90 protein-coding genes, 2 pseudogenes and 1 other annotated feature are annotated in these 100,266 nt (G+C 51.6%); of the genes and pseudogenes, 43 read left to right on the top strand and 49 right to left on the bottom strand.

What is annotated here, in order from left to right:
* The first annotated feature begins 109 nt into the window (after positions 1 to 109).
* The 6 genes from EKM96_RS07135 to EKM96_RS07115 all read left to right on the top strand — a co-directional run bounded on the left by EKM96_RS07135 (position 110) and on the right by EKM96_RS07115 (position 5,591).
* Positions 110 to 664 carry a hypothetical protein gene (locus EKM96_RS07135; RefSeq protein ID WP_125641789.1) on the top strand — a complete coding sequence of 185 codons (555 nt, stop codon included), beginning with the start codon at positions 110 to 112 and terminating at the stop codon, positions 662 to 664.
* Positions 665 to 1,569: 905 nt separating this feature from the next.
* Positions 1,570 to 2,166, top strand: coding sequence for an ABC transporter ATP-binding protein (locus EKM96_RS10695; RefSeq protein WP_225417690.1), 597 nt, complete (start codon positions 1,570 to 1,572; stop codon positions 2,164 to 2,166).
* 15 nt (positions 2,167 to 2,181) lie between these two features.
* Positions 2,182 to 2,613 carry an ATP-binding cassette domain-containing protein gene (locus tag EKM96_RS10690; protein WP_225417688.1) on the top strand — a complete coding sequence of 144 codons (432 nt, stop codon included), beginning with the start codon at positions 2,182 to 2,184 and terminating at the stop codon, positions 2,611 to 2,613.
* The gene (locus EKM96_RS07125) at positions 2,606 to 3,511 is read left to right on the top strand and encodes a carbohydrate ABC transporter permease (protein ID WP_125641786.1); all 906 of its coding nucleotides are present in this window, start codon (positions 2,606 to 2,608) and stop codon (positions 3,509 to 3,511) included. Before EKM96_RS10690 ends, EKM96_RS07125 begins: the two co-directional genes overlap by 8 nt.
* Positions 3,512 to 3,513: 2 nt before the next feature.
* Positions 3,514 to 4,335, top strand: coding sequence for a carbohydrate ABC transporter permease (locus EKM96_RS07120; protein WP_125641783.1), 822 nt, complete (start codon positions 3,514 to 3,516; stop codon positions 4,333 to 4,335).
* A 5-nt stretch (positions 4,336 to 4,340) separates the two neighbouring features.
* Positions 4,341 to 5,591 (top strand): ABC transporter substrate-binding protein, encoded by a 1,251-nt coding sequence (locus EKM96_RS07115; protein ID WP_225417686.1) that lies wholly within the window; start codon positions 4,341 to 4,343, stop codon positions 5,589 to 5,591.
* 80 nt (positions 5,592 to 5,671) lie between these two features.
* Here the strand turns inward: EKM96_RS07115 and EKM96_RS07110 are convergent, their stop codons facing one another.
* The 14 genes and pseudogenes from EKM96_RS07110 to EKM96_RS07045 form a co-directional block, all read right to left on the bottom strand.
* Complete coding sequence (locus EKM96_RS07110) at positions 5,672 to 6,355, bottom strand: hypothetical protein (RefSeq protein ID WP_125641777.1); 684 nt, start codon at positions 6,353 to 6,355, stop codon at positions 5,672 to 5,674.
* 8 nt (positions 6,356 to 6,363) lie between these two features.
* On the bottom strand, positions 6,364 to 7,476 hold the full coding sequence (locus tag EKM96_RS07105) for an SPFH domain-containing protein (protein ID WP_164510998.1): 1,113 nt from the start codon (positions 7,474 to 7,476) through the stop codon (positions 6,364 to 6,366).
* A 172-nt stretch (positions 7,477 to 7,648) separates the two neighbouring features.
* Positions 7,649 to 8,335: a hypothetical protein gene (locus EKM96_RS07100; RefSeq protein ID WP_125641771.1), complete on the bottom strand. Its 687-nt coding sequence runs from the start codon at positions 8,333 to 8,335 to the stop codon at positions 7,649 to 7,651.
* A 53-nt stretch (positions 8,336 to 8,388) separates the two neighbouring features.
* Positions 8,389 to 8,979: a zinc ribbon domain-containing protein gene (locus EKM96_RS07095; RefSeq protein ID WP_125641767.1), complete on the bottom strand. Its 591-nt coding sequence runs from the start codon at positions 8,977 to 8,979 to the stop codon at positions 8,389 to 8,391.
* A 55-nt stretch (positions 8,980 to 9,034) separates the two neighbouring features.
* Positions 9,035 to 9,757, bottom strand: a complete 723-nt coding sequence (locus EKM96_RS07090; RefSeq protein WP_125641764.1) for a hypothetical protein — start codon at positions 9,755 to 9,757, stop codon at positions 9,035 to 9,037.
* Between the two features lie 361 nt (positions 9,758 to 10,118).
* A complete protein-coding gene (locus tag EKM96_RS07085) occupies positions 10,119 to 11,066 on the bottom strand; it encodes a helix-turn-helix transcriptional regulator (RefSeq protein ID WP_225417678.1) in 948 nt (315 codons plus the stop codon).
* A 219-nt stretch (positions 11,067 to 11,285) separates the two neighbouring features.
* Positions 11,286 to 13,068: pseudogene (locus EKM96_RS07080) on the bottom strand (ABC transporter ATP-binding protein).
* Between the two features lie 27 nt (positions 13,069 to 13,095).
* Complete coding sequence (locus EKM96_RS07075) at positions 13,096 to 13,614, bottom strand: MarR family winged helix-turn-helix transcriptional regulator (protein ID WP_125641761.1); 519 nt, start codon at positions 13,612 to 13,614, stop codon at positions 13,096 to 13,098.
* Positions 13,615 to 13,789: 175 nt separating this feature from the next.
* Positions 13,790 to 14,680: a hypothetical protein gene (locus EKM96_RS07070; protein WP_125641758.1), complete on the bottom strand. Its 891-nt coding sequence runs from the start codon at positions 14,678 to 14,680 to the stop codon at positions 13,790 to 13,792.
* A 110-nt stretch (positions 14,681 to 14,790) separates the two neighbouring features.
* Entirely contained in the window at positions 14,791 to 15,144 is a 354-nt protein-coding gene (locus EKM96_RS07065) for a VOC family protein (protein WP_125641755.1), read from the bottom strand.
* A gap of 276 nt (positions 15,145 to 15,420) precedes the next feature.
* Entirely contained in the window at positions 15,421 to 16,839 is a 1,419-nt protein-coding gene (locus EKM96_RS07060) for an NAD(P)(+) transhydrogenase (Re/Si-specific) subunit beta (protein ID WP_125641752.1), read from the bottom strand.
* On the bottom strand, positions 16,836 to 17,150 hold the full coding sequence (locus tag EKM96_RS07055) for an NAD(P) transhydrogenase subunit alpha (RefSeq protein WP_061775686.1): 315 nt from the start codon (positions 17,148 to 17,150) through the stop codon (positions 16,836 to 16,838). The genes EKM96_RS07060 and EKM96_RS07055 overlap by 4 nt, the downstream gene beginning before the upstream one ends.
* Before the next feature lie 3 nt (positions 17,151 to 17,153).
* A complete protein-coding gene (locus EKM96_RS07050) occupies positions 17,154 to 18,350 on the bottom strand; it encodes an NAD(P) transhydrogenase subunit alpha (RefSeq protein ID WP_125641749.1) in 1,197 nt (398 codons plus the stop codon).
* A 311-nt stretch (positions 18,351 to 18,661) separates the two neighbouring features.
* Positions 18,662 to 19,444 carry a tyrosine-protein phosphatase gene (locus tag EKM96_RS07045; protein ID WP_125641746.1) on the bottom strand — a complete coding sequence of 261 codons (783 nt, stop codon included), beginning with the start codon at positions 19,442 to 19,444 and terminating at the stop codon, positions 18,662 to 18,664.
* A gap of 201 nt (positions 19,445 to 19,645) precedes the next feature.
* Between EKM96_RS07045 and EKM96_RS07040 the strand changes: the two genes are divergently transcribed.
* Both EKM96_RS07040 and EKM96_RS07035 read left to right on the top strand, forming a co-directional pair.
* Positions 19,646 to 20,359 carry a sulfite exporter TauE/SafE family protein gene (locus EKM96_RS07040; protein ID WP_125641804.1) on the top strand — a complete coding sequence of 238 codons (714 nt, stop codon included), beginning with the start codon at positions 19,646 to 19,648 and terminating at the stop codon, positions 20,357 to 20,359.
* 29 nt (positions 20,360 to 20,388) lie between these two features.
* Positions 20,389 to 20,913 (top strand): GNAT family N-acetyltransferase, encoded by a 525-nt coding sequence (locus EKM96_RS07035; protein WP_125641743.1) that lies wholly within the window; start codon positions 20,389 to 20,391, stop codon positions 20,911 to 20,913.
* Between the two features lie 137 nt (positions 20,914 to 21,050).
* Here EKM96_RS07035 and EKM96_RS07030 read toward each other — a convergent pair whose 3' ends face one another.
* The 3 genes from EKM96_RS07030 to EKM96_RS07020 are packed head-to-tail and all read right to left on the bottom strand — an operon-like array spanning position 21,051 to position 22,894.
* Positions 21,051 to 21,824 carry an ABC transporter permease gene (locus EKM96_RS07030; RefSeq protein WP_125641740.1) on the bottom strand — a complete coding sequence of 258 codons (774 nt, stop codon included), beginning with the start codon at positions 21,822 to 21,824 and terminating at the stop codon, positions 21,051 to 21,053.
* Positions 21,817 to 22,527 carry an ATP-binding cassette domain-containing protein gene (locus tag EKM96_RS07025; RefSeq protein ID WP_125641737.1) on the bottom strand — a complete coding sequence of 237 codons (711 nt, stop codon included), beginning with the start codon at positions 22,525 to 22,527 and terminating at the stop codon, positions 21,817 to 21,819. Before EKM96_RS07025 ends, EKM96_RS07030 begins: the two co-directional genes overlap by 8 nt.
* The gene (locus EKM96_RS07020; protein WP_125641734.1) at positions 22,520 to 22,894 is read right to left on the bottom strand and encodes a GntR family transcriptional regulator; all 375 of its coding nucleotides are present in this window, start codon (positions 22,892 to 22,894) and stop codon (positions 22,520 to 22,522) included. Before EKM96_RS07020 ends, EKM96_RS07025 begins: the two co-directional genes overlap by 8 nt.
* Before the next feature lie 210 nt (positions 22,895 to 23,104).
* On the opposite strand from EKM96_RS07020, the gene EKM96_RS07015 reads away from it, so the two are divergent.
* Entirely contained in the window at positions 23,105 to 24,079 is a 975-nt protein-coding gene (locus tag EKM96_RS07015; protein WP_125641731.1) for a serine hydrolase, read from the top strand.
* A 24-nt stretch (positions 24,080 to 24,103) separates the two neighbouring features.
* Here EKM96_RS07015 and EKM96_RS07010 read toward each other — a convergent pair whose 3' ends face one another.
* Positions 24,104 to 24,391 (bottom strand): LlsX family protein, encoded by a 288-nt coding sequence (locus EKM96_RS07010; protein ID WP_125641728.1) that lies wholly within the window; start codon positions 24,389 to 24,391, stop codon positions 24,104 to 24,106.
* 147 nt (positions 24,392 to 24,538) lie between these two features.
* Between EKM96_RS07010 and EKM96_RS07005 the strand changes: the two genes are divergently transcribed.
* From EKM96_RS07005 to EKM96_RS06985, 5 genes are all read left to right on the top strand, one after another.
* A complete protein-coding gene (locus tag EKM96_RS07005; protein WP_125641725.1) occupies positions 24,539 to 25,372 on the top strand; it encodes a helix-turn-helix transcriptional regulator in 834 nt (277 codons plus the stop codon).
* Between the two features lie 64 nt (positions 25,373 to 25,436).
* The gene (locus EKM96_RS07000; RefSeq protein WP_125641722.1) at positions 25,437 to 25,850 is read left to right on the top strand and encodes an SRPBCC family protein; all 414 of its coding nucleotides are present in this window, start codon (positions 25,437 to 25,439) and stop codon (positions 25,848 to 25,850) included.
* A 153-nt stretch (positions 25,851 to 26,003) separates the two neighbouring features.
* A complete protein-coding gene (locus tag EKM96_RS06995) occupies positions 26,004 to 26,375 on the top strand; it encodes a cupredoxin domain-containing protein (protein ID WP_125641719.1) in 372 nt (123 codons plus the stop codon).
* A gap of 24 nt (positions 26,376 to 26,399) precedes the next feature.
* The gene (locus EKM96_RS06990) at positions 26,400 to 26,672 is read left to right on the top strand and encodes a cupredoxin domain-containing protein (protein WP_125641716.1); all 273 of its coding nucleotides are present in this window, start codon (positions 26,400 to 26,402) and stop codon (positions 26,670 to 26,672) included.
* Positions 26,669 to 28,597, top strand: a complete 1,929-nt coding sequence (locus EKM96_RS06985) for a copper-translocating P-type ATPase (protein WP_125641713.1) — start codon at positions 26,669 to 26,671, stop codon at positions 28,595 to 28,597. The genes EKM96_RS06990 and EKM96_RS06985 overlap by 4 nt, the downstream gene beginning before the upstream one ends.
* A gap of 1,058 nt (positions 28,598 to 29,655) precedes the next feature.
* Here EKM96_RS06985 and EKM96_RS06980 read toward each other — a convergent pair.
* The 5 genes from EKM96_RS06980 to EKM96_RS06960 all read right to left on the bottom strand — a co-directional run bounded on the left by EKM96_RS06980 (position 29,656) and on the right by EKM96_RS06960 (position 34,903).
* Entirely contained in the window at positions 29,656 to 30,129 is a 474-nt protein-coding gene (locus EKM96_RS06980; RefSeq protein ID WP_125641710.1) for a glutathione peroxidase, read from the bottom strand.
* Between the two features lie 90 nt (positions 30,130 to 30,219).
* Entirely contained in the window at positions 30,220 to 30,705 is a 486-nt protein-coding gene (locus EKM96_RS06975; protein WP_125641707.1) for a glutathione peroxidase, read from the bottom strand.
* 295 nt (positions 30,706 to 31,000) lie between these two features.
* Positions 31,001 to 32,458 carry an NCS2 family permease gene (locus EKM96_RS06970; protein ID WP_125641704.1) on the bottom strand — a complete coding sequence of 486 codons (1,458 nt, stop codon included), beginning with the start codon at positions 32,456 to 32,458 and terminating at the stop codon, positions 31,001 to 31,003.
* Between the two features lie 305 nt (positions 32,459 to 32,763).
* Complete coding sequence (locus EKM96_RS06965) at positions 32,764 to 33,462, bottom strand: matrixin family metalloprotease (RefSeq protein WP_125641701.1); 699 nt, start codon at positions 33,460 to 33,462, stop codon at positions 32,764 to 32,766.
* Between the two features lie 73 nt (positions 33,463 to 33,535).
* Positions 33,536 to 34,903 carry an MDR family MFS transporter gene (locus EKM96_RS06960; protein WP_125641698.1) on the bottom strand — a complete coding sequence of 456 codons (1,368 nt, stop codon included), beginning with the start codon at positions 34,901 to 34,903 and terminating at the stop codon, positions 33,536 to 33,538.
* Between the two features lie 97 nt (positions 34,904 to 35,000).
* Here EKM96_RS06960 and EKM96_RS06955 point away from each other — a divergent pair, with 97 nt between their 5' ends.
* Positions 35,001 to 35,441: a MarR family winged helix-turn-helix transcriptional regulator gene (locus EKM96_RS06955; protein WP_164510997.1), complete on the top strand. Its 441-nt coding sequence runs from the start codon at positions 35,001 to 35,003 to the stop codon at positions 35,439 to 35,441.
* 44 nt (positions 35,442 to 35,485) lie between these two features.
* On the opposite strand, the gene EKM96_RS06950 is transcribed toward EKM96_RS06955, so the two are convergent.
* The gene (locus EKM96_RS06950; RefSeq protein WP_225417697.1) at positions 35,486 to 36,205 is read right to left on the bottom strand and encodes a matrixin family metalloprotease; all 720 of its coding nucleotides are present in this window, start codon (positions 36,203 to 36,205) and stop codon (positions 35,486 to 35,488) included.
* 290 nt (positions 36,206 to 36,495) lie between these two features.
* On the opposite strand from EKM96_RS06950, the gene EKM96_RS06945 reads away from it, so the two are divergent.
* The 7 genes from EKM96_RS06945 (at position 36,496) to EKM96_RS06915 (ending at position 42,575) form a co-directional block, all read left to right on the top strand.
* Positions 36,496 to 36,828 carry a nuclear transport factor 2 family protein gene (locus EKM96_RS06945; RefSeq protein WP_125641689.1) on the top strand — a complete coding sequence of 111 codons (333 nt, stop codon included), beginning with the start codon at positions 36,496 to 36,498 and terminating at the stop codon, positions 36,826 to 36,828.
* 244 nt (positions 36,829 to 37,072) lie between these two features.
* Entirely contained in the window at positions 37,073 to 38,152 is a 1,080-nt protein-coding gene (locus tag EKM96_RS06940) for an ABC transporter substrate-binding protein (RefSeq protein ID WP_125641687.1), read from the top strand.
* 5 nt (positions 38,153 to 38,157) lie between these two features.
* On the top strand, positions 38,158 to 38,979 hold the full coding sequence (locus EKM96_RS06935) for an ABC transporter permease (RefSeq protein ID WP_125641684.1): 822 nt from the start codon (positions 38,158 to 38,160) through the stop codon (positions 38,977 to 38,979).
* Positions 38,976 to 39,791 (top strand): ABC transporter permease, encoded by an 816-nt coding sequence (locus tag EKM96_RS06930; protein WP_125641681.1) that lies wholly within the window; start codon positions 38,976 to 38,978, stop codon positions 39,789 to 39,791. The genes EKM96_RS06935 and EKM96_RS06930 overlap by 4 nt, the downstream gene beginning before the upstream one ends.
* Complete coding sequence (locus EKM96_RS06925) at positions 39,791 to 40,831, top strand: ABC transporter ATP-binding protein (RefSeq protein WP_125641679.1); 1,041 nt, start codon at positions 39,791 to 39,793, stop codon at positions 40,829 to 40,831. The genes EKM96_RS06930 and EKM96_RS06925 overlap by 1 nt, the downstream gene beginning before the upstream one ends.
* The gene (gene hisJ, locus EKM96_RS06920; RefSeq protein ID WP_125641676.1) at positions 40,824 to 41,696 is read left to right on the top strand and encodes a histidinol-phosphatase HisJ; all 873 of its coding nucleotides are present in this window, start codon (positions 40,824 to 40,826) and stop codon (positions 41,694 to 41,696) included. The genes EKM96_RS06925 and hisJ overlap by 8 nt, the downstream gene beginning before the upstream one ends.
* 15 nt (positions 41,697 to 41,711) lie before the next feature.
* Positions 41,712 to 42,575, top strand: a complete 864-nt coding sequence (locus EKM96_RS06915; protein ID WP_125641673.1) for a metallophosphoesterase family protein — start codon at positions 41,712 to 41,714, stop codon at positions 42,573 to 42,575.
* A gap of 61 nt (positions 42,576 to 42,636) precedes the next feature.
* Here the strand turns inward: EKM96_RS06915 and EKM96_RS06910 are convergent, their stop codons facing one another.
* Together EKM96_RS06910 and map are read right to left on the bottom strand one after the other, a co-directional pair.
* Complete coding sequence (locus tag EKM96_RS06910; protein WP_125641670.1) at positions 42,637 to 43,017, bottom strand: zinc ribbon domain-containing protein; 381 nt, start codon at positions 43,015 to 43,017, stop codon at positions 42,637 to 42,639.
* 379 nt (positions 43,018 to 43,396) lie between these two features.
* Positions 43,397 to 44,179: a type I methionyl aminopeptidase gene (map, locus tag EKM96_RS06905; RefSeq protein ID WP_125641667.1), complete on the bottom strand. Its 783-nt coding sequence runs from the start codon at positions 44,177 to 44,179 to the stop codon at positions 43,397 to 43,399.
* A gap of 414 nt (positions 44,180 to 44,593) precedes the next feature.
* On the opposite strand from map, the gene EKM96_RS06900 reads away from it, so the two are divergent.
* The 7 genes from EKM96_RS06900 (at position 44,594) to EKM96_RS06870 (ending at position 52,335) form a co-directional block, all read left to right on the top strand.
* Positions 44,594 to 45,754: a KxYKxGKxW signal peptide domain-containing protein gene (locus EKM96_RS06900; protein WP_125641664.1), complete on the top strand. Its 1,161-nt coding sequence runs from the start codon at positions 44,594 to 44,596 to the stop codon at positions 45,752 to 45,754.
* Between the two features lie 195 nt (positions 45,755 to 45,949).
* The gene (locus EKM96_RS06895) at positions 45,950 to 47,224 is read left to right on the top strand and encodes an LPXTG cell wall anchor domain-containing protein (protein WP_164510995.1); all 1,275 of its coding nucleotides are present in this window, start codon (positions 45,950 to 45,952) and stop codon (positions 47,222 to 47,224) included.
* Between the two features lie 327 nt (positions 47,225 to 47,551).
* Positions 47,552 to 48,505, top strand: a complete 954-nt coding sequence (locus tag EKM96_RS06890; RefSeq protein WP_125641658.1) for an Ltp family lipoprotein — start codon at positions 47,552 to 47,554, stop codon at positions 48,503 to 48,505.
* 217 nt (positions 48,506 to 48,722) lie between these two features.
* Positions 48,723 to 48,975 (top strand) — a binding site (T-box leader).
* Positions 48,976 to 49,035: 60 nt separating this feature from the next.
* On the top strand, positions 49,036 to 50,043 hold the full coding sequence (gene asnA / locus EKM96_RS06885; RefSeq protein ID WP_125641655.1) for an aspartate--ammonia ligase: 1,008 nt from the start codon (positions 49,036 to 49,038) through the stop codon (positions 50,041 to 50,043).
* Positions 50,044 to 50,231: 188 nt separating this feature from the next.
* On the top strand, positions 50,232 to 51,062 hold the full coding sequence (locus EKM96_RS06880) for an undecaprenyl-diphosphate phosphatase (RefSeq protein ID WP_125641652.1): 831 nt from the start codon (positions 50,232 to 50,234) through the stop codon (positions 51,060 to 51,062).
* Positions 51,063 to 51,305: 243 nt separating this feature from the next.
* Positions 51,306 to 51,707 (top strand): aggregation-promoting factor C-terminal-like domain-containing protein, encoded by a 402-nt coding sequence (locus EKM96_RS06875; protein WP_125641649.1) that lies wholly within the window; start codon positions 51,306 to 51,308, stop codon positions 51,705 to 51,707.
* Between the two features lie 94 nt (positions 51,708 to 51,801).
* Positions 51,802 to 52,335 carry a hypothetical protein gene (locus EKM96_RS06870; RefSeq protein ID WP_125641646.1) on the top strand — a complete coding sequence of 178 codons (534 nt, stop codon included), beginning with the start codon at positions 51,802 to 51,804 and terminating at the stop codon, positions 52,333 to 52,335.
* A gap of 201 nt (positions 52,336 to 52,536) precedes the next feature.
* Here the strand turns inward: EKM96_RS06870 and EKM96_RS06865 are convergent, their stop codons facing one another.
* The 4 genes from EKM96_RS06865 to EKM96_RS06850 form a co-directional block, all read right to left on the bottom strand.
* Positions 52,537 to 55,665 carry a mucin-binding protein gene (locus EKM96_RS06865; protein ID WP_125641643.1) on the bottom strand — a complete coding sequence of 1,043 codons (3,129 nt, stop codon included), beginning with the start codon at positions 55,663 to 55,665 and terminating at the stop codon, positions 52,537 to 52,539.
* 483 nt (positions 55,666 to 56,148) lie between these two features.
* Positions 56,149 to 57,330, bottom strand: a complete 1,182-nt coding sequence (locus tag EKM96_RS06860; RefSeq protein WP_125641640.1) for a DUF998 domain-containing protein — start codon at positions 57,328 to 57,330, stop codon at positions 56,149 to 56,151.
* 145 nt (positions 57,331 to 57,475) lie between these two features.
* The gene (locus EKM96_RS06855; RefSeq protein ID WP_125641637.1) at positions 57,476 to 58,339 is read right to left on the bottom strand and encodes an aldo/keto reductase; all 864 of its coding nucleotides are present in this window, start codon (positions 58,337 to 58,339) and stop codon (positions 57,476 to 57,478) included.
* A gap of 1 nt (position 58,340) precedes the next feature.
* A complete protein-coding gene (locus EKM96_RS06850) occupies positions 58,341 to 59,216 on the bottom strand; it encodes an aldo/keto reductase (protein WP_225417665.1) in 876 nt (291 codons plus the stop codon).
* Between the two features lie 77 nt (positions 59,217 to 59,293).
* On the opposite strand from EKM96_RS06850, the pseudogene EKM96_RS10820 reads away from it, so the two are divergent.
* Both EKM96_RS10820 and EKM96_RS06840 read left to right on the top strand, forming a co-directional pair.
* Positions 59,294 to 59,509 (top strand): annotated as a pseudogene (locus EKM96_RS10820) (helix-turn-helix domain-containing protein); the annotation flags it as partial.
* Between the two features lie 768 nt (positions 59,510 to 60,277).
* Positions 60,278 to 61,318, top strand: a complete 1,041-nt coding sequence (locus EKM96_RS06840) for a zinc-binding dehydrogenase (RefSeq protein WP_125641629.1) — start codon at positions 60,278 to 60,280, stop codon at positions 61,316 to 61,318.
* Between the two features lie 118 nt (positions 61,319 to 61,436).
* On the opposite strand, the gene EKM96_RS06835 is transcribed toward EKM96_RS06840, so the two are convergent.
* Positions 61,437 to 62,012, bottom strand: a complete 576-nt coding sequence (locus EKM96_RS06835; RefSeq protein WP_125641626.1) for an NADPH-dependent F420 reductase — start codon at positions 62,010 to 62,012, stop codon at positions 61,437 to 61,439.
* 200 nt (positions 62,013 to 62,212) lie between these two features.
* On the opposite strand from EKM96_RS06835, the gene EKM96_RS06830 reads away from it, so the two are divergent.
* The gene (locus tag EKM96_RS06830) at positions 62,213 to 62,641 is read left to right on the top strand and encodes an Rrf2 family transcriptional regulator (RefSeq protein WP_125641623.1); all 429 of its coding nucleotides are present in this window, start codon (positions 62,213 to 62,215) and stop codon (positions 62,639 to 62,641) included.
* Between the two features lie 45 nt (positions 62,642 to 62,686).
* Here the strand turns inward: EKM96_RS06830 and EKM96_RS06825 are convergent, their stop codons facing one another.
* The 3 genes from EKM96_RS06825 to EKM96_RS06815 all read right to left on the bottom strand — a co-directional run bounded on the left by EKM96_RS06825 (position 62,687) and on the right by EKM96_RS06815 (position 66,260).
* Entirely contained in the window at positions 62,687 to 63,655 is a 969-nt protein-coding gene (locus EKM96_RS06825) for an alpha/beta hydrolase (protein ID WP_164510994.1), read from the bottom strand.
* A gap of 114 nt (positions 63,656 to 63,769) precedes the next feature.
* Positions 63,770 to 64,900, bottom strand: coding sequence for a GGDEF domain-containing protein (locus tag EKM96_RS06820; RefSeq protein WP_125641618.1), 1,131 nt, complete (start codon positions 64,898 to 64,900; stop codon positions 63,770 to 63,772).
* Positions 64,901 to 65,252: 352 nt separating this feature from the next.
* A complete protein-coding gene (locus EKM96_RS06815) occupies positions 65,253 to 66,260 on the bottom strand; it encodes an NADP-dependent oxidoreductase (RefSeq protein WP_125641615.1) in 1,008 nt (335 codons plus the stop codon).
* A 177-nt stretch (positions 66,261 to 66,437) separates the two neighbouring features.
* Here EKM96_RS06815 and EKM96_RS06810 point away from each other — a divergent pair, with 177 nt between their 5' ends.
* Positions 66,438 to 66,980 (top strand): TetR/AcrR family transcriptional regulator, encoded by a 543-nt coding sequence (locus EKM96_RS06810; protein ID WP_125641612.1) that lies wholly within the window; start codon positions 66,438 to 66,440, stop codon positions 66,978 to 66,980.
* Between the two features lie 307 nt (positions 66,981 to 67,287).
* Here EKM96_RS06810 and EKM96_RS06805 read toward each other — a convergent pair whose 3' ends face one another.
* The 4 genes from EKM96_RS06805 to EKM96_RS06790 all read right to left on the bottom strand — a co-directional run bounded on the left by EKM96_RS06805 (position 67,288) and on the right by EKM96_RS06790 (position 70,141).
* Positions 67,288 to 68,844 (bottom strand): MFS transporter, encoded by a 1,557-nt coding sequence (locus tag EKM96_RS06805; RefSeq protein ID WP_125641609.1) that lies wholly within the window; start codon positions 68,842 to 68,844, stop codon positions 67,288 to 67,290.
* The gene (locus EKM96_RS06800) at positions 68,837 to 69,412 is read right to left on the bottom strand and encodes a PadR family transcriptional regulator (RefSeq protein WP_125641606.1); all 576 of its coding nucleotides are present in this window, start codon (positions 69,410 to 69,412) and stop codon (positions 68,837 to 68,839) included. Before EKM96_RS06800 ends, EKM96_RS06805 begins: the two co-directional genes overlap by 8 nt.
* A 202-nt stretch (positions 69,413 to 69,614) precedes the next feature.
* Complete coding sequence (locus EKM96_RS06795; protein WP_061777418.1) at positions 69,615 to 69,878, bottom strand: Txe/YoeB family addiction module toxin; 264 nt, start codon at positions 69,876 to 69,878, stop codon at positions 69,615 to 69,617.
* A complete protein-coding gene (locus EKM96_RS06790; RefSeq protein ID WP_125641603.1) occupies positions 69,875 to 70,141 on the bottom strand; it encodes a type II toxin-antitoxin system Phd/YefM family antitoxin in 267 nt (88 codons plus the stop codon). The genes EKM96_RS06795 and EKM96_RS06790 overlap by 4 nt, the downstream gene beginning before the upstream one ends.
* 212 nt (positions 70,142 to 70,353) lie before the next feature.
* On the opposite strand from EKM96_RS06790, the gene EKM96_RS06785 reads away from it, so the two are divergent.
* The gene (locus EKM96_RS06785) at positions 70,354 to 71,283 is read left to right on the top strand and encodes a tyrosine-protein phosphatase (RefSeq protein ID WP_125641600.1); all 930 of its coding nucleotides are present in this window, start codon (positions 70,354 to 70,356) and stop codon (positions 71,281 to 71,283) included.
* Positions 71,284 to 71,637: 354 nt separating this feature from the next.
* Positions 71,638 to 72,384 (top strand): alpha/beta hydrolase, encoded by a 747-nt coding sequence (locus EKM96_RS06780; protein WP_125641597.1) that lies wholly within the window; start codon positions 71,638 to 71,640, stop codon positions 72,382 to 72,384.
* Positions 72,385 to 72,571: 187 nt separating this feature from the next.
* Here the strand turns inward: EKM96_RS06780 and EKM96_RS06775 are convergent, their stop codons facing one another.
* A complete protein-coding gene (locus EKM96_RS06775) occupies positions 72,572 to 79,078 on the bottom strand; it encodes a lectin-like domain-containing protein (RefSeq protein WP_125641594.1) in 6,507 nt (2,168 codons plus the stop codon).
* Between the two features lie 897 nt (positions 79,079 to 79,975).
* On the opposite strand from EKM96_RS06775, the gene EKM96_RS06770 reads away from it, so the two are divergent.
* Complete coding sequence (locus tag EKM96_RS06770) at positions 79,976 to 80,335, top strand: hypothetical protein (RefSeq protein ID WP_125641591.1); 360 nt, start codon at positions 79,976 to 79,978, stop codon at positions 80,333 to 80,335.
* 73 nt (positions 80,336 to 80,408) lie between these two features.
* On the opposite strand, the gene EKM96_RS06765 is transcribed toward EKM96_RS06770, so the two are convergent.
* Positions 80,409 to 87,167: an MBG domain-containing protein gene (locus EKM96_RS06765; protein ID WP_125641588.1), complete on the bottom strand. Its 6,759-nt coding sequence runs from the start codon at positions 87,165 to 87,167 to the stop codon at positions 80,409 to 80,411.
* A 913-nt stretch (positions 87,168 to 88,080) separates the two neighbouring features.
* On the opposite strand from EKM96_RS06765, the gene EKM96_RS06760 reads away from it, so the two are divergent.
* From EKM96_RS06760 to EKM96_RS06740, 5 genes are all read left to right on the top strand, one after another.
* Positions 88,081 to 88,968, top strand: coding sequence for a LysR family transcriptional regulator (locus EKM96_RS06760; protein WP_125641585.1), 888 nt, complete (start codon positions 88,081 to 88,083; stop codon positions 88,966 to 88,968).
* Between the two features lie 170 nt (positions 88,969 to 89,138).
* The gene (locus EKM96_RS06755; RefSeq protein ID WP_125641582.1) at positions 89,139 to 89,516 is read left to right on the top strand and encodes a hypothetical protein; all 378 of its coding nucleotides are present in this window, start codon (positions 89,139 to 89,141) and stop codon (positions 89,514 to 89,516) included.
* 69 nt (positions 89,517 to 89,585) lie between these two features.
* Complete coding sequence (locus tag EKM96_RS06750) at positions 89,586 to 90,536, top strand: DMT family transporter (RefSeq protein WP_225417663.1); 951 nt, start codon at positions 89,586 to 89,588, stop codon at positions 90,534 to 90,536.
* Between the two features lie 13 nt (positions 90,537 to 90,549).
* Positions 90,550 to 91,197 carry an NAD(P)H-binding protein gene (locus EKM96_RS06745; protein WP_125641579.1) on the top strand — a complete coding sequence of 216 codons (648 nt, stop codon included), beginning with the start codon at positions 90,550 to 90,552 and terminating at the stop codon, positions 91,195 to 91,197.
* 25 nt (positions 91,198 to 91,222) lie between these two features.
* Positions 91,223 to 91,894 (top strand): NAD(P)-dependent oxidoreductase, encoded by a 672-nt coding sequence (locus tag EKM96_RS06740; protein ID WP_225417692.1) that lies wholly within the window; start codon positions 91,223 to 91,225, stop codon positions 91,892 to 91,894.
* Between the two features lie 68 nt (positions 91,895 to 91,962).
* Here EKM96_RS06740 and EKM96_RS06735 read toward each other — a convergent pair whose 3' ends face one another.
* The 4 genes from EKM96_RS06735 to EKM96_RS06720 all read right to left on the bottom strand — a co-directional run bounded on the left by EKM96_RS06735 (position 91,963) and on the right by EKM96_RS06720 (position 94,645).
* Complete coding sequence (locus EKM96_RS06735; RefSeq protein WP_164510992.1) at positions 91,963 to 92,178, bottom strand: helix-turn-helix domain-containing protein; 216 nt, start codon at positions 92,176 to 92,178, stop codon at positions 91,963 to 91,965.
* An 11-nt stretch (positions 92,179 to 92,189) separates the two neighbouring features.
* Positions 92,190 to 92,765 (bottom strand): DUF2975 domain-containing protein, encoded by a 576-nt coding sequence (locus EKM96_RS06730; RefSeq protein ID WP_164510991.1) that lies wholly within the window; start codon positions 92,763 to 92,765, stop codon positions 92,190 to 92,192.
* 154 nt (positions 92,766 to 92,919) lie between these two features.
* On the bottom strand, positions 92,920 to 93,693 hold the full coding sequence (locus EKM96_RS06725; protein ID WP_125641571.1) for an ABC transporter permease: 774 nt from the start codon (positions 93,691 to 93,693) through the stop codon (positions 92,920 to 92,922).
* A gap of 16 nt (positions 93,694 to 93,709) precedes the next feature.
* The gene (locus EKM96_RS06720; protein WP_125641569.1) at positions 93,710 to 94,645 is read right to left on the bottom strand and encodes an ATP-binding cassette domain-containing protein; all 936 of its coding nucleotides are present in this window, start codon (positions 94,643 to 94,645) and stop codon (positions 93,710 to 93,712) included.
* A gap of 186 nt (positions 94,646 to 94,831) precedes the next feature.
* Here EKM96_RS06720 and EKM96_RS06715 point away from each other — a divergent pair, with 186 nt between their 5' ends.
* Together EKM96_RS06715 and EKM96_RS06710 are read left to right on the top strand one after the other, a co-directional pair.
* The gene (locus EKM96_RS06715) at positions 94,832 to 95,347 is read left to right on the top strand and encodes a MarR family winged helix-turn-helix transcriptional regulator (protein ID WP_125641566.1); all 516 of its coding nucleotides are present in this window, start codon (positions 94,832 to 94,834) and stop codon (positions 95,345 to 95,347) included.
* Between the two features lie 213 nt (positions 95,348 to 95,560).
* Entirely contained in the window at positions 95,561 to 96,382 is an 822-nt protein-coding gene (locus EKM96_RS06710; RefSeq protein ID WP_125641564.1) for an aldo/keto reductase, read from the top strand.
* Positions 96,383 to 96,500: 118 nt separating this feature from the next.
* On the opposite strand, the gene EKM96_RS06705 is transcribed toward EKM96_RS06710, so the two are convergent.
* From EKM96_RS06705 to EKM96_RS06685, 5 genes are all read right to left on the bottom strand, one after another.
* The gene (locus EKM96_RS06705; protein WP_125641561.1) at positions 96,501 to 96,812 is read right to left on the bottom strand and encodes a hypothetical protein; all 312 of its coding nucleotides are present in this window, start codon (positions 96,810 to 96,812) and stop codon (positions 96,501 to 96,503) included.
* Positions 96,813 to 97,145: 333 nt separating this feature from the next.
* Positions 97,146 to 97,640, bottom strand: coding sequence for a prolyl-tRNA synthetase associated domain-containing protein (locus tag EKM96_RS06700; RefSeq protein ID WP_125641795.1), 495 nt, complete (start codon positions 97,638 to 97,640; stop codon positions 97,146 to 97,148).
* A 53-nt stretch (positions 97,641 to 97,693) separates the two neighbouring features.
* Positions 97,694 to 98,539 (bottom strand): alpha/beta fold hydrolase, encoded by an 846-nt coding sequence (locus tag EKM96_RS06695; RefSeq protein ID WP_225417661.1) that lies wholly within the window; start codon positions 98,537 to 98,539, stop codon positions 97,694 to 97,696.
* A complete protein-coding gene (locus EKM96_RS06690) occupies positions 98,539 to 98,961 on the bottom strand; it encodes a MarR family transcriptional regulator (RefSeq protein ID WP_164510990.1) in 423 nt (140 codons plus the stop codon). The genes EKM96_RS06695 and EKM96_RS06690 overlap by 1 nt, the downstream gene beginning before the upstream one ends.
* A gap of 239 nt (positions 98,962 to 99,200) precedes the next feature.
* A complete protein-coding gene (locus EKM96_RS06685; protein WP_125641555.1) occupies positions 99,201 to 100,019 on the bottom strand; it encodes a serine hydrolase in 819 nt (272 codons plus the stop codon).
* Between the last annotated feature and the right edge of the window lie 247 nt (positions 100,020 to 100,266).

Below are 100,266 nucleotides of genomic sequence, written 5' to 3'. Positions count from 1 at the left end.
CGCCACAACTTCTATTTGATAACGGCCTGTTCTGGGATTGTCCTCAACGACTGGCTAACTTGTTCTTGCAATTTACGATTCCTACTAAACGTCTTTGGAGGACAAAAATATGCCAGAAGTAAACTTACATAATGAAACTGAAACAACTGTCAAAAAGTCACGCTCTAACGAATGGATTAACAAAGAATTCTCCGCTAGTGCCCTATTGTTCTGGATCAAGGGAAAAGTTTCCGTTGATTACCGTGCCGTTCACATCGTTGAACAAAACACGGTCTTCGGTTTAATCCCTGCTGGTAGCAGCAAGCAAAACATTCCCTTGAAGAATATTACCGATGTTCAATTGAACACCTCTTACAAGGTCAGTCGCTTCATCTGGGGCATTCTCTTTGTTCTTGCTGGACTTGCCTCATTCACCTCTTCACCATTAATGGGCTTCATTAGCCTGTTAATTGGTGTGGCCCTGTTCTTGAACGGGATCTTAACCCAATTCGTTATCGAAAAGGGTGGTAGTGGTTACCTGATCTCCGTGCCATTCTTTAACAAAGCCGACATGATGGAAGTGCAATCCGTCATCGAACAAGCGTTGAACACCGACGCCGACAAGACCGACCAAAGCCTGTACCACCATCGTTTAGACAGTGATGATATGGACGACGTTCAATAAAACTTTTCTCAATTAGGAAATCCACGATGCCAGTCGCGGGTTTCCTTTTTTTGTGCGCTCAGTCATTAATCCAAAGCCACCAAGCCATGAATAAATGACGGCGTTGACATGCTTACCCCTTACCGCACTGTGCTTTCCAGCAATACGTGATACGTCGACACTCCGGTAGATGACTGTTCCGCATCCAGCAATTCACCGGCCTAATTAATTAGTAAAATCTTCTATGGCACCATTTGGATTGAATGCCTTAACTTGGCCTTATCCAGGTAATAATGTTGTAGACGTACTTCACCTTTGCCTGCACATACCATAAGTGTACAAGGACTTAATTTTCTGCCCTTTGGACTGGTGAGGCCTGACCAAGATTGGTCAGCCATGACCACATCTCTTAATACTAAAGGGCAATTGCTTAGCCACTCACGTTGGCCAACGAATCCTTCCGTAACCAAGCATGATATTAGTATAGCAAGGCGGGGTGTCATAATTTGTCATCAGGTCACGTAATTAATAACAAAATAAATATTTTCTCCGGTTGTTCAAAAAGTGGCGGTGCTACGGTCCACCTCGTGCTCTGACTGACGATACTGGACAAATCCCCGCCAATAAAGTGCCATTCATCCAATCGATCGATCCCAACTAATCCGGCTGATAAATGGTGTTAAATCAACGTCCCTGTCAATTTCCATTTGTCACACCGCACTATTTTGGATGGGATAATTTCACGATGAGGAATAATACTGAATAAAAATAATTTATACCACAATGATTTGGGATCGGCTATAATTAGAGACATCTACACTGAGTCAATCATGACCATCTGACCCATTATCAGTCCGTGATTCCCCAGCCAATCGACAATCTAAGTCGGCAAATCATTGATAATTTTAGTGAAAGGAGCCAAACCCATGCAGGTTGCTCTTCAAGACATTACCCTAGCCTACGACTACCATCATGCCATCTTGGACCATTTCTCGGCGACCATCCCCGACGGCGAGCTCGTCGCCCTATTGGGCGCCAGTGGTAGCGGAAAAACCACGATCCTAAATTTACTGGCCGGTCTGTTAACACCCCGGTCGGGACGCGTCATCTTCAACCAGACAGACGTCACCGCACAGGACAGTCGTCAACGTAACATTGGCATGGTCTTTCAAGACTACGCGCTGTATCCCCATCTGACCGTCCGCGACAACATTGCCTTCCCCTTGAAAATGGCGCACGTTAAACGAGCCGAGCGTTATCAACGGGTGGCCGACTTGGCAAAGCTCGTCCAGGTAACCGATCAGCTCTACGAGTTTCCCCACAAGCTTTCCGGTGGCCAACAGCAACGGGTTGCGATCGCCCGGGCACTCGCCAAGCAACCCGACCTGCTGTTACTGGACGAACCCTTAGCCAGCCTCGACACCGCGTTGCGTGAGGAACTCCGATCCGTCATTCGCCACATCCAGCAACAAACCGGCGTCACGGCCCTCCTGGTCACCCATGATCAAGAGGATGCCCTGTAAATCGCCGACCACATCATGATTCTAGCGAACGGTCAGCTACAGCAGGTTGGCACCAGTGCGGAATTATATCAGCGGCCGCGTAACCAAACCGTGGCCGCCTTCATTGGCCATCCGGAGATCAACCTGTGGCCTACCAAAGGCTTGCCCGCCGCGATCAAGGCCCTGCTACCGGAGCGTCTGGTTGATCAGTCGAGTACCCTCGGCATTCGCAGTGAGGCTATCCTGCCGGCAACGGCCGACACGGCCACCTTCTCGGCCGACATTACCCAACAGGTCCGGTTGGGCCGTGATACCCAGACACACTTACATAGTAAAACCGGCGATCTCGTCAGTACCGCCATTGCCCCGACCACGGCCCGTCAGATGCCTTTAACCATTGATCCGAAAGGGTGTCACCTCTTCAACTGGGCCGGCACGTGCCTCTGGTCGGGTGATGCTCATGCTTAATGCCAAGCCAACGGTTAAATCAACACTGAAGGCCCTGCTCTATCTAGCGCCTTTCTTAATAATCACGGGAACTTTTACCGTGTGGCCCCTAATTCACGCCTTTCTTATGAGTACCTATACCCATTACAACTACTACACGAACAAGGTCAGCGCCCTGGGCTGGGGCAACTTTAGCACGCTGTGGCACGATCCTAACTTCCACCTGGCCTGTCATAACACCTTCCTATTGGTGGTTATCGTCATGCCGGCGACCGTCGCCTTATCACTGCTGATCGCCCTGGGACTCAATCGTTCACGCCGAGTAGCCGGCTTCTTTCGCGCGATCTACTTTTTGCCGTTTGTGACCTCAACGGTGGCCGTTGGTCTGGTTTGGAACTGGCTGTTCCGCCTTGACGGCGGCCTGGTGAACCACTTTCTCGGCTTGTTTGGGGTCAAGGCAATTGATTGGTTAAATGACCCCCACTACGCGCTAGCCGCATTGATGGTGGTCTGCGTCTGGCAAGGCTTAGGCGTTAACATTATCCTATTCTTAGCCGGCCTCAATAATATCAATCAACGCTACGAGGTCATTGCCACGATCGACGGCGCCAATCCCTGGCAACGATTCACCAACGTGACGTGGCCCTTACTCATGCCGATTACCGTCCTGATTGTCGTAAACACCAGCATCACCAACTTTAAAGTGTTCGACCAGGTCTATGCCCTGTTTCAAGGGTCGGCGGGCCCGGACAATGCGGACCTCACGCTGATGTATTACCTCTACCAGAAGTTCTACATGGAAAATCAATTCACTGTTGCCGCCGCGAGTGGTGTCGTACTATTCCTCGTTGTCGGGGTCCTAACCATGCTAACCGTGGCCTATTACCAGCATCGTCAGCACCAGTTAGGGGGCGACTAACCATGCGCCATCATTTAGTCACCGTCATCCGTAATGGCCTGTTGACGCTGGGCGCAATCCTCATGCTGGTCCCGTTTGGTTGGATGTTAATCACCAGCCTTCAGCCGGCCGCCACGACCCTATCCGTTCCCACGACCTGGTTGCCCAGAACCCTTCAGTGGGTCAATTACCTGCATGTCTGGCAGGCGGCGCCCTTTGCCAGGTACTGCCTGAATTCCTTGTTGGTCACGGCCGTCACCACCCTTGGTCAACTCGTGACCAGCATTCTGGCCGCCTTTGCCTTCACCCATTTACAATTCTACGGGCGGCGCGCCTTGTTTGGCCTGTTGATTGCCCTCATGTTGGTCCCCGGTGAGCTCCTCTTAATTCCTAACTTTGTCACCCTGGCCCAATTTCACTGGATCAACACCTATGCCGCGCTGATCGTCCCCTGGCTAGCCAGCATTTTCATGGTCATCGCGCTGCGCCAGGCCTTCCAATCTCCACCCGCAACCCTGTACATCGCCGCCCATCTCGATGGGGCCAACGACTGGCAATATCTATGGCACGTCCTGGTCCCAACGACGCGGCCCATTATTACGGCGGTCGCCCTCCTCCAGGTCATTGCCTCCTGGAATGCCTTCATGTGGCCTCTCATCGTCACCAACAGTCAACGCCTGCGCCCGCTCCCGGTCGGTTTAATCACCTTTACCACCGAGCAAGGCGCCAATTATCCCTTGTTGATGGCCGCCACCGTCTGCGTTATTTTGCCATTACTGCTCCTATACTTAGGTCTCCAAAAATACCTTGTCATGGGGATTACCACGCCCCACTCGAAAGGATGAATCCAATGAAACGTTTTTTTCGTCTATGCCTTAGCCTTGGTGCCCTCTTACTGATTGGGACCCTTAGCGCCTGTGCCAGCCAGCCTTCCTCCACTGCGCATCAGCGGACCACCGTGACCTTTTGGCACGGAACCAGCGGTGCCAGTCAACAAACTCTTAATCAAATGATTAAAGACTTCAACAATTCCCAGTCCACCTACAAAGTCGTGGGGAGTTCTCAGGGTGACTTCGCCAACGTGCAACAGAAAATTACGGCCGCGGCCAAATCCCATACCCTGCCAACGATGGCCCAAACCACCTATACCAACGTTCCCAACTACGTTCGCGGCGGCTTCGTCACCCCAATCGATCCCTACCTCTCCAAGCAGACACTGGGTAAGATTGATCCGAGCTTCCAGTCCGCAACCCGATATCAGGGTAAGACTTACGCACTGCCCTTTTCTAAGTCAATCCGGGTGCTTTACTACAATCGGGACCTTCTCAAGAAAACCAACACCAAGGTTCCCCAGACCTGGTCGGACGTCGCCAAGGCTGGTAACCGGGCTAAGGCTCAGGGACTGACTGGCATGGCCTTTGACCAAAGCCTATCATCCGAGCTTGATTCATTAGCCCAGGCGACCGGCACGCCCTTGTACCAACACCATCCCAAGCTCACGAGCCCCGAGATTACGGGGGCCACTCACGTGCTCTACGACATGCTCCAAGCCAAGACGGCAACCACTGCTGGTACTGACGGCTTTGGTAATGTCACCTTTTTCAAGGGCAAGACCCTCTTCTACAGTGGATCTTCCGCCGCGTTGAGCATCATGCAGGCCAGCACGCCCAAGGGCTTGCACTGGGGAACGGCGCCCCAGCCTAGCTATCAAGGCAAGCACCGGCCCGCCATTGCCGGTAACGACCTGGTCCTCTTCAGGTCGGCGTCTAAGGCCCAACGCAAGGGGGCCGCTGCGTTCATGCAGTTCTTGTTAGCCAAGAAGCAGACGCTGAAATGGGCCAAGGCGACCGGCTACCTGCCACTAACGACGACCGCCCTCAAAAGTCAAAATTATCAAGAATACTTAAAACAACATCCCCTGGCTAAGGCCGCAGCCCAGTCACTACCGGATGGCTTTCTCGATCCCACCCTCGTCGGCTATACCCAATATCAAGCCGACGTGAACCAAATGCTCGACCAGTTAAGTAGTGGCCAAACGACGCCGGAGAAGGGTCTGGCCAAGCTACAACAACAAGCCAAGACCGATGTCTCTAATCAATAATCCTATTAAAACAGGGAACCCCCGCAATCAACCATGATTGTTGGGATTCCCTGTTTTTAGTTATAAAATCCTTTAGCCAATTACTGGGTAAATTGTAATTGCCGATTCCGGTTTTCAATGCCATTGATGATTCGGTCTAACAGAATCGCCATTTCCTTTTGGTCCCGGACAGCCGTCGCTCGATCTAACTCATCGATCGCCGCCAACACGGCGTGTTCCGTCATTTGTGCCGCGGTCGAGGACTTCACCTGACTGGCATGGGCCAAGTCATAGGCTTGTTCAACCTTTTTTTTCAAGCCGGCATCCTGAGTTCGGGCGAGAATGCCCGCCAACTTGCCGGAGCTTACCTTAACGAACTGCAACTCCTGTTCGTGAACCACCAGGGCATCCGCCGTCCGGTCATTGGCAATGATATGGGCAATCAGGATGATCGCGTAAAGTCCCGTGATAATGACCTGACTGACCAGGCTGAGCGAGCCCATCTGCGGATAGCGGAAAATAAAAATCAACCCACACACGAAGGTTATCAGGAAATACGTCATTGAGATACTGTACAGCGACATATTAAACAGTGCCGTGCTGCTACTGTTTTTCCGTACCATATACGGCGTAACCAGCAACAGGATGTAGGCCAGATGGATAAAACCATACGCCCACCAAATCGCAGCCGTTCCGTTGGCACCACCGAGGACGAAGAAGACAATGTTGAAGGCGATTAGGAAGACCAGGTCTAGGAGAACCCAAAGTTTTCGTTGTTTAGACATTTCACACCTCACATCCGGTCCAGTACTTCTGCCACCTTGGCATCGTACTGTTCCTGGGTAATCAATGAAGCCGCCAACATCTTTTTGAGCTTGGCCAATACCGCCATATCGTCCGGCTGATCGGCTGGTGCTGCCGGCTTGGCGGGTTCTTTAGACTCAGCAGCGGTACTCAACGGCGACATCATTTGTTTGCTCATGTCGCCAACCACGCCACCCGAGGCAACGCCCATGCCAATCCCGGCGCCCATCGCGGCAACGCCGCCGGCCCCGGAGTTATTTGACAGATTGGTCAAGATATTAGCCGCCTGTTGTTTACCCCAGTCTTCGCCCAGAATTCCCATGACTGCCTTGTCACCTTGAGCCAATTTGCCCTTAGCGATCGCGCCAATCTGCGACTCATCAATGGCATCGTACTTCGTCGTATCGATGTCTAGGCCAGCCAACGCAAACGTCACGCAGGTCAAGCCATAGCTGGCAAAGACCTCGTCAATCTTCGGCGCTACTTGCGTGGAAAGGTCTTCCAGATAGGCATCGAGACCGATCAACTCCTGGGTGAGCCCATTTAAGAAAATCGAGATGGTGGACTTAATCTTCCCTTGAAATTCGTTGGCAAAATACTTCGTGAGTTCCGCTTGCTTTTGGAAGGGAACGTTATTGCCGATGAGTTTCTCTAAGAAAATCGCCGGGTTGACGATGCGGACCTTGTAAGAACCCCGCACACGCGCCGAGGTCCGAATGCCCCAGACCTTGTCGCGAACCTGAATCGGCGACTGGGATCCCCAGAGAATTTCCTCACTGTCGGCCTTGCGAACGAAGTAAACCACACAGTTAAAGCTGCTGACCCCGCCGGACATGGCGTTGCGCAACCGACTGATGAATGGATAGTTCTCCGTGGACAGGTGGTACGTGCCGTTGTCGAAGACCTGCTCGATGGTCCCACTCTTGATAAAGATAGCCTCTTCACCAGGCATGACCACCAGGGTTGAATGGGTGTTGAAGTCTTCTTCGGGCTGTCGCCAGATTAGTAATTCGCCGCGCCCGGTGTTCTTAATGACATCCGTGAGGTGTTTCTTACCGTTGACGAAGGCCGACTCATTTTTGTTTCGACCGAATAATGGCATCAAATTCCTCCTCATATGTGCTAATTGACTAGACAAAAACGAGACGAGGGTTGACCTAACTGCCACAACAATTGGTATCAGTCAGTAAACCTTCGTCTCGTTAATGCTATTGTGGTTAACCTATTTATTCAGTTACAACTGAATAACCGCATGTGGTTAGGACCGTCTAGTCTTAAGCGTTCTTCTTTTCACGTAACATTTGCTTCATGCCTTGAACGGATTCGTTGGCCGTTGACAGGTCCGTACCGTTCATGGCAAAGGTCATCTTGTCGCCAGGAACCACCATGTGAACTTCGGTCGTATCAACGGTCTTTTCACGTTCAACGCCACTCTCCATAAATTTAGCCGTTTCGGAAGTGTTGCTGGACGAAACGGAGGTCACGTCTTGATAGAAGAATTCTTCCGTCAGAGAACTGTGCCAGTCTTGGTCCAGGTCAAAGGTGTAGGTGTACATGTACAGTTGCGTTTCGCTGAAGAAGATCCACGTCACTTCGTAACGGGAGCTCACATTCTTGTTGGTGTCCGTGTTCCGCGCCCAGGCATTCTTGAACTTGTAACCGACCAAGTTGATGGGCTTGATTTCCTTAATTTGGGATTCGTCTAAGCCCGTTTGTTCAACGGCCTTTTGACGTAGGCCTAAGCTATTTGCTTTATTTTCAACCATCTTGACGTAGTCGTCATCGGACATGACACCCGTCAGCTTCCGGGCGATACCTTGGCGTAAGAAATATTCCACGACCTTTTTTTCATCGGGGGTCTTTCCACGCTTGGCGCGATTAACCATCTTGGCATTGGCCGATCCGAACACGAGGTAAAGATAGACCAAGGCAATCAATATAAGAATAAGCAAAAATTTCATGTAAAATGTCCTCCAGTTTTAGTTGTCTAAACAGTATAAATTAATCGATGACGCTATAGGGTACCGGGACGATCGACGCCCAGAATCGTATAGAGCTGGGCAATATCATTCTCGGCCAGCCCCGTTGACTGCGCATTCGCTAACGCCTCATTGTAGGTTGGCGTCGTCCGAAAGTGCTTACGGGCAAAGAAGTCATACTTCAGGTACGCCAGGAAATAATAGTAAATCCCTTTGGGCTCAATCATCAGGGCGGCGTTGATATATTCCTCACTCTGATCAACGGCCTGGCGTCCGGCCAAGAAGGCCTTCTTACCTTGTAGGGCCGTGATAGCGGCGTAAAATAAGCTTTCGGCATCATCGAAGTCTTCTTCGATGGCCTGAGCAAAAGCCGCGGCCGCCTGCTTGTGCATCTTTAGTTTGAGATAACACATGGCCAGGGATTTATTTAGCACCGGACTACCCGGATGGTCCTTGAGCCCCTGCCGATAGGTCCGCGCGTACTTATTCAAATCCATTGATGACATGCTAGCCACGCTGTTAAACGTCGAAATCACAATGGGTGCGTGACAATACTGACACGTCTTTTGCCCGGTCGACACGCGAGCGCCACAACCCGGACAAGTTAATTCCACGACGTTTTCCAAAATTTTTCCACCTTGCTAAATAATTCAGTTACTTATCATTCCAAGTACAACGATGCTAGCTGAGGTCGGCTACGAAATCGCTCAGCGATGAAGAAAATGTTTCGAGTTTAGCTTCAATTCCATCCAAACTATCTATATCGTCCGTGACGTGATAATTTGTAATGTCTTTGGCCATACTATCAAAACTACTGCGTTCTGACTTGTTCATCCGCCCTCTAAAGAGTTTATATGCTTTGACTAAAACCTCTTTATCAATATTGGCCGCTTTAGCCCCATCACCGTGGAAAGAGACGTCGAAGCCCCACCGCAATCCATTAGAAATCGCATCATATGAACGATCGTTAGCAAAGCCATAGTTCTGAATAATGGAAGTGCCTTTTTCAATAATGCTGTTATAAGCTAAGTAGGTCTTCTTCAACCGCGCTGGCTTGTTGTATGGTGCCTTACCGGCTGTTAAGTACTTCTTGTAAATCCAACCAGCCTTCTTGCCGGACTTGATGTAGGTCAGCGTGGCCTTCTTACCGTTGCGCTTGATCGTGGCTTGCTTGGAGGCGGTCCAGGTGGTGTACTTGTACTTCTTCATCTGGTACTTCCGGTGGGTCAGCTTGGCACTGCTATAGAGATTGCCCTTGCTACCGTGGTAGGCCTTCTTGGCAACACCCTTGGTTGAAACCACCTTAACCTTGCTACTCTTGGCACTGGCCGGGGTAACCATGCCGGGTAACACTAACGCAAAACTCATCGCAACTAAGGCTGCGCCTTTAATCGTTTTGTTCATTCCGAATTCCTCACTTTTCTATGTAATTGGTCAAGACGGCTTCAAACTTCGGTGCACCATGATTAAGACTCGCAACTGTTAGCTGACTAGGACTAACAATCCGGATTCGCCCGAGAGACAGACGTCTGTAACCATGTGCACGTTAAGGCCTGAAGCCCCTTTCCGCTTACTATTTTGTCGCCATCCAAATGTCCTATGTTGTGTAAAACTTATTATGAATGGATAACTACGCCCGATTATACAAAAGCCAGGTGACACAATTTGTCGTCTAACCGAGTCGATCCTTAAAAACTTTAAAAAAAACTGAAAATAAAAAATCCCCCACGACTTTAATCGTGAAGGATTGCCGGTTAACCGGTCATTATTTCTCATATTGTTGATAGGCGGCGGCCAATGACTCCCGCATGCTTTTAACCAGCGATGGCGGCGAAAGAACCTGGAGCCCGGCCCCTTGGCTCATGAGCCAGAGCATCGCCCCGTCCACTTTCATGTAGGCCTCCACCACGTAGCTGCCATCCACATTTCGCTTAAGCACTCGCGAGTTGGGAAAATGGTCCAGCACCGTTTGAATATAGTTGCGATAGATGAAGCGTACCTGCGTCATCGACCCCGAATCCAATAGATAGGTATAGTGGCGATGTTCCTGCAGGGAAAAGCGCTCGTCATAATCCAACTTTTCTCCCGGTAATTTCTCTAAGATCGCTTCGATCCGGTCCAGCCGGTACAACCAGTATCCCTGGTGTTCCTCGCTAAACATGGCCACGTAAAAGTAGAAGGTCTCAAAGAACAGGGCCACCGGCTGGGCGTGGTGAACCTGGGCTGTCGTTTCATCCGGCCGACTACTATGATAGGTGAACACCATCTTCTGCGCCTGGGCAATGCAGGCCGCGACTTCCTTTAACCGATGGAGCAACGGTTTGGCCCGTGACAGGGGCACATAACTCCCCCGGGGGATCGTCAGTTGGTGTCGAACTGCCGACCGCATTTCCGCTGACAGGCTGGCACTAAGGAATTCTAGCGTGGCATTCAATTCAGGCTGATTCAACGCTCGCGACCCTAGCAAAATGTTGCTGGCCGTCAGCGCCATTTCAAAGTCGGCCTCTTCACTCTGTCGTGAGAGGCGATAGGTTCCCTGACGCTCAACCAATTCACCGGCCGCGTACTCCGACATGGCCCGGCGAATGTATGCTAAGTCCCGTTGGCTAGTCCGGAGACTGACGCCATAGCGCTCCACCAGTTCGTCTTGTTTCAGGGTTTCACCCACCATCAAACGAACTAATAATTCAGCTATTCGCTGATTACTTTGCATACGTTTCGCCTCCCACCATGGACTTCAAAAATCAGTTTTACCGACGACATTTAGTCCAATTATGGATTGTCATGCTAAAAAAGTAAACCAACAACTCCTTCAGCCGATCGTAAAACCAACTAAATCCCGTGTGAGAACCGCCTCATAATCTGCCAAAAAGGCGATCGGCCTAGTCAATTCGACTGGGGTGATCGCCTTTGATCTGAGGGATAATCCCCATTAATTCTTAAATTGAATCTTCACATAGTCACGGTACAGCGGCAACCGGTCCATCAATTCCTGATGGTTCCCACTCCCACTAACATGACCGTCTTCGATAAAGTAAATTGTGTCGGCATCGACGATCGTGCTCAACCGATGCGCGATGATCAGCGTCGTCCGCCCCTTCATCAGTTCACCCAGGGCCTTTTGCACCATGGCTTCTGACTCCGAATCCAGACTCGCCGTTGCCTCGTCCAGCAACAGAATCTTTGGATCACGAAGGAAGGCCCGGGCAATCGCCAGCCGTTGGCGTTGACCCCCACTGACCTTGACCCCCACTGACCTTGACCCCGCGTTCACCCACCTGGGTGTCGAGGCCGTCCGCCATGTGACGAACGAAGTCCTCGGCGGAAGCCAGTTGCAGCACGTGCCACAGCTCCTCGTCGGTATAGGTCTTATCGGCGCCGTAGGTCAGGTTATGCCGAATGGTTCCAGCCATAATGGCCGAATCCTGACTGACATAGCCAATTTGTGACCGCCAGTCACTCAGATTGAAGTCATTGGCGTTCTCACCACCAATGGTCACCATCCCCTTAGTTGGCTGGTAGTAGCGTTCCAACAGCCCAAAGATGGTCGACTTTCCTCCACCGGAAGGCCCGGCGAAGGCCACTACGGTATTGGGCTTGGCCTCAAACGACACGTCATGCAGCACTAAGCCCTCGTCGTCATAGGCAAAGTCGACGTGTTCCATGGCCAACGTTTGGTCGGAAACGGACTGCGTGGGTCCGGTGAGCAACTGTTCTTCCGGTTCCTGCAGTAAGTCTCGAACCCGTTCCGTCGACCCGTTGGCCTTCGACAGGTCCGTAAAGAACCGCGCCAAGGTGCCGGCGGGGCCAATGATTTGGAAGAGGTACATCAGGAAGGAAAACATGGTTCCCATGGACATCGTTCCGGCAGAGACCCGCACGGCGGCATAGGCCAACACGCCAACGAACACCGCTAACATGGCGGCCGTCATCGCTGGACCGGCAATCGAATCGTAAATGGCTTCCTTTAACCCGATCTGATAGAGATCCTGAATCTGTTTGGAACCTGTCTGCATTTCATAGCTCTCGGCATTAGACGATTTCACCAAGCGAATCTCGCTCAGGGTTTCATCGGTCTCACCGCTAAAGGCGGCCATGGCGTCCTGCCGCCGATGGCCAATCTTACCAGACTGCCGCATGATTGGAAACATCACCAGCATCACCAGGGGAACGGCCACAAACATAATCATGGTCATCTTCCAGTCCATGATCAACATGATGACCAACGCCCCGGCTAACTGCAGGAGCGAGGTCACCATCTGAGGGAACGAGTTGGCCAACAGATTTTTAATCTGCATCGTGTCGTTGACTAGCCGTGAGGTCATCTCACCCGTCTTGACGTTGTCAAAGTAACTGACCCGTAAGCGAATGAGCTTCTGCCACAGCGTTTCTCGGAGCCGAGCGACCACGTTCTCGCCGAAGAAGCCCAGCAAGGCCCCCGAGACCGCGCTAATCAGGGCGCTGGCAATGAACAGGACGATCACGGTTACCAGCAGCGGCCGGTTCATCGCATGCCCCAGCCCATTAATCAGGGACTGGGCCAGCTTAGGCACGGCCAGTTGGGCACCCGTTGCGAGCATCCCCAGGAACAGGCCGACCCATAGCTGCCAATATTTCGGCTTCGTCCGCCGAATCAAGTTTAAGAATCCTTTGAAATCAAATTTACCAGTTGGCCGTTGCTTGGCGGTCCGTGGCGCTGCAATTCTGCGTTCCATCTCTTTGCCTCCGATATTTTTCAAAAATTAGAAGTGGGGCCGATCCATCCCCCGGTGTGGCCACCCGTGGCCCGGCCGCCGGAAATCGTCCCATTGTAAATCGTCCACCTGGTGACTCAGCTTGGTCAGCAAGTCTTCCAGTTGGGCTTGTTCCTCCGGCGTTAAGCCACCAAATAACTTATCGGCCATCTCGTCCACATGACTATCTCGTTGATCGAAGAATTCCCGACCACGGTCCGTCAGGCGTACAATCACGACGCGCTTATCGGTGGCACTGGGAATCCGTTCCGCCAATTCCGCGTCGACCAGCCGGGTAATCGTGGCACTCACGGAGCTTGGCCGAATATCTAAAATTTCGGCAATCTCGGCATTGGTCAAACCATCCGGCGTCTGATAGAGTAGCTGCGCCAGTTGCATTTGTCCCCGGCCGCCATTCGGACCCCCGTGACCGCCCATCCCAGCCTGATGACCAACTACCATCAGGAAGCCTCGGTTGTGCAGCAACTTACCAAAACTTTTTAATAAATCACGACTTTTTTCTGTCATCATGATTCCTCCTTTTAACTGAATGAAAGTATCTTAGCATTTTAGTTAGCCTTTGTAAACTGAAACTAACTAAACGCTAACTATTTATTCTTGTCAGCCACGTGACTCCCTGATAATACAGCGTTCCCAGCAAAAAAGCGGCCACCCATTAAGGCAGCCGCTCGTTCAATCAAAATTAGTTATGTCCTTCGCCAATCACCGTGTAAAAGGCGGTCTTGCCAATACTGTAAGTACTGGCAAAGGCCATATCATCACCATAACGGTTATCCTGGAACTGGTAAGGCCGATGCCGATTGGTTAACGTGGTCCGGTATTGGAAACGCCCCGTCTTGGCGACACGTCGGCTCGTCACGCCACTCGGCTTGGTCTTGGTATACAACTGGATATTGGCCCCCTTGACCGTGGCCTTCGTGATCTTGAGGCTGGTCTTCGGCTTGGCATCGTGGTCAATCCGCCAGGTGTAGTCGCCTTGATACTCGTCCGTCGCGGTAAACACCCGTGGTGCGTAAGGATAATCCTCTAAGTAGCCATCGCTGGTCACCTTTATCATTCTGCTTCCGCGAGTGGGTAACTGTTCAATTGCCTTGACCCCACCACGATAGAATTGGTTGTCCCCGAAGGTTAACGCATAGGCTGGGCGGGCGATCTTCGTGACCCGGTTCTTCGCGATCTTGAAATCCACCTGACCGTCGTTGGCCCCATTCTTGGCGGGTAACCCGGCCCGCTTCAGGCCATAGCTGATGCTACTGTAATCATAAACATTTGACTTAACGTGCTTACCAGAACGATAACCGGTGATCACCGTTCCCTTTGGCAGGGATACCGATTTTTTAATCCACCCCTGCCCCTTAATCTTACTCGTCAAGACGGTCGCCTTAGTGGCAGCGTTCAGACGATAATACTGATTACGAAAGGCCCCCAGCTGACTGTCCTCATCGTGTAACCAGGCATTACTTGAGATTGGTGTCGGCATCGTTGGTTCGGTGGTCCAGGCCTTGGCGCTCACGCTACCCAAGGTGGTTGCCGCCAGGCCAGCGATGACCAGTGTTGCCAGTATTTTTTTCATCGATAGTCTCCCCCTAATCGTGATGCCATCAGCATAGCATGCTCCCTAGCTCGTGACTATCACAATCGGATCGATCCACCAAACCAATCGTTGTTCGATTAATTCAGGCGTTAGGCCTTTCCAATGGCAAAGTAATGCCCCTCCGGATCGGGGAAGCCAAACGCGGGTTGGCCATTGTCGGCCGAAATCGGGGTAGCGCCTGCTAGCCGGTCATGCAAGGCCTCGAAGTCCTCGCTGAAGAACATGACGGATGGCTGGTTATCCAGGACCTCCGGTGAATACTGCTTGATAAATTCCCGTGAAAAGAAGGAAAGTTCTACCCCAAATGGCGTCGCGAGTACGATATTAACCGAGTCGTCGGGTAGTGGATCGGTTGCGACGGTCGTCGCCCCAAACTTTTCCCGCCAGAAGTCGGCCACCAAATCAACATCATTAACGTAAAGCATCAACCGTGTTTTCTGCATGCTAAAAGCCACCCCTTTAACTGTGATGACCCTATCATAACGGGTTGCCTGCCGGCCGTCCATCATCAAATTTATAAGTTTTCCTAGCTATTCTTAGATAAGACGCGTATGCTTATTAATGCAGGTTCCGACCTGCCTAGTTGCTCTGTACATTCCAGATGTATCCTATGGATCAACTAGTTGCCTCCATCTCGGATTGATGGGGGCTTTTTTTGTGCCTAAAAACCGGGCGCCACGACCTAATCGTGACGCCCGGTTATTTTTATCTGAGTTCAATTAGTCATCCAGGTATTGCTTTGTGGAAGCCACAATGTCTTGTAGTCCCTTCTTAGCATCGGAGAAGAACATTTGCGTGTTGTCCGCTGAGAACAGTGGGTTTTGAATGCCGGCATACCCGGTACTCATTGACCGCTTAATGACAACCACGGACTTCGACTTATCCACGTCCAGGATTGGCATCCCAGAAATTTCATTGCCCTTTTCCCGTGCTAATGGGTTCGTCACGTCGTTAGCCCCGATAACCAAGGAAACGTCGGTACTCTCAAACATTGGATTAGCATCGTCCAATTGCTTCATTTGGTCGTAAGGGACGTTAACGTCGGCCAACAACACGTTCATGTGACCCGGCATCCGACCAGCAACTGGGTGAATAGCGTAGTTCACATTAATACCGGCATCGCCTAACAGCTTAGCCAGCTCGGCAACTTCGTGTTGGGCTTGGGCGGCGGCTAAACCATACCCCGGCACAATCATGACGCTGTGGGCGTAGGCCAGTTGCAGTCCAATGTCGTCGGCGGAAGTTTCCTTCACGTCAACGGGCACGTCGGCTGCGGCACTACCACTGTCGCTGTCGCCAGTCCCGAAGCCACCGGCCAAGATATTGGCAACCGACCGGTTCATGGCTTCGGCCATTTGCAAGGTCAGGATGGTCCCGGACGCCCCAACTAAGGCCCCGGCAATAATCAAGACTTGGTTATTGATAACAAACCCGGCAAAGGCCACCGCTAAACCGGTGAAGGCGTTCAGCAAGGAAACCACGACCGGCATGTCGGCCCCACCAATTGGGAGCGTCATTAACAACCCGAAGATCAGACTCATGGCTAAGGCTAAAACCACGTACCAGACGTTGGTTTCCATGCCCATCATCAGCCAGGCAGAGGCCAGGATGGCAATGACGACCACGATGTTGACCAGCCGGGCCCCTGGGAATGTAATTGGCTTCCCGGGAACGTGACCCGACAACTTCCCCGTAGCAATCAGCGAGCCGGAGAAGGTAATCCCCCCGATAATCACGTCCAACCAAACGGGTAACGAGAAGGCCAGGTTCAGGCTGGCACCGTCGCCCTTCAACAGGTAGTCGAAGATCCCGATAACGGCGGCAGCCCCACCACCAACGGCGTTGAACAGACTAACCAGTTGTGGCACGTCGGTCATGGGAACCTTGCGGGCCTTGATGACCCCATAGCCAATCCCAAAGGCCAAACCTAGAATCAAGACGATCCAGCCGGTTGGCGTAATTCGCTTTTCAATAATGACATTAACAATAATTGTAATAACCGCCAGGAACATCCCGACAGCTGACAAACCATTCCCCTTACGAGCGGTCTTTGGCGAACGCATCAGGTGAACACCTAAGACGTAGCAAACCGCGGAGACCAAGTAAATGAGGGATGAGACTGTTTGTAAGGCACTCATTTGTGATCATCCTCCTTTGCTTTAGCCGCTGGTTTCCGGTCAAACATACCCAGCATCCGGTCCGTCACGGTGTAACCACCGGCAACGTTGACCGCCGCGAAGAAGGCACCGAAAAAGGCGAGGCAATAGAATAGCCAGTTATTGGCTTCCGCGGCAATCACGAAGGCCCCAACAACCACGACCCCGTGAATGGCGTTAGCCCCAGACATCATTGGCGTTTGTAAGGTTGCGGGGATCTTACTCATAACTTCAAAACCTACTAATAAACTCAAAACAAAGATGGCGAGATTCGAGAATAATTCTTCACTCATGACTTATTCAGCTCCTTTGTCATCGGCCGCTTCATCCGGTGTGTCAACCACTGCCGGTTTGCGTTCTGGTAAATCCATCGCAGAACGGAGCCGGTTGCTAATGATTTCTCCATTGATGGTGACTAAGAGGTCACCCACAACTTCATCGTCGACGTCGAAGACCAGGGCGCCATCGGTCGTCAGGTCAGTGATGACCGCTTGAACGTTCTTCGCATACATGTCGGAAGCCGAGGCAGGTAATTGGCTTGCCATGTCTCCGGCCCCAACGATTTGGGCATCACTATCCGTGGTTACGGTCGTCCCTGGCTTGGAACCCGCCACGTTACCGCCTAAGTCACTGGCGGCCAAGTCAATAAATAGAGTCCCTGGCTTAGCATCGTCAACTGACTTTTGGGTAACCAATAGTGGTGGTCGCCGTCCCGGAACTTGGGCCGTGGTAATGATGACATTGTTTTGCGCAATGAAACCGGCCAATTCGGCTTGTTGTTGTTCGGTTTCTTCCTTGGTCAGTTGCCGCGCATAACCACCCTCACCAGTTGCGGAAACGGAGGTGGTCAGGAAGGTGGCCCCTAATGATTCGACTTCACCCCGAGAGGCTGGTCGAATATCATAACCAGAGACCATGGCCCCTAACCGTTTGGCAGTCCCGATGGCTTGTAATCCGGCAACCCCAGTCCCTAGGACCAAAACCTTCGCCGGTTTAGCAGTCCCGGCGGCGGTAATCATCATTGGGAAATAACGGGCAAAGCTGTCGGCGGCCAGCAAGGCGGCCTTGTACCCGGCCACACTGGCTTGTGAACTCAAAACATCCATGGTTTGAGCCCGCGAAACGGTCCGTGGCAGCAGTTCAAAGGCGAGTGCCGTAATCTTCTTGGCGGCGAGCTTCTTCACGAAGTCCACGTCTGTAAGCGGTGCCAAAAGTCCTAATAACGCTTGGCCCGCCTGCATCTGATCGATCACGGCGTCATCCGGTTGGTCAATGGTCGCGATAATCGTGGCATCCTTGACGGCTGTCCCCCGGTCAACGACCTTGGCCCCGGCGTCGGTATAGGCTTCATCACGATAGAAAGCGCGACTCCCAGCACCCTGTTCAATCAGGACCTGGTAGTCACTTTTGACCAACTTGCTCACAACGGTCGGTGATAATGCCACCCGATTTTCATTGGGTCTTTCTTTTAAAACCGATATCGTAATTGGCATTCAAAACTTCCCCCTTTTGATAAAGTATTCACATATTCACTATAAGACATTTAGCCCAGTAACACAATGATCCGCCGGAAGTTTTTCATGGCGTTTGGCGTGGCGACAAATGCTGATATTTCAGCATAATCGGCCATTTGGCAGGCGACATTTACTGTCACTCTCGCACCATTTATATAATCGATAATTCTAATTTTTGATGATTTTTCTGAAAGTCAGTTCACAAACTATTTGATTTTATTTGGCGATGTATATCCCGGTCGTTCCACAAAAAAAGAGACCGAACATGACGTCCAGTCTCTCCAATTATTTTATTTATGAGCTTTCGTTAAGTAGTTGGTCCGAATGGCCTTCAATTGGCTTGGCTTAATCTTCAAGCCCTTCTTAACATATTTGTCCATGGAACCGTACTGCTTGTTAACCTTCTTGTAGAACAGGTTGAGCAGCTCTGGCTTGGCCCACGTCACGTTTAATTGCGTGTTGGACAATAAGTAATCCCGTTGGATATCCTTCTTGCTAACGCCCAAGATCGAGTAGAGAATGGCGGCCGCCGTCCCCGTCCGATCCATCCCGTGAGAACAGTGGAACAGCAGGGCACCCTGTTTGTTCTCCGCCATCTGAACTAACAGATTGCGGTAGCTGCGACGGGCGGCACCCTTGGTCGCCATGTCGACGTACATTCCCTCGTCGTCGTTGTCGTAGTTGGACTTGCTGCCCAGGACGGAGGCCTGCATGTACTTCACGCCATCCAAGACTGGATCGGGCTTCTTAGCAATCTGATCGGTCGTCCGTAAGTCGACGATCTCCGTCAGGTGATAGTGGTCGGTCAACCGGAACGTATCGTAAGTGGTCAGCTTTTCCAAAGAATCGCTTCGCAGCAAACGGCCCAACTTGACCCGTTGGCCGGACCTGGTCTTGTATCCTCCTAAGTCCCGCATGTTTTCCGCACCCTGCAATTTAATTGGTCGGGTAACTTTTTGTGAAATGGCCGGTTGTAGTTGGGCATTCGACGTTGCTGCCTGAACGGGAACTACCCCAGCCCCCATTAATGTTAAGGCACAACTCATGCCTGCTAAAACTGTCCGAAATCGCATTACTAATCAATCCCCTTTCTGATTAACCCTAGGTTACCAAATCCATGTAAAGTTAATGGCGAGAAGTTGTAACGGTTTGGTATAGACCATACTCATTTATTTATCAAAGGTCACCGCAGGCCCCACGACAAGCGTTTGACAAGTCCGCCAAAAACCGCCAAAATAATTTTAATTAGGCAAAGGAGGCGACACAGCGTGGCAATGTTATGGTTGGTCTTTCTGCCGGCATTATTAGCCGGATTAATTCAGGGATTGACGGGCTTCGGTTCCGCCATTATCATGATGATTTTCCTGCCGGCGATCCTGCCAATTGGCCAAGGGGCCGGTGTGGCCACCCTCGTCATGGCGGCCAGCGTCATCACCCTGGTCTACCGGTATCGACACGACATTCACCTGCGCCGCATCATCCTTCCGTTTATCATCTATGCCAGCGTGGCTACCTGGTCGATCCACCTCACGCGCGTCTGGGATGTCCACCGGTTGCGACTCATGCTTGGAATCCTCTTGGTCTGTCTGGCCATCTACTTTCTCTGGAGTAAAAGTGCCGGGGATCGCCGGTATCCCTGGCCCGTCGCCATTGGGTTCATGCTCATCTCGGGCTTCTTCAACGGCCTGTTTGGTATCGGCGGTCCCTTGATGGCGCTGTATTTCCTATCGCTATCGGACTCGACCGATGAATACCTGGCCAGTATCGAAACGTTCTTCCTGTTCGATACCATCTACGTCACCAGCGTCCGGGTCGCCACCGGGGTCCTGGTTGCCAGCAATATTCCCCTGATTCTACTGGGGATGGTTGGCGCCACCACCGGGACCATCATCGCGGCCCATCTACTGAACCACTTGGATATTAACCACATGAAACGTGGCATCTATCTCTTCATTGGCCTCAGTGGCCTCTACTACTTATTCTTCTGATCACACTAACTAAAGGAGTCGATGCATTCATGGCAAGTATTTACATGCGGGCCGCTCAGCCCGCCGATCTCGACCGCATCATGGCCATCATCACGGAGGCCCAGGCATTACTCAAGGCCGACGGCAGTACCCAATGGCAAGATGGCTATCCCGACCGCGAAATTATGGGGGCGGATATTGACCAACACCACTGCTTCGTTCTGATGGTCGACGGGCAGATCGCCGGCACCGCCACCCTAATCACCGGGGCAGAACCCAACTACGCCGTGATTGAAGATGGCCATTGGGCAGACGAGACCCACCCTTACGCCACCATTCATCGGTTCGCCCTGTCCGCCGACTTTCGGGGCATGCACCTCAGTCAAATTTTCTTCTCTAATCTGTTATCGCACGCGTACAATGACGGCGTGCGCCACTTCCGCATCGATACCCACGAGGTTAACCTGCGGATGCAACACATCATTAAGTCCTTCGGCTATGACTACCGCGGCATTATCTACGTGGATGACACGCCAACCGGCAAGCGGGTAGCCTTTGAACTGGCCCTGCCGTAGAAAAGCGTGCGACCAAGAACGATTAGCTGGCGAGCATTAAGGCTGAACCACCAGGCATTGGTCACCCGTTTCGGCAAACTAAATCTGACGCACAAAAAAGGCTGTGACAGCAATGTCACAGCCTTTTTGCTATTCTGCTAGTGCACCGTTTCTACCCACTTCTTTAACATGAAGAGGTTTGCGGCAATTTCTAAGGCGCTAATAATGGCTAAACTTAAAATGGCAATCCATAACTGTCCCAGGTCCTGTTGACCAATTAACAGGGAACTAAACTTCTGTACCAAGCCGCCAACAAAGGAAACTAGGCGAATGGTGACCCAAATGATGGCCACGTAGAGTACGAAGGACACCACCTGTTGACGGAACCGCGGAAGAAAACGCGTAATCACATTGGTGACCAGGTGGGCCAGTGAAATCGTACTCCAAATCACCAGCCAAATCATGAAGGCCAAGATCAGCAAGGTTGCTCCCGTCTGGAACAGGTCACCAGGTGTCTGCAGGCCCGCATTCCAGGACCAAATGCCGCGTAATTCCCGGGTGATAGTTCCCCAGGCAAAGAGGAGCCCAATCGCCCCCAGAATCGCCTGGGCGACCCAAACATAGAGCAATTGGCCGAAGGACGCCACGAGATTGGCAAAATAGAATTTACCATCGCTTAAGGGTATTAACCGTAGACTATCACTGGTGAAGGCCCGTTCACTGGCGACCGCCAGCATCACGAAGCTCACCGCCGTGGTCACGAACGCCCAACCACTCACGGACGACAGAATCGTGACGTCGGCAAAGTGACCGGTAACCGCGGTCCAAAGGGTCGTCACGGCAATGGCGATCAGGTCGATCAGGAGAATCTGATTCATTTGACGAAACCGTGACCCGCTCATTGCTTTAATCGCTGACCAAAGATTAGTCATGCTTAACCCCTCCTTCATACAAACTCTCGTAGAAAGCCTCGATACCAATTCCATACTCGTCACGGATGTCATCGGCGGCCTGGTGAATAGCGACCGTCTGGTCCTTCACGATGACCACATCATCCAGAATCGGCGCAATCTCGGTGACATAGTGATCACTGATCACCATCGTGGCATCGTCCGGCTTCCATTTGATAATACTGCTGATGATCCGCTTGCGACTCATGCTGTCAATCCCGCTGAAGGGTTCATCCAAGAGGTATAGGTCCACTTGGCGTGAGAGGGTTAAGGCGATGACCACCTTTTCCTTCATCCCCTTAGACAGGGCGGACAGCTTCAGGCTGGTATCGATCTGCAGGAAGGTCACCAGCTCTTCGAACCGTTGCCCATCGAAGTCGGGATAGACCAACCGGTAATAATCCACGACACGATCGATCCGTGTGCCATCGGCAAAGCCCTTCAATTGCTCCGAGAAACTCACATGGCGCTTGCGGTCCACGGTCTTTTCCAAGTCGCGAACGGCGATATGGCCGCTGCCCTTGGCGCTGCCAGTAATGAGTCGCATCAAAGTCGTCTTACCGGCACCGTTTTCCCCTAACAGACCGACAATCTTCCCTTGGGCTAACGTCAGGTTGACGTCATGCAAGATTACCTTCAGGTTGCGCTTATAATTCAAATTCTCAATCGTTAAGACATCAGACATGTTGTTCACCTCTTTGCTTGATAAAGTGTTCTAGACTCGCGATGATATCCTCATCGCTCAGATCTAAAGCGTGGAGCTGTTGATAAACGCGTTCCAGTTGTTCCGTGATTAATTCCTCTTTTAATTGGGTAATTCGTTCATGATCCATCGTGACAAAGTTCCCCTTTCCCCGTTGCGATTCAATCACGCCTTCTGTAATCATTTCCCCTAACGCTCGTTGAATCGTATTAACATTGACCGTCATATCAACTGCTAATTGCCGAACTGCCGGCAGCTTGTCCCCTGGTTCAAGCTCGCCGGTAATCATTTCATGATAAAGCTGATTCTTGATTTGGTAGTAAATTGGCACCTTATCATCAAATTTCACGTTGTCACACCTCCATAGTGTTCTATTTAACTATTACACTATAACATCAGAATTGACCGCTGACAAGCGTCATGCTCGATAAATTTTAAAATTAACGGAATCTCCGCCAACTCACCGTTCTGATTGGCATTGTGACACCGCCAATGTAAGCGTATAATTCAAGCTGTTAACTAAGCGTTCAAATAAATGACGAAATGGATGATGGACTAAATGCGACGCCGACCAACGAACAAGAATAACCGCGGACCCGTCCCGCACTGGCTACTGATGGTCATCAGTGCCGTGGTGGTCCTCGGCTTTGTTGGGATCCTGGTCGGCCAAGCCCACCAAGGACAGCCAACCAAATCCGCCGACAAGGGGCCTAGTGCACCGACGACCAAGGCCATTTCACGACGCCAGGATCAACTCGAGAATCAGCTTCAACGCTACTTCAAGACCGTCACCGCCGATGGCACGACCGGCGTGAGTTTCTACAGTCTGGGAGCCAAGCCCCACAGTGCGGCGGCCAAGGATGCCACCGCGGCCCAGCTCTATCGGACCGGTCACCTGACCGCCGAGGCCAACGCGCATACACCCATCGACTCCGCCAGCACCTACAAGCTCTTCGTGGCCGGTTACCTATTCTCCCTGCACCATCAGGGGCAGTATCCCTGGACCGCCGCCAACCGTGAGGGCCTGACCCGCATGATCGTCTACAGCGAAAACGACTTCGCCGAGGACTTCATGGACACGAACGGCCTAGCGGGATTGAACCAATTTGCCCATCAACAGCATGCCTTCACCCCTATGTTCATCGAGGGGGAAACGGCCCGCACCACGACGGCCAGCCTGACGCTGATCCTTCGCCATCTGGCCCAACAAAAAAAGCCCTTCAACCACGCTGCCGATCAGCAATGGTTGTTAGGCCTCATGCACAAGCAGGTCTATCGGCACGGCATCCCCGCCGGCGCCCAGGCCGCCAAGGCCGGTACCAAGGTGGCCGACAAGGTGGGCTTTCTCGGCGATACCAATAACGATGCCGGGATTGTCACCCTACCAGACGGCGAACAGTATATCCTGGTCGTCACAACCCACGGGGCCCAACCCGGCGGCGAAACGGGCTTCAAGCACATCGCCCAGATCACCCAGCACGTTCAGGGAATGGTCTACAATCCAAGAATAATTCAGAACTTAAATAACCCCTAACGACGGCCCAGCGGCGGTCGTTTTTTATTCCCCCCGATGAAGCCGCCAACGCGCTTCGCAGAGGCCAAATATCAGTAGGGCGCCCAGGATCCAAACAAGCCCCATATCCCGGGTGTTGGTGACGCTCACCCACCGGCCCGCCACCCGCGTCAGCTTAACCACCAACAGGCCGAGCAGATCCACTCTGAGACGAACGCGGCCGGCCGCCTGGGTCCAAAAGGTCGCAAAGGCAATGATGAGACCAATGATCAGGGCCGATCCCACCAGACTCCCCCCAACCTCTAACGGTATGCGCACACGAGCTTGTTTCATGACACCGCCTCCTAACTAGCCTCGAGTATAGGCACTGGCTTTTGCCGAGCCATGTCCCGCTCCTCGGTTGCCGTCATGACTTTACAAACATTTCCAGCATAATTTCGGTATACTAAGACTAAATTTACTCAAGTCAGGAGAACGATTATGACTCATTCACTGGGACGGGCCCTGCGCCAAGCGCGGCACGATGCCCATCTAACGCAGGCCGCCACCGCCGAGGGCATCTGTGCGCAATCCATGCTATCTGCCATCGAGAATGGTCAATACATTCCCAATTCGGAAATTCTGATTCAGCTCTGTCGCCGGCTACAGATTAGTCTAACGGCGATCAGTCTCGCCGATAACTTTGCCATCAGCGATCAGGTCGCCATCAATCAAGAACTCGATCGCCTGTGCAATCAGCATGCCTATCGGACCCTCAACGACTACCTGCTGTCGGCCCCGGTCTTGGCGGCGATCACGACCGACCACCAAACTCAGGCCTACTATTACTATCTAGGTATCACCGAGTATCAACTCAACCATGACCTCGACGCCGCCCAACGGGATTTTCAACTGGCCCTGAGTAGTGCCGGTGGTCCCGTTACCACCCTCACGCGACTCATTCACGCGGCCAACGGCCTGGCCGATGCCACTGCGGGTCGGCCTGAGGCGGCAAAGTCCGCCTTCAAGGTTGCGATGCATGACCTCGACCAGGCGCCTTACGAACCGGATCAGAATTCACTATTCTACCTCGCCGCGCTCGCCGATTATCAACTAGACCAACTCGTGGCGGCCACCGCCAGACTACAGGATGGTCTGCGCTTCATCACCGTCCACGACTCCCATTACATGCTGGCGAACTGCTATCATCTGCTGGCCGTCATCTCCGCTGAGAGCGACCAGCAGAACCAGTCCGCTGAGGCCACCCAATTTGCTACCATGCTGACGGCGCTCTTCCACGAAAAGGTTTTCGATGATTTTACCAAATATCAGTAGGCTGATTTTTAGCGACTGGGCAAATATCCTACACTGGGGCCATCAACTAGAGGAGGTCCCATCCATGAATAAACTCTTTACCAATCAAGTCCTGATCAATGCCGACCGCGCCAGCGTCCACGCCATCCTGGCCGACGCCCAACAACTACTGACCTGGAATCCAGCCATCAGTAGCGTCGCCGGGAACGCCAATCAATTTCGCATTGACCGCACTACGGCCGCACTCAATCAACATGAATTACTCACCATCACGACCACCCCCGACCAGATCGTCTACGACAGTACCGAGGGCCGGCTGGCCTACCAACTCCGCTTTCGGCTGACGAGCACGGCCGAGCACACACTGGTCGAGGAAGAACTCTGGACGGCCGATGGGTCGCACTTGCCGCTCAAGTTGCTCGCCCCAATTGCCAAACAAGCCTTCGCCGCCAACCTCAATCATCTCCGGCGCCTCGTTGAACACCGAGTCGTTGATTAATTTCCGCCATTAAAACCACCATCGCCGATTAATTTGGCGGTGGTGGTTTTTTATCGTTGACAAATGTAAACGTTCGGTGTAAATTAAGTTCATCGATTACAAACGTAATCATACATTTTTGCTAATTGGCAATTAAAAAAAGGAGTCGAACTCATGGATAAACTCATTGTGACGGTGGTGGCCTTTGGCCTGATCGCCTTCATCAGCTGGTGGTTCTTCGGCAAGCACGCCGTCAAGGAAGTTGCGGCCGACCAAACCGCCAATCAACAATCGGTCGATGTCGAAGTCAGCGGTGGCTACAGTCCGAGCACCGTCGTCCTGAAACAGGGCATCCCGGCCCAGATTAACTTCAACCGTAAGGATGCCTCAAGCTGTTTGGAACAGGTGGTTTTCGAAGACTTCGGCATCAACGACTTTCTACCCAAGAATGAAAAACACAGCGTGACCATCGACACGTCCAAGGCCGGCGAATACGACTACGCCTGCGGAATGAACATGTTTCACGGTAAGGTCATCGTTAAATAATTTAAAATCATGGAGGTTTTCATTATGACAAACAAACAAACTGCCCAGGTCACCGTAGACGGCGGCTACCAACCCAGCACCATTACCTTTAAGCAGGGCACTCCCGCAGAATTAACCTTCAACCGCGTGAGCGACGCCGGCTGTTTGGACCAGGTGATTCTACCAAATAGTTCGGCCGTCCACGACTTGCCCCTAAACGACCCCCAGACCTTTGCCATCGACACCTCGACCGCCGGCGACTTAACCTTTAGCTGCGGCATGGACATGTTCCGCGGGACGGTGGTGATTGAGCCATGAGCATCAAGAACCGCTTCGTCTTCTCGTTAATCGTCTCTCTACCCATGCTAATCGAAATGTTTCTCCAACCCTTCGGGGTCATGTTACCCGGCCACGAATGGACGATGTTTCTCCTAGCCACGGCCGTCATGGTCGTGTCCGGTGGCCCCTTCATTCAGAGTGCCTGGGCCGCCTTCAAACATCATCACGCCAACATGGACACCCTGGTCGCTATTGGGACGGCCACGGCCTACTTCTACAGCATCTACGCGATGTTAACCCACCAGGCCGTCTTCTTCGAAAGCGCGGCCTTCGTGGTCACGTTTATCCTCTTGGGTCAGGTCTTTGAGGACCGGATGAAGCATTCCGCTTCCGGCGCCGTGGAAAAATTAATGGACCTACAGGCCAAGGATGCGACCGTTCTGCGAGACGGCCAATTGGTCAGTATGCCCCTTAGTGATGTCGTCGTTGGCGATATTATTCAGGTGAAGCCGGGACAAAAGATTGCGGTCGACGGGGTCATCACTGAAGGTCAATCTACGATTGATGAATCCATGGTCACCGGTGAGAGCATGCCGGTCACCAAGACGACCGGAGATACCGTCATCGGGTCAACCATGAACAGCACCGGGACCTTCATGTTCAAGGCCAGCAAGGTCGGCGACGATACGCTGTTGGCGCAGATCGTTGAGATGGTCAAGAAGGCCCAGACCAGTCATGCACCGATTCAAAAGACAGTCGACAAGATTGCCGATATTTTCGTTCCTGCGGTCCTCATCATTGCGATTGCGACCTTCCTGGTGTGGTATGTCGTAATTGGTGCCAGCCTGGTTAGTGCCATGTTGTTCGCCGTGTCGGTCGTCATCATCGCCTGCCCTTGTGCCTTGGGGATTGCGACGCCAACCGCCCTCATGGTTGGGACCGGTCGCAGTGCCAAGCTCGGCATCTTGATTAAGAATGGTGAGGTCCTCGAGGCCGCCAACACGATTAAGACGGTCGTCTTCGACAAGACGGGTACCATTACCGCGGGTCATCCACAGGTAACCGACATCGTCGGCGACGAGGCCCAGGTACTCCGCGTCGCGGCCGCCCTGGAAGCCAGCTCGGAACATCCGCTGGCCACAGCCATTCTGGATCGGGCCAAGGCTAACGAGGTCGCACCCGCGACGATCACGAACTTTGCCGCCATCCAGGGCAAGGGTATCCAAGCGTCCGTCGATGGCCAATCGGCCTTTATCGGTAACGACAAACTCCTGGCCGATTACACCCTAACCACCGAAGAACAAGCCACCATGGAACGCCTGCAACAGGAGGCCAAGACGGTCGTCATTGTCGGGTTAGCCGGCAAAATTATCGGTCTGATTGCCATTCAGGATGCCCCTAAGGCCAGTTCAGCCGGTGCGATCGCCGCCCTCAAGCGTGAAGGTTTACGAACCGTCATGCTGACCGGTGATAACACCCGGGTTGCCGAAGCGATTGCCGCTCAGGTTGGCATCGACGAGGTTATTGCCGACGTGCTCCCCGGTGACAAGGCGGACCACGTCAAAGCCTTGCAAGAATCCGGTCCAGTAGCCTTTGTCGGCGATGGGATCAACGATGCACCGGCATTGACCACGGCCGACGTTGGAATTGCTATGGGTTCTGGGACCGATATCGCCATCGAATCCGGTGGGATCGTTCTGGTCAAGAATGACTTGCAAGATGTCGTTCGGGCCCTTGAGCTCAGCAAGCACACCTTCAAACGAATCAAGCTCAACTTGTTCTGGGCCTTCATCTACAACACCCTGGGCATTCCCGTGGCCGCCGGCGTCTTCTTCGGCCTCGGCTTGTCGCTCAGCCCAGAATTGGCCGGACTCGGTATGGCGCTCAGCTCACTCTCCGTTGTGGCCAGCTCGCTGTTATTAAACCGAACGAAACTGACTTCCGTTCCCGCTGTGACTGCTTAGGAGGCATTGTCTAATGGATGAAAAATTCTGGAGCAAGAGTACTTTACGAACCAGTGTGATTGCCCTCGTTTACGTCGGTATCGCCACCCTGGCCGGTACTTTCTTGCTGAATCTGCTTCACTTCTAAATCATGTAACCCTTGCCTTCTGGTGAGGGTTTTTATTTTGATTGGGCTGCCTACGGCAGCCAGACGCCGCCCCGTGGGGCAGACCTGAGGCCGGAGAAGCGGTCCTCAGGGCAACTTTGAACCCCGCCAAACCCGCGAGTTTCAAAGATTGACCCGTGCTCTAAGCCGGACGACCCCGACTAAGACCACCGCCACCGGGCTCTGTCTGCCTGCCTTCGGCTCAAACTTGTCGTTGAAATAACCACTGGTTTTAGGAACGAAGGGCTGAATCAAAATCTAAAGACGCCGTCCAAAAAATACCAGGCCGCGAACCATTAGCTCGAAACAACTCTAAACACTCGTAAACAGACTGTTCACCCAGTCTTCACAGACCAATGACCCCGACTAATCGTCGAGTTCCGAAGTCTTGGCGCCGAGAACCAACAGTCACCCCCAGTTCCAGTACCGAGTGCCAATCTTAGCCAGAGGCGGTTCAGAGCGAAGCCCTGTGACAGTGGTGTTGGATCGGCCGATCTTGCCGAGCCTACACCACGGGCCGCCTTGGCAGACTCACGGTCTTAGTGAGGCTTTCAAGCGAGTTCAAAGACCGCCCTTTGGCTTTGGACGGGCCCCATAGGACGCAGCGTTGAAGCACCGATGACGGCCCGCCAAAGATCAATCCGATATTTGTCGACGATCTCAGCCAAAGGCGGGCCGGGGCGGAGTCCTGTGTCGGTGGTGTTAGGTTGGCCGGGTCTGCCAAGCTTACGTCACGGGCCGCCTTGGCAGACTCACGGTCTTAGTGAGGCTCCCAAGCGAGTTCAAAGACCGCCCTTCGGCTTTGGACGGGCCCCATAGGACGTAGCCCCGGACCGCCGACGGCGGTCATCCAAAGACCAAAAGAAAAGCCGCCGCTGGATTACTCCAGCAGCGACTAGTTAAAATTAATCGATTATTTTGCGGCCAACGCCTTCACGATGTCGGCTTCAAAGCTTTCAGGTTCGGTGTCAGGGGTGAAGCGGCTGACCAGTTGGCCATCGCGACCAACCAAGAACTTGGTGAAGTTCCATTCGATGTCGCCTTCACCGGAAGCATCCTTCAGGTAAGTGAAGAGCGCATCCTCGTCGTCACCGTTAACGGCAACCCGAGTCGTAATTGGGAAAGTGACCCCATAATGCATTTGGCAGAATTCACTGGCGGCTTCGTCAGAATCTAATTCTTGCTTGAATTGGTTAGATGGCAACCCCAGTACTTCTAGGCCTTGGTCGTGATACTTTTTGTACAACGACTCCAAGCCCTTGAATTGTGGTGTGAACCCACATTTACTAGCGGTATTAACAATTAAGACTACCTTGCCTTCGTAGTCTTTCAGGTCGATGGTCTTGCCACCCATTTCGGTTTCGGAAAAATCATAAACAGTCGTCACGATTAAATCATCCTTTCCAATCAGCTCATCTGTGATAGTGCGATAAGTTACCCTAAAAACAATTGTACACCAACCATTAAAATTAAGCCGCTAATCCGGCTCGGTCTCAGAACGCAGTGCCGCCTTGATCACCTTAACCAATTTCTCTGGCTTCGTCACCGGTGCGAACCGGTCAATCAGGTTACCATCCCGGCCAATCAAGAACTTGGTAAAGTTCCACTTGATTCGGCCGTGCCCCGCCGTCTTCTTCAAGTACGTGAATAACTCATCCTCTTCGGCACCATTCACCCGAATTGGTTTTGTCATTGGAAATGTCACCCCATAATGAAGTTGGCAGTACTCGCTAATCTCTTTGTCCGACCCCAGCTCTTGTCGAAATTGGTTCGAAGGTAATCCGACCACTTCTAAGCCCTCCGCATGGAAGCGTTGATAGAGATCTTCTAAGCCCTCAAGCTGTGGTGCGAGGCCACATTTACTGGCGGTATTAACAATCAAAACCACTTTGCCGCGGTAATCATTGAAATCAATTGCGTGACCATTCATTTCAGTTTCTTGAAAATCATAAATTCTTGCCATTGTGAAACCGCCCTTCTGGAACCAGTTACTTTTTAGTTGTGTACAATTATACTGTACACCTGTAATTAGAAAAAGTCTCGTCCGACCACTAAAAATAGTCGGTCATGCTAGATAAAATGCCACCCCGGACCTCCTGGTACGGCGTGGCACGCTGATCATGACTTAAGTTGGCCTTTCCTGCTTACAAGTCAGATTATACGACTTTTTACCCGCGATAATTCACTCCACCAAAAAATCGTTGCCGACCCTAGAAAGGTTCGGTAACGATTTTTGATGAAACGTTATCAGTTCGGCGTTAAACGATTGCCAACACGGCGAAGTTAATCACGAAGAGCAATGAGACAATCCAAATCAATGGATGAACCTCCCGGGCCTTCCCCAGAACCAACTTCACGACACAGTAGAAGATAAAGCCAGCGGCGATGCCGTAGGTAATGTTGTAGGCAAACGCCATGATGAACGTGGTCATGAAGGCTGGAATGGCCTCGTTCAGGTCGTGCCAAGGAATCTTACCCAGTGAGCTCATCATCATAATCCCAACCAGAATCAACGATGGCGCAATGGCAGCCGTTGGAATGATGGACAACAGTGGCGAGGCCAGCGAGCTAATCAGAAAGAGGACCGCGACTACGACACTGGTCAAGCCGGTACGCCCACCGGCACCGATCCCGGCAGAGCTTTCAACATAAGTCGTCAGGTTAGACGTCCCAAAGATGGACCCCACCCCGGTAGCAATGGAATCAGCGAACAGGGCCTTATCCAGCTTGGACTTGAAGCCGGGTTCTTGTTCCAAGGCCAACTCCTTCTCACCAGAGAAGATCCCCGTTTGCCGTCCGGTCCCGATGAAGGTCCCCAGAGAATCAAACGTGTCGGAGAGACTAAAGGAAAGAATCGTCATCAAGACTAGGATCACGCGGTTATGTTCCGTGAAGAGCGACCCCATCCCTTCGGCCGAAAAGGCGGCCAGGAAGGTCGTCCCTAGTTCATGGAGGGAAGACCCAATGGAATAACCACTGGCCAGATGAAGATTGGTCACGCCCATGGGAATCCCGATTAACGTGGTCGCCAGAATCCCAATCAATAAGGCACCGGGAACCTTCTTAACCTTGAAGATCACGGTAATGACCAGGCCAATCAGGGCGAGAACCAGGGCCGGCGACGTAAAGTTGGCTAACGCGGGCACGATACCACCGCCGGTGACGACCGATCCAACCCCCTGTTCAAAGGTCTTTTGGGTGGCCTTGAAGGCCTGCCCGTTGATTGAAACAATATTATTGGCATCACTGGTAAATTGCAGAAAGTTCGCGTTTTTCAGTCCGACGTAGGCAATGAACGCCCCAATCCCACCACTGATGGCTAATTGCAAATTCAAGGGAATGGCCGAAATCAACATCTTCCGAATCTTAGTTGCCGTAATAATGATATTAATAATGCCACAGAAGAAGACCAAGGCCAGGGCCTGTTGCCACTTGAAACCAAGCCCCATGACCACGGTGTAGGTGAAGAAGGCGTTCAGCCCCATCCCCGGTGCGACCGCATAGGGGACGTTGGCGAAGAGTCCCATGACCAGTGTCCCGGCCACGGAGGCAATAATGGTGGCCAGAAATACTGCCTGTTGGGGCATCCCCGTTTGTCCCAGAATTTGTGGATTAACGAATAAGATATATGACATGGCGAAAAAGGTGGTGACGCCGGCCGCAATTTCAGTGCCGACGGTGGTGCCTGACTCCTTAAGTTTAAAGAAATTGTCCACGGTGTTTTCCTCCTAAATCCGAATATTAATATGCTTATAGTTAGAAATAGTTAGCTATCTCAACTCAGACTATACCAGATTAAGATCGTGAAGAAAAGCAAAACCCGAATAAACGAACCAACTTTTAGTTTGCCCGTTAAGTTAATCAAGAATTTAACCATTGGTACAACCGCCCCACCTTCGCTTCTAGGGCTTTTTCGGTCACGACCCGGCAATGGTCGTTAACCAAACTAATCGGCAGGCGACTTGCCGGCCACAAAAAAACGCCGTTTCTCCACACGGGAGAAGTCGGCGCTCGCACAATGTTATTTATAAATCGTCTTCAATCCGGCCAAATCGGCGGCCGAAAGCTGTCGATTCCCTCGATCGTAGGGAAACATGACGGAACTCGTCGAGCTGCTGTGGCCCAGGCCCATCGCATGGCCAATCTCATGCAGGGCCACCGATTCCTTAAACGACCGAGGATACGTGGCATTAAAGGTTGCCTTGGCCTGATTGCGAACCTTGGTCCCCTGCCATGACACGGTACGGGTCACATTAACGCCCCCGATGCCGAGCTCGATACCCGTGTGCCCCTTAACCAGGGCCTTATGGTAAATGCTAAAGGTGAGGTCATTTTGGTTGTCACTGGCCGTACCCGGGCGCAGGTGAACAATCCCGGTCTGGTTATAGACCTTAACCGCCTGCAGGAAGGCCTCGCGCGCGGCTGCTGGGGTCTGTGGGGTGAAGTGATAATAGTAGGTTGGCTTGATAGCCACATCCTGTGCCGAGGCCTCGACCGGCGTGGTTTGGTCGTCCGTCGCATCGATGCTGCTACTCGTGCTGGACGGGGTCTTGGCCCCAGTCCATTTCGGAATGACCTTATTCTGCAAGCGTTCCACCAGGCTCACACTCGCATGGGTCACGTGGGTAGCCACCGACCGCCGGAGGGTTCGACCGTTTAAGATCAAGACCGCTGCCACAATCACACCTAATCCAATCACCCAACGCCAATATCGTTTCATCTGCCCACCCCGCTCTCTGCTCAATCAGTTACTCTGATTCTAAGCTTTCGTGACAATCGGTGCAAACGACCCGTTAGGCATGGGCCCGCCTGAGTTGTCGGGCTAACAGGACGCAGATCCCAACCATAATCGTGGATGACAAATAGCTGAGCTTAATCCCCACCAGCTGACTGTTCATGGACCAATGCCATTGGCCACTGGCCGTCACGCTGATAATCGCCACCAGCAGGGCCGTCCCGAAGGATGCCGCCACCTGGCGCAGGGTGTTGTACACGGCCACACCATCCGGAATCATTGGCGCCGGCAACATGCACCAGGCATGTGTCTGAATGGGAATCAGGACGAGCACCAGGCCAAATTGGCGAATCGTTTGTCCCAACACCACGAACCAGATTGACGACTGACTACCCGTCGAGCTCAGGAGTAGCGACCCGGTCATATCGATACATAGCCCGGTAATCACCATCCGCCGAAAATTATATCGGTCATAAAAGCGACCACTAAGGGGAGAAATAATTGCGGTCATCACCGATCCCGGTAGCAGGGTTAGCCCGGAGACCAACGCACTATGGTGGAAAACATTTTGCACCAAGATGGGAATAATTACCGAATTCCCATACATCGTCACCATCAACAACATATTGATAATTAGGGGCAAGATAAACTGCCGATAGTCGAAGACGTGTAGGTTTAATAAGGGATGGGTCCGCTTGAATTGGCAGTGGACAAACAGACTGAGGAGCACGAGGCCGGCCACCAGCGGCACAATGCCCTTCAACGACAGGAACGCCGTCTCCCCAACATTTGAGAAACTATAGAGGGCCAATGTCAGGCCAAAGCCCGACAATAACAGCCCCATTCGGTCTAACCGGAAGTGCTCCAGATGACCGACATTATGTAATAACTTGGTTGCCAGCAGAATATCTACCAGCATCAAGGGCAAGGTAAGCCCGAATAAGTACCGCCAACTGAGGTGCTCGAGGATCGCCCCGGCCACCGTGGGCCCCAGCACCGGTGCCAGGTTTAACGCCAACCCAACGACGCCCATCGCGGCACCCCGTTGACTGGGTGGTGTCGAGGTCATCACCACCACATTGACCAGGGGAATCACGACCCCGGCCCCCAACGCCTGAATCATCCGGCCGATGATCAGGATGGGATATTGGGTGGCGACAGCCCCAATCAACGACCCCACCATGAAGATGACTGCTGCCGTCAGATAAAGTTGACGCGTCGTATACCGCTTGATCAGGTACGCCGTTGTGGGAATCATCAGCGCATTGATCAGGAGATACCCATTGTTTAACCACTGCCCCTGAGCCGTAGTAATGCTAAAGGCCCGCATGATTGCTGGTAAGGCCGTGGACATCAGGGTTTGGTTGAGGACACTGAGAAAGGCCCCAACCATGAGAAGCATGAAGGAAACTTGGTGTCTGTGCATACTGATTCGCCGACCTCTTTTAGTTTTAGTTGACAAAAGCAACTGTAATAAGCATAATGACACTAGTTGCTTTTGTCAACTACTGGAGGGAAATCATATGGATAGCCACGCAATTCACCAAATCCGACATTTTGATCGGTTCTATACCCAGCTGTTTCGGCTGACGGACAAGTACCACCTCCACACGACGCTGACCCTAGTTGAAGCCCGACTCCTGTTGGAAATCGGCGAAAACCAGCGGAACACCGCCGTGCAACTCACGCAGGCCCTGACGATCGACAAGGGTTATCTGAGTCGATTATTAACCAAGTTAGAAGATCGTGGCCTCTTACAACGGACCAACAATCCTGCCGACAAGCGAACCAAGATTCTAGTCTTAACGGCCGCCGGCGAGGCGTCATTGGCCACCATTAATGAACGAGCCGATGAACAGGTCCGGTGCCTCTTTGCCAACCTCACGCCAACCGAAACGCAACAAGTTCTGGACGCCATGGCCACCATTCAGGCCCACGTCCAGACCAAACCTAACGCCGAGTAACCCAAAATGGGCCCCACGATGACCGTCATCATGGGGCCCATTCTTTAATGCAGAGCTTTTTGATAAATGGCTTTCAGGCTCTTGCGATCGGCCGCCGATAACACCGTACGTCCCTGGTCAATGGGCGTCATCACGGAGCGCTTGTCCGAGCTGTGATCCAACCCGAGCGCATGTCCAACCTCGTGGACCGCCACGGAATTCTTGAAGGACTGTGGGTAGGTCGCGTTTAATTTGGCCGTCGCCGCATTGGTAGTCTCAATGCCACGCCAATTGATTCGCTGGGTAATCAACGGCCCCCCGTGGCCATACTCGACGATTGACTGATCCTTAGGTTCCTGCTTACGATAAACACCCAGCGTCAAGTGATTGCGCCCCTTCTTCGCCGATCCCGGCGTCAGGTGAACCAGCCCGGTATCGTTATAGGTCTGAATGGCATTGGTCAGGACACGCCGAGCCCCCAGTGGCGTCTGCCGGGCAAATTGGTAGGTGTACTGGTGATCGAGGAGCACGCCTTGCACCGCCGCCTCGACTGGTGTCGCGTTGGCCCCGGTCTGCGTGGTTGCATCCTGCGTGTTTCGGAGAATCAGGCCACTCGACTTGGTGTTCCCCGAACTCGCCGAGGACCCGTCTTGATTCAACAGCTGCCCGGCCGTCGTGGTCAACGCCGAATGATAGTATCTAAACTGCAACGAAAGGGTCGGCCAATTACTAAGCACGAACAAGCCGACAGCAACCACCAGGACCACCAGGAGTCGTCTGACCACCTTCAAACCATTCACCCCTCAATTCTCTACTTAACTTGATTTGAGTTTAGGTCATCCAATTAAGCACGGCAACTAGTTCGCCTCGATAATTTAGGGGCAACACTACCTCCCGCCTTCATCAATCGCTGGAGTCCGTGATACAGGCTGGCACCATGTCCCAAGTCGCTCCAGCGAGATAAACCGCTTAATCATCAGGTCCCCACATGGTTCAATCCATTGACTTATCAATTCTAATATGGTTTTATAAAGCTAATCCGGCCGGCGAACGGCCGCACTAAAGGAGACTTATCATGGACGACTTAACTTTACCCACTGTGATTACGGACTTCATCAACACCATCAATGCCGCCGATTCGGCCGGCTTCGTGGCATTATTTGCTTCGGACGCCACCCTCAATGACTGGGGCAACGAGTATCATGGTCCGGATGGCATTGCCAAATGGAATCAAACCGACAATATCGGCAAGGACTCACACTTCGAACTCGTGGACTTTCAACAGGATTCCGCCACGGACTGGACGGTCCAATTAGCCGTGACCGGTAACGGTTTTAACGGCACCAGTCCCTTCAAGTTTAGCGTTGCCGATAACAAATTAACCCTGGTGGCTATTCTGCCAGACTAACCGCGACTAGTAAATTGACGTCGAGATGATCAACATGGTTGATCATCTCGACGTCTTTTTTTCGGCCTAAATTTATCAATGACTCACCGATTAATCCCCGGTCTATCAAGGGTTATGAAAACCGGTTACACTATTTTATTTATTCAACCTTTACACGAATTATACCGTCATTTTGCAGAGTATTTACATAAATCGGTTAGTGTAGTAGCCGTACCAAATCGAGAAAGAGGAGTGTTCATACAAAATGTTAAAACGGAATTTAGTGGTGGCTGCGGCTGCCGTCTTAGCGGTTACGTCACTGGCCGGTTGTTCAAGTAAGAAGGCCACGGCAACGTCGGATAGCTGGAGCACCATTGAAAAGCAAGCCAAGAAGGAAGGCAAAGTGGCTTCCGTTGGGATGCCCGATACTTGGGCTAACTGGATTGGCACTTGGAGCGACATCAAGTCCAAGTACAGCATTGCTCATACCGATACTGACATGTCGAGTGCGCAAGAACTCCAAAAGTTCAAGCAAGCTAAGTCTAGCGACTCCCCTGACATTGGTGATATTGGTTTGAACGTTGCCCCAACCGCCGTTGAACAAAACCTGGTAACGCCTTACAAGACCAAGTACTGGAAGGAAATTCCTAGCTGGGCCAAGGATAAGAAGGGTTACTACTCCGCTGGTTACTCTGGTTCCATCGTCTTCATTACGGACACGAAGAACGTGAAGGCCGCCGACGCGCCTAAGTCATGGGCCGACCTCGCTAAGGGTGACTACAAGGTTTCCATTGGTGACGTTTCCTCAGCCGCCCAAGCCCAATACTCCGTTCTGGCGGCTTCATACGCTAACGGTGGGAGTGAAAACGACCTGAAGCCTGGTTTAGACTACTTTGCCAAGTTAGGCGCCAAGAAGCGTCTCTCCACGGTTGAACCTAACATCCAAAACATGCAAAAGGGTGAATTGAAGGTTGCCGTTATGTGGGACTTCAACGCCTTGAACTACGCGCACCACATCGACTCCAAGCGTTTCAAGATTACCGTGCCAACCGATGGTACCGTAACCAGTGGTTACACTGAAATCATCAACAAGAACGCCGCTCACCCTTACGCAGCGAAGTTAGCCCGTAACTTCATCCTGTCCGACCAAGGTCAAATCAACTTGGCTAAGGGTTACGCCCGGCCAATCCGTTCCAGCGTGAAGTTACCTGCCGACGTGGAAAAGAAGTTAATCCCACAAAGCAACTACAAGAAGGTCTTCCACGTTAAGAGTAACGAAGTTTGGAACAAGGCAACGGTTAAGTTAGGCCAACAATGGCAAGACAAAGTTCTCGGGTCTAAGTAACGCCCATGAGAACCCGTCTAAAAGTCTTCTTTCCACTCAGTATCTTAGTGGTGTTGGTCTTACTGTTACCCATCCTCATCATGGTCATCGCGAGCTTCCAGTCCACGGACGGTAGCTTTAGCCTGGCCAACTACCAACAGGTCATCACCAATCACTATTACCTGAAGGCCATCCGCAACAGTCTTGGGATTTCCGTCGTGGCTTCCGCCGTCTCGCTGATCATCGCCGTCATTGGCGCCTGGGCCCTAACTCGGTTGTCACAGAAGACCAAGAATATCTTAATCACCCTCTTCAACATGTCGGCCAGTTTTGCCGGGGTGCCCCTGGCCTTTTCCTTGATCATCTTATTCGGGAATGCCGGGGTCTGGAAGGCCATGACGGCCGCCATGCACCTTAAGGACAGCCTGGAGATTTACTCTTTGACGGGAACCACCCTGGCCTTCACCTTCTTCGAAATTCCATTGGGAATCATGTTCCTCTTCCCGGTCTTCGAAGAGCTGAATCCAGAATGGCGGGAAATCTCGGCCGTTCTGGGCGCCAAGCCGTTGTTCTTCTTCAAGAAGGTCATCCTGCCGGTCATTCTACCCAACATGATTGAAGTCTTCACCCTGTTATTTGCCAATGCCATGGGGACCTACGAAACCATTTACGCCTTAACGGGTAACAGTATCGTGACCATCCCCATCCTCATCGGTACCCTGATCGATGGTGGACTGACGGCCAACATTCCGTTGGCCTGTACCTTTGCCACCCTCTTCGCCCTGGTGATGACTTTTATCGTCTGGGTTGGGAACCGTGTCACACGCTCTAAACGGGAGGCAGCATGACCCCTAAAACTAGTCGTCGGGTGGCCCAGGCCATCATTACCTTTCTCTTTATCTATCTCGCAACGCCCATTGTGGTCACAATTATTTACTCCTTCTCCACGTCGTGGGTAAAGTCGATCGCCCCCGCTGGGCTAACGCTCAAGTGGTATGGCCAACTGGTCACTAATCCGGAATTCACCACCGCCTTGATCCGGTCACTCGGTCTGGGCCTCTTAACCACGGTGATTGCCATGATTTGTTTCCTGCCGGTCGTCTTCTACGCCAACGTTTACAGTCCAAGCGTGAAGTCCCACCTACGCTTCATCACGGTGTTGCCATTCACCATCCCCGGCATCATCCTGGTTACCGGGCTCATTCAACTCTACGCGAACCTGCCCATCCCCAAGATTCTCATCTTGGTCTTGGCCATTTCGCTCCTGAGTTTACCGATGACCTATCAAGCGTTGGACAACGCCTTCATTGGCCGCGACTTTCGGGCCATGTTCGAACAAGCCTTGGTGTTGGGCGACAAGCCATTCACCGCATTTGTTAAAATTATCATTCCAAATATCCGGGCCGGCATCCTGGTGGCCATGCTGCTCACCTTCACCAGTGCCTTTGGCGAATACGTTCTGACCAACCTCTTATTGGGCGGAAATTTCGAAACGCTGAAGATTTACATGTTCCGGTTGATGCAAAGTAATGGGCAGGCCAGCAGCGTGCTGACCACCATCTACTTCCTCTTCCTGGCCCTGATTTCACTGATCTTAATCATCATTATGCAGCGCTATTCAGCGCCCCACAAATCACCTAAGGAGGTGCCTGATCACTAATGCCTGAAGCCTTTTTGCAAATCGAAGATCTCGGGATTAATCTTTCTGGCAACAGCATCATCAATCAGATGAACTTTACCATTAAGAAGAATACCCTGACGACCTTCCTCGGCCCCAGCGGGAGTGGTAAAACCACGGTCCTGCGGGCAATCGCCGGTCTTAATACGCAAGTTGCTGGTGCCATTCGCTTGGACGGTGAGGAGATTCACGCCTTGCCAGCCAACCAACGAAACATTGGCATGGTGTTCCAGTCCTACGCCCTGTTTCCTAACATGACCATCTTCGACAACGTGGCCTACGGGTTACGGGTGCAAAAGAAGCCTGCCGCCGAGATTGAACAGGCGGTCATGGAGATGTTGGAAACTGTCTCGTTAGCGAAGAAGAAGGATGCCTACCCCGATCAACTGTCGGGGGGCCAGAAGCAACGGGTCGCTATCGCCAGAGCCATGGTGTTACAGCCTAAGCTCTTACTCCTCGATGAACCTTTGAGCGCCTTGGATGCCAAGATTCGGGTGAAACTTCGCGAACAAATCCGGAAGTATCAACAGAAGCTGGGCATCACCATGCTCTTCGTGACCCATGACCAGGCCGAAGCCATGGCCATTTCGGACGATATCATCGTGATGAACGACGGTCAGGTTCAGCAGCAAGGGTCACCCATGGACATTTACGCCAACCCGGCGAACCTGTTCATGGCCCAGTTCATTGGTAACCATAACCTGTTGACGGGGGCCGAGCTTCGGCAATTAGGCTTTCAGTCCGCTCGTGGTACTGCTGTGCACGATGCCGCGCACTACATCATTCGGCCAGAACTCTTCTGCCCCACCGCTTCCACCACGGAGACAAGTGTCCCCATCACGGGGAAGATCACGTCACGAGCCGTCCTGGGCGACCGAATTCAGTATCGCTTCAAGACTGCCGCCGGCCTGAAATTAAAGGTGGAACTGCTGAATCAAGAGGAACCCTTGCCGATGGACAGCGACGTCACCTTGTACGTTCAGGAACGCACGATTCAAAAGGTCGGTGCCACCAATGCTTAGCCGCGCCGACCTCAACGCCATCGACCGCCGTACCTGGAGCGGCCATAACCATACGGAGTTTTGTCCCCACGGTTCCGGTGAGGACGTGGAACAATTCATCCGGGCGGCCATCCAAAACGGCTTCAAGACCTATTCCATTACGGAACACTTTCCCATGCCACCAGAATTCTACCGCCAACCCACCGGTTCACGGCACGCCATCTACACCGCGTCCATGACCGCGGCGGAACTGCCCGCCTACTTCGCCAAGATGAAACGCCTCAAGGAAAAGTACCAGGCCCAGATTCGCTTACTGGTTGGCTTTGAAATTGATTACGCGACCGAATTCACCAGTTGGACGGATCAACAATTGGCCCTCTACGGGTCCCAAATTGATGATGCCATCCTCTCCGTACATTTCTTGCCAACCCCTAGTGGGCTGCGCGCCATCGATGATACGGCACTGGACTTTCGGACCGGCGTCCTGGCCGCCTACAATACACCGCTCGAGGTCGCTAATGCCTACCTTGAACAGGTCCTGGCCGCGGTAAGTTGGAATTCGCCATTGAAGCCCTGTCGTTATGGGCACATCATGTTGTATCGGAAGTGGCGGAACACCTTCTCGCCACAGACCATCTGGGAAGATGCCACCACCCGGGAGCTACTAAACACGATCCTGGATAAGGTCGCGGCACAACGGGACCTCCTCGACTGCAACATGGCCGGACTGTTCCGCGAAACCGAAACGGAATCCACCCCAACGACTCCTTGGTTAGAGGCCGCCAAGCAACGACACATTCCACTCGTCTTTGGGGCCGATGCCCATCGAGTGGCGGCCGTTGCCCAGGGCTACAATACGTATTTGGAACAACAGGATTACCTGTAGGAAGGATTAACGAGGATGAAATTAACCACGACCGGCGATCAGCCATTCCGGATTTGCCAACTGACCGACATTCATCTGGGGGCCACCCCACTGAATGACGCCAGCCAACAAACCCTGGCGGCCATTGACCGCTTACTAGCCTCTCAGAGCTTTGACCTGATCATGCTCACCGGAGACTTACTCTGGGGCAAAGAGGTTCAACGGCCCGATCAGACGCTAACGGCACTGTATGACACGCTGAATCAATACCCGATTCCGGTAGCCGTCACGTATGGCAACCACGATGGCGAGGGTCCTTATACGCGGGCCAAGCTGCGGGAATTGGAAAGCTTGATTCGTTACCCGGCGGACAAACACCATTCAATGGTCATCAACGACCGGGAAAGTTATACCCTGGAAATCAATCGCGACGACCGCTTGGACAACGTCCTCTACGTTTGGGACAGTGGTGCCTACGCCCATTGGCCCAGCGAAGAGCAGTATGCCGCCATCGAGCCGGAACAGATCGACTGGTTCTACCGGCTGCCCTATGCGCGCACGGTCGACCAGGTAGACCTGGGATTCATCCATATTCCGTTGCCCGAATACAAATTAGCCGCGAACAACATCGTAACCGGGGGCCAGAACGAGCCCATTTGCTCGCCGGAGACCAATTCCGGTCTGTTCTATTCACTGAAACGGACCGGCAACGTTAAGGCCCTGTTTGCCGGTCACGACCACGATAATAACTTCACGGGAACGACTCGCGGCATCGACCTGAACTACGGCAACGTCACGGGTTACAACACCTATGGCACGTTGCCACGTGGCGCTCGGACCATCTCTGTCTGGTCCGACCACTATGAAACCGACGTCGTCTTGTTTCCAACGGCAGACTAGCCACTAAAAAGCACCGTCCGGATAATTTATCTGGACGGTGCTTTTGCGTTGCGCTGAATTGTTATGACCCATACAAGGTGGACCCAACGATGGCTCCCATGATGACCCCAACGACCCCAAATAGAATCGCAAAAACCATTAGGACCACACCGGCCGTCCGGTTACCCGGAAAACGTGTCAACCGGTAGCCACAAAAGGCACCCGCGGCCCCGAATAAAATGGGCACAAACAGTAGCGAAATGACGGCCGAAATCCAGCCTAACGTGATTAACAAGGCCGCGTTAGGCGACTTCTCGGGCTTGGCTGGCACCGGTGCGTCCTGCTGACTAGTGGTGTCAGGCATGCCCTCTCCCGTTAAATTCGTCCCACATTTGGGACAGAAGGCAACGTCATTGGCCACCTGCGTCCCACACTTGGGACAAAACTTGAACCGATCTTCCATGGTTGATTCCCCTATTCTCCAATAATTTCACAGAACTGATGGTGCATTCCCCGATAGACTCTTAGTTTAGCATCCCGGAAAACCAGCGTCTAGGTTGCCGCAAAAATCGATTATCACGGGATTCATTAAAGCGGTTAATCCAAGCTGCCATCGACCGGGCATGGCAAGATGTCACCATCCGCATGTCGCACAAAAAAAACACGTCGCCCGGTGATCGGACGACATGTTTCTTCATGAAATTTATTTTGAAATAGTCAGCAACCCTGTTTTTCCTGAAAAAGGCCAAGATTATTTACCAAAAATTTTTGCTCTATGAACACAGATGCTTAACCGTTCATGCCTATCGCCATTCGTGGTCTTAGCAATCGACCGATCAACCTTACAGGTACTTAGCGTCCAACTGGTGGTCAAACGAGGTCAAGATCTTAGGCCCGTTGTCGGTCACCACGAGGGTGTGTTCATACTGACAGCTCAGACTGCCATCCAGGGTGCGAATCGTCCAGCCATCATCGGCCGGCGCGCTACAACCGTAGTCACCCACGTTGATCATAGGTTCAATCGTGATGGTCATCCCCGCCTTTAACCGCGTGCCATGACCGGGGACACCATAATGCGGCACATCTGGTTCCTCATGCATCGTCGGCCCAATGCCGTGACCGATGTAGTCGCGAACCACGCCGTAACCCAGCTTGTTTTCCGCATAGTCTTGAATGGCAAACCCAATATCACCAATCCGGTTACCTACGACCGCCTGGTCAATCCCCAGGTATAGGGCCTTAAGCGTCACGTCCATCAGTTTTTGCACCTCGTCGGAAGCCTTGCCGGCAACGAAGGCGTGGCAAGCATCGCTCAGGTTCCCGTGATAATCGATGACCGTGTCGACCTTGATCAGGTCGCCTTCTTTAACCAGGATGTCCTTACTTGGGCAGCCGTGACAAATCATGTCATTGACGCTGACACAGGTTGAGTACTTGTAACCCTCAAAGTTCAATTCGCCGGGCGTGGCGTCATGATCGATGATGTACTTGTAGGAGAAGTGGTCAATGTCCCAGGTCGTCATCCCTGGCTTAATGTAAGTTTCCAGTTCATGGAATAGGCCAGCCAAGATGTCCCCAGCCTGCCGCATTCCATCAATTTCTCGTTGTGACTTTAATGCAATCATATTTTCCTCCATGTGGCCGTTTTTCTTAATTATACGCTTGCCAGAAATTCTCGCCAAGGTGAGTGGGCAACTTTCAGCGATCCCGGTCCCAATTTGCCCACATGCCCGTTGCTGTTCAAAAGTGCTTGGCCGCGTTCGCTTGGTCTGTACCAATCACCTTCATGCAATCGTAACCGTTTAACTGCGAAAAAACCAGGTTGCTTCTCTACTTTACGTCACATCGGATAATCTTCTATCACCGTTTCAACTCTCCGCTAAACCAGCAATTAGTGAGTCATCCGTTGCCCATTTAATCAATACATATGTACATTGTTTTGTGCTAATATGAACTTTAGTAAGTACTAAACGTAATCACGGCCACCACGCTGTTTCGTGACGTTCCTGACCCTGGTCCACGAGCAAGGGGAAATTTTTATGAGAATGCAAACGCGTGGTAATCTCCCATCGACCACCAAGATTCACTTTAAACTCTATAAAGCAGGAAAATTGTGGCTGGTAGCCGGACTGACTTCCATCGCTATGATTGCCGGTCTGGGATTCACCACCGCCCAAGCCGCCACCGATGACGCCTCGTCGCAGGATCCGAGCGCGGCCCCAAGTGGCCAGGTTACCGGGTCGGGAGACGACAAGTCGTCCACTGGTCAAAACACTAATGGCATTGACAACGGTGTCAACAAATCCACTGGCGACGGTTCATCTTCTGATGATCTGCCGGCAGCAACAGATAAATCTAATACTGGCAACCAATCTGGTCCGGAAGACGCATCTTCAAAGTCCCAAGAGTCCGGTAATGATGGCTCATCCCAAGGACTTTTAGGCGCCGCCTCGGCTACTCAATCAGACACGCAAGAACCGGCCACCTATGCCGATCACATCACCCCAACCGCCTTTTCCCTGGGCGATGTGCCGAGCACGCCCACAGCGAAGACCGGGGCCGACAGCGACGGCAACGTCGTAACTGGCACAGCGATCTCAAACGTCCCCGTCCTCGGTGACTTCTACGTCAACGTGACGGGTGGGGGCTATATCCCCTATGATGCCAAGGCCATGGTTGGTCTCGTGCCCTATGATGCGGAAAACTTTACCACCTTCCCACAAGACGTCTTTGGCTTCTATGTCATCTTACCCGAGACCATTACGGCCGATGTGAGAGACGTTCAGACCGGTGCCGACAATTACGTCGCCGCGTTGCGGGCCAACATCGATCCAAATACGGGTAATCCCTATGTGGATATTACGACCTTAAAGGTCTATCGGTTGAAAGACACCGACGACGGCCGACAAGTCTACTATTTCAAGCCAAATGAGGGCGCGACATTTACCGCCAAGCAACCCAACATGACCGGCTACAGTCGACAGATTCACATGTACACAAAGGTTTCTACCGGAAAGTCCGAAAATGCCAGTACTGAACCAACGACGATCACCTTCAACAATCCCGATGGCAAGAATGGCAGTCTGCCAATCCACGATGTTCTCTTCATGGGGATTGGCGATCAGACTTATAACGTCGGGAGTGATGACTATATTGGATACAACGCGGTCGATGCCTTCGGGAGTAATGCCGAAGACTAGCCAGATACCAACCTTGTCAGCATCTATGCCGACAACGGGGCCGCTACCAAGAGCGATAACTTTGGCCAACTGACCTACGTTAAGATAACCGTCACGGACCGGTTTCAAATTTATCTGCCCACTGATTCAACCGGAAAAACGGCTTTTCTGCATGGTGGCACACTCGATTCTGGTAATCCTGGTGACACCTATGATTTGACTTCTAAACTCGCCACTTTCGGTATGAGTAAGGCCAGATACTGGCTGAATTCCCTCCAATATGTTGGGTATTCGTCTGCAAACTACACCCCACAGACTTTACCAGCGACGGCCACCCTCGAACCAACTAGCTTGGACCTGGCAGAAGGTACCACCACCGCGCCAGGTAAAACTTATAATTTCTTCATTAGCCTGATTAAAACGGCCCTAACCTCAAAGGATGCGACCTATTATGCTGGACCCAAGAATGGCTGGCAACCGGCCGACACACTAACAGGACTCGCACCCGATGGCAGCGTTCTCGATGTGGACGGGTCGCTCGATCCAAATTCCCAAGTCGCCAAGGATTTAGGGACACTGGCCCTGACCATCACGGATGCCACCGGTCAAGTTGTCACCCAGGACCAACTAACGAAACCTGGGACCTATACCGTTAAATACACTTACACTGACATTCAAGGCAACATCGGTTCCTACCAAAGCGGTCCCGCCTCCTCTACTCGGACCTCAACAATTGCTACGGCAACGATCACCGTTCTCCCTACGGCCAGCAGCCTGAGTGCCACCGACAAGACCATTACGGCCGGCGATTCATGGACGCCGGCGGACAATATTACGGCGTTAAACGGCGTTGATGGGACCGGTGTCGACGTTGCGGCTGCGCTAGCCGGAACCAATGCCGACGGCTCCGAGGCGACCGTGACGATAACCAACAGCAAGGGTGAGACGGTCGATCCCACAGCGCTTGACTTAAAGACACCGGCCACCTACCAACTGGCCTACACGTATACCGATGCCAATGGCAACACCATCGCCGCAGATCCGGTTAGCTTAACCATCACGGCTCCCGTCAACAATGGCGGGACAACCGGAACGGGAACCACGACCACCGATCCGACGACGCCAAGTCAACCAACGACGCCGGCCAAACCAGCGACACCTTCGAAACCAACCAAGGGCGCCGCTGGTGGCAAGAAGACCGCAACCAAGTCAACCAAACCTAAGCAGACCGCAACCAAGGTTAAAGCGGCTGCGCCCAAGTCTGGTGCACTGGCCGCAACTGGTTATGCTAAGCAATCTGGCACCGCAAACGGTCAGGTAGTTGGCTTACAGGCCACCGCAGATGGTGACTCACGGCTCACGGCCACTAACAACGCCTCCACGACCCGTTTGCCACAAACTGGCGAACAACCTGATACCTGGACGGCCGAATTAGGGTTAGTCCTCTTGGCCCTGACCAGTTCGTTAGCCCTGCGGCGCAAACAATATTAACTAAAAAGACATTTAGGAGTCATCGCAACTTAACGTTGCGGTGGCTTTTTTTACTACTCGAAACCAACTGAAGCCAACTACCGCTTATCCTTCGCTCATTACTGGTATTGCATAGGATTAGTGCCTAACCTGATTCAAATTTTTAATGATCACTGTCGTTAATTCATTCATTGCCGACTTATACATTTATTGTTACAATATACACATTGATCCATTTGGTACTTGGCCATGAGGGGACCTAGCATCCTGGGTTTATTCATCATTTAGGGGGAACCGACCAAACACTGACGTCTATAAAAGCTGATTTTTGAGGAGCGAATTAACTTTATGAAGAATCACCTACTAATAGGCATCATCGTATTACTTATCCTGCCACTCAGTGCTTGTGGTGTTGACGCTCACGCTACAAAGGTCGATGGCCACGCCATTTACGCCGTAAACGTGCAGGCAACTAAGGCCACTGACAACGGTGACTGGACTGTCCACGGCACAACCAAAGCACCAAACAACGCCAAGATCATTGTCACCAGTGCCGACGAAGACGATGACTTTTTCGGGGAACTGGGGGGTGAGGCTACTAACGACCTTGCATCATGGGCCACCGTTCATGACGGTAAATTTTCAGTGAATGTCGATCCCATCAATGTAGCCTACAGGGCAAAATACCAGGCAGGCGACAAGTGTCGCATCCAAATCTTTGCCATTACTGACTACCACAAACCCTGGACCGACAGCACGATTGCCAAAAATATTGCCACCAAAGCCGTTGATAAATTCGATAGTACCACCCTCAGCTTGACTAGTAGCCAAGCTGAATACTTCAACAGCCTAGATTCTAACAAAAATGATGACAAGAAGCACAAAGATAAGTCTAGCTCAAACAAAGCTGACTCCTCCGACAATGATGAATCTGACGCCGAGAGTGAGTCTACTAGCAACGACGAAACAACTGAATCCAGCTCGTCATCGAAAACACCCACCGAGTACACTTCCGCCCTTAACAAGGCCGAAAACTACGCCACGGAGATGGATATGTCCAAGGCTCGTCTCTATGCCCAATTGATCTCTGCCTCAGGTGAACAGTTTTCAGAGGCCGCTGCAGACTATGCGTTAAGTCACCTGAAGGGTGTGAACTGGAACAAGAACGCCCTGGCCAAGGCAAAATCCTATCAGAATGAGATGGATATGGCCCCGGCGGCCATTCGCGATCAATTAACATCCCGCGCCGGTGAACAATTCACACAAGCTCAGGCGGATTATGCCATGACTCATTTGCAATAAATCACAGAATCATCGTTTTAAATACCTATCAAAAATTTTTCTATGAATTTTTAGATAAGTATTCAAAAGGCTTAAAAGTTCGTTTATCCTATGCGCCCCAGGCGACTGGTGACATTGATGCCATATTGATATTCATCCCTCAGCGACCATTTACTCATAATTTTCTCATCATCCTCTTTACAAACTCACAAAAGGTGCTAATATTAATGCCACAAGATAAAAAACGGAGGAAAGACAAGTACGTTTCGTCATTCTGGCAGTGAGTTGGGGCTTAGTGAGAACCCAATCAGAGTTGACCTTTCGGAATAACACTTTCTTAGTTGCTGGCTGAAACGACCCGGGTCGCAGTAGGTTAAGCCGTTACCGATACGTTACCATCGGTGGAGTATGTTTGTACTCCAAATGAGCTGGTTTATCTTTAGGATAAGCAACTTGGGTGGTACCGCGAAAGAAAGTCTTTCGTCCCTTGTCTAAGGGACGAAAGACTTTTTATTTTGTCTTAGTTTATAACGTAAAGGAGAAAAAGGACTATGCATTTAATCATTCCAGAATCATACGCACCAAAGTTATCCGTTAAGGAAACGCAAGCCGCTATTCGCTACATTCGTGAAACATTCCAAGATGAATTTGGTGACCAACTGAATCTGTCACGGCTGTCAGCACCAATGTTCGTTGAACACTCAACGGGGTTAAACGACAACCTGAATGGTATCGAAAAGCCTGTCTCATTCACCATGGCAGACATGGGCGATTCGACAATGGAAATCGTCCACTCCTTGGCTAAGTGGAAGCGGGTTGCCTTGAAGCGTTATGGCTTCAAACTCGGCGAAGGTCTCTACACCAACATGAACGCCATTCGTAAGGATGAAGACCTCGACAACTTCCACTCCGCCTACGTTGACCAGTGGGACTGGGAAAAGGTCATCACCCATGACCAACGAACCGAAGAAACCTTGAAGGACACGGTTCGCACGATCTTCAAAGTGATTAAGCACATGGAACATGAAGTCTGGTACAAGTTCCCCCAGGCCGTTCACCACTTACCTGACGAAATTCACTTCGTCACGACGCAGGAATTGGAAGACCGTTACCCTGATATGACGCCATTCGAACGGGAAAACGCCATCACCAAGGAACTCGGTTGTGTCTTCTTAATGAAGATTGGTGGCCCATTGAAGAGTGGCAAGCGTCACGATGGCCGGGCACCCGACTACGATGACTGGGACTTAAACGGGGACATCTTATTCTGGTATGAACCTCTCAACCAACGGATCGAAATCTCCAGCATGGGTATCCGGGTTGACGCCGACTCCATGACGAAGCAGCTCAAGGCCGCTGACGCCGAAGACCGGTTGAAATTCCCTTACCACCAAGCCATCTTACATGACGAACTTCCCTTCACCATCGGTGGTGGGATTGGCCAATCTCGTCTCTGCATGTTGCTATTGGGTAAGGCCCACGTCGGTGAGGTTCAAGCCTCAACCTGGCCACAAGCCATGATCGACGAATGTGAAGCCCACAACATCCACATCCTTTAATCTGAACAATCCCGAGTGACCACCCGCCAGTGAGCGTGTGGCCACTTTTTTTGCCCGATGGTCCCCTTTTCACAATTAAAGTTATCCTGAGGTTTACCAATAATTTACGTCTTTGAAACGTCAGTTTTACACCACTCCGGTATGCTTATTCTTACCGAATCATAAACTGGTCCAAGAGGAGAACAACCGTGTTAGACATCTTAAAAGCCATTATTTTGGGCATTATCGAAGGCATTACGGAGTTCCTGCCCATCAGCTCCACGGGCCACCTATACCTGGCCGATGAATTCGTCAAGCTCCATGAATCGACCGCCTTCATCAACATGTTTATGGTCGTCATCCAGCTGGGGGCCATTCTGGCCGTCCTGGTCCTGTACTTTAACAAGCTAAATCCCTGGTCCCCCCGCAAGGGTATCCGTGAGCGGCAACAGACCTGGGCCCTGTGGATGAAGGTCGTCATTGCGGTCCTCCCATCCGTCATCGTCGGGATTCCCCTGAATGACTGGATGGATGCCCACCTAACGAGTTGGCAAGTGATCGCGGCAACCTTGATTATCTATGGGATCCTGTTCATCTGGATCGAGAATTACAACCGCGATCGCACCCCCATCTTCACTGACCTTAACCAGATACCCATTAAGCTGGCGGTCATGATCGGGCTCTTCCAAGTATTGGCACTGGTTCCGGGAACCTCCCGGTCAGGTGCAACCATCCTGGGGGCAATTCTTCTCGGCACCTCTCGCTACGTGGCCACCGAGTTTTCCTTCTTCTTGGCGATTCCAACGATGTTCGGCGCCTCCCTCTTGAAGGTCCTGAAGTACTTCCTGCATGGCAATAGCTTCACCGGCATGCAGCTGGTCGTTCTGTTAACCGGGGTCGTCGTGTCCTACGTGGTTGCCTACTTATCTATCAAATTCCTGTTACGGTACATTCGCAACAACGACTTCAAGTCGTTTGGTTGGTACCGAATCGGCCTCGGAATCATCGTCATCAGCTATTTCGGATTAATTCGTGGATAATTAGTCAAAATGTCGAAATAATCGCCCGGCTGATGACTTAAGCCGTCATATATGGCATTAAGCCCGCCGTTGCAGGGATTAAGCGTTGCCATTCGGCCGTTTCATCGCGATTTATATCTCAAATTTTACGTATAACGGACGAGATGTGACGCCCTTTTAACTCCTTAGTAATAAAACTGCAACACTCTTCTTGTATTCTAGTAAGTAACGAAAACGAGATTAGGAAGAGTGTTTAATAAAAATATGTCTAAATTTAAAATTAAAATTGCATCTATCTTATTAATGTTCGGCTTCACTTTCGGTATGGTTACCGATGTGACTAGCAGCCTGGTCTCGTCAAATGTGACGACGGCCCAAGCCTCAACCAAGGTTTCCGCTAGCCAAAAGAAGAAGATCGCCAAGATCAACGCCGGCCTTTCTAAGAAACAAAAGAAAGCCAAGAACTGGATCGCCTACCATGAATCCCGTTACAACTACACGGCTCGTAACGGTCGTTGTTATGGTCGGTACCAACTCTTGAAGTCTTACTTGCATGGTGACTACTCCCCTGCAAACCAAGAAAAGACCGCTAACAAGTACGTTAAGGGTCGTTACGGTTCTTGGACCAAGGCTAAGAGCTTCTGGCAACATCACCACTGGTACTAAAATTTAACTTAATCGCGGTCAATCCCCCACGGATTGGCCGTTTTTTTGATCTTCGGGTACACTAGAGAAAATAATCTCAGGAGAAGTGACCCTTTTGAAACGACAACGCTTATTCATCGGACTCCTTGGCCTGCTCCTCATCGGGGCTGGCCTGGCCGGTTTCGTTCACCAACAATCGGTATCGGTCCCAAAACCCGCGACAACCAAGCCTACCCGGAAACGGGCAACGCCGCGACTAACCGTTCACGAGCTAACCCGCAATCCGGAATTGAAATATACCAGCATTATTTACTTTGCCCTTCACCAACCCAAGCTACAACGATGGCAGGAACTTTCTGACCTTGAGGCCGGCTGGCAGGTAGAGCGCTATCCCCATGGCAATGACTGGCGCTACTTGGTCTGGCCGGATAGCCACATCACGGACGCCGAGAAGAATCTCGAGCCCAATTGGTTTCGCCTCACCGCGCACCAGGGCGTGGCCTACGACAGTATGATTGTCCACTCCTTTCGCAAGGACCAAACCTACTCGACAACCCTGCCTAAAATTGTCGACCTAATTAATGAAAGGCATGCCGCCAAGCAGGTTCGGCACCTCAGTCACAACCTGACCATCAAAACTCATAATTAACGTAATGAAAGCGGACCCCGACAACCGTCGCGGATCCGCTTTTTTTAGGTTCTATAACAGCTGGTGTTACTAGCTTCCGCCATCAACAACATTTTTAGATCAAAAAAAGAGGGTCAATTCGCAAACGAATTGACCCTCTCAGGTTCCCCTCATCAACACTCGTCGACAAGGATCCATTCTTATTCACTTAAAAATACAACGCTAGTGTTCCCGTTTCTTCCAACCGGCCAGGCCGACTAAGCTACCCAACAATGCCAGTCCAACCAGGGCTAAACCGCTCCCTCGTCGTTCGTTGGTTTGTGGCAACTCAGTCTTGCTTTGGGCTAAGTTAACGGTTGCCTTCCGTGATTGTCCGCGCTTGGCAGTCGTCGCTAACGCTTGCACCTTAGCAGCTTGACCGCCGGCAGTGACGACCTTAGCTGGCGTCTTCGCCGTCTTGGCTGGTGTCTTAGGCGTCGTAGCTGGCTTCTTGCCAGGTTCTGGATTGACAGTGGCAGCACCACCACCGGTCGTTGGGCCAGTGGTTGGCGGCGTCACGTTACCGCCACCGTTATCACCGCCACCACCGGGCGTCGTGTCCGCCGCGTAGGTGACAACGACGGCCACATCGGCACTATCTGGGGTTACGGCTTGGGCCGTGGTTTGAGTCAAATCCTTGGCTGGGTCAGTCGTTGAAGCGACGTGCATCCCCGCGACGGTCGGATTCTTAACGGCAGCGAATGCTAATTGGTCGCCATCCTTGTAAACGGTCCAACTGGTATCGGTTGGTTGACCGGTGACACTCAATTCAGGTGTCCCAGTGGCAGCCGGATTGCTGTAGGTCACAGCGTCCTGGGTGACTTGATCCGTTACCGTTGCAAAGGTCATGGTCTTCGTCACCGGAGTAGCGACCGGCTTTTGTTGTTGATCCTGGTAGGTAACCGTTTCATTAACAGCCTTTTCGGTCGTCTTAAAGTCGTGAGCTAACGTAATCGTAAAGTCGAGATTGGTGTCGTCATCCTTGCCAAAGACGATAGCACTAGTCCCGTCGGCGTTCTTAGTAGTATCGCTGACCAACTTGTAGCCTTTAGCCACGGCTGGCGCAATCACAGAAGCGGAGTCAAAGGTACTGGTCGTCCCAATGGCACCCCGCAGTTCGGGATTCGTCGTGTAGTCTAACGTCTGAACCGTCTTGCCCGTCGTAGCGTCCTTGATGGTAACCGTCGCGCGCTTGGCGTTGGCGTAGACCATCCGGATGGCTTGTTTAGCCCCAACAAATGGAATGTCGGTCGATTGACTGATATCGGTCCAGGTCGTGCCATCCACGCTGGTCTCAGCACCGGTGTAGACGTAGTCTGGGAAGTCCTTTTGGTAACTGTTTAGAGCGACCTGAGCGTCTGACGTCCCGTTGTAGCTGTCGGTAACTGACGTCCCATCTTCATTGGTGATTGGCGTGAAGTTCCCAGCAGCATCCTTAGTCCCATAATCAACCGAGACATTCCATGGCAAAACGTCCTTGTAGAACAGGATCGTCCAGGTCTTATGAGCATCCGTCAAAGTCGTGGTCCAGCTTGTCTGACGCGTTGCTTTGCCATTGCCCGCTGCCCAATCAGAGTACAGACCCGTACCATCTAGAATCAAGCCAGAAAAGGTGTACCCCTTGGCAAGCTGCTGGTTCAGGAAAGTCATGACCGTGGCATTGTCTTGCACGTTGACATCGGACCCCACATCACCCGAAATCATCGTTGCAGGTGCCAAGTTGAGTTGTTGCCCATCGGCCTGAAGGAGTTGAATGTTGACATTTAAATCACTGACATCTTCAGCCATATCATACGGTTGAATGATGTATCCACCGAAGGTACTGTTTGGATCAGACCAAGTTGTGGATAGGCTACCGTAGTCTGCATTCGTTCCAGCAAGTAAGTTGTACCAGTTCAAGGTATTATTGTTGATGTTCCCGGCATCGGCACTGGATGGAAACAGGGACGGATATTCCGCATCGTTAGCATTATCGAAGCCTTTGACCGGTAAGTTAGCTGCCGACAGATCTTTAATGATAAAGGATGGTGTCGTGTAACTCAATGTCCCATCAGCCGTAACGTTCTGACCCTTTGCAAGCGCTGTGCTAACGGTGACTGGGGCCAACAGAACATGTTGTTCTTGCAACTCGGTTCCCGTCTTGATGTCCAGGCTCTTATCCGTCGCTAGTGGTGAGATATCGGTAATTTGATTGTAGGACATATGAACAGTTGATAACTGGTCCTTATTACTCAAGGCAGAAATATCATTCACAGAGAATAACGTCACGTTAACACTCTGCAACTTATTCAAGTTGCTTAACGCCCGAATATCCCATAAATTCCCAGATTGCAACCCATTGTTAAACGCGATGAGACTAACCCCAAGATTAGGGTAAAGATACAGGCTTTGCAGATTCGTCGCGTTCTGAAGGCCTTCCAACGTCGTCATCGACATCAACGCATAATAGTAAGTTGAAGGCTGGTTACTACTGTTGGCAGCTTGCAGGTTTCGATTCGCGGAAAGACTTGTCACCGTTGCAAGATCGGCCTTCGTAAAGTTATTTCGGAAGTCATCAATCGTTGCGAACTGCTTAGTAAAATTACTCTGCCAAATGAAGTATTGCAAACCAGAGTCGGGCAGCCATTCGTCAATGTAGAGTGGATGCGTGCCATCGCCGTATTGCAGCGGGGAATTCATATCCATTCCCTTAGCATCCTGCGCAATGTTATTGGCATAGGTCTCGCCTACCCAAGTCCCAGACCCTTGTGCTTGATACTTCGCGCTATAACCATCAACGACGCGTAAGTCGGAACTGACCCCGTTAGCGTCCGCGTGATCATAAGTATATTGCAGCCGGTCGGTCTTGCTGACATTAAACACCGGTTGGCCCGTAACCTTATCCGTCAGATCATCCGGATTTTGAACGGTGATCCCCGTCTTCACGTTGGTAGGCGCTTTCGTCGTAGTATCTACGCTCTCTGTTACTGGTGTGACACGCTTACCACCAGTACTTCCCGAGTCTCCTCCAGTGCCGCCAGTGCTTCCCGTATCTCCGCCAGCGCCCGCGGTGTTGCCGCCAGCCCCACCTGCCGGGTTGTCATTTGAATCTGCCGGAACTTGTGTCTTTGGCGCCTCCGGCTTTGCCGAAGAATCATTAGAATCTGAGACACTTTCCGTCTTTGGCAGGTTGTCATCAGCCTGCGCAGTCTGTGTCGCTTGTGGTCCAGCAACCATGCCGACCGCCATACTGGTTACCGCGATGCCGGCTACCAGCCAGCCCTTGTGTGACTTGTACATCTTATAATGTGTTTTCCGTTCAAAATTCTTCATGATTGGTCCCCCTCATTAACTATGACCAAAAATCAGATAATTTGATACCAAGCTTATTCCGCATATCGTTCTATAAGCTTTATTTACTATCCATTATAGTCAGGTTGTGAGAAGTAATCAATGACGTGAAACTTTGTGGCGCATAAATGTTTCTTTGATCGTCTAATAACGCCGTCATATTGGGATTCTTTATAAAAATATTTTTAAATAGGCCCGTTAAATTTTCTGCCAAATCAAGCTGATTTTGTCATCAATTGTGCACTATTTAAACCCTTTATCGGCAGTCACAACCATTACTAAAAGAACGAACGTTAACCGCCAAATGGCGACAATTGCCCAGCACCCCAACTTTCAAAAAAACGCCAAACAAATTCAACCTAAAGACTCAAAAAAAGAGGCCCCACTCGAAAGTGAATGGCCTCCGCAAAGTCCCACCATCAACCCGCGTTGACAGAGAACCTTTTTAAATCTCACAAACTTTATCTAATCCTTCTCATCCATATCCATCAGGGCGATGGTGCCCTCTGCCCCATTGTTAATCAAGGCCTCGATTCGGTCGAACAGCATCAGTAACCAGCCAAAGGCCAGTAGAAACGCAATCATTTCAAATGCGGTCAGTGACAGATAGCCCAGCACTCGGAACAGCAATTCGGCCACCACCAGCGTCATGCCGACGCCATATGACAAGACCAAAAAGTCCGTGGTCACCGCCGGCAACAGCCAACGCACGCCCACCACTAGGGCAATGATGAAGAAGACGAGAAAACTCGCCACCTGGTCATGCAGGTCATGGGACGCCGCATTATTCGGAAAAACTCCGACCAATCCCAGATTAACCGCCGTTAAAGTTAGAAGGATTCGCAACAGGATTAACCGTCGCGAGCCCGCAAAGAACTCATTTAAACTCACGAAGAGGTAATCAATCAGGGCGACCATCAGCAATGCCGAGAAGATCAGCGTGGCGTTGAATTGCCAGCCACTGGAGGCATTACTGGTTCCCAGAAAGCTCAGGTTATGCTGCCACCAATACTTCTGATTATTCACGGCCATCGAGATGACCACCCCGCTGATAATCACCAGCGTGAGGACCGTCGACAGCACGCCCGCGTCCACCACCAGGGCAAAGTACACCATGGCCAAATTACCCAACACGCCGAACACGAAGAAGATGATGCTGGCCGTGAACCGGTCGAACACCACCCCCTTGAACAGGAGGCCAAACAACCACATGCTGCCGACCAACACCAGCGCCAGAATCAGGGCAAACGACAACACGATCACCGGAAAGTTTCGCCAATAGATATTCTTGGTGAAGTGGTTTTGGGGATTATTCCGGTCCCAAATGAAGAACCCGGCAAACAACAAGGTGCCCATAATGACCCCTAGCACAATGATCCCCGTTGCCAACGAGTAGTCCCCGCTAAACTTAATTGAGTGAATATTTTGAACGACAAAAGAAATATAATAACCCAGGCTAACCAGGACTGCCGTCAATAACGGCCAGCCGATTACCCCATTTTGAAAGATTCGTTGCCTGGATGACTCTTCGAACTGGACCACCAGCCGATCCTTCTTCACGATCAGTTTAACTGGCGTCTCGTCCTTGAGCTGTAGCTGTTCCGCAACCTCCTTCGGAATTGATAAATGAAAATCTTTTTTTGCCATTTGCTCCTCCACTTTCGTCCGAACTATTAAAGCCATTATAGCAAATCGCGAGCGTCATCAGGGGAAAATAAAAGGTCCACCATCCATTTGATCTGGATGGCGGACCTTTTCATGGCGCAATAATGGCCTAATTCGTCAGTTGACCCTAGTCATCGGCATGCACATCATAGACTGCTAACTGTTCTGCGACACCGGGAGCGTCGGGATCATGACTGCCCTTGCCCTTGTCGAGGGCTTCCATGGCGGCCATGTCGGCCGGCGTCAATTCGAAGTCAAAGATGTCACGGTTGCTCTTAATCCGGTTGACATGCACCGACTTAGGAAAGACCACGACCCCCAATTGATTTTCGAATCTCAGCATGATTTGGCCCACGTTCTTGCCATATTTCTCGGCCAAGGCCGTGATGACGGGATCGGTCATGAGGTCCTGGTTACCCTGTCCCAGCGGTGCCCACGCCTCAAGGGTGACGCCATGCTTATCCAAAATCTCGCGTAAGGGCCTTTGTTGGAAGTACGGGTTGAATTCCACCTGGTTAACCGCGGGCATCGTGGCAAACTCGGGAACAAAGTGGTTCCAAATCTTTGGCGTCATGTTGGAGACCCCAATCGACCGAAGCTTGCCGGCCTTTTGCGCGGCCTCCATGGCCCGCCAAGCCCCGGGAACATCCCCATAGGGTTGATGAATCAGGTAAAGGTCGATATAATCCAGGCCTAATTTCTTCAGCGACAAGTCAATCGCCTTGGTGGCGGCATCGAAGCCGAAGTCCTGGAGCCAAAGCTTGCTGGTGACCCAAATTTGATCCCGGTCGATGCCACTATCCTTGATGGCCCGACCAACTTCAGCCTCATTGAAGTAGGCCACCGCGGTATCGATGTGGCGATAGCCGAGCTTAAGTGCCTCGGTCACCGCCTGATAGGTACTGCCGTCGCTGGGAATTTGAAACGTCCCAAAGCCAATGGCTGGAATCCGGTTGCCATCATTTAAGGTCATCGTTGGTGTGTTCGTCATGTTAAAGGTCCTCCTTCAATTGTTTAAGGCTTGAGCCAAAGATTTGTTCAATTGTGACGGGGTCGCGGTGGTCGAAGAATTGGCTAACGCCGGTGTCTAACCCGGCGATGGTCGTCATCTCGGCGTCTGTTAGTTCGAAGTCGAAGACTGCCATATTCTCGGCAATACGGTCGGCATGCACCGACTTAGGAATTACGGTAATCCCGCGTTGAAGCAACCAGCGTAGGATCACCTGACCGGTAGACTTGCCATGGGCCGCCGCAATCTCTTTAATCGTCGCGTTGGTAAATAGATGATTCTTGCCCTCGGCGAACGGCGCCCAGGCTTCCACCCGAACATCCTCACTTTGGTTAAACGCGACTTCCTGGGACTGTTGGTACCAAGGGTTCACTTCAATCTGATTCAAAACGGGTTTAACCGTCATGGTCAATTCCAAGTTCTTCAGCTGGTCGGCGTAGAAGTTCGACACCCCAATCGCCCGAATCTTACCGGCATGGTAGGCCTCTTCCAACGCCCGCCAAGCCCCCATCGTGTCGCCATAGGGTTGGTGCAGCAGGTACAGATCCAAATAATCCAAGCCTAACCGGTCGAGTGAGGCTTCAATGCCGCGTTGGGCCCGCTCGTAGGTAAAGTCCGAGACCCACAGCTTGGACGTCACAAAGATCTCTTCCCGGGGAATGCCACTCTTTTTAATGGCCCGGCCAACCGCTGCTTCATTTTGATAGGCCGTCGCGGTATCGAGTAACCGGTACCCCGCCTTTAGTGCTGCCAAGACAGCGGCCTCACAGTCGTCTAAGTCGGGGACTTGGAAGACCCCGAAGCCTAATTGGGGCATGGCGACCCCGTTATTTAATGTAATCGTTGGAATACTTGTCAATTCCGTCATCCTTTCCGTAAATCCTCAATGTCCTCACTATACAAGCAGTCCAACCATTTGAAAATTACTAGTTAAACATGCTAGTATACGATCATCGTATACTAAGGAGTGAGACCATGCTCGATAATTACTTACTCACGGAACTGGTGACCTTCGCGCAAACGGGGACCCTCGCCAAGACCGCGGAAAGTCTAAATGTGACCCAACCCACGGTAACCCGTGGTATGCAAAAACTGGAAGCCGATCTCGGCGTTCGCCTCTTCGACCGCCAACCCAATCGCCTGTCGCTAACGGCCACCGGTGAATTGGCCGCCCGGGAAGCGGCCACCCTACTCGAAGCCAATCACGCCGCGGTTGATCGCATTCGGCAGTTCGACCGCCACCGGCAACAACTGAAGGTGGGGAGCACGATCCCCGGCCCCTTCATCCTATTCAAGGCCCTCGCCATTCCCGACAATGTTGTCCTCGATCCGCAGCAACTGGCGACGACAGATTGGGAAACGCGGCTAACCACCCACGACTACTCACTGATCTTAGGCCCAGAACCGGCCACGGCGCCCGGCCTCGACAGCCACTATCTGGGTACCGAAAACCTAATCGTCCATCTCAACAAATTCATGATGGTCGCCAACCAGGCCAGCGTCACCTTTGCGGAGCTGAAGGACCTCCGTTTCTTGGTGCTCAACGATATCGGTCCCTGGCGCGCCATCATTCAGTCGGCCATTCCCAACGCTAAGTTCTTCTATCAAAAGGAACGCGATGCCTTCCTGGAAATCTCAAAATTCTCTGACTTCCCGTACTTTAGCACGAATCTTTCGCCACTCGATCCGGCCCTGAGTCCGGTGGACACCGATGATAGTCGCCTGCCAATCCCTATCAGCGATGACGCCGCCCACATGCAGACCTACGCCACCTACTTGCATGAGGACCGGGAACGCGTCCTGCCATTAATTCACCAACTCGAGGCGGCCTGGCCCAAATCCAGTTCACATAAGTAAGGTCACTTTACAACCCTTCTCGAAACGCCTAAAATTCACTTAGAATGTTAAGGAGGTAACAATATGAAAGCCACTGTTTTTATGGAACCTGGAAAAGTTAACATCGAGGACGTCGACAAGCCTAAGATTCAAGCCGACGACGATGTGATTATTCATGTTGTTCGGACCTGTGTCTGTGGGTCCGACCTGTGGGCCTACCGCGGCCTCGAGGACAAGGACAAGCACTCCGTCAACTCCGGTCACGAAGCCATCGGGATCGTCGAAGAGGTTGGGAGTGCCATCACCACGGTCGTTCCTGGCGACTTTGTCATCGCACCATTCACCCATGGCTGTGGCCACTGTGCCGCCTGCCGGGCCGGCTTTGATGGTGCCTGCCAAAACCACACGGATAACTTCAGTGCCGGTGTCCAAGCCGAATACATTCGCTTCCAACACGGCGAATGGGCTTTGGTTAAGATTCCTGGCAAGCCAGCCGATTACAGCGAAGACATGTTGGACTCTCTATTGAGCCTTGCCGATGTCATGGCTACCGGTTACCACGCCGCTCGCGTTGCCAACGTTAAGACGGGCGACACGGTCGTCGTTGTTGGCGACGGTGCCGTTGGTCTCTGTGGGGTTATCGCTGCCCAAATGCGTGGGGCTAAGCGGATCATTGCCATGAGTCGTCATGAAGATCGCCAAAACCTGGCCCTCGAATTCGGTGCGACCGATATCGTTGCCGACCGTGGTGACGATGCCGTTGCCAAGGTCATGGCCTTGACCAACAATGCCGGTGCCGATGCCGTCCTAGAATGTGTTGGGACTGAATTGTCCAATGACACGGCCATGAAGGTTGCCCGTCCCGGTGCCATCGTCGGCCGGGTTGGCCTGCCTCATGAACCAAAGGTGGACATGACCACTTCCTTCTACACCAACACGATCATCGCCGGTGGCCCCGCCTCCGTTACGACCTACGACAAGAGTGTCTTGTTGAAGGCTGTCTTAGACGGTGCCATTCATCCAGGCAAGGTCTTCACCAAGTCCTTCGCCCTGAATGATATCGACGATGCTTACCAAGCCATGACGAAGCGTGAAGCTATCAAGTCATTGGTGGTTATCGATTAATTGATCATTAACTAAGGACGGTTTCGACATGGTTGTCGGCGCCGTCCTTTTTAGTCGCGCAAAAAAACTCGGCCATTCCAACGACTAACCGAGTTTTTTATGATTAATTTTAAATGGTTTACTTCAGGACACCGAAACCACCGGTCCAGCCAATCTTTTCGTTGGCGGCTAGGGTCATTTGCAAGAAGCCGAAGCTTTCCAGTTCGCGGGCCCGCTTCAATGAACCGGCATCGACAAAGGCCACACCACTGTCAGTTAAGGCAGCAGCCAATTGTTCCTTAGCAGCGGCGTCATCGCCGGCAGCCATCACCGTCGTTTGCACATCATCGCTAACCTTGCGGCTTTGTAACGTTGCGGCGAAGGTCGTGTTGAAGCCCTTCACAACCTTGGAATCTGGTAAGATTGCGGCAATTTCGGCAGCTGCTGAACTGTCGGCTGGAACAACTAATTCATCCCAAGTTTCAAAGTTCAAGGGGTTGGTAATGTCCACAACAACCTTGCCGGCCAAAGCCGCCTTGTTAGCCTTAGCAATGCTTAAAGCCGCGTTGAATGGAACGGCCAAAACCACGATGTCGCCCAAGTTTTCAACGGGATCGTTGGAATCAATGAAGCTAACCTGGTTGCCACCCTGCGTGAAGACGTCACCGATTGCGGAACCCATGTTACCTTTACCAAAAATTGTAATTGCTGCCATAATGAAGACCCCCTGATTAGTTTTTAGATTTAATTTGTATTATTTTTAAGTACACTTTTAAGATACTGCACTTAGCCGTCCTTGTCAATCCATATTGGCTGAAATGTGCAATCAATTTGAAATAACGACCTATTTAGCCTGACATTTCTAGTAAACTGTTATAAAATAAGATACAGAAATTAAAAAGGAGGCGGCCATAAATGGCTAATACCCAATTCAGCGATACCATTCATGTGCTGGTCTACATTGCCTACTTCAAGGGCAAGAAGATGACCAGCCAAGAGATTGCCAGTAGCCTGGAAACCTCTCCCAGTCTGATTCGGAAGATCATGGCTAACTTGAAACACAGCCAACTCTTGGCGCCCACCCATGGCCCAACCCAATTGGCACTAGCCAGGGATCCCGCCGATATTACGTTGCGCGACGTCTATGCCATTTTGCCTGGGCAACAGCCCTTGCTCAATGTCGACCACCATACCTCGGACAACTGCCCGATTGGCATCGTGATGCCGCAGATCCTGACGCACTACTACAGTGAAATTCAGGCGGCGGCCGAGGCCAAGATGGCTAAGATCACGCTACAAGATATTTTGAACGACGCCACCCTTTTACAACGTATCGCCGACTAACACCAGTGGACCGCAAGCCTTTCATCGCTTGCGGTCCTTTTATTTTTAAGTAAAGTAGGTCTGGGTTGCGCGTCGATAAGCCACCAACAGGTTACGGATGGCCGCCTGAGCTTCCCGCGACCCCGGGGCCATTTGGTCAAAACAATGGAAGGCCCCGGGATAAATGGCCAGATCAGCGGCCACCCCGGCCATTCGCAACCGTTCGAAATAGTGGCGAGTCTCGTCATAGAAGGGTTCAACATCTCCGACAAACGAGATTGCCGGTGGCAGACCGGCCAAAGTGGCCAGGCGGGCTGGTGCCGCATATGGGGATACCCGATCGGTCCCAAATTGTTCGCCCAGGTAGAGGCGCCAGGCGGCAGCAGAGGATTTGGCATCCCATACCGGCGCGTCATTATCCCTGGCGGAGGCAGACTGCCGCCGATCGTCTAGCATGGGGTACAGCGGGATTTGACAGGCAATCGGCACGGTCCCCCGATCGCGGGCAACCGCCGTCAGTCCACAGGCCAAACCGCCGCCGGAACTCTCACCGCCAACAAATAGCTGGTTGGACCGGATACCCAGATCCTCCGTATTCGCGGCCATCCAGGTCAAGGTGTCCTCGGCATCGTGTAACGCCGCCGGAAAGGGCGCCGTGAACGAGCGCCGATACTCGGGAACCACCACGACCGTCGGACTGGTCTGAATCAACCTTTCAATCAGCGGTAACTCCGCCTCGGGCAGGCCAAACGCGTAGCCACCGCCGTACAACCACAGCAGACCTGTGACCGGCTGGCCAGCGACTAACTCGCGGGGCCGATAGACGCAGACCCGTAATCGGCCGCCGTCCCGCCGCGGTAACCAAACGGTGCGCCCCACAATGGCCGGATCCTGCGGGGCCTGACCATAAACCTGCCGGGTAATCGCCGCCTGTAGTTGCCGGAACCTTGCCGGCGTATCATAGCGCCCAAACAACCTGAGTTTAACCCCCGGCCAACGCAGATCTGGCGCCAACATTTTTAAGCTAACATGCATACACTTTACCCCCATTCGTCCTGGCAAAAGTATACGATCCCGGCCTACTGAGGTAAACGATCTCAACTTGGGCAAACTAAAAAAGGCGCTCCCACCATGGGAACGCCCGTAAGCTTAAGCAATCGTCACGCGCATCCGCCCGTTACGTTTTGAGTGATACATGTTGCGGTCAACCCGATTGAAGAGATCCATCGGCGATTGATCCTCAGCCACAACGGCCGAAACGCCAACCGAGAGTGAGACTTGAATGACCGTCCCTGCTGTGTGCACCTCAAGGTGATTAACGGCCTGGAAGATCTGATTCACGACCACCGCGGTTTCCGCTGCGGTATAGCCCGGGAATAAGAGATTAAACTCTTCACCACCGGTCCGGAAGAATTCGATGTTACCGTCATTAGCGGACAGCACCGTCTGCACCGTGGCTGCCACTTCCCGCAAGACCACATCCCCGGTCGAGTGACCATAGGTGTCGTTAATAGCCTTAAAGTGGTCGACATCAAACATCATCATGGTCAGTGGCTGCCGATTCAACTGGCTATCCTCGAAGTATTCCTTAATTGCCGCCGTGTACGCCGCAAAGTTCCCCGTCTGAGTTAACGCATCGTGACTGGCAAATTGGGCCAGCCGGAGTTTTAACTCGCTATCGTGGGCCAGCATCGACACATAGACGTACAAGAGAATTTCAAAGATGACCAGGTACAGCCACTCATGCCAGTAGGTTGCCCAAGAGAAATTGTACTTGAGTTTCATCCAGAACCACAGGAGGGCCCCGAATGGCAGGGCCACACCCAGGTACATCGCTAGGTTCCACCGGCGACCGTGACAGTTAATCCGAATCAGATTCAGTAACGTAAAGAAAATCATCAACGTGATCGCGTGCGCCCACGACTGCCAGTAGACGAGTGACCCGTCGAATATCATATAGACTAAGACGATCGGGAAGAAAAAGAAGTAAGAGACATGAATGTTGAGAAAGTACGCGCAGAAGATGATCGCGATTAGTTGAAAATTCATGAATTGCCAGGCGTTGTTCTGGCCAATCAATAAGGCCTGAATGCTGAAAACAAAGACCAGCATATAAATCACGCCATACCACGTATTAATAACATCATCTTTGACCTTAACCCGTCGTACGTGAGCCCAAGAAACCAGCCAGTTGTACGATACCCAGTAGAGCGTTAAGACGCCCAAAATAAAAAAGACGCCCGTAATAAATGGCGGTACCTGCCAATGCGACCAAGTCATCGTTTACCCCTTTTCTCTTAGAATGATCTTTTTTGACCAGGACAGCCTTTGTGTCCCAACCATCGGCTAATTTTCACCAGTATTCTCTGACCAAAGGCCACAAGAACGCTATTTTAGTTACAATATAAACTTAATAAATGGCCAATACTACTACCAGAGTTGGTAAAGTGCTGAATTGTGTAAACATTCCCAAAGGATAAGATAGTACCAGTCTTAATTATTAGCCGCCCCGAATCGGGCGCCCGCCTAGCGACGGCAGCGCCAAAGTGTCGGCTGACGGTCTCTGTCATCTCAAGGGTTCACCACATCAAAAAGGCCAAATCATAAAATGATTTGGCCTTTATTTAAACAATTAATCATCAAATTTGATGAGGACCTTCCCCTGTGAATGACCATGATTAACCAGGTCAATGGCCTGGTTAATGTCAGCCAAGTGGAAGACGGTTGGGTCAATGGCCGGTGAAATATTCTCCCGTTCAACCAGCGTCGTCACGGCCCGTAACTGGGCCCCATCGCTACGAACAAAGATAAACCGATAGCTAGCCCCCACTTCCTGGGCTTGCCGGTCGATCTTCTTGCCGGCGAAGGAGAACAGGAACGTCTTGAACCACGATAAGTTGCGGTCGGTCGCAAAGCGCCGGTTAGGACCCATGACCAGTGACAGTAACCTACCACCCGGCTTCAACACGCTGAGCTCGTGGCTCAATTCCTTGGGGCCAACAGTGTCGATGATGTAGTCCACTGGTTCCAGATGTTCCCAGTAATTTTCCTGACGGTAGTCGAAGTAGCGATCGGCACCCATGGCCATGACATTGTCCTTGGCCCGCGCATTCCCGCTGACACTGACTTTCAACCCCAGTTCCTTAGCGATGGGAATCGCCATTTGACCAAAAGACCCTGAGCCACCAGGAATCATGATCGATTGCCCGGCATGTGCACCTAACTCTTCGTGAAGTCCTTGGTAGGCGGTCAAACCGGTCAAAGGAACAGCGGCCGCGTGATCAAAGTCCAAGTTCTTTGGCATCTTGGCCAAGGACTGTTGTTCAATCACCAGATATTCCGCAAAGGCCCCAATCTTGTCTAAGGGCATGCGGGCGTACACGGCATCGCCGGGTTGGAAGTCCGTAACCTGATCCCCAACAGCCGAAACAACCCCCGAGAATTCGTTCCCCATGGTGACGGGCATCGCGTAGTTTTGAATCAGCTTAACGCTCCCCGTCCCAATCAACGTATCCACGGGATTCACAGCGGCAGCCTTGACCTTGACTAAGACGTCTGCGGGACCCGGCTTGGGGACGGCTACCTCTCGAACCTGAAGCTGGAACTGCTTGTCGTATTTTACTAATTGCGCTGCCTGCATGTGATCATCCTCCTAAAATCCTTGAGTAACTTTTCATCTGATTTGTAACTTATGGACTAGTTTACCAGGCTGGTTACAAAAGTCAAATAAAGTTACTTTTGGCTATTTTGTGATAAACTAGGATAAAGACTAAAAAGGAGCTGGCGCCAGCGAACCCGACTGACCACCAAAACAATTATGGCACAAAATACTCGTGAAAAAATCATTCAAGTCGCAGAAACTTTAATCATGGAAACCGGGAAGACCGACGTCACGCTGGCCGACATTGCTGGCCAGCTGGGAATGACCCACGCGGCCCTCTACAAGCATTTCCATAACAAGCAGGCCCTCTGGGAGGCCGTCGCCAAGGCCTGGTTCAACCGTGAGGTGCTTCAAGGCATCACGATTGATACCCACCTGCCACAACGCGAACAGCTCCATCAATGGCTCTGGACCTTTGTGAATGCCAAGAAGACCGCCTACAACACCAATCCACAGATGTTCGCGCTCAATACCCGCTACGTTGACAACAATCCGCGGGCGCTCCGATCCGTTCTCACCAGTGCCTACGCCGAGATTAATCAAATCATGGGGTACGATCCCGCCACCTATGACCAGGCCGAGGCCGTTCTGGCCGTCTTCGCCATCTTCACCCTGCCCAACTTCAAGGACACCTGGAACGACGATGACTATCAGGAACGTTTCGAGCGGCAGTGGGCTCTAATTACCAAGGGCGTTTAACGTCAACCGGCCGTTGCTAGCCGAAACAACTTGCGACGGCCTTTTTCATGCAGTCGGCGGACGGCCGACATCCCTCTTGGTTAAAGCAAAGTCGTCTCGGCCATGGACCGTAAAGCCCCTCCACTCATAAGAATAAGGCAATTTCCCCGAAATGAACACGCCTTTCACTCGACAATTATCATCAGCCTCTCGTCATATAAAAAGGAGTCTGGACAAAACCCCAGACTCCTTTTTCGTGTACCCATTTACATAGCAGAAACGTGCGACAAAAGGCCCCCGGTTCCGCCTTTTGTCCCACTCTCTTATTTTAGTCTCGTTGACTCGTTTTAACCGGGTGGTTGCGCATCAGAACAGCAGCACAAATGCCGCCGACGACCACGATTCCGGCCGCCGTTAACGTGACCGCACGGGTCCCGTTAGCGTAAGCCTGCCAGACCATCTGTTGAATGGCGTGGCCAAAGGGCATCTTCGATAGCCGGTCGCTAAAGGCAATCGCGTGACCGGAAAATGGTCCGGCTTCGACCAAGGCCTTATGAATACCGGCTGCCGCAGCCTTGGACATCGACGCCTTACCCATATGCTGATTGAGGTATTGTTCGTAGACATTACTCTGAACCAGGCCAAGGCACACGATCCCTAACGTCACACCGATTTGGCGAAAGACGTTGATCAGCCCGGAGGCCATCCCCATCTCACGAACGGGGACGCCTTCCATCCCACTGCTGTTTAAGAGTGGGTTGACGAGTCCGTTGGTAATCCCCATGAGGACCATCCCGGGCCACAACTGAGCGAAGGAAACCTGCACCGTCATGGCATTCGCTAACATCAAGAAGCCAATGCCACCTAGGAACAGGCTGCCACTAATCATCCATTTCTTGGAATACCGGTTACCCAGGTACCCCGTGAGTGGCCCCAAGATTAACGACCAGATACTGATGGTCAACTGCCGAGTCCCGGCTTGCAGCGCCGTGTACCCCATGTAATTTTGCATTAACGCCGTCAGGTAAGTGTTGTAGGAATAAATCCCGGCACCCAAGGCTAAGGCCACCATGACTGTCCCGACAAAATGGGGATTCTTGAACATCGCCAGGTTAACCATTGGCTCTTTAATCCGCTGCTCCGCCCAGATAAACAGGGCGAAGAGAATAATGGCGGAACCGAACCAGGCCAACATTTGGGGACTCGTCCAACTCCAGTGTTGATGGCTTTCCTTTAGAATCAAGCCGTAAATGAGTGCAAACAAGCTACCGGCGGAGAGAATCATCCCGATGAAATCGATGTGCTGGCTACGACTCAGGTCGGGAACCTCATCCACGTAAATCATGGTTAAAATAATCGCAATAATCCCAATTGGAATATTGACGTAGAAGATTGACCGCCAGCCGAACTGAGCGACCAGGTAACCGCCGACTAACGGACCGGATGCTGACGACAGGCCAATGACCGACCCCAGGATTCCCAAGGCAACGCCTCGTTTACTCCCCTGGAAGGTCACGGCAACCAATGCCATGGCGAGCGCATTCATGCCGGCACCCCCAAGGGCTTGGACCCCACGACCGATATCCAGAATCATTAGATTAGGCGCGAACCCATTGACCGCCGATGCCAGGACGAAAACGGCCAGCGAGATCACGAAGACCCGCTTTAAGCCATACATATCCCCAATCTTAGAAACGATCAGTAGGGTTACCCCTAGGACCAGTGAGTAGGCGTTCAAGACCCACTGAACACTGTTAAAGGACTCGTTAAAGTCCCGCACCATGGTCGGCAGGGCCACATTGACAATGGTCACGTCCAACAGGGCCATGAAGACCCCTAATGACAAGGCCGTTAGCCCAATCCAATTCCGTGTTGATTTATTCATTCGCTTGCTTTCCTCCATTCATGCCCGCCGCTTCAATGCTGGCCAGCTGTTGATTGCTCCATTTGACTTTGGCTTCACTCGTCGTTATCTGTAGGTCCAGTGTGCGGATGCTCCATTCAATCGTCTCCGCAGCCTCATCGGCCTCCCCGTCTAACTTCCGCTGAAGATGAAGCGTGACTTGCTGATAGCTGGCCAAGTCTTCCAACACGGCCGCTTTATATTCATTAATAATCTGAGCCTGCACTGCCAGGCTGGCATCGGCCATCACCTTGAACTTGAAGCGATACACCGACTCCCGCTTCGCATCCATGGCCACCGGCATCGCCAACAACTCTTGCAAATGTTGCCGACCTTGCGGTGTGATGTGGGCCAACCGCTTGCCCCGAGCATCGACTTCGGTGTTCAAAAAGACAATATCACCGGCCGCCGCCAGCTTCTTCAATTGGGGGTACATCACCCCATTGGAAACCTTACGCCGCGGAACCAAGGCATTCTCCAGGACCTGGCGGAGCTTATAACCCGACATATCCCGCGTACTTAATGACCCTAATATTAATAACTCGTACATACGCTCCCTCCTCAATAGGTCGTATCGACTTATTAAGTATAGGTCTTTTCGACATATTGTCAAGGAGCGAAATTATTTTGTCATTGATAAATTGATCATCGAACACTTGCTAAATTTCCCCAAACAGCAAAAAAAAGACGAGTTCAAGCGAACTCGTCCTTAATCACTTATTTAAGTCATAATTAACCAATCGCAGTAAATATTACTCATAGTGACTCCAAGCTGAATAAATCCTGACAATTTTATTCTCATCATCTACTCGATAGACGACCCGATGTTGATTGTTAATCCGTCGTGAATATCGTCCAGCTGCGTACGGTTGTAATTTTTCTAGCGACTGCGTTGGCGCGTATGGGTCTCGCTTCAACTCACGAATAACGTCCTCAAAGGTCTCCCTTAAATGAGATTGTTTAATCTTTCTCAGGTCTTCTTTGACGGCCTTTTGAAACTTAACTTGATAGCTCATAGAGAATCCCAATCGACATCATCGATATTTTCAAAATCGTCCGCTGAACTCTTTTCCCGGTCACGCACCTTGTCCATCACACCGACATTTTCCAAATAAATGGTTTCTTGAATCGAATCCCAGTCCTGCTTACTAACTAACACCGCCGCCTCTTTATCGTTGCCATTGGCGGGTTCGATCACAACTGGCTTCTTTTGAAGATTAACCGCTTTAATTAAGCCGTACAAATTTTTTCTAGCATTGGTTGGGGTATAGGTATCCACAAAAATCACTCCTTCTGAACATGAGCATCATAGCGTACGGCACGTGCGTACGTCAAGTAAGGTGCTCCCTAACCGCAATTTCATAGCCCTTTCATAATAGCTATTATCGCCAATCACCTTCGTGCCCCTTATCTTTACACAATCTACATCATTGCCATACATCGAATCGCTATCCTAGGGGTTGTACCAAGATAAGAGGAGGAGTTTGTGATATGAATAAACGAATGAGTACCTTAGTGACTGCCCTGCTTTTGACCACCACGTTAGGTTGGCAACAACCCTTGATGTCCGTAACGGCCGCCGCTAAGACCAAGACGACCCAAACGACGAAGCGGACCAAGGCCAAGACGGTCAAGTCCCACTCGACCCACATCAAGTTGCAAGGGGCTTCTAACGCCCGCGACTTGGGCGGCTACATCAACAAGAATGGTCAAAAGATTAAGGCCCACCGCTTAATTCGTTCTAACGGCCTTTCGACCTTATCCAAGTCCGACCAAAAGAAACTCGTTAAGACTTACCATGTGGCAACTGATGTCGACTTACGGACGATTGCCGAACAAGAAAAGAGTCCCGACGTTAAGATGAAAGGCGTTAAATTAGTCAAAGCCAACGTCTTCAAAAACTTTGCGGCCTTCCCAGACTTTTCCAAGAAGAACGCCGCAGACAAGATGATGGAAAAATCTTACCACGATGCCATCACCACCGCGCAAGGCCGGAAAGCCTACAAGTCTCTCTTCCATCAATTATTGAAGAACCCTAAGAACAAGGCCGTCTTATGGCACTGTTCAGCCGGCAAGGACCGTGCGGGTATGGGGACCGTCTTAGTTCTCTCTGCCTTAAACTTCAACAAGAAGGCCATCGCCCAAGATTACTTAAAGTCCAACACGTACCTCGTTGGCACCAACAAGGCTAACCTGGCCAAACAGGAAGCTGGCTGGAAGGCCGCCGGCAAGGACCTGACGCCAACCGTTGTCGCTAACTTCAAGGCCACTAATGGCGTTAAGATGGCCTACCTGAACACCATGTACAAGGCTGTTAACAGCAAGTATGGTAACATGGATAACTTCTTACACAAGGGCTTAGGCCTTTCCAACACGCAATTGAAGCAATTACGGGCTAACTACCTAACCCCTGCCAAGTAAGGTTCATCGCCAATCCAAACGAATTATTAACCAACAGTTACAAAAGGGTCACCGCTTCAATGATGCCGTGACTTTCAAAATTGGTCTGAATTTCTAGGTCGCTAACTGGCTGATAGGTCTCCGGTAATACATCGGAAACCTATCAGCCAGTTTTGTTTTTTATCCACTGACAAAGGTCCCCACTACGATTCCGGAATATGGACATAGTCCCTAAGGCCAAGGTGATAACCTGTCGGCCTAACCTCAAATTCACAAATATCACTTTTTGAATAACCCGCGTGGAAAATGATGTGACAATCCCTAAGTTTTCAACTATCCTAACCGTAACGTCAATTTGACTTGGAGGTTTTTAGCATGGAATTTAATGTCACTAGAGATGGACTCACCCTGGCTGGGATCTATGAACCCGCACCAGAACCCAACGGAACGATTGCCATCCTCTTTCACGGCTTTACCAGTGACCGCGGCTATACACCAACGGCGCTGTTGGAACAGCTGGCCCAAAGTTTACGGACAGTCGGCGTGGGAACGGTCCGCTTTGACTTCAACGGTTGCGGCAAAAGCGATGGCGACTTCGCCAACATGACCGTTCTGAACGAAATCGCTGACGCCCAGGCCGTGTTGACGGCGGTACAGGACCGACTCGCGCCGAAACAAATTGACCTCCTAGGCCATTCGCAAGGCGGTGTCGTCGCCAGTATGCTAGCCGGTTACAATGCCGATCTAATTCACAAGGTGGTTCTGATGGCCCCGGCGGCCACCCTCAAAGAAGACGCCCTTAATGGCCACACACAGAACTTGGTCTATGACCCCAAACATATCCCAGCTAAGCTCCCACTACGCCCAGGAAAGGTCCTAGGTGGCTTCTATCTGCGGACAGCGCAGCTACTACCGATCTACGAAACTGCCCAAAACTTCACCGGTCCGGTCTGCCTAATTCACGGTGACGATGACCAGGTTGTGGCTTACAGCGCTTCCCAACGCTATGACGCTATTTACCAACAAAGCACCTTACACCTGTTACCTGGTGCTAATCACCGGTTAGACGGCTCCGCCCGCGACGATGTTCTTCGGCTGGCAACTGATTTCATCGCTGACTAACGACCGGCGTTTTTCAAGGTTGGTTAACCTTACTGAAGTATTCGTGCTGAATTAAATGTCTCTAGGTTTGATTCACGCCTCACTTAAGCGACGCAATTTCACAAGGCGTCTATCAACGACAAAAAGGGCACCCCATTTCCTTCACGGAAACGGGGTGCCCTTTTGATCGCCTTAAGTTCAAGACGTTTTAGTCTTCATGACGCTTACGACGGAATGGAACCATCAGGCCAGATAGCATCAGTAATCCTAATGCTACCAAGGAACCTTGGTCCTTCTCATCGGTTTGTGGTAACTCTGTACCTTGTTGACTTGCTTGTTGTAGCTTTGTCATCTGTTGAGACTGCGTACGTCCAGTTGCAACGATGTCAGCTGCAGATGCCCCACTAACACGATAACGGTTTGTGCCACTTAGAGCCAGTGGCTTAGCAGCAGCCGCTTGCTTACGCAGGTTCTTAGCTTTAGCAGAACCTGCCTTCTTCCGTGACGTTACCTTGTGGGTATTTGTATTGATCTTGTCAGCGAGCTGACGCGTAAAGGTTGGGACTGTTCCGGTCTTATCAAACTTAATGATCGTAGACCCGTCCTTACCGTCAGGCAAAGTTACTGATAAAGCCCCAGGTTCAATCGTCTGTTGGTCCACAAGCTTACCATCTCTCAGTTCACTAACTGTCCGTGAACCACTGGTTGGATCATACGTATAGATTACCTGGAGACCATCAGGCCATTGCTTGGTAACCTTCACAACCTTATCGGCAACTGGTGCCGGTGCTGCTGGGTTGTGCGTAAATGTTGGCGTCGTATCCGAGTCACCGAATTTGACAGTTGCGGTACCACCAGCGCCGTCTGACAGGGTAACCGGTGTCCCGGGAACAATTGGCTTTTGCTCAACTGTCTTCCCGTTTCTTTGCTCTGTGACCAGCCGATCGCCAGTAGCCGGATCAAATGTGTAAATCGTTTGGCTACCATCGGTCCATGGCTTAACGACCTTGATAACATTGTCATTGGCATCTGTCGTCGTGGCAGTCTTATCCTTAGCCGTCGTCGTTGTATCATGTTCAAACGTTGGTTGGTCACCTGGCTTGGTTGTCGTTACGGTCGTATCGGTATCACCTTGTTTGACCGTGGTCTGCGTTGCACCTTTGCCGAATGACTGCGGATCAGTCGTTTGTCCATCCTTTTCTTCCGTGACCGTTTGGTCACCACTCTTCGGATCGTACTTGTACGTCGTCGTACTGTTATCATTTGGCCACGTCTTAACGACCTTGATCACATTACCATCGGCGTCTTTCGTCGTCGTAGTAGTACTGTCGTTAGGATCCGTCGTCGTTGTATCGTGCTCAAACGTTGGTTGGTCACCTGGCTTGGTTGTCGCTACGGTCGTGTCAGTATCACCTTGTTTGACCGTGGTCTGTGTTGCACCTTTGCCGAATGACTGCGGATCAGTCGTTTGTCCATCCTTTTCTTCCGTGACCGTTTGGTCACCACTCTTCGGATCGTACTTGTACGTCGTCGTACTGTTATCATTTGGCCACGTCTTAACGACCTTGATCACATTACCATCGGCGTCTTTCGTCGTCGTAGTAGTACTGTCGTTAGGATCCGTCGTCGTTGTATCGTGCTCAAACGTTGGTTGGTCACCTGGCTTGGTTGTCGCTACGGTCGTGTCAGTATCACCTTGTTTGACCGTGGTCTGTGTTGCACCTTTGCCGAATGACTGCGGATCAGTCGTTTGTCCATCCTTTTCTTCCGTGACCGTTTGGTCACCAGTCGATGGGTCGTACTTGTACGTCGTCGTACTGTTATCATTTGGCCACGTCTTAACGACCTTAACAACGTTTCCTTTGTCATCGGTTGTCGTCGTGGTAGTTTTGTCGTTGGGATCCGTCACCGTTGTATCATGTTCAAACGTTGGTTGATTGGTATCAGGGTCCAGCGCAACAATGGTGCTCGTATTTGCATTGTCACCATCAGTCAAAGTGACCTTAGCATCAGAGGTAAGCGGTTGAGCTTCACCAACCTGTACCCCATGATTTTGTTCAGTCACATCCCGGTCACCAGTGTTGGGGTTAAAGGTGTAGGTTGTTTCGCTACCATCGGCCCACTGCTTATCAATTCTAATCACGTTACCCTTGGCATCTTTTTCAGTAATTGTCTTGTTACCCTTGGCATCAGTATTGGTGCCCAAAATTTTCATTGTCCCATCGTTAAGCGTGACATCGTAGTTTGCTGAGTCAGCGGTCCCGGTAATTGTATAGGTCCCCGCACTGGTTTCAGAGATTGGAGTCAGAGTAACACCCAGTGCATCAATACCGTCGCCATTGACTAGTTCACCTTTTGTAATGCCATAGCCATCAGCTTCGTGTACGGTACCCGTACCATCGTCAACACCATTGACATCATTAATCCTCACTGTAATTGGCCGCTTATCAACATTCAGTGTGCCCGCAACAAAGCTAAGCGTGTAGTTAGGGTTAGCCTTACTCAAAGCAGCTTGAGCATCAGCTGTCAATCGTAAGCTGTACTTGCCGCCAGCTTTTAACTGGTTGGCAGTGACGACCGTCCCAGCATCATCATCCACAATTTCAAAGTCGCTTGCGTTGAGTTCACTGGTAGTCCCGGTCTTATCAACCGTGACCTTATCCGTTGTCAAGTTGTCGCCATAAACCACACTGGTACCGGCAACCGTGGCCGTTCCAGCGATTGGCGTAATCGTGAAGGTCCCAGCATTTTCAATGGAAACCTTGTAATTGCCATCATTGGCAGCCGTCCCGGTAATCGCGTACTTACCAGCGTCGTCCCCGGCTTTCCGAGTTAACGTCACGCCTAAGTTATCCTGCGTATCAGGGTCAACCAACGTGCCATTAGCTTCACCGGTGGCAGTGATTGCTGGAATGGTGAACGTCAAGGCGGGATCGGTCACATCGCCATAATCCTTGCCACCATCTTCAACGTGAACCGTAATGGCCCGTTGGGTAACGGTCAACTTGTTCGCCACAAATGTAAGCTTGTAGTTAGGATTATCAGTGGTCAAGCTGTCTTGAGCCGCCTGAGTCAACCGAATCGTGTAGTCGCCACCGGCCTGTAACTGACCCGTAGCAACTGCGTTTGCTTTGTTATCAAAAATTTCGAAATCAGTATTATCCAGTGAGGTCTTTAAGCCAGTATCACTGTTGGTTACCGTAAATGTTGGTAAAGCATCGCCATAGCCCACGGTAGCGGCATCGGTGGTAATGGTGCCAGCCTTTTGAGCGATGGTTAAAGTGCCATCTTGGACGGTAACAGCATAGTTACTTGCCGTTGAGGAACCAGAAATAGTATACGTGCCAGCATCGGTTTCGGCACTTGATGTAACCGTCACATCCAGGTCGGCAGCCGTATCGCTACTAGCCAACTGGTCACCATCGGCAATCGTAAACCCTGCCTTGTCAACTTGATGGGCCGTACCGTCATAGTCGGCATTGATATTGTTAACCTTGACTGTGATCGGCTTTTTGTCAATGGTAAAGGTTCCATCCTTAACCGTTACGGCATAGTTCTTGTTCGCCGTCGCGGTACCGGTAATGGCGTAGGTGCCAGCATCTTCGCCAGTCGCCCGCGTCAAATCGGCGCCAAGACTAGAGACATCATCGCCGTTAACCAATGCGGCCTTGGCAGAATCACTGTCCAGACTCAGAGCTGGATCAGTCTTGTCACCATAAGTCTTGTGAGTATCTGCAGCCGCAATCGTAACTTCCCGTGGGAGCACGGTCAATGTGGCCGTACCAAACGTGTTGAAGTTGTAATTTCCATCGGCTTTCAACTGAGTCTGAGCAGCATCGCTATAACGAATCGTGTAGGTGCCACCGACTTTCAAATCCTTGACGGCAACTTGGTTGCCATTAACATCGTCAATTTCAAAATCATCTTGTGTCAGGCTGAGCCGTGAATCGTCGTCACCAGCTACCGTCCCCAAGTTATAGGTGACGCCGGCCAACTTGCCGTCAACACCACCATATTGCAGACTGGTGTTAGTGATGGTTGGATTAGCATCGACCGCGTTAATCGTAAGCGTTGCCGGCGTGTAGAGACCAGCATTGGTGTTAGTCGTCAGGCTCTTAAGATAATTACGACCAGCATCCGTCAACTGGAAGTAATACGTTCCAGCATCTTTAGGCGTGACGTGGGTATCCGAATCCGTGGCACTAACATAGTAATAGAAATCTGGATTGTCAAAACCAGCCTTTTGTGCAGCGGTCAACGTTGCCCCGGAGTCAGCCCCGAAGTCAGTACCAACGGTCACATCGGGAATACCCACCGTTTTGCCGTAATCCTGCGACCAGGAAACAAAGGTTGCTAAGGCTTTGACTGCGGCATCGTTAGTCGAAGTCAGGTTATCCAGATCAGTTTGGAACGTCGTCAGGGTGTCATCCATGTTAGCCAAAGCATTATACCCGGCTTGCCCATTTTCAAAGATTGTTTCTGGGTCCGTAGAAGCTTCGGCGGCCTTTAAGGCAGCCTCAGCCGTGGCGTTACTCGTTGAAAGGTTGGTATACATATCATTAACAGAATCCAACAGCTTCTTGGCCGCGTCCTTCTGATCCTGTGTAATCCCCGTTAAACCGACAAATTTGTCATAAATAGCTTGCGTTTGCTTTTGGTAGTCGTCCGCCTTGGCTTGATTGTCGCTGGCCTTCTGTAGCCACTCATCAAGCGTGGCCTTCGTTGGCACCAAGATACTCTTGCTATCCTGAGGCGCCGTGGAATCCGTGGAATCCGTCCCGGCAGCATTAGGAACCGTCGACCAAGTGTAGGCTGGCGTGCTACCGTCAGTGATAGCTTTGCCATCTTCACCGATTGGTGTTGCGTTGAGGGCATCCGTGACGGATTGATTCGTCCCTACCGTTGCGCTGGCCGTAACCTTGGTCCCGTCCATCGTCTCACCTGTAGCGGTGTAATAGTGTTCAACTGGGTTAGCAACATCCGGCTTATCCGATGGTGTCGTACCCGTGTTAATCAGCACTTCATCATTGGCAACCGTTTCGCCGGCTGCGGGCGCATCCAGAGTAACGGTCACTGGGGTATAACCAGGCACTTGAATAACGACTGGCTTACCGGCAACCGTGGTCACTTGGATAGCATCCATGCCAGGAATGGCTTTCTTAGTCACGGAATCGACTGGTGTGACATTGGCCTTAAAGGCTTGGGCAACAGGCACACTAAACGCTTGGGTAGCATCCCCAGTCACCTTGTAGCTGTAGTAGGCCGCATCGGCATTACTTTCCTCGCCAGTGATATGGCCAACCGTCCCGTTGCTGGCAGTGGTATTGTCGCCATCAACCAGATAAACATTGTTAGTCGTGCTGTCAGGAATGACCGTCACCAGGCTAGGATCCAGCGTCGGATCTGCGGCGACTGCCCGTTCCGCTGCTTCTTTCGTTGAGAAGACAGAAATGGTATCACCGATGTTAGCAGTTACTGGCGTCGTGGTGCTGACAGTTGCGTCTCCGGAATCCTTCACATTGACGGATACTTTAGCCGTCTTTGGCGTGTAGGTAAAGCTGTCGATTTTGGCGGAGTAATCATTAGACGATCCTCCGGTCGAGGCCGCAATTGAAATTGAATAACCTTTCGAGGTATCGATGTCAGCAAGTGATCGGGTGAATTTTTGGCCCTGAATAGTCATGGTTAAAACTTTATATAACGAGTCATAGGACATCGTGAAGCCTATCAGTGGACTGGTCGCCCGTTGGCTTAAATCAAATTCACTAGCCGCTTTCCAATCAGTCGAGTTAGTAACCTTTTGAATGACACCATTGGCATCCGTCGACCGCCAGCCAAAGTATGCCCCTGAACCAGGGTCAACAACTTTGGTATCATCCGAACCATCGTTATGAATATCATCATAAACGAAGGCAAAGGCGTTATCCAAGCCACCTACACCTAAATTACCACCGACCTTACCTGTCGTTGCATATGCCGGATCACCTGGTGCGAAAACAATGCCGATACCATCGGCCCCGCCTGAGGTTTTCGTCCCAATACCCAAGGCACCTGTTAACGTAAAATCATGGCCAAAATCAATGTCGTTTTCAAAGGAAACATGGGCAGTTTGGGGGCCTGCATTGTTATGCATTGTAAAGCCAGACTGAGCCGTAAAATCATGCCCGTTTTTACTAGTCAATTGCCAAACGCCATTCTCATCGGCTGGTTGAACAGTCTTATTCTTATCAACGTCCCCTTCCGCAGCTTTCTGATCTGGCGCTAAGCTATAGTTCTGGACCGTATTCGTAAAGTGGTCCTGAACCTGGCTACCAGACAATGTCACGCCAGATCCATCCGTCTGTCCAACCGTCATTGATTGGTCTGGTGTTAAAGTTTGATATTGCTTATCGCTTGTTGTATTGGTTGCCGTGTTCGTGGCACCTTCAGTAGAAACATCGGCACTCTCAGCCGTTGGTGTCGTGGTCTTTGTAGTGCTGAGCGTCGTCGAGTTCCCCTTTTCGGCGTCAGGCTTTGGGGCTGAATCGGCAGCTGGTGTACTTGGTGCCGCCGTGGCCGCGTGAACATCCGCCGTCCCAATGGTTTCGGCGAGGGCTACTGCGGATAAACTAACCAGTAACGTGCCAAAAATACGGGTCTTAATCTTCCAACCCGTGTGACCCTTGTATAAAATAAAATTCTTCTTAACGGTTTGATTCGTTGCCTTTTGTCTCAAGCTTGACCTCTCCTTTTCCCTCGGTGTTGAACCCCTTTAGTTGTTCAATCGCCATTCTGACTCGTCTGACTTCACTACTCCGTTGAATACGGTCTCCAATGATGAAAAGATCCGGTTAAATCTAGTCCCGTAAAATCATCAGCTAGTCAATAACGCCTGGACACTCTGTTGGCGACCCAACAGCGTTACCAAATGCTTTTACGATCTAACCTTGATCTCGTTATCATGTGTCGATTAACAATCGCTAAGGCTGACGGCCACCGGTCGACCAACGACAATAAGTTAGTCAAATGACTTTTCATTGCTAAGCCTGCATATGCTTATCACTACAAACCAGTGATACTATCCGTAGAATTCAGACCAACCGGGCCGTATAAGTCCAGCCGGCGCTCATTGAAATTGGTGTTCAACCGTTTTACCCACTTCCCGTAACCTGCGAAAGATGGGAACTTTCGGTCATCCACTTCATGGGCCTGCCGGGTTTGTACATACGCGGATTTGCAAGGCTTTCCAGTCACCTTATCGCTGACGCCAGTGGTGCCGTCAAAAGCCGTTTTGTCTGCTAACCTTTTCATAGCTATTTTAATCGTAACCATATTATAGTAGCGAGGGCGATAACATTCAAGGTGTTCATACTTAGTAACGAAAAATAATCACAAATATTTGTTTATGTAACACCCGTTTATGCAAATATAAATAAATACCTGCATATACGTAATTGAATGCTGACCTGAATCTGACCCCGCCGATTCGGAAAAATTCCAAAATTAACTTGATGCTTTTTATTAAAAATTACTACGATTTGTAAAAGATCGTTAATGGGCGAAAAGAGTCATCCCCGCTTATGTTATATTTGGAATTGTTCCACCACGGAACAAATTGGGGAGGTTTTATTTTATGAAAAAAGCCGCATTGTTTTTAGGCGTCGCCGGTATGGTTGTTACCATGGGGATCGGTAGCGTTGTTGGCTCGGCCAGCACCATGACCGGGGCCGTTCAATACCACAAGTATCACGGGACGACGACCATCAAGAAGAACTACAAGCATTTCAAGCTGACGAGTCACCAACCCAACAGTGATTACAAGATCATCAAGACCACGAGTTGGAAGAACGCCAAGCTAAAGGCCGGGAGTAAGGTTAAAATTGACTTGATGGCCAGTCAAGCAACGCAATACAACTGGTATCGGATCCGCGCCACAACGGCCCACAGCACGCATCGTTACTGGGTCTACGGCCAAGCATTAAATCTCAAATAATCAAAAATGGCTAGTCCCTTTTCAATCGGGACTAGCCATTTTTTGATCATTCTATTCAATCGTTAAACACCGGTTACTCATGACGCTTGCGTGTGAATGGCCGCATCAGGGCAACCAAGAGAGCCAAGCCGATTACCGCTAGATAACCGCCATGTTTCTCATTCGTCTGTGGTAAGGTCATCCGTGCCTGCCGCCGCGTGGTCGAATCGTCTCGCGCCGACCGTGCCAATCGCGTCTGAGCACTCAGCGGATTCGTGTGGGCTTGAATCTCTTGGCCATCGTCGATGCCATCGCCATCCGTATCGGGCCGCAATGGGTTCGTGTGGTCCTTCAGTTCCTGACCATCACTCAGACCATCTCCGTCGGTGTCCGGTTTCAATGGATTCGTGCCGCGCTTGATTTCTTCGCCATCACTCACACCATCACCGTCCGTATCGGGCTTCAATGGGTTCGTCCCGCGCTTGATCTCTTCGCCATCACTAACACCATCGCCATCCGTATCGGCCTTCAGTGGATTCGTGCCGCGTTTGATTTCGTCGCCATCACTCACACCATCGCCATCCGTATCGGCCTTCAGTGGGTTCGTCCCACGCTTGAGCTCTTCACCATCGCTAACACCATCGCCATCCGTATCAGCCTTAGTTGGGTCGGTGCCATCCTTGATTTCATCCTCATCGCTGACGCCGTCACCATCCGTATCGACCGGTGCCGGACTGATTCGAACTTCCGGACGTAACGGATTCGTATGGTTTTTAACTTCATCACCATCGCTGATGCCATCGCCATCCGTGTCGGGATTCAAGGGATCGGTACCTAATTTGATTTCGTCGCCATCGTTTAGGCCATCGTCGTCCGTGTCAGCCTTGGTTGGATCGGTACCCGCCTTGACCTCGTCGCCGTCAGTGACACCATCACCATCGCTGTCGGGATTCAGTGGGTCGGTCTTATCGATTAACTCTTGATCGCTATTGACGCCATCCTGGTCTGGGTCAATGCCATAGTGGGTAAACACTGGCTCGCCTGAATCATCAAGGGTCACCACCGTTGCCCCGCCATCACCATCCGGCAGAATGGTCTTATCATTTGGATCAAGGGACTTCTCTGATCCGGCCTGACCTGGCTTGGTCTCCGTCACCGTTGACGTTCCGGCGTCTGGATCGTTGTTATAGACGGTTTGACTGTCATCATTCCATTGCTTGGTCACCTTCGTGACCTGACCGTTGGCGTCCTTCTCCGTAATGGTAACATTGCCCGCACCATCATCCGTCTTGCCTAAGACCGTCCAGGTACCTGGCAAAACCGTGACCTGGTAATTGGCATTGTTGCCAGTCCCGGTAATGGTGTACGTCCCAACTGTCGGAGCAGTCGGCGTCTGGTAGGCCAGCTTCAGGTCGGCAATGGTTTCCCCCGGTTTGAGGGTGCTGTCCTTAGCTAACGAGGCGCTATTATTCACAATTGCGGCATCATTATAGGTGGTTTGATTATCAACCTGAACCGTCACCTGACGAGGCGTCACCACCAGCGTGGCCGTAGCAAATGGCAGCAAGCTGTAGTTTGAATTGGCGGCACTCAGTATCGCTTGTGCCTTGTCAGTCAGTTGAATCCGATAGTTGCCACCGGCCTGAACATCGCTGGCCGAGACAACGCGATTATTATCCGCAAGATCCACAATCTCAAAGTATTCCTGGTGCTCATCAAGGCTACTGGTCGTTCCCGCAGTGAGCGTCCCCGTAAAGACCGGCATCTCACCATAGGTTGTGGTGACCTGGTTCAGCGTCACGTCACCGGTCGCCGGGGTCACGCTGAAAGTACTGCCATTCACGGTCACCAGGTAGTTCTTATCGTTTGCGACAGTCCCAGAAATGGTGTAGTCACCAACATTTTCGTCACCTGTGCGAGTCAAGCGAACGCCAAGAATGGCTGCCATATCGCCTCGCGGTAATTTCCCGCCATCCGAGATAACCGTGAATGATAACGCGGGATCGGCCTGACCGAAGACCTTGGTGGCCGGATTAATTTGAACCGTTACCGATCGCTGGGTAATCGTCAGGCGGCCGGACTTAACCGTAACGGTATAATTTGGATTCAACTTCAAAACCGCATCCGGTTCGGCGTCGGCAGCGATGGTGTACGTCCCAACATTTTCGCCGGTGGCTCGGACAAGTTCCACGCCCAGGTTGGACAACTGGTCGCCCTTGGCTAGGTTAGCCGCCAGATCGGCACTCAAAACGAGCGCTGGATCTTTATCCCCATAAACCTTAGAAACACTTTGGGCCGTCACCGTAATTGACCGCGGCTCTACCGTCAGCATGGCCGGCGTAATCGACGTGAAGTCATAGTTGGGATTGGCGGTGGTCAATTTGGCTTGGGATTGGGCGGTCAGTTGAATCCGATAACTGCCATTCGCCTGAACCTTGTCGGCCGTGACCACATTCCCGGTTGCCTCATCGATGATTTCAAAATCATCCTGTGGCAAGTCGCCTAGCTTCGGTCCGGTAACCGTGGCCGCAAACGTCGGATAAGTATCGCCATAAACCATGTTAGTGGCGACTACCGCAACGGTCCCGTTGGCCTTAGAAATCGTGAGCGTGCCCTTTAGAACGGTCACTTGATAGTTCTTAGAATCGGCGGTTCCCGTGATGTCATAACTCCCGACATCGGTTCCGGCGGCAGGCGTCAACGTCACGCCTAAGCTATCGAGCGTGTCCTTGCCATTGTCAACCAGGCCCTTGTCCGTCAGCACTGTAAAGGTCGGCGTAGGGGCTGGGTTACCAAAGACGCTCTTGTCGGAATTAACTTGGACCATGATGGGTTTCTTATTAATGGTGAAAATCCCCGGATTAACCTTAATCTGGTAGTTTGAATTCAGAACCGCTTGACTATCAAGATCAATCTTGTACGTGTCAACGTCTTCGCCGGCGACCCGGGTAAGTTCGATCCCCAGATCGGTCGCCGAATCACCCTTTCCTAGGGTTGTCGTAGGATCGATGATCCAGCTTAAGGTCGGATCCTCATCGCCGTAGGTTTTCTCGGCATTTTGACTATTCACCGTCAACGGCCGCGCCGTCACGGTCAGTTTGCCACTGTTAAAGGCCTTGAAGTCATAGTTGGGATTGGCTTTAGCTAAGTCCGCCTGGGCGGTTGCCGTCAAGCGAATCTCATAGGTCCCCTTGACCTGAACCTTGTCGGCCGTGACCACCTGGTTCGCAACCGTATCGTAGATTTCAAAATCATTCTGTGGGAGAGTGTCAAGGGTTGGGCCGCTAACAGATGCCGTAAAGACCGTCGTCTCACCATAGACCATCGTCGCGTCCTGCGCCGTTACACTAGCGTCGGCGGCCGTGATGGTGTCCGTGCCATCCACAAACGTCACAGCATAATTACTGTCAGCCGCAACCGTGCCTGTAATCGCGTGTTGACCAACATTTTCACTAGCGGCCGGCGTCTCATCGGCCGCCCGCGTTAAGGTCACCTTCAACGCATCTGGTGTCTCATTGAATGAGGTCCCATTGTCGTGGCCGTCCACGGTCGTCGGAATACTAAATGACAGAGCTGGATCGCCTTCACCATAGGTCCGCGTATCACTGGCGATCTTAACCGTGATGTCCTTTTTGGCAATGGTAAACGTCCCCGGGGTCACCGTCACATCGTAATTGGTTGTGGTGGCCTGCTTGAGGTCAATCTGGTAATCCCCCGCATTCTCGCCAGTCTTCCGTTTCAGGGTCACACCCAGATCGGCAAGCGAATCACCGTTGACCAATCCGCCATCTGAGTCACTGATAATGCTCAGCGGCTGGGGATCGCTATCGCCGTAGGTCTTGACATTGCCGCGCGCTGTCACCGTAATAGACCGCCGTATGACCGTCAGTTTCCCGGTTCCGAATGGCCCAAAGGTGTAGTTCGTATCTTTCGTCAATTTTGCCTGAGCATCCTTGGTGTAGCGAATGGTGTAAGCACCGCCAGCCTGCAGCTCATTGATTGGAACAACGGTGTCAGAACCGGCTGCAACAATCTCAAAGTCTTTCGGGTCAAGCGTCTGCTGTGAGGTCGTTACCTGACCATTACCATCGGTAATCGTTGAACTGCCCGTAATCGTTGGCCATTGTCCCTGGTCGCCGCCATAGACCATTGTGGTATTATTCACGGCGTCAGTCCTGGCCAAGGGATTAATCGTCAGCATGGCCGAGACATAGAATCCCGCATTAGCATTAGTACTCAGGCTCTTGAGGTAAGCCCGACCGCCATCTGGGCCGTCTGTTAAGTAAAAGAAGTAACTCCCCGCATCCGTTGGGGTTTGCAGGTGAACGTCTGGATTCTCGGTATTAACATAATAATAATAAGCCGGATTATCCAGCCCTTTTATTTGTTCGGCCGTGACCGGCCCAAAGTCCGAGCCAAAGCTCACATTAGGAAAACCAATTTCCCGGGGGTCCTTGTAATCTCGGCTCCACGAATCAAAGGTTGTCAGAAGCTTTTCGGCATCCTTATTGGTCGTGGTCAGGCTTGTCAGGTCCCCCTTGAAGGAAATCAACAGGTTCTTGACCGCTTCCAATGACGCATACCCATCCTGTCCATCTTGGTAAATCTGCGTCGGTACCGTTGCCGCCTCGGCGCTCTCAAAGGACGCCTTGGCCTTGGCGTTGGTATCGGACACCTGCGTATAAATGTCAACGACGGATGCCAGGAGCTTATCCGCTGAGGCCTTTTGATCAGCGGACAACCCGGATAAGCCAACAAAGGTATCGTATAAGTCTTGCGCCTGTGTGCGGTAACTCTCGGCCGTGCTTTGGTTAACCGCGGCCTGATTATCCCAGTAGGCTAAGGTTGCTTGAGTGGGCACCAGAATACTCCCACTGGCTTGCGCGGTGCCAGCATCCGTGGCATCGGTTGCCGCAGCATTTCCCACAGCTGACCAGGTATAATCGGCACTATCAATGCCGGTCTTACCGCCACTGGTAATGGCCTGGCCACCGTTCGTCAGTCCTTGGGCGTTGAGGGCATCGGCAATCGATTCCCCCGTCCCAACGGTCACCGTCACATTGACCGGCTGACCATCAACCGTCGTTCCCGTCGCGGTATAGTAATGGCCAATCGGATTGGCCTCATCCTTCGTGGTCGTTGAGGTGTCTCCGGTCTTCGCCACGTTAATTGGCAAATCGGCCTGAGCTTCCTTTTGATCACCAGTCGGCGCATCAATCACCATCTGTGTCGGCGTATACCCAGGGAACGAAACCAAGACGGGTTCCCCTTCAACGGCCACCACCGTCACGGGATCGACCCCGGCGATCGCTTGCTTCGTCGTCGCATCAACCGGAGTAACCGTTGCCTTGAACGCCAATCGGACTGGAACGGTCATCGACTGGTCATCCCCATCTTGAACGGTATAGCTATAGTACGTACTATCGGCCACGGTCTCGTCACTGGCATCCGCAATGGTGTGAACCGTACCGGTATTGTTGGCGACCACCTGACTGCCGTCGATCACATAAACATTGCCTGCCTTGTCACTAGGAATAACGGCAATCAACGATGGATCAAGGGTTGGATCGGCTGCTACCGCCCGCTTGGCCGCGTCCTGCGTAGAGAAAATGGAAATCGTGTCCCCAATGTTAGCAATTGCATTCACACTAGTATGGTTTAATCCGGCGGCGGATTCACCATTCGCCTTGTCCTCCAAGCTCACCGCCACCGAAATCGTCTTGGGTGTATAACTAAAGTTATCAATTTTAGCAGAATAATCGTTTAATTGGCCACCGGTCGAGGCCGATATGGACAGCGAATAGCCAGTCGATGTGTCGCTAATGGTCCGTGAGAAGGAATGCCCGTTTAATTTCACGGTTAATACTTTCGTCCCCGCATCATAGGTCATCTCAAAGTTGTTATCCGGTGTCGACGTCCGACTCAGTCCGAGACTGCTAGCCGCCACCCAATCACTACTTTTACTGACCGATTGTAAATGACCGTTACTGTCGGTGTAACGCCACCCCACGTAGGGATTGCGGCTCGGGTCGTTATAATTACCATTGTAGTATTCATCAAAGATGAACCCAAAGGCATTGGCCAGGCCGTTCAGGCCCAGTTGACCACCGGAGCCACCCTGCGTGGCCTTGCTCGGGTCACCCGGCGCAAAGATAAACCCGACGCTGTCGGCCCCGCCACTCTTTTGACTCCCGGCCCCTAAGGCACCCGACATGGTAAAGTTATGACTGAAATCGATTTCATGCTCAAATGAAACGTGTGCGGCCTGGTGACCCTTGACGCTAGTCGAATTCCCCGGCGATGAATAATAATCGTGTTCACCCATACTGGTCAACGTCACGCTGCCGTCGCTCCCAATCGTCTGGGTATGGGTGTTGTCCTTTTGATCATTGTCATTATCGTTCCCATCGCGGTCTTCCACGGTCGCCGTAAAGTGGTTGGCAATCTGATCTTGACTCAAATTAACCTGGGTCGTGTCCGCCCCGACATTAACAGGCTTGTCCTGCGACAGGACCGGATAGTCTCCCGACTTGCTAGTTGGATCAACGGTTGCGGATTCGGCTACCGGAGCCGTCTTTGCGGCCGATTGAGCACCCGTGACGGCCGGCGCTGCCGCTGGCTTCGCCACTGATGTCGCTGCCGGTGCTGCGCTGTTAACGGCTGGTTGCACAACCGACGTTGCTGGCGTTTCGGCCGCATGAGCATCGGTGGTGTTCACGCTTTCAGCAATGGCGACTGCGGAAAGACTCACTAGTAACGTGCCGAATACCCGCGTTTTTACCTTCCACCCGGTATGGCTCTTATATAAAACAATTGGATTCTTTGTCATTTGATTGGCTGTTCTTTGTCTCAAGGCTCAGATCTCCCTTAGGCTCCTCGGCACCGCCTACTATCCAGTAACCGAGTTCGCCTGCAATTTTTACTCACTTATGTTGACCGCTTTCCGGCGGTTAAACCCTCGGCAACCAGTTTCTTGGTTACCAGTTATGTAAATTACTTTTTTACCCTGTAGCCTAATTTATAGCCGAACCGGCTAAAACGTTGATATAGCGGTAATTTACTTCTATAAAAGTTTTTTCCGCTTGGCAATTAGAACGGACCGTAACCAAAATCGTGCTTGGCGACCCATTTGCAATAATCGCCGTCATACCAACGATTAGCCTGGAAAATTTAAAAAGATCCCCTTTGAATTAAGATTGTCACTGTTAACCAATAACACTATCCGTTCGCTAATGATTCACGATGCTGTTAGCGTTCTGCCAATCACTCGGCCTAAGTTCAGCGAGAAATATACATAAAATCAGGCTATTTGGCCCAACGCACGCAAGGAATGAGTCAGCGAACATCCCAGTTTCTTCGAGTTTGTTGAACTCTAACACTTCGTTCAGGCCAAGATTTTTCCAATTGTTTCGTCAACATTTACAATTTGGAATCCCTTGACACCAGCCTTTGAAGTACCAACAGTATAGTATCAGTCACCAATACATTCAAGGTGTTCACACTTAACATTCGATTAGTGTCACACCTATTACCACATGTAACATGAACTTTATACATTAGATGGTCGATTAACTGTATATTCGATTCTCAATCCCAAATGTTTTAACTGTAAACTTAATGGCTACAAAAGGGCTAGACCTGGATTGGCCTAGCCCTTTTCACATCGATGTCCGTCACCATCGTCCGCCTCATTCCCACCGGTCTTGGCAATCGCACACCAGTCGGTTATGCTAATCATTAACGAGTCCATGAAGGGAGCGCTACCCATGTTTCGTCAAATGCAATGCTTCATTGCGGTTGTCAAAAACCATAGTTATACCCAGGCAGCCATCGACTGTCATCTATCCCAATCGTCACTCTCCCAGCGGATCAAGGAGCTGCAAGCCAGTTTAGGCGTCACCCTGATCAAACGAAAGGGCCGAAGCTTCGAATTGACCGCGGCCGGCGACTATTTTTACCAGCATTCTCAGGCCATCCTGGAGCAGGTCGACCAACTCACCACGGAAACGCAGGCGATTGATACCGATACCGCCGGTGCGTATACCCTTAAACTAGGATATTTGCGGAAATTCGGGTCGCAAGAATTTCTCCAGGCCGTCGCCGAGTTCTCCCGTCAATTCCCCCAGGTAAAGGTCCAGATCCACAGCGACTCCTACGCCGAACTCTTTACGCAGGTGCGCGAGGGCCACATTGACCTAAACTTCTCCGACCAGCGTTATGAACTCTCGCCCGCCTTCGAGAATGAATTCCTGACGGCGGCCGATTACATGGTCGTGGTCGCCCCGACGGCCTTTCCCACCCATCAGTCCGTGATCGATACCACGGCACTCAAGGACCTCCCCTGCCTCCTCATTGTCGGCACCGACGAGTATGCCTCGGAGCAGAGCTATTATCGCGACGTCCTGGGCATTCAGAGTCCCTTTCAAATTGCCGCCAGCTTCGGCGCTGCCCAAATGTTAGCCGCGACCGGCCAGGGCTATATCGTTGTCAACAGTCTCACTGCCCAGCAGATTAATCCCAAGACCAATCGCGTCATCAAGCTGGTTGACCATGGTCGGGACCTAACCCAACATTACTATGCCTACTGGAAAAAGGATAATTCCGGCTACTACATTGAAACCTTCGCCCAAATTTTGAAAGACCAATTTAAATAGTCTTGCTTGGCCGCGACGCCTGTCGCGGCCTTTTTTGATCTAGCTCGCTTCAACCCTAGCGGCCCCACTCATCGTCTCAGCCGATGAGTTCAATCGTTAGACCGTATTGGTCTCCTGGCCCTAGCCATCTAAAATGGCCCTGTACCATTATTTAAGAAAGGGGCCTTAACATGCTGTCAACCACTGACACCCTGCTCGCGTCCAGTCGAGCCTTATCCGCGGCGCTTCGTCATCGAGACATCTGTTGGCTAAACCAACACTTGGCCAACACGGCCGAATGTCACTTCTCCCAGGCACGTCCCCAGAGTAAATACGACTGGATTGATGCCCTCCAGAATGGCGAGCTAAGTTATCGTCACCTGACGACGCCCATCATCACCAGGCTTCTCACCAACGTCGGGGAGGTTCAGCTGACCGCTACCAGCCAGTTAACCAACCAGCCGGCCCAAGAGGTCACCCTGCAACTCTCTTGGATCCTAGACGACTCTCAGTGGCAACTTTATCGGCAACTGGAACTATCGGAAAAACCGATTGATTGGATTCGATAGTGAAATTGGTTCCGTGACGTTCGCCAGGTAAGATTGAAATTGACTTAAAAAACAAAAGGAAGTGACCACGTGCTACTCTTACTATTTCCCATTGCCATGGGCGCCGGCCTAGCCATGCAAACGGCGGTCAACGCCAGACTGCGTGGCTTCGTCTCGTCGCCCTACCTATCGTCAGGCTTTTCATTTCTCATGGCCTGGCTATTCCTGCTGATTCTCAGCCTGGTCACCCACCAAGCGCTGATTATCCAACCGGCCTTTATCGCCAGTCACCCGGTCTGGCTTTGGTTAGGCGGCCTCTTCGGGGCAATCGCCCTAACCGGCAACGTGGTGTTATTCCAAAAGATTGGCAGTCTCCAAACCACAGTTCTACCGATCATGGGCCAAATCATAATGAGTGTCTTAATCGACCAATTCGGCTTATTCAAATCCCCCAACGCCCCCTTGACCCTCGCCAAAATTCTCGGCCTGTTGCTAATTATCGGCGGCGTCATCCTCTCGCTGGGACTCTTTGAACCACGCGATCCCCTGCTGAAGACCAACGGCCGTCAGCCTAAACAGGGATCACGGTTGTTCTATCAGGTCTTTGCGGTCATCGCCGGTATGCTGATGGCGATGCAAACGGCGATCAATGGCTTCCTAGGCGCCACCCTCCACTCACCCATCCACGCGGCCTTTATCTCGTTTACACTGGGCGTGCTGTGCTTGGTCCTGGTTAACCTCATTACCCGTGCTCGCCTGGCTAACTTTTCAGTAGCCTTTAAACAAGGTCCTCGTTATTGGTGGGTCTGGATTGTTGGCATCATTGGGGCCCTGTATGTTTTGTGCAGCTCCTGGCTGGTCCCCCTCATCGGGACGGGTCAGGTCGTCGTCCTCGCCCTGTTTGGCCAGTTGGTTTTTAGTGCCCTAGTGGAACATTTCGGCCTGTTTGGCTCACAAACGACCCCCATTAGTCGGTCAAAGATTGTTGGTTTAATCATCATGTTCGTTGGTGTTTTAGTCGTTAAATTTATAACATTTTAGGAGGAAAACTCACATGAAAAACGTGTTAATTTTAGGCGCATCCGGTTCAATTGCCACGCTGGTTACCCGTCAACTACTCGATGACTCTCGGGTTCATCTCACCCTGCTCGTTCGGCATCCCGACCATCTGGCCGACGACATTCGAAACGATAGCCGCGTCACCATCGTTGTGGCGGACGTCGTCAAGGACACCGCCACCCTGCTTGAGTCCGTCCGGGGCCAAGACCTCGTTTATGCCAATCTTTATGGCGCCAATCTCAAGCAACAAGGTCAGGCCGTCGTTGCTGCCATGACGACGGCCAAAGTTTCCCGAATTCTCTGGATTTCGGCTAATGGCATTTATAACGAAATTCCTGGAAAGTACGGCCAGTGGAACGCCCAAATGCTGGGCAGCACCTTGGACGCCTATGCCGCTGGGGCCAAGGCCATCGAATCCAGCAACCTGAAGTACACCATTGTCCGGCCGGCCTGGTTCTCCGACAAAGATGTCATCAGCTACGAGCTGACCCAAAAAGGCCAGGCGTTCAAAGGCACCGAGGTTTCACGTCAGAGCGTTGCCGCCTACCTAACATCCCTAATTCTCGATCCCAGCCAGGCCATCCGGCAATCGGTTGGGATTAACGAACCGGATACGGATGGCGCCAAACCTAGTTTCTACTAAAAAAGAAGGCTTACTTTTGAAAATTATGATTATTGGCGCTTATGGCCGTTTGGGCCAACGCGTCATGCATGTCGCGCTCAAGCGTGGCCACCAGATTATCGGCATCGCACACCACCAACATGCTAATCTGGCATCACCGGCTGTTATCATCAAAGACATGCTGGACCTAACGGCCGCCGACCTGACCAGTGTGGATGCCGTGGTCGATGCCGTTGGTGCGTGGACCCCGGCAACCGAGCGAATCCACTACGAAGGACTAGCGCACGTGGTTTCCTTACTCCGAGGAACAGCGATTCATTACCTCAAGGTCGGGGCCACGAGCACCCTTTTCATTGACGCTGACCATACCCATACGCTCCAAGAGCTGCCCCGTTATTATCCGGACTATATGCAGGATCTCTGCAACGCCCACGCCGAGGGCCTAGCCACGCTTCAAAGCTACCAGGATGTCAATTGGACCTACGTGACACCAACGTATAACTTTGACCCGGCCGGTAACAGTACCGGGACCTACCAGGTCGCCGGCGAAGAGTTCCATCCGGCCCACTCTCAGAATCCCGATGAGGGCCACAACGATTACATCACCTACGCCGACTATGCCAAAGGGATTCTCGATATCATCGAGGGTAACCTGTACCCTCGGCAACAGATAACCTTGTTCACAGGCGACAATCCCCACCCGACCCAACGTTATTGAGGTGACGACCTGCTTAAATAAATAAAGCAGGGCCCCGTAAATTCAAATTGAATTTACGGGGCCCTGTTTTAATGCTCTGCCGTATCCGGCACATATTTCAAAATATCGCCCGGTTGGCAATCCAACACCCGACAGATTTTTTCCAAGGTACTGAAGCGAATGGCCTTGGCCTTGCCCGTCTTCAGAATTGACAGGTTGGCCGGCGTAATGTCAATGGCCGCCGCCAACTCCTGGCTGCTGATATTGCGCTCCGCCATCACAACATTCAACGTTAGTTTAACCACCGAATCACTCCTTATACCGTCAAATCATTCTCAGTCTTAATGGCCATGGCGCGACTATACATCACGTAGATCACTTCCAGGACCACCACACCGACCAGGCTGTCGGCAACATCGGACCAGGTCTGGGCTAGGACACCGTTGTTGTAGCCGTCAAGCCAGGTGCTCGTGATCTGATTACCCCCAGCAATCAAGCTATTGCTAAGCACCATGTAGCATTCGGCATAAACCAACTTCCGCACCAGCTCAACGTTAGCCATGGAGAAGTAATCTGCTGCGGCCAAGTTCTTTAATAGTTTCCGTAAGGTGAGACAGAACCAAATCGCGGCGCCCATCATGATGGCCCCGCCGATCGCCATCAGTAACACATACGGCCAGTTAGGAAAGCTGGCAATCGTGCTGGCCGTGGGCCGATGACTCCCCGAATACCGTAAGAAACTCTCATTGGCCCACACGCTCCTGGCAACGTTCCCCTTGACGCCCCAATAGAGATACCCAATTGGCCATAAGAAACCTACGCTAGCAGCAACAATAATAAAGTTTGCTAAGATAACCACAACGTTAATGCCAACCTTCAACCATTTTGACATGTTATCCATCCCCGTCCTTTGTTCACTGTCGATAATAGCATATCGATAAACAATAATCAATGATTGAAATTCAATAATTAGACAAAAGTGATCACCGTCGATAGAATGACGGTGATCACTTTTGTCCGCAAGACGGCTAACGTTTAATCTGAAACTAATTCCGGTCATACGCCCAAACGGTAAGCGGGGCAAAAACGGCCACAACGACCAGGTCAAAGACGACCACCAGCAAGGCCTCGTGAGTCCAGCCACCCGTCGCCAAGATTTGCCGAATGGCGGTAATCACATAGGTCACGGGATTCAAGTTGGCGATGAACCGCAAGGGCTTGGTCAACGAGTGCAGGGGCACAAAGGCATTCGACATGAAGGACAAGACCAGCATGGTCATCAGTGAGACGCTTTGAACGGCGGCCGCACTCTTGGCCAACAGTCCCAGCAGGGCGAAGATCCAGGACAAGGCCCAGCCGGTAAAGATGGCCAGCAAACCAATCACCACGATCCATCCAAAGCCCACGGCCGGCCGCCAGCCCATGAGATACCCCGTGGTTAACGAGGTCACGGTGGCAATCAACAGCCGTAAACTATCGGCGAACAGTTGCCCCGCCAGCGGTGCAATATGGGCCATCGGCAACGACTTGAAGCGATCGAAGACGCCGGAGTCGAGGTCCTCTCTGATTTGAGCGCCCGACCCAGTCCCCGCCGACAGCATCGTTTGAATCAAGATTCCGGGAACGATGGTGGGCAGGTAGGCCTTCACGCCACCGGCAATCGCCCCACCAAATAGGTAGCCAAACATCAGCATGAACAGCACCGGTTGGATCACCACATCCATAAAGTTATCCGGGTTGTGAACGGTTTTTAATAGATTACGATAGGCCATCGTGGCGGTGTTCATCACCACATTACCCTTGTGCATTTGAACTTCCATCGAGCATCCCTCTTTCTTAATTCTTGCCAACGGTAAGATTCATGAAGACATCGTCCAACGATGGTTCTTGAATCGACAGATGATTAATCATGATTTTCGCTTGGTCCAAGGCCGCCAGGATTGGCGTCAGCTCGGCAACCTTACTGAGACTCACGCTCAGTTGTTGCCCGGTTTGCCGGACGGCTCCCGTGACCTGGGTAGCCAGGAGCTTCGCGGCCGCCGCGACCTGTGTCGCTTGGGTTACGGTGAAGCTGAGCTTGGAGCCACCTGCCTCGCGTTTGAGTTCGGCCGGCGTTCCCATTCTCACTAACTTACCATGATCGATGATCGCCAGGTTGTCGGCCAGTTGGTCGGCCTCCTCCAGGTATTGGGTGGTCAGCACAATCGTCGACCCCTGCTTCACCAGTTCACGAATCGTCGTCCACATCTGGGTCCGCGTCCGGGGGTCCAATCCGGTGGTGGGTTCATCTAAGAAGATTAACGTTGGTCGGGTAATCAGGCTTACCGCCAGGTCCAACCGCCGACGCATCCCACCGGAAAAATTTTTCAAGGCCTTGTCTGCAGAGTCTTCCAATGAAAATTCCTTGAGGAGTTCCGTGGTCCGTTCCTTGGCATCCGACCGCGATAGGCCGTTCAGCCGGGCGAAGATCATCAGGTTTTCTCGGGCCGAGATATCTTCATCGACGGAGGCGTATTGACCGGTCAGACCAAACATTGACCGGGCCAGTCGCCCTTCCTTCACCGTATCGTGGCCAAAAATCTTAACCTGCCCGGCGTCCGCCTTCAACAGGGTGGTAATCATCCGTAGCGTCGTGGTCTTCCCGGCCCCATTGGGTCCGAGTAACCCGAAGACTTCCCCGGGCCGGACGTTAAATGAGATGTCATCAACCACGGTCTTATCGCCAAATTTTTTTGTCAGATGACTGACTTCAATTGCATTCATATTCGTCATATTGGTTCCCTCTTCGTGTTCGCATTTTAATCAGGTCCCCCTGACTAAAATTATAATAAGGCCCCCTGATCAAATTGTCAATGATTTTATTCGCCGGGTCAATCCCACGGTTAACGATTGGCGAGTATAATGTAAATATGATTAGTCCTGGGACGATTTAACCCAGGATTACAGGAGGTTAGTCACATGCCAAATTTAGATAAACAGAAGAACGCAGCCGGTAAGCTGATTGAATTCGACATGGTCAGCCACACTGCCGACGAGCTCGCCCACCGCCACTCGGCCAAGGACGATCATCCGCTCCGCTTCCAAGGACAGGGGAAGATCCTATTGGCCCTCGCGCAAAGCGATGGCCTCTCACAGAAGGAGCTGGCGACCCGCCTGAACCTGGCCGTCCAGTCGACCGCCGAGTTTGTTAATAAACTGGTCAAAAAAGACTTGGTGACCAAGGAAAAGTCCTCGGCCGATCGGCGAAAGACCATCATTCGCCTGACTGACCTGGGCCGCGAGACTGCCGCGGCGGAAACGGCCAAGGTCCCTGCCTACCTCGAGGAGCTCACCGATACCGAGCTCGACCAACTCACCGCAATTCTGACGAAGATTAATCATCACCTTTATTCAGACATCGATCAGGCCAGCCCAACCTACGCCAATAAATTTCAGGAAACCGTGGCGGACCACCTGCGTGATTGGTTCATGTAGCTTTCAAATAGACGATAAAAGTACGGACAGCTCCTTCATGGGGCTGTCCGTATTTGCTTACACCAGTATTAGTCGTTCAGGTTGTTCATTTAGAAACCACCTTTAGGCATTCGTTTTATGTATCATAAATAATTTATTATAAGCATTTTACATGGTAATACGGCGGGTGTAATCTAGACAACAACCTAAACAAACAAGAGGGAGTCTTAAATTATGGAAAATATCACCTTTAACAACGGCGTCACCATGCCAATCCTGGGATACGGGACCTTTCAAACCCCACCCGAGGAAACCGAAAAGAATGTTGCCCAGGCCATCAAGATCGGCTACCGGAGTATCGATACGGCCCAGGTCTATGGGACCGAGACCGGTGTCGGCGCCGCCATCGCCAAGAGTGGCCTACCTCGTGACCAGTTCTTCGTCACCACCAAGACCCAAACCGATGGCTATGCCGCGACCGCGCAAGGCCTGGACGAGTCGCTAAAGCGGTTCGGCAGCGAATACTTCGACCTCGTCATCATTCACTGGCCAACCACCAATAGCCTCGAAACCTACCGTGCCTTGGAGGATGCCTACCAGGCGGGCAAGGTTCGCGCGATTGGCCTCAGTAACTTCAATGCTACCCAGGTCGACCAGGTCCTGGCGCATGCCCACATTAAGCCCGTCATCGACCAGATTGAGACCCACCTCTTCTGGCAACAGGCTAAGATGCATCCCTATCTGCTCGACCACGATATCATCCATGAATCCTGGGCGCCACTCGGTGAAAACTTTGGCCGCGAAATGATGACCCTGCCGGCCGTCGCCGCCCTGGCCGAAAAGTACCAGGTCACTCCCGCACAAGTCCTGCTGCGCTGGTTGACCCAACAGGGAATCGTCACCATCCCTAAATCAACGAACATTGACCACGTGGCCTCTAACTTTGCGGCCACCGAGTTCAATTTAACTTCTGCCGAAATCGACAGTCTCCGGCAATTCGACCGACACCATTCCATCAAGGACTGGCCTAAGTCCATGGCCGAAGACCAGTATTAACGAGCCTGGTTCGGCCAATTATCCGTGGTATTATGACTCTAGAAAAAATGGTGTTGACGGCCACCTCGTCAACACCATTTTTATACCCTATCAGGGGGTAACGTTAACGCCCCCTGTCCTATTCCCCAAAAATAATGGCGAGCAGAATCATCCCCATGCCACCCAGTACAAAGACGAACAAGCCGTAGGCGACAAGCAGACACCCGATGATACCGACGCGATGTTGGGCCAGCTTGATCGAAATATAATCGCCCCATGCCAGTAACGACGCGCCATACAAGCCAAACCCCCAATCATGCAATTTAGTCAGGCTCAAAAAGACCATTCCCGCCGTAAATAACACGAGGCCTGTGATGGGCATCACTCGATTAACCGCAGTCGGCGTGTACGTTCGACTGTATCGTTCCGAAAGTTTTCGATACCATTCCATACGCTCACCCTATTTTATGGGTAATCCCGGGTCCCTGACCGTGGGATACGGCTTACCCAATCCCTTTGACCTCATTGTAGCCACTCGGCCGGACAGGCCAAGATTATCGCGGTAAACTTCAGGGTTAGTCTCACTGAACTAATTATTCTAGGTTTATTTTTCCTGTTGGGATTAATCAAAGGTATCGCGAACTTCCCTAATACACGCCACGACTTTCTAACCGGTAGTCTCGCAAAAAATAAGCCTGATATCTGAGGGACAAACCGGATTTCTCCCTTAGACCAACAAAAATAGGCCACTGATTTTTATCAGCAGCCCACCACTTGTGACACGCTATTCTTCTAGCTCAAGAATCTGGTAATCGTAGCCCAAGTTCTTAACGAACTGCAGGACATCATCACTGCCGACAAAAATTGTGCTGGTATTGATGTTGGGATGAAAACTCATGCGAGGCTCACTCAAGATCGCCTTATCAAAATAAACCTTCACGTCGTGGTCTTGATTGTTCAGCAAGCCAAAGATAGAAACGATGCCCGGTTCCAAGCCAAGCTTCTCAAAAAGTAAGTCATCATGTCCCATCTTGGGCCGCTTAGCACCCGTAAGCTCTTCAAATTCATGAAAATCTAGTCGTTTACCATCATCCATGACTAGTAAGTAACACGCCGTCTTTTTCTTATTAGTCAGAAACATGGTCTTGGTGTGGACACCCTCAATTCCCTCAATGAAGTGATCGGCCTCCTCGGTGGTATGGGCGACCGGGTGATGAACGATCTGATACGCAATCGACATCTTGTTTAGTGCTTCCTCAACTTGCTTGGCTGGATCCATAATTATCATCCCTTCAAATTCAATACGCCATGACTTAATTGGCTACTCATAGCCTATCCAAATGTCTCAAGAATATTCTTGGCGATCTCGGAGGCATGGCTTTCAAGCGCAAAGTGCCCACTATCGACTGACTTAATCACCACATGCGGATCGTCCTTGGCGAAGGCCTTCGCCCCAGGGAAAATAAACGAGGGATCATTTTTTCCCCAAATCGCCAATAATTTAGGCTGATTTTCCCGGAGGTACTTCTGGAAGATTGGGTATCGATTAATATTGTTCTGATAATCAAAAATCAAATCCAATTGGTTATCGGCGTAGTTGGGATTCTGAGTATAGGCGATGTCTAACGTGTAGCCATCGGGACCAACACTGTTGGCTGGCGTGCCCGTCAAATACTGACTCTTGATGGTTTCTGGTGCAAACGCCTGTCGATAACTGGCCCGCTTTTCGGGTGTGGGCTTATTCCAGAAGTCTTGCCGAGTGGCCCACTTTTGCCCTAATCCCTCGCGATAAACATTGCCGTTTTGGCTAACAATACCGCGAATCCACTCCGGATGAGCCGCAGCAATCTGAAACCCAATCGGTGCGCCGTAATCAAACACATACATGTAGAACGGGTTCAGGTCTAAAGCTTCAATAAAGTCCGTCATAATCTCAGAAAGATGCTCAAACGTGTAAGTAAAATCTTCATGATTGGGCATACTGGACTGCCCGAACCCCGGGTAATCCGGTGCGATCAAGTGAAAATCATTCTCTAAAAGTGGCATCAAGTCTCTAAACATGTGACTAGCAGAAGGAAAGCCATGCAGGAGCAGCATGGTCGGCTTTTCCGGGTCACCAGCCTCTCGATAGAAGATGTTCAATTTATCTAATTGTAACGTGTGAAAACTGGTCATCATCACAACCCCCTTAGTTTTTCATCATTGGTCGTCAGCAAGCTCGTCATCGCGGGCTTGTCGGTGCCTAGTTTATCCGTGGTAAAGCTTCCCCACGCCTCAAGGCACTGATTCGCCGTCTTTAGAAATGGCGCGCTTGCCGGTAATAAATCGATGGTTGCCGACTTACCCTCGAGGTACATGCTGATGTAACCCATCTTCGCCAGCTTCTGAGCCATCCGATAGAGTGACGAGCGTTCATACCCCAGGGTCTCGGCGAGCTGGCTGACGGTCTGGGGATGTTGATCCTCCATGGCCATCATTAAATATGAATAGGCGGGCCGCATACCAGTCGGTTCAAAAAATTTATTAGCCACCACTTCAGCCGTACGCATGTAACGTGCCGCAGTAAAGTAGGCACAGGTTTCATAAAAATGATGACTCAAGTCGATCGTCCCCTTTATCGTGTACATACACTATATAATTAAAATTGGTTGAAGTCAAATTTATTTTTACTGTTTTGGGCTCCCAAATCGTACCCAATCATAGACACTAAGAGAGTGGAAATGTTGTGGGCCTGACAATGCCATCTAGGTCTTTTAGATAAACAAAAACCCTTTCGATACGATTTCTTTGGCTGGTAGCCACTGAGTCGTATCAAAAGGGTTTTATTGATTAAACTTTGTTAACCTTGATGCCCGTTCAAGTAATTGACTACGTCGCGTCCCAGCCGGTTCATCCCCCGGTACTGTTGGGCCTGATTTCCCTGCTGAGCCATCACCACGATGGTGTAGACGCCGTGCTTTGTCCGAAACAGACTGGCATCGTTTTGGACACCCTTGGCCGGATACTCGCCGGTCTTGTTGAAGACCGTGGCGTGCTTCACGAGCTTCGGCAGCTTGGAATGGTTGCGACAGTGCCGCAGCAATGTCAGCATGCGATTATCATACGTCTTGCCCAACAATTGATGACGGTAGGTCTTACCGAGAAATTGGGTCAGATCGGCCACCGACGTATAGTTGTCGTGTCCCTTGGCCAGCGCTCGCGGGTCTAACATGTAGCGCCGTAGATGTGAATGCGTAAAGCCATAGTGTTTCATCGTTTGATTGACCCGTTTGAAGCCACCCAACTTGTGAATCAATCGGTTAGTCGCCGCGTTATCTGAATTGTGGATCATCCGCTTAAGGTCGGTCTTGGTGGCCGCCGTCAGCTTCAGCTTATGTTGCTGAGCGCGCTTAAAAATTGTGAGCATCACGAACACCTTGATGGTGCTGGCCGAACGTTGGCCCCGGACCCGCTGATTACCCGTGGTCACCGCCAATGGCCGCTGACCCAACCGGGTCACCTTGACCGACCACCGACCATGAGCGGCCTTCATATCACGTTTGGCAATTTTTTGAATGGCTGCTGGTTGAGCGGCCGTCGCCTTGGCCTGAACCACCGTTGCCGGCCACAACAAAACAGCTAGCAACATGACTAGTAACCCTAATCTTAATCGTCTCATGAATTTACTCCTAACGAGAATACCGGGACCCGTCATCGTTTGGCACCACGGATTCAATTGGGTACCCGCGCCACCAACCAAGCCTTCAATATTCTCAGCCAACTTTCTGCAGTAATTGTGTCCAATTAGCTATGTATGATGGCTTAAGTATAGGTGAATAATTAATGAACGAGTGTTTAAATAATTATGTGTAAATAGAAAAATAAGCAATTGAAAAGGGAAAGCCTCTCCCTTATGATAGTTAGCA

This window comes from Levilactobacillus tangyuanensis, from assembly GCF_003946545.1.
Classification (GTDB): domain Bacteria; phylum Bacillota; class Bacilli; order Lactobacillales; family Lactobacillaceae; genus Levilactobacillus; species Levilactobacillus tangyuanensis.
This window is presented reverse-complemented; position numbering and strand designations above follow the sequence as displayed.

What these genes read in the sequence shown, in the direction of transcription:
- EKM96_RS06830 (WP_125641623.1), top strand. Translation starts at nt 62,213, where the DNA reads ATGGCTAATACCCAATTCAGCGATACCATTCATGTGCTGGTCTACATT.
- EKM96_RS06815 (WP_125641615.1), bottom strand. Translation starts at nt 66,260, where the DNA reads ATGCAGGCAGCGCAATTAGTAAAATACGACAAGCAGTTCCAGCTTCAG.
- EKM96_RS07000 (WP_125641722.1), top strand. Translation starts at nt 25,437, where the DNA reads ATGAATAAACTCTTTACCAATCAAGTCCTGATCAATGCCGACCGCGCC.
- hisJ (WP_125641676.1), top strand. Translation starts at nt 40,824, where the DNA reads ATGCTTAGCCGCGCCGACCTCAACGCCATCGACCGCCGTACCTGGAGC.
- EKM96_RS06935 (WP_125641684.1), top strand. Translation starts at nt 38,158, where the DNA reads ATGAGAACCCGTCTAAAAGTCTTCTTTCCACTCAGTATCTTAGTGGTG.
- EKM96_RS07115 (WP_225417686.1), top strand. Translation starts at nt 4,341, where the DNA reads ATGAAACGTTTTTTTCGTCTATGCCTTAGCCTTGGTGCCCTCTTACTG.
- EKM96_RS06700 (WP_125641795.1), bottom strand. Translation starts at nt 97,640, where the DNA reads ATGGATCCAGCCAAGCAAGTTGAGGAAGCACTAAACAAGATGTCGATT.
- EKM96_RS06685 (WP_125641555.1), bottom strand. Translation starts at nt 100,019, where the DNA reads ATGAGACGATTAAGATTAGGGTTACTAGTCATGTTGCTAGCTGTTTTG.
- EKM96_RS07110 (WP_125641777.1), bottom strand. Translation starts at nt 6,355, where the DNA reads ATGTCTAAACAACGAAAACTTTGGGTTCTCCTAGACCTGGTCTTCCTA.
- EKM96_RS07120 (WP_125641783.1), top strand. Translation starts at nt 3,514, where the DNA reads ATGCGCCATCATTTAGTCACCGTCATCCGTAATGGCCTGTTGACGCTG.
- EKM96_RS06900 (WP_125641664.1), top strand. Translation starts at nt 44,594, where the DNA reads ATGAGAATGCAAACGCGTGGTAATCTCCCATCGACCACCAAGATTCAC.
- EKM96_RS06990 (WP_125641716.1), top strand. Translation starts at nt 26,400, where the DNA reads ATGACAAACAAACAAACTGCCCAGGTCACCGTAGACGGCGGCTACCAA.
- EKM96_RS06710 (WP_125641564.1), top strand. Translation starts at nt 95,561, where the DNA reads ATGGAAAATATCACCTTTAACAACGGCGTCACCATGCCAATCCTGGGA.
- EKM96_RS06865 (WP_125641643.1), bottom strand. Translation starts at nt 55,665, where the DNA reads ATGAAGAATTTTGAACGGAAAACACATTATAAGATGTACAAGTCACAC.
- EKM96_RS07125 (WP_125641786.1), top strand. Translation starts at nt 2,606, where the DNA reads ATGCTTAATGCCAAGCCAACGGTTAAATCAACACTGAAGGCCCTGCTC.
- EKM96_RS06795 (WP_061777418.1), bottom strand. Translation starts at nt 69,878, where the DNA reads ATGAGCTATCAAGTTAAGTTTCAAAAGGCCGTCAAAGAAGACCTGAGA.
- EKM96_RS07045 (WP_125641746.1), bottom strand. Translation starts at nt 19,444, where the DNA reads ATGCGATTTCGGACAGTTTTAGCAGGCATGAGTTGTGCCTTAACATTA.
- EKM96_RS06720 (WP_125641569.1), bottom strand. Translation starts at nt 94,645, where the DNA reads ATGACGAATATGAATGCAATTGAAGTCAGTCATCTGACAAAAAAATTT.
- EKM96_RS06930 (WP_125641681.1), top strand. Translation starts at nt 38,976, where the DNA reads ATGACCCCTAAAACTAGTCGTCGGGTGGCCCAGGCCATCATTACCTTT.
- EKM96_RS06825 (WP_164510994.1), bottom strand. Translation starts at nt 63,655, where the DNA reads ATGCATGTTAGCTTAAAAATGTTGGCGCCAGATCTGCGTTGGCCGGGG.
- EKM96_RS06840 (WP_125641629.1), top strand. Translation starts at nt 60,278, where the DNA reads ATGAAAGCCACTGTTTTTATGGAACCTGGAAAAGTTAACATCGAGGAC.
- EKM96_RS07055 (WP_061775686.1), bottom strand. Translation starts at nt 17,150, where the DNA reads ATGAGTGAAGAATTATTCTCGAATCTCGCCATCTTTGTTTTGAGTTTA.
- EKM96_RS07060 (WP_125641752.1), bottom strand. Translation starts at nt 16,839, where the DNA reads ATGAGTGCCTTACAAACAGTCTCATCCCTCATTTACTTGGTCTCCGCG.
- EKM96_RS07070 (WP_125641758.1), bottom strand. Translation starts at nt 14,680, where the DNA reads ATGAAAAAAATACTGGCAACACTGGTCATCGCTGGCCTGGCGGCAACC.
- EKM96_RS06925 (WP_125641679.1), top strand. Translation starts at nt 39,791, where the DNA reads ATGCCTGAAGCCTTTTTGCAAATCGAAGATCTCGGGATTAATCTTTCT.
- EKM96_RS06985 (WP_125641713.1), top strand. Translation starts at nt 26,669, where the DNA reads ATGAGCATCAAGAACCGCTTCGTCTTCTCGTTAATCGTCTCTCTACCC.
- EKM96_RS06955 (WP_164510997.1), top strand. Translation starts at nt 35,001, where the DNA reads ATGGATAGCCACGCAATTCACCAAATCCGACATTTTGATCGGTTCTAT.
- EKM96_RS07005 (WP_125641725.1), top strand. Translation starts at nt 24,539, where the DNA reads ATGACTCATTCACTGGGACGGGCCCTGCGCCAAGCGCGGCACGATGCC.
- EKM96_RS06965 (WP_125641701.1), bottom strand. Translation starts at nt 33,462, where the DNA reads ATGAAACGATATTGGCGTTGGGTGATTGGATTAGGTGTGATTGTGGCA.
- EKM96_RS07065 (WP_125641755.1), bottom strand. Translation starts at nt 15,144, where the DNA reads ATGCAGAAAACACGGTTGATGCTTTACGTTAATGATGTTGATTTGGTG.
- EKM96_RS06760 (WP_125641585.1), top strand. Translation starts at nt 88,081, where the DNA reads ATGTTTCGTCAAATGCAATGCTTCATTGCGGTTGTCAAAAACCATAGT.
- EKM96_RS07035 (WP_125641743.1), top strand. Translation starts at nt 20,389, where the DNA reads ATGGCAAGTATTTACATGCGGGCCGCTCAGCCCGCCGATCTCGACCGC.
- EKM96_RS06960 (WP_125641698.1), bottom strand. Translation starts at nt 34,903, where the DNA reads ATGCACAGACACCAAGTTTCCTTCATGCTTCTCATGGTTGGGGCCTTT.
- EKM96_RS06805 (WP_125641609.1), bottom strand. Translation starts at nt 68,844, where the DNA reads ATGAATAAATCAACACGGAATTGGATTGGGCTAACGGCCTTGTCATTA.
- EKM96_RS07040 (WP_125641804.1), top strand. Translation starts at nt 19,646, where the DNA reads ATGTTATGGTTGGTCTTTCTGCCGGCATTATTAGCCGGATTAATTCAG.
- EKM96_RS06940 (WP_125641687.1), top strand. Translation starts at nt 37,073, where the DNA reads ATGTTAAAACGGAATTTAGTGGTGGCTGCGGCTGCCGTCTTAGCGGTT.
- EKM96_RS06945 (WP_125641689.1), top strand. Translation starts at nt 36,496, where the DNA reads ATGGACGACTTAACTTTACCCACTGTGATTACGGACTTCATCAACACC.
- EKM96_RS06745 (WP_125641579.1), top strand. Translation starts at nt 90,550, where the DNA reads ATGAAAAACGTGTTAATTTTAGGCGCATCCGGTTCAATTGCCACGCTG.
- EKM96_RS06910 (WP_125641670.1), bottom strand. Translation starts at nt 43,017, where the DNA reads ATGGAAGATCGGTTCAAGTTTTGTCCCAAGTGTGGGACGCAGGTGGCC.
- EKM96_RS10695 (WP_225417690.1), top strand. Translation starts at nt 1,570, where the DNA reads ATGCAGGTTGCTCTTCAAGACATTACCCTAGCCTACGACTACCATCAT.
- EKM96_RS06995 (WP_125641719.1), top strand. Translation starts at nt 26,004, where the DNA reads ATGGATAAACTCATTGTGACGGTGGTGGCCTTTGGCCTGATCGCCTTC.
- EKM96_RS06890 (WP_125641658.1), top strand. Translation starts at nt 47,552, where the DNA reads ATGAAGAATCACCTACTAATAGGCATCATCGTATTACTTATCCTGCCA.
- EKM96_RS07100 (WP_125641771.1), bottom strand. Translation starts at nt 8,335, where the DNA reads ATGAAATTTTTGCTTATTCTTATATTGATTGCCTTGGTCTATCTTTAC.
- map (WP_125641667.1), bottom strand. Translation starts at nt 44,179, where the DNA reads ATGATTGCATTAAAGTCACAACGAGAAATTGATGGAATGCGGCAGGCT.
- EKM96_RS07050 (WP_125641749.1), bottom strand. Translation starts at nt 18,350, where the DNA reads ATGCCAATTACGATATCGGTTTTAAAAGAAAGACCCAATGAAAATCGG.
- EKM96_RS06820 (WP_125641618.1), bottom strand. Translation starts at nt 64,900, where the DNA reads ATGACTTGGTCGCATTGGCAGGTACCGCCATTTATTACGGGCGTCTTT.
- EKM96_RS07090 (WP_125641764.1), bottom strand. Translation starts at nt 9,757, where the DNA reads ATGAACAAAACGATTAAAGGCGCAGCCTTAGTTGCGATGAGTTTTGCG.
- EKM96_RS07025 (WP_125641737.1), bottom strand. Translation starts at nt 22,527, where the DNA reads ATGTCTGATGTCTTAACGATTGAGAATTTGAATTATAAGCGCAACCTG.
- EKM96_RS06975 (WP_125641707.1), bottom strand. Translation starts at nt 30,705, where the DNA reads ATGGCAAGAATTTATGATTTTCAAGAAACTGAAATGAATGGTCACGCA.
- EKM96_RS07075 (WP_125641761.1), bottom strand. Translation starts at nt 13,614, where the DNA reads ATGACAGAAAAAAGTCGTGATTTATTAAAAAGTTTTGGTAAGTTGCTG.
- EKM96_RS06705 (WP_125641561.1), bottom strand. Translation starts at nt 96,812, where the DNA reads ATGGAATGGTATCGAAAACTTTCGGAACGATACAGTCGAACGTACACG.
- asnA (WP_125641655.1), top strand. Translation starts at nt 49,036, where the DNA reads ATGCATTTAATCATTCCAGAATCATACGCACCAAAGTTATCCGTTAAG.
- EKM96_RS06915 (WP_125641673.1), top strand. Translation starts at nt 41,712, where the DNA reads ATGAAATTAACCACGACCGGCGATCAGCCATTCCGGATTTGCCAACTG.
- EKM96_RS06810 (WP_125641612.1), top strand. Translation starts at nt 66,438, where the DNA reads ATGGCACAAAATACTCGTGAAAAAATCATTCAAGTCGCAGAAACTTTA.
- EKM96_RS06695 (WP_225417661.1), bottom strand. Translation starts at nt 98,539, where the DNA reads ATGATGACCAGTTTTCACACGTTACAATTAGATAAATTGAACATCTTC.
- EKM96_RS06835 (WP_125641626.1), bottom strand. Translation starts at nt 62,012, where the DNA reads ATGGCAGCAATTACAATTTTTGGTAAAGGTAACATGGGTTCCGCAATC.
- EKM96_RS07105 (WP_164510998.1), bottom strand. Translation starts at nt 7,476, where the DNA reads ATGCCATTATTCGGTCGAAACAAAAATGAGTCGGCCTTCGTCAACGGT.
- EKM96_RS06770 (WP_125641591.1), top strand. Translation starts at nt 79,976, where the DNA reads ATGAAAAAAGCCGCATTGTTTTTAGGCGTCGCCGGTATGGTTGTTACC.
- EKM96_RS07015 (WP_125641731.1), top strand. Translation starts at nt 23,105, where the DNA reads ATGCGACGCCGACCAACGAACAAGAATAACCGCGGACCCGTCCCGCAC.
- EKM96_RS06785 (WP_125641600.1), top strand. Translation starts at nt 70,354, where the DNA reads ATGAATAAACGAATGAGTACCTTAGTGACTGCCCTGCTTTTGACCACC.
- EKM96_RS07085 (WP_225417678.1), bottom strand. Translation starts at nt 11,066, where the DNA reads ATGCAAAGTAATCAGCGAATAGCTGAATTATTAGTTCGTTTGATGGTG.
- EKM96_RS06800 (WP_125641606.1), bottom strand. Translation starts at nt 69,412, where the DNA reads ATGTACGAGTTATTAATATTAGGGTCATTAAGTACGCGGGATATGTCG.
- EKM96_RS07030 (WP_125641740.1), bottom strand. Translation starts at nt 21,824, where the DNA reads ATGACTAATCTTTGGTCAGCGATTAAAGCAATGAGCGGGTCACGGTTT.
- EKM96_RS06730 (WP_164510991.1), bottom strand. Translation starts at nt 92,765, where the DNA reads ATGTCAAAATGGTTGAAGGTTGGCATTAACGTTGTGGTTATCTTAGCA.
- EKM96_RS06855 (WP_125641637.1), bottom strand. Translation starts at nt 58,339, where the DNA reads ATGACGAACACACCAACGATGACCTTAAATGATGGCAACCGGATTCCA.
- EKM96_RS07010 (WP_125641728.1), bottom strand. Translation starts at nt 24,391, where the DNA reads ATGAAACAAGCTCGTGTGCGCATACCGTTAGAGGTTGGGGGGAGTCTG.
- EKM96_RS07135 (WP_125641789.1), top strand. Translation starts at nt 110, where the DNA reads ATGCCAGAAGTAAACTTACATAATGAAACTGAAACAACTGTCAAAAAG.
- EKM96_RS06725 (WP_125641571.1), bottom strand. Translation starts at nt 93,693, where the DNA reads ATGGAAGTTCAAATGCACAAGGGTAATGTGGTGATGAACACCGCCACG.
- EKM96_RS06715 (WP_125641566.1), top strand. Translation starts at nt 94,832, where the DNA reads ATGCCAAATTTAGATAAACAGAAGAACGCAGCCGGTAAGCTGATTGAA.
- EKM96_RS06755 (WP_125641582.1), top strand. Translation starts at nt 89,139, where the DNA reads ATGCTGTCAACCACTGACACCCTGCTCGCGTCCAGTCGAGCCTTATCC.
- EKM96_RS06740 (WP_225417692.1), top strand. Translation starts at nt 91,223, where the DNA reads ATGATTATTGGCGCTTATGGCCGTTTGGGCCAACGCGTCATGCATGTC.
- EKM96_RS06780 (WP_125641597.1), top strand. Translation starts at nt 71,638, where the DNA reads ATGGAATTTAATGTCACTAGAGATGGACTCACCCTGGCTGGGATCTAT.
- EKM96_RS10690 (WP_225417688.1), top strand. Translation starts at nt 2,182, where the DNA reads ATGATTCTAGCGAACGGTCAGCTACAGCAGGTTGGCACCAGTGCGGAA.
- EKM96_RS06860 (WP_125641640.1), bottom strand. Translation starts at nt 57,330, where the DNA reads ATGGCAAAAAAAGATTTTCATTTATCAATTCCGAAGGAGGTTGCGGAA.
- EKM96_RS06875 (WP_125641649.1), top strand. Translation starts at nt 51,306, where the DNA reads ATGTCTAAATTTAAAATTAAAATTGCATCTATCTTATTAATGTTCGGC.